Annotated in this window: 77 protein-coding genes and 1 pseudogene (1 of these 78 running past the window's edge); 42 read left to right on the top strand and 36 right to left on the bottom strand. The window is 70.9% G+C overall.

Going from position 1 to position 85,380, the window contains the following annotated elements:
• Positions 1–208 precede the first annotated feature (208 nt).
• Positions 209–823: an NAD(P)H-dependent oxidoreductase gene (locus tag ABZ532_RS18655; protein WP_361284222.1), complete on the bottom strand. Its 615-nt coding sequence runs from the start codon at positions 821–823 to the stop codon at positions 209–211.
• Between the two features lie 152 nt (positions 824–975).
• On the opposite strand from ABZ532_RS18655, the gene ABZ532_RS18650 reads away from it, so the two are divergent.
• From ABZ532_RS18650 to ABZ532_RS18635, 4 genes are all read left to right on the top strand, one after another.
• Positions 976–1,344, top strand: a complete 369-nt coding sequence (locus ABZ532_RS18650) for a helix-turn-helix domain-containing protein (protein WP_361284219.1) — start codon at positions 976–978, stop codon at positions 1,342–1,344.
• 194 nt (positions 1,345–1,538) lie between these two features.
• Positions 1,539–2,978: a DUF2252 domain-containing protein gene (locus tag ABZ532_RS18645; protein ID WP_361284216.1), complete on the top strand. Its 1,440-nt coding sequence runs from the start codon at positions 1,539–1,541 to the stop codon at positions 2,976–2,978.
• A gap of 137 nt (positions 2,979–3,115) precedes the next feature.
• Positions 3,116–4,057 (top strand): hypothetical protein, encoded by a 942-nt coding sequence (locus ABZ532_RS18640; protein WP_361284213.1) that lies wholly within the window; start codon positions 3,116–3,118, stop codon positions 4,055–4,057.
• Between the two features lie 45 nt (positions 4,058–4,102).
• Entirely contained in the window at positions 4,103–4,447 is a 345-nt protein-coding gene (locus ABZ532_RS18635; protein ID WP_361284210.1) for a rhodanese-like domain-containing protein, read from the top strand.
• A 25-nt stretch (positions 4,448–4,472) separates the two neighbouring features.
• On the opposite strand, the gene ABZ532_RS18630 is transcribed toward ABZ532_RS18635, so the two are convergent.
• The 6 genes from ABZ532_RS18630 to paaA form a co-directional block, all read right to left on the bottom strand.
• Positions 4,473–5,606 carry an acyl-CoA dehydrogenase family protein gene (locus ABZ532_RS18630; protein WP_361284207.1) on the bottom strand — a complete coding sequence of 378 codons (1,134 nt, stop codon included), beginning with the start codon at positions 5,604–5,606 and terminating at the stop codon, positions 4,473–4,475.
• Positions 5,607–5,743: 137 nt separating this feature from the next.
• The gene (locus tag ABZ532_RS18625) at positions 5,744–6,796 is read right to left on the bottom strand and encodes a 2Fe-2S iron-sulfur cluster-binding protein (protein ID WP_361284204.1); all 1,053 of its coding nucleotides are present in this window, start codon (positions 6,794–6,796) and stop codon (positions 5,744–5,746) included.
• Complete coding sequence (gene paaD / locus ABZ532_RS18620; protein WP_361284201.1) at positions 6,797–7,291, bottom strand: 1,2-phenylacetyl-CoA epoxidase subunit PaaD; 495 nt, start codon at positions 7,289–7,291, stop codon at positions 6,797–6,799. It abuts the gene before it with no gap.
• Complete coding sequence (paaC, locus tag ABZ532_RS18615; RefSeq protein ID WP_361284198.1) at positions 7,285–7,986, bottom strand: 1,2-phenylacetyl-CoA epoxidase subunit PaaC; 702 nt, start codon at positions 7,984–7,986, stop codon at positions 7,285–7,287. Before paaC ends, paaD begins: the two co-directional genes overlap by 7 nt.
• Complete coding sequence (gene paaB / locus ABZ532_RS18610; protein ID WP_361284195.1) at positions 7,983–8,273, bottom strand: 1,2-phenylacetyl-CoA epoxidase subunit PaaB; 291 nt, start codon at positions 8,271–8,273, stop codon at positions 7,983–7,985. Before paaB ends, paaC begins: the two co-directional genes overlap by 4 nt.
• On the bottom strand, positions 8,270–9,226 hold the full coding sequence (gene paaA / locus ABZ532_RS18605; RefSeq protein ID WP_361284192.1) for a 1,2-phenylacetyl-CoA epoxidase subunit PaaA: 957 nt from the start codon (positions 9,224–9,226) through the stop codon (positions 8,270–8,272). The genes paaB and paaA overlap by 4 nt, the downstream gene beginning before the upstream one ends.
• 121 nt (positions 9,227–9,347) lie before the next feature.
• Here paaA and ABZ532_RS18600 point away from each other — a divergent pair, with 121 nt between their 5' ends.
• Genes ABZ532_RS18600 through ABZ532_RS18590 form a run of 3 tightly spaced genes read left to right on the top strand, consistent with a single transcriptional unit; the run spans position 9,348 to position 12,006 of the window.
• Positions 9,348–10,094: a DUF5819 family protein gene (locus ABZ532_RS18600; RefSeq protein WP_361284189.1), complete on the top strand. Its 747-nt coding sequence runs from the start codon at positions 9,348–9,350 to the stop codon at positions 10,092–10,094.
• A 56-nt stretch (positions 10,095–10,150) separates the two neighbouring features.
• Positions 10,151–11,344 carry an HTTM domain-containing protein gene (locus ABZ532_RS18595; protein ID WP_361284186.1) on the top strand — a complete coding sequence of 398 codons (1,194 nt, stop codon included), beginning with the start codon at positions 10,151–10,153 and terminating at the stop codon, positions 11,342–11,344.
• Positions 11,341–12,006: a TrmH family RNA methyltransferase gene (locus tag ABZ532_RS18590; protein ID WP_361284183.1), complete on the top strand. Its 666-nt coding sequence runs from the start codon at positions 11,341–11,343 to the stop codon at positions 12,004–12,006. Before ABZ532_RS18595 ends, ABZ532_RS18590 begins: the two co-directional genes overlap by 4 nt.
• 78 nt (positions 12,007–12,084) lie before the next feature.
• On the opposite strand, the gene paaN is transcribed toward ABZ532_RS18590, so the two are convergent.
• Positions 12,085–13,746 carry a phenylacetic acid degradation protein PaaN gene (gene paaN, locus ABZ532_RS18585; protein WP_361284180.1) on the bottom strand — a complete coding sequence of 554 codons (1,662 nt, stop codon included), beginning with the start codon at positions 13,744–13,746 and terminating at the stop codon, positions 12,085–12,087.
• Between the two features lie 124 nt (positions 13,747–13,870).
• On the opposite strand from paaN, the gene ABZ532_RS18580 reads away from it, so the two are divergent.
• Positions 13,871–15,439, top strand: coding sequence for a 3-hydroxyacyl-CoA dehydrogenase (locus tag ABZ532_RS18580; protein ID WP_361284177.1), 1,569 nt, complete (start codon positions 13,871–13,873; stop codon positions 15,437–15,439).
• Positions 15,439–16,041 (top strand): TetR/AcrR family transcriptional regulator, encoded by a 603-nt coding sequence (locus ABZ532_RS18575; protein WP_361284174.1) that lies wholly within the window; start codon positions 15,439–15,441, stop codon positions 16,039–16,041. Before ABZ532_RS18580 ends, ABZ532_RS18575 begins: the two co-directional genes overlap by 1 nt.
• Positions 16,042–16,047: 6 nt before the next feature.
• On the opposite strand, the gene ABZ532_RS18570 is transcribed toward ABZ532_RS18575, so the two are convergent.
• A complete protein-coding gene (locus tag ABZ532_RS18570) occupies positions 16,048–16,566 on the bottom strand; it encodes an Lrp/AsnC family transcriptional regulator (protein ID WP_361284265.1) in 519 nt (172 codons plus the stop codon).
• A gap of 217 nt (positions 16,567–16,783) precedes the next feature.
• Here ABZ532_RS18570 and pdhA (ABZ532_RS18565) point away from each other — a divergent pair, with 217 nt between their 5' ends.
• The 7 genes from pdhA (ABZ532_RS18565) to ABZ532_RS18535 all read left to right on the top strand — a co-directional run bounded on the left by pdhA (ABZ532_RS18565) (position 16,784) and on the right by ABZ532_RS18535 (position 25,268).
• Positions 16,784–17,944 (top strand): pyruvate dehydrogenase (acetyl-transferring) E1 component subunit alpha, encoded by a 1,161-nt coding sequence (gene pdhA / locus ABZ532_RS18565; RefSeq protein WP_361284261.1) that lies wholly within the window; start codon positions 16,784–16,786, stop codon positions 17,942–17,944.
• Positions 17,941–18,954, top strand: coding sequence for an alpha-ketoacid dehydrogenase subunit beta (locus tag ABZ532_RS18560; RefSeq protein WP_361284171.1), 1,014 nt, complete (start codon positions 17,941–17,943; stop codon positions 18,952–18,954). The genes pdhA (ABZ532_RS18565) and ABZ532_RS18560 overlap by 4 nt, the downstream gene beginning before the upstream one ends.
• On the top strand, positions 18,954–20,477 hold the full coding sequence (locus ABZ532_RS18555; protein WP_361284168.1) for a dihydrolipoamide acetyltransferase family protein: 1,524 nt from the start codon (positions 18,954–18,956) through the stop codon (positions 20,475–20,477). The genes ABZ532_RS18560 and ABZ532_RS18555 overlap by 1 nt, the downstream gene beginning before the upstream one ends.
• Before the next feature lie 78 nt (positions 20,478–20,555).
• Positions 20,556–21,446, top strand: a complete 891-nt coding sequence (locus tag ABZ532_RS18550; RefSeq protein WP_361284165.1) for an NTP transferase domain-containing protein — start codon at positions 20,556–20,558, stop codon at positions 21,444–21,446.
• The gene (locus ABZ532_RS18545) at positions 21,446–23,164 is read left to right on the top strand and encodes a molybdopterin molybdotransferase MoeA (RefSeq protein WP_361284162.1); all 1,719 of its coding nucleotides are present in this window, start codon (positions 21,446–21,448) and stop codon (positions 23,162–23,164) included. The genes ABZ532_RS18550 and ABZ532_RS18545 overlap by 1 nt, the downstream gene beginning before the upstream one ends.
• Positions 23,165–23,184: 20 nt before the next feature.
• On the top strand, positions 23,185–24,240 hold the full coding sequence (locus tag ABZ532_RS18540; RefSeq protein ID WP_361284258.1) for a potassium channel family protein: 1,056 nt from the start codon (positions 23,185–23,187) through the stop codon (positions 24,238–24,240).
• A gap of 32 nt (positions 24,241–24,272) precedes the next feature.
• Positions 24,273–25,268 carry an NAD(P)H-quinone oxidoreductase gene (locus ABZ532_RS18535; protein ID WP_361284159.1) on the top strand — a complete coding sequence of 332 codons (996 nt, stop codon included), beginning with the start codon at positions 24,273–24,275 and terminating at the stop codon, positions 25,266–25,268.
• A 145-nt stretch (positions 25,269–25,413) separates the two neighbouring features.
• Here ABZ532_RS18535 and ABZ532_RS18530 read toward each other — a convergent pair whose 3' ends face one another.
• The 6 genes from ABZ532_RS18530 to ABZ532_RS18505 all read right to left on the bottom strand — a co-directional run bounded on the left by ABZ532_RS18530 (position 25,414) and on the right by ABZ532_RS18505 (position 33,072).
• Positions 25,414–25,953: a bacterial proteasome activator family protein gene (locus tag ABZ532_RS18530; protein WP_361284156.1), complete on the bottom strand. Its 540-nt coding sequence runs from the start codon at positions 25,951–25,953 to the stop codon at positions 25,414–25,416.
• 102 nt (positions 25,954–26,055) lie between these two features.
• Positions 26,056–28,899, bottom strand: coding sequence for an ABC transporter permease (locus tag ABZ532_RS18525; protein ID WP_361284153.1), 2,844 nt, complete (start codon positions 28,897–28,899; stop codon positions 26,056–26,058).
• Positions 28,896–29,669, bottom strand: coding sequence for an ABC transporter ATP-binding protein (locus tag ABZ532_RS18520; protein ID WP_361284150.1), 774 nt, complete (start codon positions 29,667–29,669; stop codon positions 28,896–28,898). Before ABZ532_RS18520 ends, ABZ532_RS18525 begins: the two co-directional genes overlap by 4 nt.
• Positions 29,670–29,805: 136 nt before the next feature.
• Entirely contained in the window at positions 29,806–30,438 is a 633-nt protein-coding gene (locus ABZ532_RS18515) for a PadR family transcriptional regulator (protein WP_361284147.1), read from the bottom strand.
• Between the two features lie 132 nt (positions 30,439–30,570).
• Complete coding sequence (locus ABZ532_RS18510; protein WP_361284144.1) at positions 30,571–31,134, bottom strand: hypothetical protein; 564 nt, start codon at positions 31,132–31,134, stop codon at positions 30,571–30,573.
• A 210-nt stretch (positions 31,135–31,344) separates the two neighbouring features.
• Positions 31,345–33,072 (bottom strand): protein kinase, encoded by a 1,728-nt coding sequence (locus tag ABZ532_RS18505; protein WP_361284141.1) that lies wholly within the window; start codon positions 33,070–33,072, stop codon positions 31,345–31,347.
• A 369-nt stretch (positions 33,073–33,441) separates the two neighbouring features.
• Between ABZ532_RS18505 and ABZ532_RS18500 the strand changes: the two genes are divergently transcribed.
• Complete coding sequence (locus ABZ532_RS18500) at positions 33,442–35,118, top strand: protein kinase (protein ID WP_361284138.1); 1,677 nt, start codon at positions 33,442–33,444, stop codon at positions 35,116–35,118.
• Between the two features lie 81 nt (positions 35,119–35,199).
• Here ABZ532_RS18500 and ABZ532_RS18495 read toward each other — a convergent pair whose 3' ends face one another.
• Together ABZ532_RS18495 and ABZ532_RS18490 are read right to left on the bottom strand one after the other, a co-directional pair.
• Complete coding sequence (locus tag ABZ532_RS18495; protein ID WP_361284135.1) at positions 35,200–36,216, bottom strand: phosphotransferase; 1,017 nt, start codon at positions 36,214–36,216, stop codon at positions 35,200–35,202.
• A gap of 117 nt (positions 36,217–36,333) precedes the next feature.
• Positions 36,334–36,993, bottom strand: coding sequence for a response regulator transcription factor (locus ABZ532_RS18490; protein ID WP_361284132.1), 660 nt, complete (start codon positions 36,991–36,993; stop codon positions 36,334–36,336).
• Between the two features lie 346 nt (positions 36,994–37,339).
• Between ABZ532_RS18490 and pdhA (ABZ532_RS18485) the strand changes: the two genes are divergently transcribed.
• The 3 genes from pdhA (ABZ532_RS18485) to ABZ532_RS18475 are packed head-to-tail and all read left to right on the top strand — an operon-like array spanning position 37,340 to position 41,036.
• Complete coding sequence (pdhA, locus tag ABZ532_RS18485; protein ID WP_361284129.1) at positions 37,340–38,602, top strand: pyruvate dehydrogenase (acetyl-transferring) E1 component subunit alpha; 1,263 nt, start codon at positions 37,340–37,342, stop codon at positions 38,600–38,602.
• A gap of 3 nt (positions 38,603–38,605) precedes the next feature.
• A complete protein-coding gene (locus ABZ532_RS18480) occupies positions 38,606–39,586 on the top strand; it encodes an alpha-ketoacid dehydrogenase subunit beta (RefSeq protein WP_361284126.1) in 981 nt (326 codons plus the stop codon).
• Between the two features lie 10 nt (positions 39,587–39,596).
• Complete coding sequence (locus ABZ532_RS18475; RefSeq protein WP_361284123.1) at positions 39,597–41,036, top strand: dihydrolipoamide acetyltransferase family protein; 1,440 nt, start codon at positions 39,597–39,599, stop codon at positions 41,034–41,036.
• Between the two features lie 70 nt (positions 41,037–41,106).
• Here ABZ532_RS18475 and ABZ532_RS18470 read toward each other — a convergent pair whose 3' ends face one another.
• Positions 41,107–42,045, bottom strand: coding sequence for a serine hydrolase (locus tag ABZ532_RS18470; RefSeq protein ID WP_361284120.1), 939 nt, complete (start codon positions 42,043–42,045; stop codon positions 41,107–41,109).
• A gap of 236 nt (positions 42,046–42,281) precedes the next feature.
• Here ABZ532_RS18470 and ABZ532_RS18465 point away from each other — a divergent pair, with 236 nt between their 5' ends.
• On the top strand, positions 42,282–42,923 hold the full coding sequence (locus ABZ532_RS18465) for a GntR family transcriptional regulator (RefSeq protein ID WP_361284116.1): 642 nt from the start codon (positions 42,282–42,284) through the stop codon (positions 42,921–42,923).
• A 71-nt stretch (positions 42,924–42,994) separates the two neighbouring features.
• Positions 42,995–44,242, top strand: coding sequence for an MFS transporter (locus ABZ532_RS18460; protein ID WP_361284113.1), 1,248 nt, complete (start codon positions 42,995–42,997; stop codon positions 44,240–44,242).
• Between the two features lie 65 nt (positions 44,243–44,307).
• On the opposite strand, the gene ABZ532_RS18455 is transcribed toward ABZ532_RS18460, so the two are convergent.
• The gene (locus tag ABZ532_RS18455; RefSeq protein WP_361284110.1) at positions 44,308–45,132 is read right to left on the bottom strand and encodes a maleylpyruvate isomerase family mycothiol-dependent enzyme; all 825 of its coding nucleotides are present in this window, start codon (positions 45,130–45,132) and stop codon (positions 44,308–44,310) included.
• 165 nt (positions 45,133–45,297) lie between these two features.
• Between ABZ532_RS18455 and ABZ532_RS18450 the strand changes: the two genes are divergently transcribed.
• Positions 45,298–46,116 carry a carbon-nitrogen family hydrolase gene (locus ABZ532_RS18450; RefSeq protein WP_361284107.1) on the top strand — a complete coding sequence of 273 codons (819 nt, stop codon included), beginning with the start codon at positions 45,298–45,300 and terminating at the stop codon, positions 46,114–46,116.
• A gap of 12 nt (positions 46,117–46,128) precedes the next feature.
• Here the strand turns inward: ABZ532_RS18450 and ABZ532_RS18445 are convergent, their stop codons facing one another.
• Both ABZ532_RS18445 and ABZ532_RS18440 read right to left on the bottom strand, forming a co-directional pair.
• Positions 46,129–47,055 (bottom strand): CAP domain-containing protein, encoded by a 927-nt coding sequence (locus tag ABZ532_RS18445; protein ID WP_361284104.1) that lies wholly within the window; start codon positions 47,053–47,055, stop codon positions 46,129–46,131.
• Between the two features lie 253 nt (positions 47,056–47,308).
• On the bottom strand, positions 47,309–47,509 hold the full coding sequence (locus ABZ532_RS18440) for a PspC domain-containing protein (protein ID WP_361284101.1): 201 nt from the start codon (positions 47,507–47,509) through the stop codon (positions 47,309–47,311).
• 251 nt (positions 47,510–47,760) lie between these two features.
• Between ABZ532_RS18440 and ABZ532_RS18435 the strand changes: the two genes are divergently transcribed.
• Positions 47,761–49,578, top strand: coding sequence for an NHL domain-containing thioredoxin family protein (locus ABZ532_RS18435; protein ID WP_361284098.1), 1,818 nt, complete (start codon positions 47,761–47,763; stop codon positions 49,576–49,578).
• Positions 49,579–49,774: 196 nt separating this feature from the next.
• Here ABZ532_RS18435 and ABZ532_RS18430 read toward each other — a convergent pair whose 3' ends face one another.
• The 4 genes from ABZ532_RS18430 to ABZ532_RS18415 form a co-directional block, all read right to left on the bottom strand.
• Positions 49,775–50,137, bottom strand: a complete 363-nt coding sequence (locus ABZ532_RS18430) for a hypothetical protein (RefSeq protein ID WP_361284095.1) — start codon at positions 50,135–50,137, stop codon at positions 49,775–49,777.
• A 45-nt stretch (positions 50,138–50,182) separates the two neighbouring features.
• Positions 50,183–50,398, bottom strand: a complete 216-nt coding sequence (locus ABZ532_RS18425; protein WP_361284092.1) for a DUF6458 family protein — start codon at positions 50,396–50,398, stop codon at positions 50,183–50,185.
• Positions 50,399–50,485: 87 nt separating this feature from the next.
• Positions 50,486–51,787 (bottom strand): M18 family aminopeptidase, encoded by a 1,302-nt coding sequence (locus ABZ532_RS18420; RefSeq protein ID WP_361284089.1) that lies wholly within the window; start codon positions 51,785–51,787, stop codon positions 50,486–50,488.
• A gap of 240 nt (positions 51,788–52,027) precedes the next feature.
• Positions 52,028–53,854: an acyl-CoA dehydrogenase gene (locus tag ABZ532_RS18415; RefSeq protein ID WP_361284086.1), complete on the bottom strand. Its 1,827-nt coding sequence runs from the start codon at positions 53,852–53,854 to the stop codon at positions 52,028–52,030.
• A gap of 184 nt (positions 53,855–54,038) precedes the next feature.
• Here ABZ532_RS18415 and ABZ532_RS18410 point away from each other — a divergent pair, with 184 nt between their 5' ends.
• The 3 genes from ABZ532_RS18410 to ABZ532_RS18400 all read left to right on the top strand — a co-directional run bounded on the left by ABZ532_RS18410 (position 54,039) and on the right by ABZ532_RS18400 (position 56,844).
• Entirely contained in the window at positions 54,039–54,542 is a 504-nt protein-coding gene (locus tag ABZ532_RS18410) for an SseB family protein (protein WP_361284083.1), read from the top strand.
• 113 nt (positions 54,543–54,655) lie between these two features.
• Complete coding sequence (locus ABZ532_RS18405) at positions 54,656–55,612, top strand: pirin family protein (protein ID WP_361284080.1); 957 nt, start codon at positions 54,656–54,658, stop codon at positions 55,610–55,612.
• Between the two features lie 119 nt (positions 55,613–55,731).
• A complete protein-coding gene (locus ABZ532_RS18400) occupies positions 55,732–56,844 on the top strand; it encodes an AI-2E family transporter (RefSeq protein WP_361284077.1) in 1,113 nt (370 codons plus the stop codon).
• Here ABZ532_RS18400 and ABZ532_RS18395 read toward each other — a convergent pair.
• Positions 56,772–58,988 carry a SpoIIE family protein phosphatase gene (locus ABZ532_RS18395; RefSeq protein WP_361284074.1) on the bottom strand — a complete coding sequence of 739 codons (2,217 nt, stop codon included), beginning with the start codon at positions 58,986–58,988 and terminating at the stop codon, positions 56,772–56,774. The two genes, ABZ532_RS18400 and ABZ532_RS18395, sit on opposite strands and share 73 nt — an antisense overlap.
• Positions 58,989–59,116: 128 nt before the next feature.
• On the opposite strand from ABZ532_RS18395, the gene aspS reads away from it, so the two are divergent.
• The gene (aspS, locus tag ABZ532_RS18390; protein ID WP_361284071.1) at positions 59,117–60,889 is read left to right on the top strand and encodes an aspartate--tRNA ligase; all 1,773 of its coding nucleotides are present in this window, start codon (positions 59,117–59,119) and stop codon (positions 60,887–60,889) included.
• A gap of 352 nt (positions 60,890–61,241) precedes the next feature.
• Entirely contained in the window at positions 61,242–61,967 is a 726-nt protein-coding gene (locus tag ABZ532_RS18385) for a L,D-transpeptidase family protein (protein WP_361284255.1), read from the top strand.
• 27 nt (positions 61,968–61,994) lie between these two features.
• On the opposite strand, the gene metG is transcribed toward ABZ532_RS18385, so the two are convergent.
• Positions 61,995–63,650 carry a methionine--tRNA ligase gene (gene metG, locus ABZ532_RS18380; RefSeq protein ID WP_361284068.1) on the bottom strand — a complete coding sequence of 552 codons (1,656 nt, stop codon included), beginning with the start codon at positions 63,648–63,650 and terminating at the stop codon, positions 61,995–61,997.
• An 83-nt stretch (positions 63,651–63,733) separates the two neighbouring features.
• Between metG and ABZ532_RS18375 the strand changes: the two genes are divergently transcribed.
• Together ABZ532_RS18375 and ABZ532_RS18370 are read left to right on the top strand one after the other, a co-directional pair.
• The gene (locus ABZ532_RS18375) at positions 63,734–64,390 is read left to right on the top strand and encodes a response regulator transcription factor (RefSeq protein WP_361284060.1); all 657 of its coding nucleotides are present in this window, start codon (positions 63,734–63,736) and stop codon (positions 64,388–64,390) included.
• 44 nt (positions 64,391–64,434) lie between these two features.
• Positions 64,435–65,475, top strand: coding sequence for an ATP-binding protein (locus ABZ532_RS18370; RefSeq protein WP_361284252.1), 1,041 nt, complete (start codon positions 64,435–64,437; stop codon positions 65,473–65,475).
• A gap of 32 nt (positions 65,476–65,507) precedes the next feature.
• Here ABZ532_RS18370 and ABZ532_RS18365 read toward each other — a convergent pair whose 3' ends face one another.
• The gene (locus ABZ532_RS18365; protein WP_361284057.1) at positions 65,508–67,409 is read right to left on the bottom strand and encodes a VWA domain-containing protein; all 1,902 of its coding nucleotides are present in this window, start codon (positions 67,407–67,409) and stop codon (positions 65,508–65,510) included.
• Positions 67,410–67,678: 269 nt separating this feature from the next.
• Here ABZ532_RS18365 and ABZ532_RS18360 point away from each other — a divergent pair, with 269 nt between their 5' ends.
• Together ABZ532_RS18360 and ABZ532_RS18355 are read left to right on the top strand one after the other, a co-directional pair.
• Positions 67,679–69,748, top strand: a complete 2,070-nt coding sequence (locus tag ABZ532_RS18360) for a PhoX family protein (protein WP_361284054.1) — start codon at positions 67,679–67,681, stop codon at positions 69,746–69,748.
• A gap of 93 nt (positions 69,749–69,841) precedes the next feature.
• A pseudogene (locus ABZ532_RS18355) lies at positions 69,842–70,219 on the top strand (RNA-binding S4 domain-containing protein); the annotation flags it as partial.
• A gap of 20 nt (positions 70,220–70,239) precedes the next feature.
• Here the strand turns inward: ABZ532_RS18355 and ABZ532_RS18350 are convergent.
• From ABZ532_RS18350 to ABZ532_RS18340, 3 genes are all read right to left on the bottom strand, one after another.
• A complete protein-coding gene (locus tag ABZ532_RS18350) occupies positions 70,240–72,198 on the bottom strand; it encodes an FUSC family protein (protein WP_361284051.1) in 1,959 nt (652 codons plus the stop codon).
• 40 nt (positions 72,199–72,238) lie between these two features.
• On the bottom strand, positions 72,239–72,718 hold the full coding sequence (locus tag ABZ532_RS18345) for a hypothetical protein (RefSeq protein ID WP_361284048.1): 480 nt from the start codon (positions 72,716–72,718) through the stop codon (positions 72,239–72,241).
• 123 nt (positions 72,719–72,841) lie between these two features.
• The gene (locus tag ABZ532_RS18340) at positions 72,842–73,501 is read right to left on the bottom strand and encodes a TetR/AcrR family transcriptional regulator C-terminal domain-containing protein (protein ID WP_361284045.1); all 660 of its coding nucleotides are present in this window, start codon (positions 73,499–73,501) and stop codon (positions 72,842–72,844) included.
• Positions 73,502–73,832: 331 nt separating this feature from the next.
• On the opposite strand from ABZ532_RS18340, the gene ABZ532_RS18335 reads away from it, so the two are divergent.
• Positions 73,833–74,660, top strand: coding sequence for an MBL fold metallo-hydrolase (locus ABZ532_RS18335; RefSeq protein ID WP_361284042.1), 828 nt, complete (start codon positions 73,833–73,835; stop codon positions 74,658–74,660).
• Between the two features lie 87 nt (positions 74,661–74,747).
• Here the strand turns inward: ABZ532_RS18335 and ABZ532_RS18330 are convergent, their stop codons facing one another.
• Positions 74,748–75,197 (bottom strand): hypothetical protein, encoded by a 450-nt coding sequence (locus ABZ532_RS18330; RefSeq protein ID WP_361284039.1) that lies wholly within the window; start codon positions 75,195–75,197, stop codon positions 74,748–74,750.
• A 166-nt stretch (positions 75,198–75,363) separates the two neighbouring features.
• Between ABZ532_RS18330 and ABZ532_RS18325 the strand changes: the two genes are divergently transcribed.
• From ABZ532_RS18325 to ABZ532_RS18315, 3 genes are all read left to right on the top strand, one after another.
• The gene (locus tag ABZ532_RS18325; RefSeq protein ID WP_361284036.1) at positions 75,364–75,744 is read left to right on the top strand and encodes a hypothetical protein; all 381 of its coding nucleotides are present in this window, start codon (positions 75,364–75,366) and stop codon (positions 75,742–75,744) included.
• A gap of 213 nt (positions 75,745–75,957) precedes the next feature.
• A complete protein-coding gene (locus ABZ532_RS18320; protein WP_361284033.1) occupies positions 75,958–76,971 on the top strand; it encodes an ATP-binding cassette domain-containing protein in 1,014 nt (337 codons plus the stop codon).
• On the top strand, positions 76,968–77,822 hold the full coding sequence (locus ABZ532_RS18315) for an ABC transporter permease (protein ID WP_361284029.1): 855 nt from the start codon (positions 76,968–76,970) through the stop codon (positions 77,820–77,822). Before ABZ532_RS18320 ends, ABZ532_RS18315 begins: the two co-directional genes overlap by 4 nt.
• Positions 77,823–77,852: 30 nt before the next feature.
• Here ABZ532_RS18315 and ABZ532_RS18310 read toward each other — a convergent pair whose 3' ends face one another.
• Entirely contained in the window at positions 77,853–78,491 is a 639-nt protein-coding gene (locus ABZ532_RS18310) for an FMN reductase (RefSeq protein ID WP_361284026.1), read from the bottom strand.
• Between the two features lie 2 nt (positions 78,492–78,493).
• Positions 78,494–79,588: an LLM class flavin-dependent oxidoreductase gene (locus ABZ532_RS18305; protein ID WP_361284023.1), complete on the bottom strand. Its 1,095-nt coding sequence runs from the start codon at positions 79,586–79,588 to the stop codon at positions 78,494–78,496.
• A gap of 130 nt (positions 79,589–79,718) precedes the next feature.
• On the opposite strand from ABZ532_RS18305, the gene ABZ532_RS18300 reads away from it, so the two are divergent.
• From ABZ532_RS18300 to cobM, 3 genes are all read left to right on the top strand, one after another.
• On the top strand, positions 79,719–79,847 hold the full coding sequence (locus ABZ532_RS18300; RefSeq protein ID WP_361284020.1) for a DUF6126 family protein: 129 nt from the start codon (positions 79,719–79,721) through the stop codon (positions 79,845–79,847).
• A gap of 180 nt (positions 79,848–80,027) precedes the next feature.
• Complete coding sequence (gene cbiE / locus ABZ532_RS18295) at positions 80,028–81,296, top strand: precorrin-6y C5,15-methyltransferase (decarboxylating) subunit CbiE (protein ID WP_361284017.1); 1,269 nt, start codon at positions 80,028–80,030, stop codon at positions 81,294–81,296.
• Positions 81,293–82,042, top strand: a complete 750-nt coding sequence (cobM, locus tag ABZ532_RS18290) for a precorrin-4 C(11)-methyltransferase (RefSeq protein ID WP_361284014.1) — start codon at positions 81,293–81,295, stop codon at positions 82,040–82,042. The genes cbiE and cobM overlap by 4 nt, the downstream gene beginning before the upstream one ends.
• Positions 82,043–82,581: 539 nt before the next feature.
• Here the strand turns inward: cobM and ABZ532_RS18285 are convergent.
• Positions 82,582–83,223 carry a hypothetical protein gene (locus ABZ532_RS18285; RefSeq protein WP_361284011.1) on the bottom strand — a complete coding sequence of 214 codons (642 nt, stop codon included), beginning with the start codon at positions 83,221–83,223 and terminating at the stop codon, positions 82,582–82,584.
• A gap of 31 nt (positions 83,224–83,254) precedes the next feature.
• Between ABZ532_RS18285 and ABZ532_RS18280 the strand changes: the two genes are divergently transcribed.
• A complete protein-coding gene (locus ABZ532_RS18280; RefSeq protein WP_361284008.1) occupies positions 83,255–83,851 on the top strand; it encodes an HD domain-containing protein in 597 nt (198 codons plus the stop codon).
• Here the strand turns inward: ABZ532_RS18280 and ABZ532_RS18275 are convergent.
• Positions 83,844–84,575 carry a cobalt-precorrin-6A reductase gene (locus tag ABZ532_RS18275; RefSeq protein WP_361284005.1) on the bottom strand — a complete coding sequence of 244 codons (732 nt, stop codon included), beginning with the start codon at positions 84,573–84,575 and terminating at the stop codon, positions 83,844–83,846. The genes ABZ532_RS18280 and ABZ532_RS18275 overlap by 8 nt on opposite strands.
• Here ABZ532_RS18275 and ABZ532_RS18270 point away from each other — a divergent pair.
• Positions 84,570–85,380, top strand: the 5' portion of a protein-coding gene (locus ABZ532_RS18270; protein ID WP_361284002.1) for a cobalt-precorrin-5B (C(1))-methyltransferase. 347 nt of this gene lie beyond the right edge of the window; 811 of the gene's 1,158 nt are visible here — the first part of the coding sequence; it begins with the start codon at positions 84,570–84,572; the stop codon falls past the right edge of the window. The two genes, ABZ532_RS18275 and ABZ532_RS18270, sit on opposite strands and share 6 nt — an antisense overlap.

Genomic DNA, 85,380 nt, shown 5'->3' with positions numbered 1-85,380 from the left:
CTGGGAAGCCCGAGACGACATGCATGACGCATTCCTCCAGCTCGCCCACTGCATGACCCTCGCCCGCAAACATCCGGCCTTCTGAAAGCACCCCTTAGCCTTCGGCGCCCGCGCCCGGCGGGCTTCTGCGGGCTGGGGTTCTGCGGGGTTGGCGTTCCGGGGGGTTGGCGTTCCGGGCCGGGGTGTTCGCCGCGCAGCCCTGCACGGCCTAGACGGCGAGGCGCTGGGCCAGGTCCCTGGCCTTCTGGGAGGCCTGGTCGAGGGCCTTGGCCCGGGAGGCCTCGGCGATCGGTATGAACTGGGCCATCTCCGGCTTGACCGGCGCCAGCGTCATCTCGGGGACGATGAAGTCGACCGTCGCGCCGAGCATCCCGGTGAACACCTTCTCCAGGTAGTTCTGAACGAACTCGAAGTCCTGGCGCGGGGTGCCGGGTGCATAGGAGCCGCCCCGGCTGGCGACCACGGTGACCGGGGTGCCCGCCACCGGGCCGCCGGGCACTCCCGCGTTGTGGCCCACGATGATCACCTGGTCCAGCCAGGCCTTCAGCGTGGACGGGATCGTGAAGTTGTACATCGGGGCGCCGATGAGCACGGCGTCCGCCTCGGCGAGCTCGGCTGCGAGCTCGGCGCGCAGGGGGTGTTCGACCCCGGCGGACGCGGCGCCCGCATCCAGATGGGGCAGCGGATGCGCTGCCAGGTCGCGGTAGACGACCTTGCCCTCCGGGTGGGCTTCCAGCCAGGACTTCACGAACGCGGCGGTGACGTCCCGGGACGCGGAACCCTGCGGGAAGAGAGCGGAATCGAGGTGCAGCAGCGTGGCCATGACGTATCTCCAAAGACGACAACGACAGACAAGGGGGGTGGACGGGGTGCCCGAGGGGCACGAACGGTGTGGATAAGTTCCGTGCGTAACTATGAATAACATACTCGCTTACTTTTTTTCACCCCCTCACGAGTGGGCAGTACCCTGAGGGCATGGCGGATCACAGCAGCGACGCGTGCGCGGCGGCGTGCGAGCAGGTCGACGGGTCGATCACGCGTGTCTTCGGACTGCTCGGCAAGCGCTGGACCGGCCCCATCGTGTCCGTGCTGATGCAGGGGCCCGTGTACTTCGTCGAGCTGCGCAGGGCGATCCCGGGCATCAGCGAGCGCATGCTGTCGGACCGGCTGACCGAGCTGGGTGCCGCCGGGCTGACCGTGCGCGAGGTGGACGAAGGGCCGCCGCTGAGGGTCTCTTACCGGCTCACGGAGGCCGGGACCGCGCTTGGGCCCGCGCTGAAGGAGCTAGGGCGGTGGGCGGACGCCCATCTGCCCGGTGGCGCCGGTGTCGACGGGGGCTGCTGAGCAGGCGTTCATGCCGCGGACCCACCGTGACCCGAGGTTGTCCACAGCCAGTTGTCCACAGGGGGAGACGGTCGTCTGGCGCGCAGGTACCTTCTAGGTCATCGACGCCGGTCATCAAGGCGGAGTCGACGTTCAGGTGCTGTTGGGTCGCTGGTGACTCACTGGTGTACGACGACGGGGGAGGCGGTTTCGCCATGGGTGAGATCGAAGCGGTGGTGCCGGTGCAGCGGCCGGCTTCCGGGGGAGTGCGGATCCCGGACGTGCCCGGTTTCGTGCGGCCCGTAGGCGGTGGGCGGGAGACCGCCAAGCAGGCGGGCAAGGCGCTGCGGGACAGGATCCCGCGCTCATCGCACGACACCCTGATCATCACCGCGGGGCGTCCGGACGCGGTGCGGGCCGTCGAGGAGTCCAGCCGCGGGCGGGTGCCAGAGCTCGCCCCGATCCGGGTGGGGCGGATGGCCGCGACACCCTTCGCGTTTCTGCGCGGGGCGGCGGGACTGATGGCCCACGATCTGGCCGCGACCCCGGTCACCGGCATCGCGGCGCAGATCTGCGGCGATGCGCACGCGGCCAACTTCGGGCTGTACGGCGATGCGCGGGGACGCCTGGTCATCGATCTGAACGACTTCGACGAGACCGTCACAGGCCCCTGGGAATGGGACCTCAAGCGGCTCGCCGCCTCCATCGTCCTCGCCGGCCGTGAGGCCGGTGCCGACGAGGACACCTGCCGCAAGGCCGCGTTCGACGTGGCCGGGGCGTATCGGCGGACCATGCGCCTGCTCGCCAGGCTGCCCGTGCTGGACGCGTGGAACGCGATCGCGGACGAGGAACTGGTCTCGCACACCGACGCCCGCGATCTGGTGGGCACCTTGGAGCGCGTCTCGGAGCGGGCCAGGAGCAACACCAGTGCGCGGTTCGCGGCGAAGGCGACGACCACAGGGCCTGACGGCGCCCGTCACTTCGTCGACGCACCGCCCGTGCTGCGCCGGGTGCCGGACGGGGAGGCGAGCGTGGTCGCGGCCTCGCTCGGGGAGTATCTGCGGACGCTCTCGGAGGACCGGCTGCCACTGCTGGCCCGGTACGCGATCCACGATGTGGCCTTCCGGGTCGTGGGCACCGGCAGTGTGGGGACCCGGTCCTATGTGGTGCTGCTGATCGACCACCGGGGCGAGCCGCTGGTGCTCCAGGTCAAGGAGGCGCGTGCCTCGGCGCTGCTGCCGCATCTGGAGGCCGCGGGCTTCAAGCTGCCCGAGCCGGTGCACGAGGGGCAGCGGGTGGTGCAGGGCCAGAAGCGCATGCAGGTGGTCAGCGACATCCTGCTTGGCTGGACGACGGTCGACGGCAGGCCCTTCCAGGTGCGGCAGTTCAGGAACCGCAAGGGCAGCGTGGACCCGGCCGCCCTCGCGGCCGACCAGGTGGACGACTACGCCCGGATGACGGGCGCGTTGCTGGCCCGGGCCCACGCCCACAGTGCCGATCCGCGGCTGCTCGCCGGATACTGCGGGAAGAACGAGGAGCTGGACGAGGCGGTGGCCGCCTTCGCCGTGCTCTACGCGGACCGCACGGAGGCGGACCACGCCGATCTGACGGCCGCGGTGCGCAGCGGGCGGATAGCCGCGGAGCTGGGCGTGTGACCGGTCGCACCCGGGCCGTGTCACGCCGCCGGGCCCGGTCCGGGCGATCTTCGCGGGTCAGCCCACGGAGCCAGAGGCGGGGGGTGCGAAACACGGCCTTGGGCCGGGCGGGCTGAGGTCTGCCATACGCTGGGCGGGTGACCGAGGACCCTCCCGGGGTGCCGACGACCCCGGCCGACGACGAGCAAGGCGACCAGCGCGTGGACGAGCAGAGCAGCGTGGATGAGCACGGCGCCGATGGCGCGCGGACCGTGCCCGGTGACCCGTCGGCTGATGCGTCGGCCCAGACGGCGGCTGGTGGCGAGCGGCCCGAGGCGCGGCTGGAGCGCGCGGTACGTGCCGCCGAGCAGGCGCTGATCGAGTTCGAGATCGCGGTGGAGACCTTCCGGGTCGAGGTGGAGAACTTCTCCCGGCTGCACCACCAGAAGCTCGGGCCCATGTACACACGGCTCGACGAACTCGACGCCCAGATCGCGGAGGCCCACGCGGCCCGTACCGGCGACCCGGAGGATCTGCGCAGGGCGCAGGAGGCGCGGGCCTTGGTGCTTCCGATGCCCGGGGTCGACGAGCTCTTCCACGACTGGATCGACTCGGACGGGCTCTCGCCGGAGGCTGCCGCGATGCTGACCGACCACCAGTCGGTGCAGCCGCCGAAGCGGGTGCGGCCCAGTGACGAGGCGCGCAAGCTGTACCGGGAGCTCGCCCGCAAGGCCCACCCGGATCTGGCGCAGGAAGAGAAGGAGCGGGCCCGCAGGGAGGCGTTCATCACCCGGGTGAACGCCGCCTATGGTCGTGGGGACGAGGCCGAGCTGGGTGAGCTGCTTCGGGAGTGGGACGCCGGACCGGTGCCGGAGGCTTCGCCGATCGCGGAGAGCGAGGAGCTCTACGCCCGCCTCGAGTGGCTGTCGCAGCGCAAGGAACTGCTGACGATGATCGCGAAGGAGCTGGAGGACAGCGCGATCGGCGCGATGCTGAAGATGGCTCCGGACGACCCTGACCGGCTGCTCGACGAGATCGCCGAACAGCTGCTGGCACAGGTCGCACAGCGGGAAGCCGAGCTGGCCGGCCTGGTGCAGTAGGTTTCCCAGGGACGCCCCTGTAGGTACGAGAGAAGGCCCATTTCCATGAACTTCGCCCCGCTGCCCTCGATCGAAGCCGCGTCCGTGCCGGCCGACGGTCTGGTGGTCGATGTCCGGGAAGGCGACGAGTGGGTGGCCGGCCATGTCGAGGGGGCCCTGCACATCCCGATGAGCGACTTCGTGGCCCGCTTCGGTGAGGTCACCGAGGCCGTGGCAGATGGCCGCCGGGCCCATGTGATGTGCCGGGTGGGCGGACGCTCCGCTCAGGTCACCCAGTATCTGGTCCAGCAGGGCATCGATGCCGTGAACATCAACGGCGGAATGCTCGCCTGGCAGTCCGCCGGTCGTCCGATGGTCACCGAGGACGGCAGCCCGGCGTTCGTGCTGTAGCGCGCGGGCCCGATCTCCCGGCAGCTCAGCCGAGCGGGTGGGCCGCCAGCAGATCGCCCAGCGCCTCCTCATGGGCCGCGGCCGGGCCGAGGGTCAGCTCAAGCTGTTTGGCCCAGGCGTGGTAGCGGTGGAGTGGGTAGTCGGTGTCGGCACCGAAGCCGCCGTGGAGGTGCTGCGCGGTCTGGACGACGCGGCGGACGCCCTCGGAGGCCCAGATCTTGGCCACCGCGATATCACCGGAAGCGGGCAGTGCCCCGCTCGCTTCGCTGCTGATCCGCCAGGCGGCCTGCCAGAGGGTCGCCTCCATGGCCCGCAGATCGATGTACCGGTCGGCGGCCTGGGCGGCCACCGCCTGGAAGGTCGCGACGGGGAACCCGAACTGCTCGCGCTTCCCCGTGTACTCGCTGGTCATCGACAGCACCCGCTCACCGAGGCCCAGGGCCAGTGCACAGGTGCCGGTGGTGAGCAGCCCGCGCAGCCATTCCCAGGCGCCTTCCGACCGGATCAGCGTCTCACTGTCGATCCTCGCCTGGTCGAGGCAGACTTCGGCGAAGAGCTCCCCGCTGGTGGAGAACTGCTCGGTGAGTGACAGTCCCTGCTGCCCACGGGGCACGAGGGCGAGGACCGCCCCGCCGCCTTCGGTATGCGCCGGGATCGCGATCAGGTCGGCGCAGTGGGCCCAGGGCACCCCGGTCTGCACTCCGTCGAGGATCCAGGCGCCGCCGTCCTCGTGGGCCCGGACGCCGAGCTCGGCGGGATCGTGACCGGTGCGGCCGTTGGCCCCCACCGTCAGCACCAGCTCCCCGCGGCCGACCCCTGGCAGCAGCTCGGCACTCAGCGCCGGACCGCCGAAACGCTGCACGGCCATGGCGACCGCGCTGGTCTCCAGCAGGGGCACCCGCGCCAGCACCTTCGCCGACTCGCGCAGCACCAGACAGAGCGCGAGCGGATCGAGGCCCGCGCCGCCGTACTCCGGAGCGAGCACCAGACTCAGCAGGTCGGCCCCCGCCAGTCCGGCCCACAGCGGCCTGTCGAACTCTTCCGCCACCGCGCCCGGGGTGAGCGCCGGGCTCGGCACCGCGTCAGGAGCCACGCCCGAGAAGACGGCCCTGGCCGCCTCGACGGCGGCTTGCTGCTCCTCGCTGAAGGTGAAGTCCACTGTCCCGTCCCTCCGCGCACCGGACCGCTGATACCGTCCGACCCATCGGATCTGACGGACCGTCAAGATAGAGCAGCCCGGCGCGGAAGGGAATGCCACGGGCGGCGCCGACGACCGCCGCCAGCCCACCCGTTGGCTCAGCGGTCGAAGTCGAGCTCCACCTCGGAGGTCATGGGATGCGACTGGCAGGCCAGCACATAGCCCGCTTCCGTCTCGTCCTGCTCCAGTGCGAAGTTCCGGTCCATACGCACTTCACCGGACACCAGGAACGCCCTGCAGGTCCCGCAGACGCCGCCCTTGCAGGCGTACGGAGCGTCGGAACGGGCTCGCAGCACCGTCTCCAGCAGCGACTCCCCTTCCTGCACCGGCCACTTGCCCGAGCGGCCGTCCAGCGTCGCGCTGAGCGTGGCGCCCGCAGGCGCTGCGGCGGGAGCAGGTGCGGGGACCTCGTCCACATGGAATATCTCCTCGTGGATACGGGTCCGCTGCACATCAAGATCGCGCAGCGCCCGTTCGGCGCCCTGGACCAGCCCCAACGGGCCGCACAGGAACCAGCCGTCCACCTCCGCCACCGGAAGCAGCGAGGGCAGCAGACCGGTCAGCCGCTCCTGGTCGAGCCGCCCGGACGGCAGCCCCGCCTGCTGCTCTTCCCGCGACAGCACGGTGACGAGCTGAAGCCGCTCGGGATAGCGGTCCTTGAGGTCGGCCACCTCCTCCAGGAACATGGTCGAGGCCGCCGTCCGGTCGCTGCGGATCAGGCAGAACCGGGCCTCCGGCTCCCGCTCCAGCAGCGTCGCCGCTATCGACAGCACGGGAGTGATTCCGCTGCCGCCGACGATGGCCGCGAAGTGCCCGGGGCGTGGTGCCAGCACGAACCGGCCCATCGGCTGCATGACCTCGACCGTGTGTCCCACGGCGAGTTCCTTGAGGGCGAAGGTGGAGAACTCCCCGCCGTCGACAAGACGGATGCCCACCCGCAGCACCGGTGCGCCGCCGGTCGGGGCGGCCGGGGCGCAGATCGAGTACGTACGCCGGATCTCCTCGCCGTCCGCCCCCGTACGGCGGACGGTGATGTGCTGGCCGGGGGTGTGCCGGAAGGCGTCGTGGAGCTCGGCGGGGACCGCGAGGGTGACGGCCACCGAGTCGTCCGTGAGCCGCTCGACCTCGGTGACCCGGAGCGGATGGAACATCTACAACTCCTTGAAGTGGTCGAACGGTTCGCGACAGGCTGTGCAGCGGCGCAGTGCCTTGCAGGCCGTGGAGGAGAAGCGGCTGAGGAGCTCCGTGTCCGTGGACCCGCAGTGCGGACAGCGCACGGCGAGCGAGACCGGCACCGGCCCCGCGGCCGCACCGTGGCGCGGCGGCGCTATCCCGAACTCCGCCAGCTTGCGCCGCCCCTCGGGGCTGATGTCATCCGTCGACCAGGCGGGCGAGAGCACCTTGACCACCGACACCTCAGCGACCCCGTGGTCGTGGAGCACCTGCTCGATGTCCGAGGACATCGCCTCGATGGCGGGGCAGCCCATGTAGGTGGGGGTCAGCTCCACCACGACCCGACCCGGCCCGAGGATCTGCACGCCCCGGAGCACACCCAGCTCCTCCAGGGTGAGCACGGGCAGCTCCGGGTCGGGCACGGACCCCGCGAGCCTGCGCAGCTCGGTCTCCAGCACGGTGTCGGTCACCATGACGCCCCCGGGTGACTGCGGTGCAGATGCTGCATCTCGGCCAGCATCCGCCCGAACGACTCCGTGTGCAGACCCTGCCGGCCGGCACCCGCCGACCAGGCTCCTGTGTCCGCAGTGTCCGGCACGGTCAGCGTGGCCCGCCCGAGCACGGCCGTGACCGACTCCAGCCACCGCGCACGCAGTGACTCCCAGTCCACCTCCAGGCCCTCGACCGGCTGGAACATCTCCCCGGTGAACCGCCACAGCGCATCGCACGCCCGCTGCATCCGCTCATGGCTCTCCTCGGTGCCGTCGCCAAGGCGCAGGGTCCACTGCTCGGCATGGTCCTGGTGGTACGCCACCTCCTTGACCGCCTTGGCCGCGAGCCCCTCGAATTCGCTCTCTCCCGCGGCCAGCTCGGTGAACAGCAGCCGCTGGAAGGTGGAGAAGTACAGCTGGCGGGCGATGGTGTGCGCGAAGTCGCCGTTCGGCTGTTCTACAAGCTGGAGATTGCGGAAGGCCCGCTCCTCGCGCAGATACGCCAGCTCGTCCTCGTCGCCGGCGAGGGACAGCAGTGTCCGGGCCTGTCCGAGCAGGTCGAGCGCGATATTGGCCAGCGCGACATCTTCCTCGAGGACCGGGGCGTGGCCTGCCCATTCCCCGAGCCGCTGGGAGAGCACGAGGGCGTCGTCGCCGAGTGCGAGTGCGGCCGTCACAGGTGCTTCACCCCTTCGGGGATCTCATAGAAGGTGGGATGCCGGTAGGGCTTGTCGGCGGCGGGCTCGAAGAAGGGGTCCTTCTCGTCCGGCGAGGAAGCGGTGATCGCCACGGACGGCACCACCCAGATGGAGACGCCCTCGCCGCGCCGGGTGTAGAGATCGCGGGCATTGCGCAGCGCCATCTCCGCGTCCGGGGCGTGGAGGCTGCCGGCGTGGGTGTGCGAGAGCCCGCGGCGCGAGCGCACGAACACCTCCCACAGTGGCCAGTCGGTCGAGCTGCTCATGCCGTCGCCTCCTTCTTCGCGGCGTACGCCGCGGCTGCCTCACGGACCCAGGCACCTTCCTCATGGGCCCGGCGGCGCTGGGAGATGCGCTGTTCGTTGCACGGCCCGTCGCCCTTCAGGACCTGCCAGAACTCGTCCCAGTCGATGGGGCCGAAGTCGTGCTGTCCCCGCTCCTCGTTCCACCGGAGCTGGGGATCGGGGAGGGTCAGGCCCAGGGCCTCGGCCTGCGGGACGCAGATGTCCACGAAGCGCTGCCGGAGCTCGTCGTTGGAGTGCCGCTTGATCTTCCACTCCATGGACTTCGCCGAGTGCGCCGACTCGTCGTCCGGGGGGCCGAACATCATCAGCGAGGGCCACCACCAGCGGTCCACCGCGTCCTGCGCCATCTCGTGCTGCGCCGGGGTGCCCTGCGACAGGGCCAGCAGCAGCTCGTAACCCTGGCGCTGGTGGAACGACTCCTCCTTGCAGACACGGACCATCGCGCGGGCGTAGGGGCCGTAGGAGCAGCGGCAGAGCGGGACCTGGTTGGTGATCGCCGCGCCGTCCACCAGCCAGCCGATGGCACCGACATCGGCCCAGGTCAGCGTGGGGTAGTTGAAGATCGAGGAATACTTCTGGCGGCCGGAGTGGAGCTTGTCGAGGAGCTCGTCACGGCCCACCCCGAGGGTCTCCGTCGCGCTGTACAGATACAGGCCGTGGCCTGCTTCGTCCTGCACCTTGGCCATCAGGATCGCCTTGCGGCGCAGCGAGGGCGCACGGGTGATCCAGTTCGCCTCGGGCTGCATGCCGATGATCTCCGAGTGCGCGTGCTGCGCCATCTGGCGGATCAGCGAGGCCCGGTACTCGTCGGGCATCCAGTCGCGTGGCTCGATGCGCTCGTCGGCGGCCACGGCAGCGTCGAACCGCTCCTGCTGCGTCGTTGCCACGGTTGTGTCCGCAGTCACTGCCGTCATCAGGCTCCCTACCGACCGATCGTTCGGTTGAATCCCTTCAATGGTGAGTCTGAGGCCCGTAAGGTGTCAACCCTGTGGATAACCGCGGTGGACCGAAGAGACCCATGGGAGTCGGGGCGGGATGGACTCGTACGGCAACGACGGCGCGAGGCGCGAGTCCGACGCGCCTCCGGGCGAGGGGGGCGCCCCGGACGGCATAGCCGGCCTCTCCCTCCCCTACCAAGTGGTGGCAGCGGTGGCCCTCGCCGTCGTCGGCGCCCTCGCCTGCGTCCACCTGGGCATGGTGTTCCTGCATGTCGCACCCTCGAACACCCTGACGAAGCAGCACGGCGAGACGGTCGACGCGTGGGTCTACCCCGAGTTCGAGCAGAACTGGAAGCTCTTCGCCCCCAATCCGCTCCAGCAGAACATCGCCGTCCAGGTGCGTGCCGAGGTCGTGGACGACCAGGGCGCTCGCGAGACCACGGAGTGGATCGACCTCTCCGCCGAGGACGGTGAGGCGATCCGCGGCAATCTCCTCCCCAGTCACGCCGACCAGAACGAGCTCCGCCGCGGCTGGGACTTCTACGTCAACTCCCACACCGACGACAACCGGCCGAACGGCCTGCGCGGTCAGCTGTCCGAGCGGTATGTCCGCCGCATAGTGATGCTGCGCCTCGAGCGGCGCGACCTCGGCGGGCGGGTCGAGCGGATCCAGGTCCGGTCCTCGACCAGCTCTGTGGAGGCCCCGCTGTGGAGCAAGGAGAAGGCCGACACCCGGGCGTACTACCGGGCGCTCCCCTGGTGGAAGGTCACCGAGGCGGACCTCGCCCTTGACGCGCGCAATGACGCCAAGGGCGGCGCGGATGACACGGAGGCGGTCAAGTGACCCAGGCGCGTGGAGCCCATGAGGGGCCCGAAGTCCTTGGGGGGCAGGGGACCAGAGTGCCCGGGCGGCCGGCCGCCGCCATCCAGCGTGTGACGGCGACCGCACTCGGGCCGTACCAGACGGCGGTCGTCCGCATCGGCTTCTCCCTCACCTGGCTGGTGTTCCTGCTCTGGGAGTACCCGCAGCGCCATGAGCTGTACGGCCCCGAGAGCCCGTGGGGCTGGGACATGGCCCGGCAGCTGATCACGGGCAACCACGCCTTCACCATGCTGATGTGGTCCGACAGCGCGCTCTGGTTCGAGGCCGTCTACGCCGTCGCCGTGCTTTCCAGTGCGCTGATGCTGCTCGGCTGGCGTACCCGCGCCATGTCCGTGGTCTTCATGATCGGCGTGCTGTCCCTGCAGAACCGCTCCATCTTCATGGGGGACGGCGGGGACAACGTCATCCACCTCATGGCGATCTACCTCGTCCTCACCCGCTGCGCCCAGGTGTGGTCCCTCGATGCCCTGCGCGCCCGGAGGGCCGCCGCGGAGGACCGGCCGGGGCGGGCTGGCGCCGCGATCGGCCCGGCGCTGTGGTTGCTGCTCGGTGCGGCGCTGGTCGTGGGAACGCTGATCGACCGGGTCGGCGGTGAGTGGTGGCTGCCCGCGCTCCTGTGGGTGCTGTGGCTCTCCCAGGGCGCATGGTGGGCGGTGAACCGGAAGGCGCCGGGAAGCGAGCTGCGCACCCTGCTGGACGTGCTCGCCAACCTCGCTCACAACGCCGCGCTCGGCGTGATCATGGCCGAAGTCTGTCTGATCTACGCCACCGCGGGCTGGTACAAGATCCAGGGGTCCCGCTGGCAGGACGGCAGCGCCCTGTACTACCCGCTCAAGCTGGACTACTTCACTCCGTGGCCCGCGTTCTCCGACATCCTCGCCGGCAGCGGGGTGATGGTGATGCTGCTGACCTACGCCACGGTCGTCGTCCAGGTGGCCTTCCCCTTCACGCTCTTCAACCGCACGGTCAAGAACGTCCTGCTGGTGGCGATGATGCTGGAGCACGCCGGGATCGCCGTGCTGCTCGGGCTGCCGTTCTTCTCGCTCGCGATGATCGCGGCCGACGCGGTGTTCCTGCCGACGGCGTTCCTGCTCTGGCTCGGAGGCCGGGCCGCACTGGGCCGGAACCGGCTGCTGCCCCGCGGCGGAGCACGGGTGCCCGAGCAGCGTGGTGCGCCCGACGAGCAGCCCGCACGTACCCTCGTCGGGTGAGCAGCGAGACCCAGGAACCGGTTCAGTACGACGACGGCTACGGCATCGAGATCGGTGTCGGCCCTCATCCGCGCCCCTGGCCGGAGGGCGGGCCGTACGACCCGGAGCTGCTCGCCCACGGCGACCGCCGCAATGTCGTCGACCGCTACCGGTACTGGACGCGGGAGGCGATCGTCGCCGATCTGGACACCCGGCGCCATGACTTCCACGTGGCCGTGGAGAACTGGGGCCATGACTTCAACATCGGCTCCGTGGTGCGGACCGCCAACGCCTTCCTGGCGAAGGAGATCCATATCGTCGGCCGGCGCCGCTGGAACCGGCGCGGCGCGATGGTCACCGACCGCTACCAGCATGTGCGCCACCACAGCGGCACCGAGTCGCTGACTGCCTGGGCGGCGGCGGAGGACCTGCCGATCATCGGGATCGACAATCTGCCGGGCGCGGTGCCACTGGAACGCACCGAGCTGCCCCGGCGCTGTGTGCTGCTCTTCGGCCAGGAGGGCCCCGGGCTGACCGAGGAGGCCCGGGAACACTCGGCGATGGTCTGCTCCATCGCCCAGTTCGGTTCGACCCGCTCGATCAACGCGGGAGCGGCTGCGGCGATCGCCATGCACGCCTGGATCCAGCGATACGCGCAGATCTCCGGGGACCTGGACGCCTGACCCCGGCGCGGGCCGGTACCGGGCACCCGGCCCGGCCCCGCGCACCGGCGCGGGACACGGGACCGGGGCGGGGCGTCGTCAGGCCTGGCGGCGTACCTCCACCACCCGGAAGCGGTTGGAGACGAAGGCGCCGTCGCACAGTGCCGCGTTCGCCGCGGGGTTGCCGCCCGAGCCGTGGAAGTCGGAGAACGCCGCGGTCTGGTTCACGTACACGCCACCGGTGAGGTTCAGCGAGAGCTGAGCCGACTCCTCCAGGCAGACGTCCTCGATCGCGCGCTCGGCGTCGGCGGAGGTCGTGTACGCCCCGACCGTCATCGCGCCCTTCTCGCGCACCGTGCGGCGCAGCAGGTCCACCGCGTCATCGGTCGAGTCCACCGCCACGGCGAACGCCACCGGCCCGAAGCACTCCGACATATAGGCGGCCTCGTCGTCCGGCTTGGCGCCGTCCAGCTTCACGATCACCGGGGTACGCACCACGGCGTCCGGGAACTCGGGGTTGGTGACGGCACGCGAGGCCAGAGCCACCTCTCCCAGACCGGCCGCCGCCTCCAGGCGGGTCTTCACATCGGGATTGACCAGAGCACCCAGCAGCGCGTTCGCCCGGGCATCGTCACCGAGGAGACCGGACACGGCGGCGCCGAGGTCGGCGACCACCTCGTCATAGGTCTTTTCGCCCGCGTCCGTCGTGATGCCGTCACGCGGAATCAGCAGGTTCTGCGGGGTGGTGCACATCTGGCCGCTGTAGAGGGACAGCGAGAAGGCCAGGTTGGAAAGCATGCCCTTGTAGTCGTCGGTGGAGTGGATGACGACGGAGTTGACCCCGGCCTTCTCGGTGTAGACCTGGGCCTGGCGCGCGTTGGCCTCCAGCCAGTCACCGAACTCGGTGGAGCCTGTGTAGTCGATGATCTTGATCTCGGGCCGGACGGCCAAGGTCTTCGCGATGCCCTCGCCCGGACGCTCGGCGGCCAGCGCGACGAGGTTCGGATCGAATCCCGCCTCGCCCAGCACCTCGCGGGCGATCCGCACGGTGAGTGCCAGCGGCAGAACGGCACGGGGGTGCGGCTTCACCAGCACGGGGTTGCCCGTGGCCAGGGAGGCGAACAGGCCCGGGAAGCCGTTCCACGTCGGGAAGGTGTTGCAGCCGATCAGCAACGAGATACCGCGCGGGGCCGCGGTGAACGACTTCCGAAGCTCCAGCGGGTCACGCTTGCCCTGCGGCTTGGACCAGTCCGCTGCGGCGGGGGTGCGCAGCTGCTCCTCATAGGCGTACGCCACCGCCTCGAGGCCGCGGTCCTGGGCGTGCGGGCCGCCCGCCTGGAACGCCATCATGAACGCCTGGCCGCTGGTGTGCATCACCGCGTGGGCGAACTCGTGGGTGCGGGCGCTGATCCTGGACAGGATCTCCAGGCACACCAGGGCGCGGGTCTCGGGCCCGGCCTCGCGCCAGGCTGCCATGCCCGCGCGCATTGCCGGCAGGAGTACGTCGATGTCGGCGTGCGGGTACTCGATGCCCAGCTCGGGGCCGTAGGGCGAGGTCTCGCCGCCCGTCCAGCCGTCGGTGCCGGGCTGGTCCAGCTCGAAGCGGTGGCCCAGCAGGGCCTGGTAGGCCGCGAGGCCATCGGCCGCACCGGTCTCGCCGTATGCCTTGGGGTGCTCCGGGTGAGGCGACCAGTACGCCCGGGAGCGGATCACCTCGAGAGCCTGGTCGAGCGTCGGCCGGTGGGTCTCGGTCAGCTGCATGGAAAGACCAACTCCTCGTCGAGCTGGGCAGGGAAAGACGGACAGAGTTAGAGTAACCGAACGATCGGTCGGTACAAGGGGGTCCGCAGAACCTGTGGACAACTCGTAGGGGAGGATCACAGCCATGACCGACACCGAGGCCGCTGCCACCGGCGAGAACGCCGCCGTCGGGCCCGACCGCACCGTCGTCGTCGTGGGCACCGGGACCATGGGCCAGGGAATCGCCCAGGTCGCTCTGGTCGCCGGACACCCCGTCCGCCTCTACGACGTCCTGCCGGGACGGGCGCAGGAGGCGTCGGACGCGATCGCCGCACGTCTTGACCGGCTGGTCGCCAAGGGCCGTCTGGACCCGGCGGCACGGGACGCGGCACGCGAGCGGCTGCACCCGGCCGCCGGCCTCGACGAGCTCGCCGACGCCGCGCTCGTCGTCGAGGCGGTGCTCGAACGGCTCGACGCCAAGCAGGAGCTGTTCACCGCGCTGGAGAAGATCGTCGCCGACGACTGCCTCCTCGCCACCAACACCTCGTCCCTCTCCGTCACGGCGATCGCGGGCGCGCTCCGCGTGCCCGGCCGTTTCGTCGGCCTGCACTTCTTCAACCCCGCCCCCCTGCTCCCCCTCGTCGAGGTCGTCAGCGGCTTCGCCACCGAGGAGCGGGCCGCGGTGCGCGCGTACGCGACGGCGAAGGCCTGGGGCAAGACCCCGGTCCGCTGCGCCGACACCCCCGGTTTCATCGTCAATCGTGTGGCGCGCCCCTTCTACGCGGAGGCGCTGCGGACACACGAGGAGCGCGGCGCGGACCCCGCGACGATCGACGCCGTCCTGAGGGAGTCGGGCGGTTTCCGGATGGGGCCCTTCGAGCTCACCGACCTGATCGGCCAGGACGTGAACGAGGCCGTGACCCGCTCGGTCTGGGAGTCCTTCTACCAGGACCCGAAGTTCACCCCGTCGCTCGCCCAGCGGCGACTGGTCGAGTCGGGCAGGCTCGGCCGCAAGACGGGCCAGGGCTGGTTCCCGTACGGGGAGGGCGCCGCCCTGCCGGAGCCGCACACGGCGCCTCCCGCCGAGGCGCCCGGGGAGATCACCGTCGGGGACGACCTCGGGCCCGCGGAGCCGCTCGTCGGGCTGTTCGAGAACGCCGGGATCACCGTCCGGCGCGAACCGGGCGACGGGTGCATCGGGCTGCCGGGCGGCGCGCTGTTGTGCCTCGCGGACGGCGAGACCTCGCTCGAGTACGACGAGCAGGAGGTCATCTACTTCGATCTGGCGCTCGACTACACGCGGGCGACCCGCGTCGCCCTGTCGGCCGCCGCGGAGACGGTCTCCGCCAGGAGCCTTCAGGAAGCGATCGGCCTGTTCCAGGCGGCCGGCAAGAAGGTGTCCGTGATCGGTGACGTACCGGGCATGATCGTGGCCCGTACGGTCGCGATGCTGGCGGACGTCGCCGCGGACGCGGTCGCCAGGGGCGTCGCGTCGGCCGAAGACGTCGACATCGCGATGCGCCTCGGGGTGAACTACCCCGCGGGCCCCCTGGAGTGGGGCGCCGAGGTCGGATTCCGGCGGATCTGCGAACTTCTCGACGCACTGCACGCCCGCTATCCCACCGGCCGCTACGCGCCGTCACCCGGGACGCTCCGCCGGCGGTTCGCGGAGAGCGGCGAGAATGGGGAGCACGGGGAGAACGGGGAGAGCTGATGACCACCGCCAGACGGGACACCTACACCCCGGAGACCCTGCTGTCCGTCGCCGTCAGCGTCTTCAACGAACGCGGCTACGACGGCACCTCCATGGAGCACCTCTCCAAGGCCGCAGGGATCTCCAAGTCCTCGATATACCACCACGTCGCGGGCAAGGAGGAGCTGCTGCGCCGTGCCGTGAGCCGGGCGCTCGACGGGCTCTTCGGGATCCTGGGCGAGCCGGGGGCGCTGAGCGGCCGGGCCATCGAGCGGGTCGAGTACGTGACCCGGCGCACCGTGGAGGTGCTGATGGCCGAGCTGCCCTACGTGACCCTGCTGCTGCGGGTGCGGGGCAACACCAAGACCGAGCGCTGGGCCATGGAGCGGCGCCGGGAGTTCGACCACAGGGTGGCGGATCTCCTCAAGGCCGCGGCGGCAGCGGGTGACCTGCGGGCCGACATGGACATGCGGCTGGCCACCCGGTTGCTCTTCGGCATGGTCAACTCCCTGGTGGAGTGGTACCGGCCGCAGGCAGGCACCGGCTACGACCGGGAGCAGGTGGCCGACGCCGTCGTGCGGCTCGCCTTCGACGGGCTTCGGGCCGCAGACGCCGGGGATTAGTGCGGTCTACTGCCGGGACCGGTCCGGGTCCAGGTCGGTCTCCTCGAAGACCAGCAGGGTGCGGGTGGAGAGCACCTCGGGGATCGACTGGAGCTTGGTGAGGACCAGCTCGCGCAGGGTGCGGTTGTCCGGGGTGTGGACCAGCAGCAGCACGTCGAAATCCCCGCTGACCAGCGCTATGTGCGCGGCTCCCGGCAGCTCCTGGAGCTGTTCGCGGACTGTGCGCCAGGAGTTCTGCACGATCTTGAGCGTGATGTAGGCGGACGCGCCGTGTCCGGCGCGCTCGTGGTTCACGCGGGCGCTGAAGCCGCGGATCACCCCGTCCTCGATGAGCCGGTTGATGCGGGCGTACGCATTGGCCCGCGACACATGCACCCGCTCGGCCACGGAGCGGATGGACGCCCGGCCATCCGTCTGGAGGATGCGGAGGATGTCCCGGTCGATCGCGTCGAGGGGGCGGGGCGGCGGGCCCTGCGCGGCTCCGGGCACTGCCTCGTAGAACGTGCGGTCCTCGTCGTCAGCCATTTGTTCAGCTGTCATGTCCCCCCGCCTCTCTGCCGTGGACGACCTGCTTCTATCCCAGGCTGTGGAGAACCGTTTGTCCACAGGCTGAAGGTGCCTGTAGCCAAAATGCGCCCACGACCGAACAATCGGTAGGTGAGGCGCCTCACACACTCCGCGCCTCTTCTCGGGTGCTTATGCCCGCTCCCACGAGGAGGTGCTCGCGTTGAAGAAAAGCAGCATGACGGTCCAGGAGCGGCCGGGTGCCGCCTACCGGCCCACTCCGCCCCCGGCGTGGCGGCCGCGTACCGACCCCGCGCCGCTGCTCCCGGACGCCGAGCCGTACCGGGTGCTCGGTACGGACGCGGTGGACGGAGCCGACCCGCAGCTGCTGCTGCGGCTGTACGCCGAGCTGGTGCGCGGCCGCAGGTACAACGTGCAGGCGACCGCCCTCACCAAGCAGGGCAGGCTCGCCGTCTACCCGTCGAGCACCGGCCAGGAGGCCTGCGAGGTCGCCGCGGCGCTGGTCCTCGAGGAGCGCGACTGGCTCTTCCCCAGCTACCGCGACACCCTCGCGGCCGTCGCCCGCGGGCTTGACCCCGTCGAAGCCCTGACGCTGCTGCGCGGCGACTGGCACACCGGGTACGACCCGCGGGAGCGCCGCATAGCGCCGCTGTGCACCCCGCTCGCCACCCAGCTGCCGCACGCCGTGGGCCTGGCCCACGCGGCGCGCCTCAAGGGCGACGATGTCGTGGCGCTCGCCATGGTCGGCGACGGCGGCACCAGCGAGGGCGACTTCCACGAGGCGCTGAACTTCGCCGCCGTGTGGCAGGCGCCGGTGGTCTTCCTCGTGCAGAACAACGGCTTCGCGATCTCCGTGCCGCTCGCCAAGCAGACCGCCGCGCCTTCGCTCGCGCACAAGGCCGTCGGTTACGGCATGCCGGGCCGGCTGGTCGACGGGAACGACGCGGTGGCCGTGCACGAGGTGCTGTCGGAGGCGGTGACACGAGCACGGCGCGGTGGTGGCCCGACCTTGGTCGAGGCGGTCACCTACCGCATCGACGCCCACACCAACGCCGATGACGCCACCCGGTACCGGGGCGCCGGCGAGGTGGACGCCTGGCGCGAGCACGATCCGATCCTGCTGCTCGAGCGTGATCTGACCGCGCGGGGGCTGCTGGACGAGGACACCGCCAACGCGGCCCGCGATGCCGCGGAGACCATGGCCGCGCAGCTGAGGGAGCGGATGAACGCCGATCCGGTGCTGGACCCGATGGATCTCTTCACGCATGTCTTCGCGGAGCAGACGACCCAGCTGCGGGAGCAGGCGGCGCAGCTGCGCGCCGAGCTGGATGCGGAGAGCGGAGACGCGGCGCACGGTGCGGAGGGCGAAGCACGATGAGCACGGCAACGGCCAGGCAGTCCAAGCCCGCCACCATGGCGCAGGCACTTCAGCGCGCGATGCGCGACGCGATGACGGAGGACCCGACAGTCCACGTCATGGGCGAGGACGTCGGCACACTCGGCGGTGTCTTCCGGGTCACGGACGGACTCACCAAGGAATTCGGCGAGGACCGCTGCACGGACACACCGCTCGCCGAGGCCGGAATTCTCGGTACGGCCGTCGGCATGGCGATGTACGGGCTGCGGCCGGTGGTCGAGATGCAGTTCGACGCCTTCGCCTACCCGGCGTTCGAGCAGCTCATCAGCCATGTCGCCCGGATGCGCAACCGCACCAGGGGCGCCATGCCGATGCCGATCACGGTGCGTGTCCCCTACGGGGGCGGCATCGGCGGCGTGGAGCACCACAGCGACTCGTCCGAGGCGTACTACATGGCGACGCCGGGGCTCCATGTCGTCACGCCCGCGACGGTCGAGGACGCCTACGGTCTGCTGCGGGCGGCCATCGCCTCCGATGACCCCGTGGTCTTCCTGGAGCCCAAGCGGCTCTACTGGTCGAAGGCGGACTGGTCGCCCGAGGCACCGGCCGCCGTGGAGCCCATCGGGCGCGCGGTGGTGCGCCGCAGGGGAAGCAGCGCGACGCTGATCACCTACGGCCCGTCCACGCCGGTCTGCATGGAGGCCGCGGAGGCCGCCCGGGCCGAGGGCTGGGACCTCGAGGTCGTCGATCTGCGCTCGCTGGTGCCCTTCGACGACGAGACGGTGTGCGCGTCCGTACGGCGCACCGGGCGCGCGATCGTCGTCCACGAGTCAAGTGGCTTCGCGGGGCCCGGCGCGGAGATAGCGGCCCGGGTCACCGAGCGTTGCTTCCACCACCTTGAAGCGCCCGTGCTGAGGGTGGCCGGTTTTGACATTCCCTATCCGCCGCCGATGCTGGAACGACACCATCTGCCGGGAGTGGACCGCATCCTGGACGCGGTAGCCAGGTTGCAGTGGGAGGCGGAGTGCTGATGGCCCAGGTACTGGAATTCAAGCTGCCCGACCTCGGCGAGGGCCTGACCGAGGCGGAGATCGTGCGCTGGCTGGTCGCGGTGGGCGATGTCGTCGCCATCGACCAGCCGGTCGTGGAGGTCGAGACGGCCAAGGCGATGGTCGAGGTGCCCTGCCCCTATGCGGGCGTGGTCACCGCGCGCTTCGGTGAGGAGGGCGCCGAGCTGCCCGTCGGGGCGCCGCTGCTGACCGTGGCGGTCGGCGCGGACCGGGCGGGCACGCCCGGAGAGTCCGGCGCTCCGGGAGCGTCCGGTGAATCCGGTGCCGCCGCGTCCAACGGCTCCGGGAGCGAGACCTCCGGCAATGTCCTGGTGGGCTATGGCACAGGCGCCCCCGCGGCGCGCCGTAAGCGCATCCGGCCCACGGCGCTGTCGGCCGGGGCGTGGACACAGCCACAGGGCGGCGAGCACGGCGGCGGGCACACGCTTCCGGAGCCGGTCTGGGACAGCGCGGTGGAGAGCCCGGCGCCCGACGAGTTCGTGGGTGAGGAGCGTTCCGCCACCCCTGCTGCGCCCCCCAGGCTCGGCGCTGCGGCGGCACGGCCGGGAGCAGCCCGGGCCGTGCCCCAGGACGAAGGACCCGTCGCGGTGATATCGCCGCTGGTGCGGAAGCTGGCCAGGGAGCACGGGGTCGATCTGCGGCGGCTGCACGGTTCCGGCCCCGACGGACTGATCCTCCGGGCCGATGTGGAGCACGCGGTACGAGCACTCGCCGAGCCCGCCGCCCCGGCGGCGCAGCCCAGGCAGGCCCCCGTGCCGGAGGCGGCACCCGCCCAGGCGACCCGCACCACCGGGCGCGGTGAGCGGATACCGCTGCGCGGGGTGCGGGGAGCCGTGGCGGAGAAGCTGTCCCGCAGCCGCCGGGAGATCCCGGACGCGACCTGCTGGGTCGACGCGGACGCGACAGAGCTGATGGCCGCCCGCAGGGCGATGAACGCCGCGGGCGGACCGAAGATCTCGCTGCTCGCACTGTTCGCCAGGATCTGCACGGCCGCGCTCGCCCGCTACCCCGAGCTGAACGCGACGGTGGACCTGGACGCGCGGGAGATCGTGCGGCTGCCCGAGGTGCATCTGGGCTTCGCGGCCCAGACGGAGCGCGGACTTGTCGTGCCCGTCGTCCGGGACGCCCACGATCGCACGGCCGAGTCGCTCACCGAGGAGTTCGCCCGGCTGACGGAGACGGCCCGCCGTGGTGCCCTCACGCCGGGGGACCTCACGGGCGGGACTTTCACGCTGAACAACTACGGGGTGTTCGGGGTCGACGGTTCCACGCCGATCATCAACCACCCGGAGGCGGCGATGCTCGGTGTCGGCCGGATCGTGCCCAAGCCCTGGGTGCATGAGGGCGAGCTCGCGGTCCGTCAGGTCGTCCAGCTCTCGTTCACCTTCGACCACCGGGTGTGTGACGGTGGGACAGCCGGTGGGTTCCTCCGGTACGTGGCGGACTGCGTGGAGAATCCGGCGGTGCTGCTGCGCACCTTGTAGCGGTCCCTTTGGGGCGCGGCGGCCCCCGGGCGGGCCCCGCCTTCGCCGACCGGGATGGTCGCGACTCATACTGCTGGGATGACTGGCCATGAGGCGGGTACCAACCCCGGCTATGACGCGATCGTGCTCGCCGGAGGCGCCGCCGAGCGGCTCGGCGGCGCGGACAAGCCCGGGGTGAGCATCGGCGGTCGGGCACTGCTCGACCGTGTGCTCACCGCCTGCCGCGGCGCCGGGAGGACCGTGGTCGTCGGCGGTCGCCGGGCCACGGTCCGGCCGGTGCGATGGGTCCGGGAGACGCCACCGGGCGGCGGTCCGCTCGCCGCGCTGGACGCCGGGGTACGGGAGGCCAGCGCGGGCACCGTGATGGTGCTGGCCGCCGATCTGCCGTTCATCGGCGACGCGACCGTTCGCCGACTCATCGAAGCCCTGGACCGCAGCGGGCGGGAAGCGGCGCTGCTCACCGATGGCGAGGGCCGTGACCAGCCGCTGGTCGCGGCCTACCGGACCGAGCCGCTGCGCCGCGAACTCGCGCTCATCGCCACGGAGCACGGTCGACTCGCAGGGTTGCCGCTGCGGCTGCTCACCCATGAGCTGGAAGTGGTGCGGATCTCCGCGGGGCCCCTGGACTCCTTCGACTGCGACACCTGGGGGGACATCGCGACGGCCCGGGCCCGTATCAGAGAGCATGGGCACGTGCTTGATGAATGGATCACCGCGGTCAAGGCCGAACTAGGCATCGAACTCGATGTCGACACCGGCGTCCTGCTCGATCTCGCACGGGACGCCGCGCACGGCGTGGCCCGGCCCGCTGCCCCGCTCACCACGTTCCTGGTCGGTTACGCGGCAGCGAAGTCCGGTGCTGCGGGGCCCGAGGCCGTGGCAGAGGCGGCCAGAAAGGCCGCGGCCCTCGCCGAGCGATGGGCTGCCGAAGCCAGTGGTGCCGGTGAGAAGGGCGAGGCTGGTAGCTGATGACCGCACGGGATCACGCACTCGACGCTCCGGGCGCCGCACGACCAGGGGTGACCGTCTCCGGTAGGGGCTCCCTCATGGGGCTCCTGCTCGCGGCTCACGAGACCGGTAGCGCCGGTGAGGCCGCTGAGGCTCGCGAGACCATCGAGATTCGCAAGACCGGTGAGGTCGTTGAGTCCGGCGCGACCGCGGAAGACGTCGTGTCCGGCACCCCCGCTCGCGCCGACGCCGGCGAGGCCGATGACAGCAACGAGCGGAACGAGCGGAACGAGCGGAACGAGCGGAACGAGCGGAACGAGCGGAACGAGCGCGCCGAGGCCGGCGAGGGCGACGCGGATGACGACGGTGTCGAGGAGGCGCTCGCACTGGTGCGGGGGCACCGCACCGGGCAAGGGCGGTCGTCCGGCTCGCGGCACCCTGGGGTGTCCTGGCACGAGGCCCGCTCCCGCGCCGCGCGGGCGGGGCGGCGCGCCCGCCTCGGGGCTCGTCAGGTGCCCCTCGGCCAGGCCCTGGGCCAGGTGCTCGCCGAACCGCTCACAGCTCTCAGCGATCTGCCGTCCTTCGACACCTCCGCCATGGACGGATGGGCCGTCTCCGGGCCCGGCCCCTGGAAGACGGTTTCCCTGGACACGGATGCCCGCGCGGGCGAGGCCCCCGGCATCCTCGCCGGACACGGTGGGCCCGGGGCACTCGGCGACGGCAGGGCGGTGCGGATCGCCACCGGAGCCCGGGTCCCCGACGGGGCCACCGCGGTGATCCGCAGCGAGCACGCCCGCACCGACAGCGGCGGGAATCTGCACGCCCGTCGCCAGGTGACCCATGGTCAGGACATCAGGCCGCGGGGGCAGGAGTGCCGCACAGGGGATGAACTCCTACCCGAAGGTGTGACGGTGACCCCCGCCGTGCTCGGGCTCGCGGCGGCTGCCGGTTACGACCGGCTGCTCACCGTGCGCCCGCCCCGGGTCCAGGTGCTTGTCCTCGGGGATGAGCTCCTGCCCGAGGGGCTCCCCCATGACGGTCTGATCCGTGACGCTCTGGGACCGATGGTCGCCCCCTGGCTGCGGGCGCTGGGTGCGGAGACCCTCGGCACGCTCCGGGTCCGTGACGATGCCGACGCCCTGTACCAGGCCGTGATGGCATCGGAGGCCGACCTCCTGGTCACCACGGGCGGGACGGCCGGGGGACCCGTGGACCATGTCCACCCTGTGCTGCGCAGGGCGCGGGCGGAGCTGCTGGTCGACGGTGTCGCCGTGCGTCCCGGTCATCCGATGCTGCTGGCGCGGCTCGCGGCGGGTCGGTATCTGGTGGGCCTGCCCGGGAACCCGCTGGCCGCCGTGTCCGGTCTGGTCACGCTCGCCGAACCGCTGCTGCGGGAGATGTCGGGGCAGGAGGTATCCCTGGGAGGTGCCACTCCGGGACGTTCGTTCGCGACTCTGGGAGCCGAGGCGCAGGGTCACCCGGAGGACACACGGCTGGCGCCCGTGGTGCGGCGGGGCGGCCGGCTCGTGCCGCTGCGCTACAACGGTCCGGCCATGCTGCGGGGGATCGCCGCCGCGCACGGACTCGCTGTCGTACCGCCCGGTGGGGCGAAAGCCGGCGACGAGCTGGAGCTCCTGGAAATTCCCTGGTCGCCTGTCTACGCGCCGTCCACGCGGTCAACGACGACCACCCAGTCGATGAAAACCACGCCGCCGCCGGCTGACGGGCGTTTCACGTGAAACTTCCCGGCCAGGACCAGATGGCCCGGCAAGCGGATGAACAGCTGGTCACGACGCGGGTCAGGATGCCCCGCAGAGTGGTCGAGCACCCGTTGCGGCAGGTGGGCAGGCGTCTGCTGCTCGCGTTGACAGTGATGGGGCTGACGGTGCTGGTCGTCTGGCTCGACCGGGGCGGCTACCACGACAACGCCGATGAGCAGGTGAACTTCCTCGACTGCGTCTACTACGCCACCGTCACCCTCTCCACCACCGGTTACGGCGACATCGTCCCGTACAGCAACAGCGCACGGCTGGTGAACGTGCTGGTGGTGACGCCACTGCGCGTGCTTTTTCTGATCATCCTGGTCGGCACCACGCTTGAGGTCCTCACCGAACGGACCCGGGACGAATGGCGGCTGAATCGCTGGAGGCGCACTTTGCGGGACCACACCGTAGTCATCGGCTTCGGAACGAAGGGGCGTTCGGCCATCCAGACCCTGTGCGCGACGGGTCTGAAGAAGGAGCAGGTGGTCGTGGTCGACCCGAGCTCCAAGGTCATCGAGGCCGCCAACCTGGAGGGATTCGCCGGGGTCGTGGGTGACGCCACTCGCAGTGACGTGCTCCAGCGAGCCGAGGTCCACAAGGCGCGCCAAGTGGTCATCTCCACCCAGCGGGACGACACCGCTGTGCTGGTCGCCCTGACCGCACGGCAGATGAACCGCGGGGCGAGGATCGTCGCGACGGTACGCGAGGAGGAGAACGCACCCCTGCTGCGTCAGTCCGGGGCGGATGTGGTGATCACCAGTGCCAGTGCGGCGGGCCGGCTGCTCGGGCTCTCCGTGCTGAGTCCCAGTGCGGGCAGGGTCATGGAGGATCTGATCCAGCAGGGCAGCGGACTGGATATCGGTGAGCGGCCGGTGACCAAGAGCGAGGTGGGCAAGGGGGTCCGGGAGACGGACGATCTGGTGATCAGCGTGCTGCGCGGGCATCGATTGCTCGGTTACGACGATCCCCAGGCCAGCCCCTTGCAGTTGACGGACCGTCTCATCACGATCGCCCGGGTAACGGATGTTCGCGCGCTGGGTGCCACGGAGTAGTCGGCGGGGTCCCCCGGAGTAGCCTCGCGATCATGCATGCGATCACGATTCCCGAACCAGGTGGTCCCGAGGCGCTGGTGTGGGCAGAGGTGCCCGATCCCGAACCGGGCGAGGGCGAGGTCCTCGTCGACGTCGCCGCGAGCGCAGTCAACCGCGCGGATCTGCTGCAGCGGCAGGGCTTCTACGACCCGCCTCCTGGGGTGTCCCCGTATCCCGGGCTGGAGTGCTCGGGGCGGATCGCCGCACTTGGGCCCGGTGTCTCCGGCTGGACCGTCGGCGACGAGGTGTGCGCGCTGCTGTCCGGTGGCGGCTACGCGGAGAAGGTGACCGTACCGATCGGCCAACTGCTGCCGGTGCCCGAAGGCGTGGACCTGGTCACGGCTGCGGCGCTGCCCGAAGTGGCCTGCACAGTGTGGTCGAACGTCTTCATGATGGCCCATCTGCGGCCGGGTGAGACCCTGCTGGTGCACGGCGGAGCCAGCGGAATCGGCACCATGGCGATCCAGCTCGCGAAGGCGGTGGGCGCGAAGGTGGCCGTGACCGCGGGGGGCCAGGAGAAGCTGCGACGCTGCGCGGAACTGGGCGCGGACATCCTGATCGACTACCGCGAGCAGGACTTCGTGGAGGAGATCAGGGCCGCGACCGCGGGGGCTGGTGCGGATGTCATCCTCGACATCATCGGTGCCAAGTACCTGGACCGGAACGTGCGGGCGCTGGCCGTGAACGGACGGCTCGCGGTGATCGGTCTCCAGGGCGGCGTCAAGGGCGAGTTGAACCTCGGGGCCCTCCTGGGCAAGCGTGCCGCGGTGATGGCGACCTCGCTGCGTGGGCGTCCGATGCACGAGAAGACGACGATCGTGGCGGCGGTACGGGAGCATGTCTGGCCGCTGCTGGCAGGCGGCACCGTACGCGCCGTGGTGGACCGCACCCTGCCGATGACCGAGGCCTCCGAGGCGCACCGCGCGCTGGAGGAGAGCACCCACGTGGGCAAGGTGGTGCTGTTGGCGCCGAGCGCCCAAAAGGCCTGAGCAGGACGGAACAGGGCCGAACGGGCCCGCCGGGACGGAAAAGACCGACGGCCGGGCTCTGCTGTGAAACAGAGCCCGGCCGTCAGTCAGATCCGGTGCGGGTACGCCGCAGCCGCAGACGCGAACACGGTCAGGAGTCGGGGAGTCAGAGATACGGGCCGGAGCGGATCGCGCCGTGCGACGAGTCGTCATCGTCCGTGGGAGCACCGGGCGGAAGCGCACGGCGCATCTGTTCGAGCTGGGCGCGGGCCGCCATCTGCTGGGCGAACAACGCCGTCTGGATACCGTGGAAGAGCCCCTCCAGCCAGCCGACCAACTGAGCCTGCGCGATGCGCAGTTCCGCTTCCGATGGCACCGCGTCATCGGTGAACGGCAGGGAGAGACGCTCGAGTTCTGCGACCAGTTCAGGAGCCAGTCCGTCTTCGAGTTCCTTGACGGAGCCCCGGTGGATCTCCTTGAGCCTGACGCGGCTTGCCTCGTCGAGAGGAGCCGCCCTTACCTCTTCCAGTAGTTGCTTGATCATGCTGCCGATGCGCATGACCTTCGCCGGCTGTTCGACCATGTCCGTCACGGGGACCTCGCGCGACTCGTCGTCAGCTTGACCGCCGCCGAGCGACATCCCGTCCTGCCCCACGATGAGGACATGAGGTGTCTCCGGCGACCGTTCATTCCTCGGCATCTCCATGCCGCCCATTCTCTCGCACAACTGCCTCATCAGACGGTGTGCCCCCGTGGGAGAGTGATCCACCCTCCCACGGGGGCACACGTGCCTACGGCAGGACGCCCGTCAGGTCGCCTCCCGCCTGGCCACGGCGCCCCGGGAGCGTGTGACCAGGGCGGCGAGAACGGCCGCGCCCACCGGCACCGCGATCAGCAGCGCCGCGAGGGTGGTCCACGGCACGACGATCGGCACCTGCGGCAGGTCCTGCACCCGGCCCCAGCCCTCGTCCAGTGCCTGCTGGTACCAGCGCTCCGCCTCGCGGCGTTCGCTCAGCCGCAGTCCGACGGCGGGCAGCACACCCGCCGCAGTGCCCAGCACCACGCCCATCGCCGCGACCACACCGCACTGGAATCCGCTGAGGGTGCGGCGCACCCTGGGCGGAGCGCCCACGGCGGCCAGGGTCTTCAGATCCGCTTCCGCGTCCGCCTGTGCGAGCCCGGTGGCGATTCCCGCGGCGCCGATGGTGATCAGCCCGGCGAAGACGGTCAGCGCCAGCAGCACGATGTTCTGCTCGCTGACAAAGCCCTCCTCGATATGCAGGCTGACCTCGGCTCCCGTCTTGTCGAGCTCGGCGTCGAGCTTCTGCCTCTGTTCGGTGTTCGGCGTACGGTCGGTCGTGTAGTACGCGCCGTACGGCACGGTCATCAGCCCGGCGGACTTCGCCGCGGACGGCGGGATGAGCATCGAGACGCCGTAGGACTTGGTGCCCGTGGGCATCTGGTAGGCGGGGAACGCCTTGACCGTGCCCTCGGCTTCCTTGCCGGCAGCCTGGGCCTTGTCGTCCTCGGCCTCGGTGACCAGCCGGATCGCGACCTTGTTGCCCTTGGCGGTGTCGATATTGCGCTTGTCGAACGAGACCGCCTTGCCTTCCGCGAGGGCCTTCGCGGCTGCCGGGTCGTTGATACCGAGGACCTTGAGCAGCTTCTCGTCGCCGACGTACGCCTCGTAGCCGGTGTCGTCCTTGCAGCGCCAGTCCTTGGCGAGCTCCCGGCGCTGGGCCTTGCTGAACCGCGCTGCGGGGTCGTCGACGCCCGGCACACTGGCCCACAGCGGGCACTCGTTCGCCTTCGGTATGACGATCTCGTGGAGTCCGCAGCCGGAGGCGTCGGAGTACCTCGTGCACTGCTTCTTGCCTACGGTGATCCGGTCCACGTCGGCCCGCTCCTCGACCGGCAGGTACTTCTGCGCGGCCTCGCGTGCCTGGGCGACGTCCCGGCCACCCGGCTCGTCCACGAGCAGGCTGACCGCCCCAGCGGGCAACTGGGCCACATAGGTGGCCTCGCCCTGGGCCTCCCTGCTCGCCTGGTACGTGGTGACGGCGACCGTCCCCGCGACGGCGGCCAGCACCGCGGCCACGGCAGGCGCAGTGCGCCCACGGTTGCGTACCGCGTCACGCAGCGCGAGCCGCGGGGACAGCGGCAGCCAGCGGCCGGTCCGGCCGAAGAGGCCGACCAGGGCGGGGGTCATGGCCACGACGCCCAGCTCGGCGATGGCACTTCCACCCGCGACGATGATCGGCTGATCGCTGAGGAGCGAGCCGTACAGGGCGAGCCCGGCGCCCAGGAGCACGGCGGCCAGGCCGATCAGCGGGAGGACCCGGCTGCTGCGGCGGATGCCGCGCCGACCGGTGAGCGAGGCGAGTACGGTCTGCCGGGACGCGGTGACGGCAGGGACGATCGCGGCGAGCAGACCGGTGAGCACGGCGAGCAGGGCGATGCCGAGGAGCTCCAGCGGCCGGATGTCGAAGCTGCCGAAGCGGGCGCCGATGTAGCCCTCGAGCAGCGGGCGCAGGGCGTAGGTGAGCGCCAAGCCCAGCAGAGTGCCCACGACGGCGGCGGCGGCGCCGATCACCAGACCGCCCGAGAGGACGATGGCCCGGATATGGCGGCGGTCACCGCCGTTGGCACCGACCAGTCCGAGCTGCCGGCGCGAGCGCCGGGCGCCCACGGCGAAGGCGGGACCGGCCAACAGGCAGATCTCCAGAATCGCGAGACCGACGATGGTGGCGGCCGCGGCCACGGCGGCGGCCTTGGCCGCGGGGCTTGCCTCGTAGTTGTTCCACTTGCCCGTCTGGTACAGCGGGACATCCGCGGAGGCGGGCGGGTCGAGCTGCACGGAGCGCGAGACGACCACGACGCCCTTGGCATTGGCCTGCTTGACCATGTTCCACGTGAAACCACCCGAAACGCCCACCAGATAGCTGGTGTCCTTGCTGACCCCGGGCAGGTCGTCCGCGAGCAGCGCCTTGTCGAGCGGGTCGAGCAGTGCCCCGGGCAGCGCGATGACCTGGTCGCTCTCCAGCGCTCCGGGCAGCTCGTACGAGCCGGTGATCGTGTACTCGCGGTCGAAACCGCGCGCCGTGATCTTGGAGCCGACACTCAGCCCGCTCGACTCCAGGAAATGCGTGCTCGCGGCGACTTCCCCGGCTCCCCGCGGGAAGCGGCCGCTCAGCAGGGTCATCAGCCCGGCGGCCAGCGGGTCCTCGGCCTTCAGCTCACGGACCTCGGTGTGCAGCAGACCGTGCGTGGTGCGCAGCTTGGCGGAACCGGTCGAGTCCTTCAGGGACCTCACCCCTGCGGGGATGGCCTTCTTCAGGTCGGTCGCGCCCTCGGGATAGGGCTTGTCGCCGTAGTCCTTGACGGGTTCGTAGTCGGTGCCGTCAGGGGACTGGTAGATGGCCACGCCGCCCATGCCGGTGCCGGAGAGCCGGGCATCGGCGGCGCCGATCGAGCGTTCGAGGCTCTGCTCCGTGGAGAGCTCGGCGCTGCGCAGGGTCAGATCGGCGGCGCTGACCCCGATGATGGGCAGCGCGATCATGGCGAGGACGAGGAAGCTGCGTCCCTTGGAACGCAGGGCGTCGCGCCGGGCGATGCGTATCGCCGCACGCCAGGAATGGTACGAGTGCTTCACCGCTCGGCCGCCTGCTCGCTCAGCAGGGAGGCCGCGTCGCTGCGCACGGTCTGGTCGACCACGGCGCCGTCGCGCAGGAAGACCACCCGGTCCGCCCACGCCGCGAAGCGCGGCTCGTGGGTGACGAGGATGCCTGCCGCACCCGCGTCGCAGCGGGTACGGAGCAGGGCGAGCACGGACTCACCCGTCTCGGAGTCCAGGGCGCCGGTGGGCTCGTCGGCGAGCACGAGCCGGCGCTCGCCGACGAGGGCGCGGGCGATCGCGACCCGCTGCTGCTGGCCGCCGGACATCTCGTCGGGGAAGCGGTCGGCCAGATGGGCCAGCCCCATCTCCTCGAGCGCGGCGAGTGCCTCGGTGCGGCCCTTGCGGGCGGAGACGCCGTCGAGCTCACGGGGCAGGGCGATGTTCTCGGCGGCGGTCAGCGCCGGGATGAGGTTGTAGTCCTGGAAGACATAGCCGATGCTGCGGCGGCGCAGGGCCGCCAGGGTCTTGCGGTCGGCGGTGGTGATGTCCGTGTTCTCCACGATCACCTGGCCGGATGTCGGGGAGTCCAGACCACCGGCGATGGTGAGCAGGGTGGACTTGCCCGAGCCTGACGGGCCCATGACGGCGACGAGTTCACCCGGGTAGACGTCGAGGTCGATACCGCGCAGGGCGTGTACCTCGGTGGCGCCGCTGCCGTGGACGCGGGTGAGCTGGCGGAGCTGGAGCACAGGGTGCCGGGACCCCTGTTGCTGTGGCTGCTGTTGCTGGTGTGACTGGCTGGACATGGGTGGGTCCCCCTTTGGGCGTACGCAGGGGCATACGCGAGTGAGCGGATGTGCTGAGCGGGACGGGCCGGAGGTGCTCGATGGCACCTGCCGCATGGGATGTACGGGATGCGGTGGGCTGGGACGGCGACCGAGGTCAGCCGCGCCGCCGCCCCAGGCGGCCCTGTGCGCGTGCGGCCACGGGAGCGGGAGTGGGAGCAGGGGCGGGTGGGGGTGCCTGCTCCGGGGGTGGCGACGCTGTGGAGAGCCGGATGAGCCGGGCCTCGCAGTGATCGAGCCAGCGTGCCTCGGCCTCGGTCTGGAAGATGAGCTGTTCCAGCACGAGCAGCCAGGCGATGTCGGCCCGGTCGGTGGGTTCGGTCTCCAGTGCCTGCGCCTTGAGGCGGGTGTAGTCCTGCATGGCCTTCACGGTGTGGCGGCGCTGGGACTGGATGACCTCACGGATGTCGACCGTCGAGGTGCCGACGGCCATGGCGAGTTTGATGGACAGCTCGTCCCTGGCCGGACTGCTGCGGTCGACGGGACGTTCGTACCAGGACCGCAGCTCGGCCCGTCCGGTGTCGGAGATGGCGTAGAGCACGTGCCCCGCCTCGTCCTCCCCGTCCTGCACGACCATCCCGTCGCGCTCCAGCCGCCCCAGGGTCGTATAGACCTGGCCCACGTTGAGCGGCCAGGTGGCACCCGTGCGGGACTCGAACTCGGTGCGGAGCTGAGAGCCGTAGCGGGGGCCCCGTTCGAGGAGGGCCAGCAGCCCGTGGCGGATCGACATACTCAGTATGTATACCGAGTATGCCGTCGCCGACAACCGCCCTGAGAGGGAGACGGGGAGTAGGTCCTGCGGGGGACGGTGGTCCCTGGGAAGGGCTTCCCCGGCCCCGCCGTCCGCCCCGCGGTGCCTGGCTCAGTGCCGCCGCAGGCGCAGCCCTATGTAGCCCAGACCCAGTCCCATCAGCGCGAACCCCGTGCCGAGCGTCAGCGAGGGGATGCGTCGCTCTCGCGCCGGAGGGCCGGCGTGGGGCTCGGCCTCACCGATGGCCGCGGCAGATGCGGACGTGACGGGAGTCACGGGCGCGACAGGCGGTCGGGAAGCGGCGGAAGGGGTGGGCATGGCGGGAGTGGCCGGTGTGAGGGGAGCGAAGGGGGCAGGGCGCTTCACGGACGGCGATATCGGGGGTGCCACCGGGGCGAAGGGTGCCGAAGGGGGCTGTGGCGATGGCGATATGGGCGCCGGCGGCGTGGCTCGCCGCCCGGGTCGCTGCCGCCCCTCGCCCACCTCACGGCCCGCCAGCGAGGGCGGGGCTGTGGGCTTGGGCGCGAGTGCGGGCAGAGGGAAGAGCGGGGCGAGGTGAGCCGTGTGCGTGTCGCGTTCACCGGCGTACGCCGTGGCCGGCAGGGCCAGCATCAGGGCGGCGACGGCAGCGGCGGCCGGAGCGCGGTGCGTGCGGAGCCGGGGCTCTGGAGTCATCGCATGGCCCCCTCTCTTGCCGTGTCGCTATATCAGACTCAGCGTCACATAAGAGGGTAATACGGGCATCTCGGATGTTCTGGGCGGGTGAAATCGCAGGAAACCAGATGGAGGGGATGGCATCAGGTAGAAGCAGGCGAAAGCGAGTGAAAGAACCCGTCGCGGTGTCCGGTGACACGCGACGGGTTCCGAAGGCTCGAAAGCCGGCAGCTACTCCGGGTTGCCCGTCGAGACTTCCAGGGTGAACCTGGCATCGCTCTCTGAGATCTCCGTGCCGGCCGGAGGGTACTGCGTCAGGACCGTGCCCTCGCCGTACACGTTCTCGTCCGTCGGCGACTCCTTGGTGATCTCCCAGCCGGCAGCCTGGATGCAGTCCTTGACCGAGGTGATGTTCTTCCACTTGAAGTCAGGGGTCTGGAACTTCTCGGGATCGTTGCCCTCTTGCGGGGAGGTGCACTTCTCCTTGTCGATGGTCCTGCTCAGGTCGGGGCCCTTGTGATCGGCCACCGCCGAGCTCGTCGGCTTGCCGTCCGTGCCGCCCGACCCCTGGCCGTCGTCGCCCCCCATGTTGATGGCGGCGAGCAGGCCGCCGATCGCCAGCAGGGCGACCGCGATCGAGCCCACGATCACCGGGGTGTTCCGACGGCCGCCGCCGCTGCTCTGGCCACCCGTGCTGGTGGTGGTGTTGTACGGGGAAGGGGGCGGGGTCTGCGGTGCGTACGCCGGTGCCGGTGCCGCGGTCTGCTGCGGGTAGCCGTACGACTGCGCGGGCACCGGTGCCTGCCCGTGCGCCGGCGACGCCCCCGGATGGGTGTAGGGCCCGGGCGCCGGAACAGTCCCCGGCGCCTGCAGCGGATGCTGGGGCCCGAGCGGGGTCGGCGGCATGTACGGCTGCTGCACATGCTGCATACCCGGCGTGGCCGGGCCCGCGTGCGACTGGTCCAGCGGCGGGAAGACCGCCGAGCCGACGCCCGACCCGCTGTTGGCCGGACCGCCCGCGATGATCACCGGCGCGCCGGTCTGCCCCGCGGACGCCACCCGCATGCACTCGTCCCGCATCGCGGCGGCGCTGGGAAAGCGCTCGTTGGGGTTCTTCTTCAGCGCGCGGGCCACCAGCGCGTCCATCGCCTGGGTCAGCGAGCGGTTGATGGAGGACGGGGCGACCGGCTCCTCCTGGACGTGCGCGTAGGCGATCGCCAGCGGGGAGTCGGCGTCGAACGGCAGCCGACCCGTCAGCAGCTGGAAGAGCATGATGCCGACGGAGTACAGATCGCTGCGGGCGTCCACTCCGCGCCCGAGTGCCTGCTCCGGCGACAGATACTGCGGGGTGCCGACGACCATGCCGGTCTGTGTCATCGACGTGACACCCGACTGCATGGCCCGGGCGATACCGAAGTCCATGACCTTGACCACACCGCGCTTGGTCAGCATCACGTTGCCGGGCTTGATGTCCCGGTGCACCAGACCGACCTCATGGCTGGTCTCCAGCGCCGCCAGCACATCGGAGGTCACCTTGAGTGCCCTGTCCGCGGGCATCGCCCCGTGCTGCCGGATGTCCGCCTGGAGGGCCGAGCCGAGCGGCTGCCCCTCGACGTACTCCATCACCATGTACGGCATCACTCCGCCGTCGCCCTGGGTGGGGTCGGCGAACACCACGGCGTCCTCGCCCGTGTCGAAGACCGACACGATGTTGGTGTGCGACAGCTTGGCGACGGCCTGGGCCTCCCGGCGGAAGCGCTCACGGAAGGACTGCTCACGGCCGAGCTCGGTGTGCAGGGTCTTGATGGCGACCTGCCGGTCGAGCGCGCTGTCGTACGCGAGATAGACGGACGCCATTCCGCCCTCGCCGAGCAGATCGCGAAGCTGGTACCTGCCGCCGGCCAGCGAACCGCCCGCGTAGCGGCCTCGCGCCCCGTCCGCCCCGTCGTGGCTGCTCATTCTGTGCTTCCCCCTAAGCGCCCCGGCGGCGGTGATCCGTTTGCGGCGGTGATCCGTATGACGGGCCAAGTCTGCCGCAGGGGACGTACACGTCAAGCCGGGTGCCCGTTCCGTGACCGTACGCACAAGAAGCGTCCGGCGAGTGTTACAGGAAACTCACGAAATCCCATGAATGGATGCCCGGGGATTCTCGTATCCGCACAGCGGGAGGGTCGATACGGGGGTTCCGGACGACCTGACGACCAGCCGATCCCGGACCGGGGCGGCTCCCGGAACCTGTAGCGTGACGGGGCAGAGTACTGAGCACTATAAGGAAGACCATCGCGCGCGCCGACGCGCGAGGCGGCACGGAAACGACGGCGAGGACTGATGGCACCCGAACCCGAAGCAAGCAGCGGCGGAGTCTCGGATGCCGCTGTAGGCGGGCTCGTCGGTGATGGCCGCTACCGGCTCACCGGCCGTCTCGGCAGAGGCGGCATGGCCGAGGTGTTCTCGGCCGAGGACGTACGGCTCGGGCGTACCGTCGCCGTCAAGCTGCTCCGCGCCGACCTTGCCGAGGACCCGGTCTCCAAGGCCCGCTTCACACGCGAGGCGCAGTCCGTCGCCGGGCTCAACCACCATGCCATCGTGGCCGTGTACGACTCCGGCGAGGATGTCGTGGGCGGCCAGTCCGTGCCGTACATCGTCATGGAGCTGGTCGAGGGCCGCACGATCCGGGACCTGCTCGTCAATGCGGAGGCGCCGCCGCCCGAGCAGGCGCTGATCATCGTGTCCGGGGTCCTCGAGGCGCTGGCGTACTCGCACCAGCACGGCATCGTGCACCGGGACATCAAGCCCGCCAACGTGATCATCACCCACAGCGGCGCGGTCAAGGTGATGGACTTCGGCATCGCCCGCGCGCTGCACGGCGCGTCGACCACGATGACCCAGACCGGCATGGTCATGGGCACCCCGCAGTACCTCTCACCCGAGCAGGCGCTCGGCAAGGCCGTCGACCACCGGTCCGACCTGTACGCCACCGGCTGCCTGCTCTACGAACTGCTCGCGCTGCGCCCGCCGTTCACCGGTGAGACCCCGCTTTCCGTGGTCTACCAGCATGTCCAGGACATGCCGGTGCCGCCGTCCGAGGTCTCTGACGTGGCACCACCCGAGCTGGACGGGCTGGCCATGCGGGCGCTCGCCAAGGATCCGGACGACCGGTTCCAGAGCGCCGAGGAGATGCGCGGTCTGGTGCAGTACGGGCTCCAGATGCTCCAGCAGTCGGGCAGCCACACCGGTACGTGGGACACCGGCCCGGTCGGGATGCACGAGGTCGGCTACACCCCCGCGATGGGGATGTCCGCGACGACCGTGATGGGACACCCGAACTCCGCCGACACCCCGCAGGGTTCGATCCTCCCGCCGCGCAATCCGGACGACGGCGGTTACAACGGCGGCTACGGAAGCGGCGGCTACGGCGGCAAGGGCAATTCCGGTGGCGGCGGGCGCGGCAAGGTGCTGATGTTCGTCGCGCTCGCGCTGGTCGCCATCACGGCGGGCGTGGCCTTCGCGCTGAACCGGGCGAACGACACCACCAACGATCAGAAGCAGCAGACGCCGGTCACCAAGACCCCTGAGAAGAAGCAGGAGTCGAGCCCCGAGCCGGTGGAGCCCGAGAAGGAAGAGCAGCAGCCCGAGGAGTCCAGCTCCGACAACGGGGGCAGCCAGGGCGGCGACTGGACGCCCGAGGACCCGAAGGAGCAGCACAGCCCGTCCACCGAGCAGTCCCCGAGCACGTCGACGGGTACCGACGCCGGTACGGACGCGGGCACCGACGCCGGTACGTCGACGGGTACCGACGCGGGCACCGACGCGGGCACCGACGCCGGTACGGACGCGGGCACCGACGCCGGTACGGACGCGGGGACGGACGCCGGTACGTCGACGGGTACGGACGCGGGGACGGACGCCGGTACGTCGACGGGTACGGACGCGGGCACCGATGCCGGTACGTCGACGGGTACGGACGCGGGCACGGACGCGGGGACGGACGCGGGCGCGGGCTGAGCCCGGGCCCGCAGGGGCAGCGCGGGGCGGCGAGACCGACGCGGGGCCACGGGGGTCCCGCATGCACGGCACCGCCTCCGCTCACCCCGCGAAGGCCTCGCACACCGCCTCGTACTCCCTCGTCCACCACACCGCCAGGGCCGACACCGCCGGAAACTGCGGGTCGGCCCTGCGGTCGTGCAGCTGGTAGCGCCAGCGCAGTATCCAGAAGTCGTTGAGCCGCTCCCACCACACCCGGTGCACGGCCGCCGCCAGCTCCGCGCTGTCCGCGCCCGCCGCGCGCCGGTACGCCCGCGCATAGGCCCTTACCTTCGGCAGCTCCAGCACCCCTGACGGCCGTACGAAGAAGATCGCCGCTGCCCGTACGGCTTCTTCGGCCCGTGGCTGTACGCCCAGCCGGTCCCAGTCCACGATCGCCGCCGGCTCCCCGCCCCGGTAGAGCAGGTTCAGCGGATGGAAGTCCCCGTGCACCCAGCCGCTCGCCGAGCCGGCCGGCGGCCGGCGGTGCGCGTGGCGCTCCAGCAGGGACCTGCGCTCCCGCAGTCGGTGTTCGGCGAGCAGGTCGAAGGTGTCCCGGGGGCTGTGGCTGCGGGCCAGCTCCAGCAGCTCGTCGATCAGCGCGAAGGTCTCGTCCGGGTCCGCGCTGTCATGCTCCCCGGGCTGTCCGTCTGCTTCCATGACCTGGTCGAGCCCGGTGTGCACCCGGCCGAGCAGGGCGCCGAGCCGCCGTGACTCGGCCGTGGTGAGCTGGGCACCCACCCGGTGTCGTCCGTCCACCCAGGGGTGCAGGGCGTAGCAGCGCCCGCCGATCACGGCGACGGTGTCGCCCGCGGTGTCCTGGACGGGTGGGGCGACGGGGACGCCCAGGGACTGGAGCCGCTGGGTGGCGCGGTGTTGGCGCACGATGGTGGCCCGGTCGGCGGTGGGCGCGTCCAGGTGGTGCTTGAGGAAGTAGGCACCGCGGGTGGTGGCGAGCCGGTAGCCGCGGTTGAGGAGGCCCTGGGTGACGGGCTCGCAGGAGAGGGGCTCGCCGGGGTTCTCGTACCGCCGCAGCAGTTCACCCAGCGGAGGTGGAGCAGTAGCAAATGAGCGCGGCACCCGCCAAATGATAGATCACTCAGCGTGTCGCGCGTGTCGCTCTTCGGAATGCTCCGGATGGCTCAGGCCGGGACAGGGCCGGCACAGTCGGTCGGAGCCGGCCGGACGCGGCCACTCTCAGTGTCGTTCCGCCTGCATCCGAGCCACGTACGCGGCGGCTTGCGAACGCCGCTCCATGCCCAGCTTGGCGAGCAGTCCCGAGACATAGTTCTTGATCGTCTTCTCGGCGAGGTGCAGCCGCTCGCCGATCGCCCGGTTGGTCAGACCCTCGCCGATCAGGTCCAGGATCCTGCGTTCCTGGTCGGTCAGATTGGTGAGTTTGTCGTCGGTGTGCGGACTGCTGCCGTCCCGCAGCCGCTCCAGTACGCGCGCGGTGGCCACCGGGTCGAGCAGCGACTTGCCCGCGGCCACGTCCTTCACCGCCGCCAGCAGTTCGCTGCCGCGGATCGCCTTGAGGACGTAACCGGAGGCCCCGGCCATGATCGCGTCGAAAAGTGCCTCGTCATCGGCGTACGAGGTGAGCATCAGGCACTTGATGTCCTCGTTCTGGGAGCGCACCTCGCGGCAGACCTCGACCCCGCTGCCATCCGGAAGGCGTACGTCCAGAACGGCCACATCCGGCCGTACAGCGGGAATTCTCACCAGGGCGTCCGCCGCCGTACCGGCCTCCCCGACGATCTCGATGCCGTCATCCATGGAGAGCAATTCGTGCACGCCGCGGCGGACGATCTCATGGTCGTCCAGCAGGAATACCGTGATTTTTCGCGATTCGGGCACAAAGTAAGTCTCACATATTGGCTCTTCCCGTGCCCGGGGTACCCGGGATACCGTGCCCGTGTTCCGGCGGCCTGCATGGCCGTGACCAGTGCTCTGACCTGCTGCGGTTCCCCCGTTTCCCGATTTACTTGGATATCCAAGCAAAATCGCAGGTCAAATGGGGTTTCGCAGGAATGCGGTCCACTGGGTAACGTGCCTGTGACAGGGAGCACGCCGGGGCACCTGTCACGCCTGTTTCCCGACGGATACCCAACGGTGCACCCACCCCGTGCCCGGGTACGGGCACAGGTGAGCCGCACTGGTACCCGGCGGATCCCGGGGGCCGGACCGACGGAGGAGCACGCACGTGACCGTGGAGAGCACTGCCGCGAGCAAACCGCGCCGCAGCAGTAAGCGCGTCAGCGCCGGAGCCGAGAAGAGCGCCGATACGAGCGCGACCGCGGCCAAGGCCGCTACCAAGCGCACCGTGGCGAAGAAAAGCGCCGCCAAGCCGCAGCAGGCAGGGCAGCAGAGCGAGCAGGCCGGGCGTACCGAGCCCGAGCTCGTGCAGCTGCTGACGCCCGAGGGCGAGCGGGTGGCGCATCCGGACTACGACGTCGACCTGAGCCCCGAGGAATTCCGCGGGCTCTACCGCGACATGGTGCTCACCCGCCGTTTCGACTCGGAGGCGACGGCCCTCCAGCGCCAGGGCGAGCTGGGCCTGTGGGCCTCGCTGCTCGGCCAGGAGGCCGCGCAGATCGGCTCCGGCCGCGCCCTGCGCGACGACGACTACGTCTTCCCCACCTACCGTGAGCACGGCGTCGCCTGGTGCCGCGGGGTCGACCCGACGAACCTGCTCGGCATGTTCCGCGGCGTGAACCACGGTGGATGGGACCCGAACAGCAACAACTTCCACCTGTACACGATCGTGATCGGCTCGCAGACGCTGCACGCGACCGGATACGCGATGGGTGTCGCCAAGGACGGCGCGGACTCCGCGGTCATCGCCTACTTCGGCGACGGCGCCTCCAGCCAGGGCGACGTGGCCGAGGCCTTCACCTTCTCGGCGGTCTACAACGCCCCGGTGGTGTTCTTCTGCCAGAACAACCAGTGGGCCATCTCCGAGCCCACCGAGCGCCAGACCCGCGTCCCGCTCTACCAGCGCGCCCGCGGCTTCGGCTTCCCCGGCGTCCGCGTGGACGGCAACGACGTACTCGCCTGCCTCGCCGTGACCCGCTCCGCCCTGGAGCGCGCCCGGCGCGGCGAGGGCCCGACCCTGGTCGAGGCGTTCACGTACCGGATGGGTGCCCACACCACGTCCGACGACCCGACCCGCTACCGCCACGACGACGAGCGGGCGGCCTGGGAGGCCAAGGACCCGATCCTGCGGCTGCGCCGGTACCTGGAGGCGCAGGGCCACGCCGACGAGGCCTTCTTCACCGCGCTCGACGAGGAGAGCGACGTGCTGGCCAAGCGGGTGCGCGAGGCCGTGCGAGCGATGCCCGACCCGGACGACATGTCGATGTTCGACCATGTCTACGCGGACGGCCATGCGCTGGTCGACGAGGAGCGCGCCGGGTTCGCCGCGTACCAGGCGTCCTTCGCGGACGCCTCCCAGGAGGGCAAGTAAGCCATGACCGCAGAGAAGATGTCCCTCGCGAAGGCGCTCAACGAATCGCTGCGCAAGGCCCTCGACACCGACCCCAAGGTCCTCATCATGGGTGAGGACGTCGGCAAGCTCGGCGGGGTCTTCCGGATCACCGACGGGCTCCAGAAGGACTTCGGCGAGGAGCGGGTCATCGACACGCCGCTCGCCGAGTCCGGAATCGTCGGCACCGCGATCGGCCTCGCGCTGCGCGGCTACCGCCCGGTGGTCGAGATCCAGTTCGACGGCTTCGTCTTCCCGGCGTACGACCAGATCGTCACCCAGCTCGCCAAGATGCACGCCCGTGCCCTCGGCAAGATCAAGCTTCCGGTCGTCGTCCGCATCCCTTACGGCGGCGGCATCGGCGCGGTGGAGCACCACTCCGAATCCCCCGAGGCGCTGTTCGCGCACGTGCCGGGGCTCAAGGTGGTCTCCCCGTCGAACGCGTCCGACGGCTACTGGATGCTTCAGCAGGCCATCCAGAGCGATGACCCGGTGATCTTCTTCGAGCCCAAGCGGCGTTACTGGGACAAGGCCGAGGTCGACATCGAGGCCATCCCGGACCCGCTGCACGCGGCCCGGGTCGCCCGCACCGGCACCGGCGTCACCCTCGCGGCCTACGGCCCGATGGTGAAGGTCTGCCTGGAGGCCGCCGCGGCGGCCCAGGAGGAGGGCAAGTCGGTGGAGGTCCTCGACCTGCGCTCGATGTCCCCGATCGACTTCGACGCCATCCAGCGGTCCGTCGAGAAGACGGGCAGGCTCGTGGTGGTCCACGAGGCCCCGGTGTTCTACGGCGCCGGCGCGGAGATCGCCGCCCGTATCACCGAGCGGTGCTTCTACCACCTGGAGGCGCCGGTGCTGCGCGTGGGCGGCTTCCACGCCCCGTATCCGCCGGCCCGGGTGGAGGAGGAGTACCTGCCGGGGCTCGACCGGGTGCTCGACGCCGTCGACCGCTCGCTGGCGTACTGAGGAGAAGGTCGTGACGACGATGACGGAAAACCCCGCGACTTCCGCACGCTTCCGTGAGTTCAAGATGCCCGACGTGGGCGAGGGACTCACCGAGGCCGAGATCCTCAAGTGGTTCGTCCAGCCCGGCGACACCGTCACCGACGGCCAGGTCGTGTGCGAGGTAGAGACGGCGAAGGCGGCCGTGGAGCTGCCGATCCCGTACGACGGCGTGGTGCACGAGCTGCGCTTCGGCGAGGGCACCACGGTGGATGTGGGCACCGCGATCATCACGGTGGACGTGGCGCCGGGCTCCGGCCCGGTCGAGGAGCCGCCCCCGGCGGCGACCGAGCCGGCGCTCGCCGCCGCCGAGCCCGCGGCCAAGGACACGGACGACAAGCCGGCCAGCCGCCAGCCGGTGCTCGTCGGTTACGGCGTGGCCGAGTCCTCCACCAAGCGCCGCCCGCGCAAGGGCACGTCGGTACCGGAGCAGAACCAGGCCGCGGCTGCCGTACAGGCCGAGCTCAACGGCCACGGTTCCGCTGCGTCCTCGGTGCCGACCGCGGCCCGCCCGCTGGCCAAGCCGCCGGTCCGCAAGCTGGCCAAGGACCTCGGGGTCGACCTCGCGACGGTCGTGCCCACCGGTCCTGACGGCGTCATCACCCGCGAGGACGTCCACGCCGCGGTCGCGCCCGCGGCCCCGGCCGACATCCCCGCGGGGACCCCGGAGCCCGGGGTGGCGGTGGCCGCCGCGGTCCCGGTGGCGGCCGGTGCCCGGGAGACCCGTGTCCCCGTCAAGGGCGTACGGAAGGTCACCGCACAGGCGATGGTCGGCAGCGCCTTCACGGCACCGCATGTCACCGAGTTCGTGACGGTCGACGTCACGCGCACGATGCGGCTGGTCGAGGAGCTCAAGGGCGACAAGGACATGGCCGGGCTGCGGGTGAACCCGCTGCTGCTGGTGGCCAAGGCCCTGCTGGTCGCGATCAAGCGCAATCCGGAGGTCAACGCCTCCTGGGACGAGGCGAACCAGGAGATCGTGCTCAAGCACTACGTGAACCTGGGCATCGCCGCCGCCACCCCGCGCGGTCTGATCGTGCCGAACATCAAGGACGCGCACGACAAGACCCTGCCGCAGCTTGCCGAGTCCCTCGGTGAATTGGTGGGCACGGCCCGGGAGGGCAAGACCACGCCCGCCGCCATGCAGGGCGGCACGGTGACCATCACCAACGTCGGCGTGTTCGGCGTCGACACCGGTACGCCGATCCTCAACCCGGGTGAGTCCGCGATCCTCGCGGTGGGTGCCATCAAGCTCCAGCCCTGGGTCCACAAGGGCAAGGTCAAGCCGCGCCATGTCACCACGCTGGCGCTGTCGTTCGACCACCGGCTGGTGGACGGCGAGCTCGGCTCGAAGGTGCTGGCGGACATCGCCGCCGTCCTGGAGCAGCCGAAGCGGCTGATCACCTGGGCGTGATCAACGTCTGATGAACCCTGAAGGGCCCGTCCGGGAGGACGGGCCCTTCAGCGTTGTGCGAGTGACCGGATCAGTCGCGCTGTGCGTCGACCGGCAGCGAGCGCAGCTTCATCGTGCGCGCCGTCGACGAGCCGAAGCCGAAGTCCAGCAGCTTGGCCGCGTCGTTGAAGCGGTCGGTGCCGTTGAGCACCACACCGGTGTAGGTCTTGCCGTTGCGGGTGGCGGCGAACACCAGGCAGGGGCCGGCGGCCGTACCGGTGCCGGTCTTCACACCGATCGCGCCGCTGTAGGAGCCCAGCAGCTTGTTGGTGTTGTACCAGGTGTAGGTGCGGGTGCCGCCGGTGCTGGTGGGCGCGGTGGTCTTGTACGAGGTCGCCTTGACGACATCGCGGAAGACGGAGCTGCTCATCGCGTGACGGGCGAGCTTCGCCAGGTCCCACGGGGTCGTGTAGTTGTTGCCCGTGGGGGAGATGCCGTCGAACGAGTCGAACTTCGTGTTCGTCAGGCCGAGCTGGGTGGCCTTCTTGTTCATCTTCCCGATGAACGACTGGGTGCGGGCGGTGCGGGTCGAGCCGGTGCCGAAGGTGTCGGCGAGCGCGTACGCGGCGTCGCAGCCGGACGGCAGCATCAGCGCGGACAGCAGCTGGCGGACGGTCAGCTTGTCGCCCGTGCGCAGGTCGGCGGTGCTCGCGCCCTCGCGGGTCACGTAGTCACGGTAGGCCTGCTTGACGGTGACCTTCTTGTTGAGGTCCACACCGGTCTGGGTGAGCACCGTGATGGCCGTCACGAGCTTGGTGGTGCTGGCCATCTGGCGCCGGGTGTTGTTCGCCTTGCCGTAGATGGCCTTGCCATCCGCCTGGTCGAGCAGGAATCCGCCCTTGGCGCTGATGGACGGGATGGGCTGGGTCGCCGCCTGGGCCGGAGCCGCGAGGGGCGAGACCGTCAGCAGCAGGCCGCCAGCGAGAACCGCTGTCGCGGCTCTGCGCACGCCGGTGAGGCTGGTTATCAAGGGAACGCTCCGTTTTGGCGTATACGTCATCTGTCGACATGTGAGACGACGGAGGGCGCCCTACGGATGTACGGAAGTTGTGCAGATCTCACTCCGTCTTCCATGGGGGGTCCCTTTCCTCCCCTGCTGCCCCTGCTGTCCACCGTCCTTCGCTCTCCCTTGTCGCCCTGGGGTGCCCTGTCCTGAATGCTGGACGGGGTCTCCTGATGTACCTCTGTTGTATCTATGCTGTGCGCATGCCAGCCGCCGCCCCTGCCGCCGACCGTGTCTACGCCCACATCAAGCAGGCCGTACTGGACCGCCGTTATGAGGGCGGCACGCTCCTCACCGAAGGCGAGCTCGCCGAGGCGGTCGGGGTCTCCCGCACCCCGGTGCGCGAAGCCCTGCTCAAGCTGGAGATGGAGGGGCTGCTCAAGCTCTATCCCAAGAAGGGCGCCCTGGTGCTCGCCGTCTCCGCGCAGGAGATCGCGGATGTGATCGAGACCCGGCTGCTGGTGGAGGAGTTCGCCGTCCGCAGGTCCGTCCCGGCGCCCGCCGCGCTCGTCGAACGGCTGGCGGCGCTGGTGGACGAGCAGCGTCGCCGGGCCGAGGAAGGCGACCTCGCCGCGGTCGCCGCCACCGACCGCCGCTTCCACGCCGAGATCGTCCAGCACGCCGGAAACCAGATCCTCGCCCGCCTCTACGACCAGCTGCGCGACCGGCAACTACGGATGGGCGTCGCTCTGATGCACGCCCAGCCCGAGCGGGTCACCAAGAACATCACCGAACACGCCGAGTTGCTGGAGGCCATCAAGGCCGGTGACACCGAGGGCGCGGCGGAGTGCGTGCGCAGACACCTGGGCTGGGTGAAGGTACTGGTGCGGGGTGAGGACCGGTGAGCGACACCAGCTCCGCCGGCCCAGCCGGCGCCGGTTGCCCCCCTGCTGATCCGCCCGGTGGGCGTCGGGCCTTGGCGGTCTGGGGCATCGGCGTCGCCGTCTACTTCGTGGCCGTGATCTTCCGGACGTCCCTGGGCGTCGCCGGACTCGACGCCGCCGACCGTTTCCATGTCAACGCCTCAGCGCTGTCCACCTTCTCCATACTCCAGCTGCTCGTCTACGCGGGCATGCAGATACCCGTCGGTCTGATGGTCGACCGGCTCGGCACCAAGAAGGTCCTCACCCTCGGGGTCGTGCTGTTCACGGCCGGACAGCTCGGCTTCGCGCTCTCCCCCTCCTACGGAACGGCCCTCGCCTCCCGCGCACTGCTCGGCTGCGGCGACGCGATGACGTTCATCAGCGTGCTGCGGCTCGGCGCCCGCTGGTTCCCGGCCCGGCGCGGCCCGATGATCGCCCAGGTCGCCGCGCTGTTCGGGATGGCGGGCAATCTCGTCTCGACCATCGCCGTCTCACGGCTGCTGCACGGGCTCGGCTGGACCGCGACCTTCGCGGGCAGCGCCCTGGCCGGGGTCGTCGTGCTCGTACTGGTGTCGCTCTTCCTGAGGGACCACCCCGAGGGCCACGCCCCCGCACCGGTCCCGCACAGCGGCGCCGCCTTCGTCCGCCGGCAGATAGCCGCGGCCTGGCGCGAGCCCGGCACCCGGCTCGGGATGTGGGTGCACTTCACCACCCAGTTCCCCGCGATGGTGTTCCTGCTGCTGTGGGGCATGCCCTTCCTGGTCGAGGACCAGGGGCGGTCACGGGAGGCCGCGGGCGAGCTGCTCACGCTGGTGGTGGTCACCAACATGGTCGTGGGGCTCGTATACGGGCAGGTCGTCGCCCGGCACCATGCCGCCCGGGCTCCCCTCGCGCTCGGCACGGTCGCGGCCACCGCCCTGCTGTGGGCGGCGACCCTCGCGTACCCGGGCGAACAGGCCCCGTCCTGGCTGCTGATCACGCTGTGCGTGGTGCTCGGTGCCTGCGGCCCCGCCTCCATGATCGGTTTTGACTTCGCACGCCCCGCGAATCCGCCCCAGCGTCAGGGCACGGCCTCCGGAATCGTCAACATGGGCGGTTTCGTGGCCTCGATGACGACTCTGTTCGCGGTGGGCGTGCTGCTGGACATGACCGGAGACAACTACCGGATCGCCTTCGCCTCCGTCTTCGTCCTCCAGACCCTGGGAGTCGCCCAGATCCTGCGGCTGCGCGCCCGCACGGCACGCCGCGAGCGCGACCGGCTGGTGGCCAGCCGGGTGGAGGCCGTGCACGTACCGGTGTGAGCGGGCCGCGCGGTGGGGTCCGCGTTCGCCCCGCGCTGCCGCCGTGCGGCACCCCGGGACGGGCGCTACGGGGTGACCGCGAAGCGGTCCAGGATCGCCGCGGCCAGATCCGCGTCACCCTCGACCTTGATCCGGTCGGCCACGGCCGCGGGCTTCACCCGGCCCGCCGCCAGCCGTACGTACGTCTCCCAGTCCAGGGCGAAGGACACGGCCGGACCCAGCGCCGGAGCCCCGTCGATCGTGCCCCGCCCCTCCGCGTCGATCCGCACCGTACGCAGGAACTCCAGCGGCCCGCTGACGTCGAAGACCACCGTGGAGCGCGGCGGGGCGCCCGCGTCCCGGGCGACTACCTTGGGCAGGACCGTCAGGAAGTTGTCGCGGACGATATGGGCGCCGGGGGCATCGAGGTTGCCCGGCCTGCCGAGGACCGTGCGGAGGTCCTGCTCGTGCAGCCAGACATCGGCCGCCCGCATCCGGTAGGCCAGTTCCAGTGTCTGCTCGGCGCCCAGCGGGGCACGCATCAAGGTGTCGGGGGTGCGGTTCTCGTTCCGTATCTGACGGTTGCGCCGGATGATCGTGTACTCGAGCTCGGCCGTCATCTCGGGCCCGGTGTGGTGGCGCCGCACATCGACCTGCATCTCCATGTAGCGCGCGAACTCGCTGCGCACATGGTAGAGATCGCGGGGCAGGCTGTGGATCGGCCGGGGATCGCCGAGCATCTCGCACTCCATGCCGATGATGTGCGACACGATGTCGCGCACCGACCAACCGGGGCACGGAGTCGGGCGGTTCCACTCGCCCTCGACAAGCGGCTGCACCAGCTCGGATATCGCTTCGATGGAGTGGTTCCAGGCGTCGGCGTAAGTCTGGAGACTGGGATGGACGGTCACGGAACCCCTCGACGGTTGTGCGCGGGCTGGTTGCTGGGCAGCGGCCGGGGGTCCTGGGGGCGGCCCCCGGAACAGAACAGTACGCTGCCGGAAGGCACCCCGGCAGTGCTTTCGGACGACGATCGTAGGGCTGGCTGACAGCTCGAATGCCAGGACGGTGGTAGTGTGCGCGCTTCGCTCATCCAGATCGCTGTAGACCCGGAGGAATCCGTCGATTCCCGGCGGGAGCGTGCCGCCGCCCTCGTACGGGAGCAGTCCGGTGCGGACCTGGTGGTGCTGCCGGAGCTGTGGCCCACCGGAGCCTTCGCGTACGACCTGTTCACGGCCGAGGCGGAACCCCTCGACGGTCCGACGCACGAGGTGATGGCCAAGGCCGCGGCGGACGCGGGGGTTTGGCTGCACGCGGGCTCGATCGTGGAACGGGGCCCGGCTGCCGAAGGCTCTGCAGGTGCTCTCTTCAACACCTCGCTGGTGTTCTCCCCCGCGGGTGAGCTCGCCCGTGTCTACCGGAAGATCCACCGTTTCGGCTTCGACAAGGGCGAAGCGGTGATGATGGCCGCCGGCACGGAACTGGTCACGGTGCCGCTGCCCGGCTCTCCCGGCGCCACACTCGGGCTCGCCACCTGCTACGACCTGCGCTTCCCGGAGCTGTTCCGCGGGCTCGTGGACGCGGGCGCCGACATCCTCGTGATCGCGGCCGGCTGGCCCGAGCGCCGCCGCGCCCACTGGACCCTCCTCGCCCAGGCGCGTGCGGTGGAGAACCAGTCCTATGTCCTCGCCGTCGGCAGCGCGGGCACCCATGCGGGGGTCCAGCAGGCCGGCCACAGCATCGTCGTGGACCCCTGGGGCGAGGTGCTCGCTGAGGCGGGCCCGGACGAGCAGATCCTCACGGCGGACCTGGACCTGACGAAGCCGGCGGCGACCAGGGAGCAGTTCCCGGCCCTCAAGGACCGCATGCTGGGGCTGCCGTCGCCGCGTCGTTGAGCATCATGGCAGTCAGTACTCGGCGCCGAAGTTCTGTACCCACCAGGGCCCGTTGCCACTGAGGTTCACGCCGATGCCGAAGTCTTCGAAGTCGCAGTCGGTGATGTTGTCCCGATGGGTGGGGCTGTTCATCCAGCCGGTCATCGCCGTCACCGGGTCCTCCGGGCCCCGGTGGAGGTTCTCGCCCCACATCCCGACCGGGTAGCCCGCGGCGCGCAACCGCTCGTCGGCGTGCCGTCCCTCGCTGTCGACGTGCTCGTAGTAGTTGCGGGCCGCCATGTCGTCGGCGTGCGCCTGGGCCACGGCCTGCATCCGCGCGTCCACCCGCAGCGGCTCGCAACCGGCCTTCGCCCGCTCGGCGTTCACCAGCGCGACGATCTCCTCGGCGAACCGGGCCGCCTTGTTCTTCGCCTTGCCGGTGCCCGTCGCCTTCTGCTTCGACGGCTCCGCGGAGGGCCGGGTCGTGCGGTTCTTGTTACGGGAGGTACTTGGGGACTCCGCCTCGTGCGGGGACCGGCTCTGCGAACCGGTGGGCGCCCCGTCACCGGAAGACGCTGAGGCCGCCACCGACGGCGCGGCCGTCGGGGAGGCCGGGGGTATGAACCCGGAGAGCTCGCCGCCCGGTGCCACCGCGATGCCCGAGTCCGCCGGCACCTCCTGTACCGAAGCCGAGGCCGATGCCCTGTCGTTGCCGCGGTCGCCGTCCGACCCGCTCAGCGCGAAGATCCCACCCGTGAGCACGGCCGCCGCGGCCACCCCCACGACGGCGGACGTCGGCGCGTCCGCCCGGAACCCGGCCCGCGGACGCCGGCTGTGCCGCCCCTTCCCTGCCGCCCGCCGCCGCCCGCCACGAGAGGCGTGCCCGTCGTGCTCAGCGCCGTCCGGGTCCCGGAGTGCCTGGGGCGCCACGGTCTCGGGGAACCAGGTGGGCTTCTTCATGTGCTGCATCGGGCCCCGCTCTCTCACCGGAAGGCCGGTCCGTCCGGCAGAAGGGGAGAGTGGAACAGGGTACGCGGGATAACACTTTTTGGCCCGGGGGCTGAAAAAGTCCTCGGCGGACAGCGAGCGCCGGGCCGACGGGCCTGTAGGTGTTCCCGGCGCAGACCGCCGGGGGCGGTCGCCTCCCGCACCGGGGCGGGAGGCGTGCTGGTCCACCTCGATCCGGTGTGCCCCTCGGGGCTGCTCGGGCCCCTCACCAGGCGGTCGACGCGGTCTTCTCCGCCGGCAGCAGCATCCACAGCGCCAGGTACAGCAGGACCTGCGGGCCCGGCAGCAGGCACGACACCAGGAAGATCACCCGCATGGTGGTCGCGGAGGTGCCGAAGCGCCGCGCGAGCGCCGCGCACACTCCGCCGATCATCTTTCCGTCACGGGGGCGGGCAAGTGCGGCCATGGTGGGCTCCTTCGCGAGTCCTTCGTGGGAGTCACTCCTGCGTGCTCCCGATGACTCGATACTCGCCCGGAACCGGGGGCGAAGCGTCGCTCTACGGTCCGATCCGGACCCTGGGAATCGTCGGGGTCGGCCCCTGAGAGTCTCCCTCCGGAGCGCCGGAGCAGGGGTCCGCGCTCGGGTAGGGAGCGGGCCGGTGACCCGCGTCGTGCGGCCGTGATCGGTCGTTCACGGGCGAATGGCAAGCTTGAAGGATGAACGATGCTGCCTCGGCGCACACCCCCGCGCCCCGCCGACGAGCCCGCGTCCGTGCCCCCGAGCTGATCGGCAAGGGTGGATGGATCAACACCGGCGGGAAGGATCTGAAGCTCGCCGACTTCCGAGGTCGCGCATTGATCCTCGATTTTTGGACGTTCTGCTGCATCAACTGCCTACACGTCCTGGACGAGCTCCGTGAGCTCGAGGAGAAGCACCGGGACACCGTCGTGATCGTCGGTGTGCACTCGCCGAAGTTCGTGCACGAGGCCGAGCACCAGGCCGTCGTTGACGCCGTCGAGCGCTACGAGGTGCACCACCCCGTGCTCGACGACCCCGAGCTCGCGACGTGGAAGCAGTACGCCGTGCGGGCCTGGCCGACGCTTGTGGTGATCGACCCGGAGGGGTATGTCGTCGCCCAGCACGCCGGCGAGGGGCATGCTCATGCCATCGAGCGGTTGGTGGAGGAGCTGGAGGCCGAGCACGAGGCTAAGGGGACCCTGCGGCGCGGGGACGGTCCGTATGTGGCGCCCGAGCCGGTGCCGACGGATCTGCGGTTCCCCGGGAAGGCGGTCGTGCTGCCGTCCGGGCACTTCCTGGTCTCCGACTCGACCCGGCACCAGCTCGTCGAGCTGGCGGCGGACGGTGAGACCGTCGTACGCAGGATCGGCCGGGACGGGAACGGGGCCGGGGACTTCCGGGAACCACAGGGGCTCGCGCTTCTGCCGTCGGGGAAGGTGATCGTCGCCGACACCGTGAACCACGCGCTGTGCACGTACGACCCGGAGACCGGGGCGATCGAGCGGGTCGCCGGGACCGGGCGCCAGTGGTGGCAGGGCTCGCCGGCCTCGGGGCCCGCGCTCGAGGTGGATCTGTCGTCGCCGTGGGACGTGGCCTGGTGGCAGGGCAGGGTCTGGATCGCCATGGCCGGGGTCCACCAGCTGTGGACGTACGACCCGGAGGCCGGGACCGTCCAGGTGGCCGCGGGGACGACCAACGAAGGGCTCGTGGACGGACCGGCCGCCGAGGCCTGGTTCGCGCAGCCGTCCGGTCTCGCCGCCACCGCCGACCGGTTGTGGATCGCTGACTCGGAGACTTCGGCGCTGCGCTGGATCGACCCCGAAGGTGTCGTGCACACCGCCGTCGGCACGGGCCTGTTCGACTTCGGGCACCGGGACGGCCCCGCCGAGCAGGCACTGCTCCAGCACCCACTCGGGGTGACCGCGCTGCCGGACGGCTCGGTGGCCGTGTCGGACACGTACAACCACGCGCTGCGCCGCTTCGACCCGGCGACCGGCGAGGTGACGACCCTCGCCACCGATCTGCGCGAGCCGTCCGCCGCCGTGCTGGTGGACGAGGACATCGTGGTCGTCGAGTCGGCCAGGCACCGGCTCACCCGGCTGCGGCTGCCCGAGGAGGCGGTAAGGGTCGAGGCCGTCGCCCATCGCACCCGGCGCGCCGCCACCGACGTGGCCCCGGGCAGGCTGCGGCTGGACGTGGTGTTCCAGGCACCTGCCGGGCAGAAGCTCGACATCCGCTACGGACCGTCGACCCGGCTTCTCGTCTCCTCGACACCGCCCGGGCTGCTGTCCGCGGGCGAGGGCGCGGGTACGGACCTGTTCCGGGAGCTGGAGCTGGACCCCGGGGTCACCGAGGGCGTTCTGCATGTCTCGGCGATGGCCGCCTCGTGCGACGACGATCCGGAGAACGAGTACCCGGCCTGCCATGTGCACCAGCAGGACTGGGGTGTTCCGGTCCGTGTCACCCCGGACGGCGCCACCCGGCTGCCGCTGGTGCTCGCGGGCATGGACGCCTGATCCGCCTACGGATGGGGACCTAGGGCGTGTTTCGAAAGTAGCGCCGTCCGCCCGGAGGGCGGGCACCGCGGCGTCTGGTGCGTGCGATCGCAAGGCGGAGGGTCGCCCTCGTACTGGGCGTACTTGGGCGATTCCGACAACGCTGCGAGCGTGCGTGCCAGGCGTCGCGGGGCAGGCGGGACTTTCGAAACACGCCCTAGCGCACCAGGCCCTGGTGCGCCGACGGGAGGCCCGCTGCGCCGTCGAGGCAACCGGTCACCCACAACGGAGGGTTGTGGGTGGCCCGGCGGCCTCCCGAGCCCTCCGCCAGCAGTCGTGCGCAACCGCCGCCGAGCAGATCCTTAGTCCGCTCGCCCGTCACATCCGCCTGGCGGATACGGGTGGCCAGGATGTACCCGCCCTCGTAGGCGACGTCATCGCCCCACGGCGGGCGGTCGTTGAACCGCCAGACCAGGAACGCGGCGCCCGCCGCACCCAGCAACGCGCATGCCACGAGCGCGGTGAGCACCCTGCCGCGCCGCCCAGGGACCCGGTGGCGCACCGGGTCCGTCTGCCCCATCAGAACCATGGTCGACACCGTGGCAGGGGCGGTGTTTCCCGGATGTTAGCGCCGGGTCTCGTCCACGTACGTGGGTGTCACCGGCGGTACGATCGCGCGGCGGCGCCGGGCGATGCTGGTGAAGACGGCGACCCCGATGATGCCGACCGCCATCATGATCAGACCGACCAGGTCGAGATTGACGCTCTCCGTCTGCCAGTCGGTTGCGAAGGTGAGAATCGCGCCTGCCCCGATGAGCAGGATGCAGCCTCCTAGACCCATGATTTCCGCCTCCTGAAAGCAACGTGGCCGTTCGGGTACCCCCGACCCGAACGGCCATGCCGCACTAAAGCGGTTTTTCCTGCCGGTTCAGCTCTCCAGGAACGCCACCAGGGCGTTCGCCAGCAGATACGGGTCGTCCGCGGCGCACAGTTCCCGGGCGCTGTGCATCGACAGGATGGCGACGCCGATGTCGACGGTCCGGATCCCGTGGCGTGCCGCGGTGATCGGGCCGATCGTCGTGCCGCAGGGCATGGAGTTGCTGGAGACGAACGTCTGCCACGGCACCCCGGCGCGCTCGCACGCCGCCGCGAACACGGCACGGCCGCTGCCGTCGGTGGCGTACCGCTGGTTGGCGTTGACCTTCAGGATCGGGCCGCCGCCCGCGCGCGGGTGGTGCGTGGGGTCGTGGCGCTCCGCGTAGTTGGGGTGCACCGCGTGGCCGGTGTCGGAGGACAGGCACACCGTCCCGGCGAAGGCACGGGCCCGGTCCTCGTACGAGCCGCCACGGGCGAACACCGAGCGCTCCAGCACCGACCCGAGCAGCGGGCCGTCCGCGCCGGTGTCCGCCTGGGAGCCGTTCTCCTCGTGGTCGAAGGCGGCGAGCACGGGGATGTAGGGCAGGCCGTCGCGTGCGGAGACCGAGGCCAGCGCGGCCGTACCGGCGTGCACGGACAGCAGGTTGTCCATCCGGGGTCCGGCGAGGAGCTCATGGTCGCGGCCGAGGTACGCGGGGGCCTCCAGCGCGTGCGTCATCAGGTCCCAGCCGGTGACCTCCCCGGTGGACAGCCCGGATTCCTCTTCCAGGAAGGCGATGAGGTCGCCCTCGCCCACGGAGTCGCCGAGCCCCCAGATGGGCTGCATGTGCTTCTGCTTGTCGAGCTGGAGGCCCTTCTCGTAGATCGCGCGGTCCATGTGGATGGCGAGTTGGGGCACACGCAGCAGGGGGCGGTCGATGTTGACGAGCCGGGTGGTGCCGTCGCGCAGCGAGAGCCGGCCGGCGAGGCCGAGGTCGCGGTCCAGCCAGGAGTTGAGCAGTGGCCCGCCGTAGATCTCGACGGCCACCTGCCGCCAGCCGTGCGCCCCCATGTCGGGCTGCGGCTTGACCCGTAGGTTCGGGGAGTCGGTGTGGGCCCCGACGATCCGGAACGGTGTGTGCGGCGCCGCACCTTCGGGCACGTACCAGGCGATGATCGCGCCGCCGCGCAGCACGTACTTCCCGCCGCTCGTGCCGTCCCAGGCGTCGGTCTCCTCGACCTGCCGGAAACCGGCCTTCTCCAGCCGCGCGGCGGCGTTCGCCACGGCGTGGTACGGCGAGGGGGACGCCGCGAGGAAGGTCATCAGGTCGTCGGTGTGGCCGCGGTCGAAGGCGGTGGGGGCGCTGCTCGTCATGAGCCCAGCCTAAGTGGGGCGCCTGCAGCCGGTCGATCTCGGTGAGGCCGGTCCGCGGCGGGAGGGCCGTCGAGCGGGGAAAGGCCGTCCGCGGTGCAGCCGTCCGGCGGGTTCCTCCCTCGGGCGGGACTCCGGGTCCGTGCCGCCTTTGCGGGTACGACGGTGCCGCCACCCGGACGAGTCGGGTGGCGGCACCGGATCGACATGACCACGCCCTGCGCGCAGGGGTGGAGGAGAGGACTAGAACGCGGCCTCGTCCAGCTCCATCAGCTCGTTGTCGATGCTCTCGGCGATCTCGCGCGCGGTCGTGACGCCCGGCAGGACGTTGGCGGCGAAGAACTTCGCGGCCGCGATCTTGCCCTGGTAGAAGGCCTTGTCCTTGGGGGACGCGGTCTCCAGCTTCTCGGCGGCGACGGCCGCGCCGCGCAGCAGCAGGTAGCCGACGACGACGTCGCCGGAGGCCAGCAGCAGGCGGGTGGTGTTGAGGCCGACCTTGTAGATGTTCTTGACGTCCTCGCCGGTGGCGGTGAGGTCGGTCAGCATCCGGCCGACAATGCCCTCCAGGTCCACGGCGGCCTTGGCGAGCGCGTCGCGGGCGCCGGCCAGCTCGTCGCCGCCGGTGCCGACCGCGAGGAACTTCTTGATCTCCTCGGCCAGCAGGTTCAGGGACGCGCCCTGGTCGCGGACGATCTTCCGGAAGAAGTAGTCCTGGCCCTGGATCGCCGTGGTGCCCTCGTAGAGGGTGTCGATCTTGGCGTCCCGGATGTACTGCTCGATCGGGTACTCCTGGAGGTACCCGGAGCCACCGAAGATCTGGAGCGACTGGGCGAGCTGCTCGTACGCCTTCTCGGAGCCGTAGCCCTTCACGATCGGCAGCAGCAGGTCGTTCAGACCGTGCAGCGTCTTGGCGTCCTCGCCCGCCGCCTCCTTGACCGCGATCTCGTCCTGGACGGACGCGGTGTAGAGGACGAGGGTGCGCATGCCTTCCGCGTACGCCTTCTGCGTCATCAGCGAGCGGCGCACGTCGGGGTGGTTGGTGATGGTGACCTTGGGGGCGGTCTTGTCCATGAACTGCGACAGGTCGGAGCCCTGGACGCGCTCCTTGGCGTACTCCAGCGCGTTCAGGTAGCCCGTCGAGAGCGTGGAGATCGCCTTCGTGCCGACCATCATGCGGGCGAACTCGATGATCATGAACATCTGGCGGATGCCGTCGTGCTTGTCGCCGATCAGCCAGCCCTTGGCGGGGTGCTTGTCGCCGAACGTCATCTCGCACGTGTTGGAGGCCTTGAGGCCCATCTTGTGCTCGACGTTCGTGGCGTAGACGCCGTTGCGCTCGCCCAGCTCGCCGGTCTCCCAGTCGAAGTGGAACTTCGGCACGAGGAAGAGCGACAGGCCCTTGGTGCCGGGGCCGTGGCCCTCGGGGCGGGCGAGGACGTAGTGGAGGATGTTCTCCTCCATGTCGTGCTCACCGGAGGTGATGAAGCGCTTCACACCCTCGATGTGCCAGGAGCCGTCCTCCTGCTCGATCGCCTTGGTGCGGCCGGCGCCGACGTCCGAGCCGGCGTCCGGCTCGGTGAGGACCATGGTGGAGCCCCACTGCTTCTCGACCGCGATCTGCGCGACCTTCTTCTGGGCCTCGTTGCCCTCGTCGTGGAGGATGCCGGCGAAGGCCGGGCCCGAGGAGTACATCCAGATCGCCGGGTTCGAGCCCAGCAGCAGCTCGGCGTACGACCAGACGAGCGAGCGGGGCGCGGTGGTGCCGCCGATCTCCTCCGGCAGGCCGAGACGCCAGTACTCGGACTCCATGAAGGCCTTGTAGCTCTTCTTGAAGCTGGCGGGCACGGGAGCGGTGTTGGTCTCCGGGTCGAAGACCGGCGGGTTGCGGTCGGCGTCCGCGAAGGACTCGGCGAGGTCGTTCTCCGCGAGCCGGGCGATCTCGTCCAGGATGCTCTTGGCGGTCTCGACGTCCATCTCCGCGAACGGGCCGGTGCCGTACAGCTTGTCGCGGCCGAGCACCTCGAAGAGGTTGAACTCGATGTCGCGGAGATTCGACTTGTAGTGGCCCATGGCGACGGCTCCGTCTGGATTGGGAGGGGGTCCTCGTACGTCAGTACACACATCTACCCGTTGGTAGTCGAGATGATGCTACCCGTCGGTAATAAGAGGCAACCCCTCGCGGACATCTGTGACGCGTCCCGCACGCTCCCGTACCCCCCTCGCCCCGCCGTGGCGGCTCGGTAGGCTTGCGCTCATGTACGGCTACGACCAGAACCCGGGTGCCCAGCATCACTACGGTGCCCCGCCGCAGCAGCCCATGCACGGCGCCGGAATGCCGGGTGCCGGTTACGGCGGGCAGGCTCCCGGTTACGGGGAGCAGCCGCTGTATCCGGAGCCGTCGCCGCCGTCGCTCGCCGACGCCGTGCGGGCGTTCACGACCGGGTCGATGTCCGCCGAGGACTTCCAGCAGATCTTCGCCACGTCGAAGGTGTACTGCCCGCGGGGCGACAATCCCGGGTTCCTGGCGCTGCACAACACCCAGCAGCCGGTGATCCCGATGTTCACCTCGCTGAAGGAGCTGCGCCGGTACGCGGGCAAGGACTCCAAGCACTTCGTGATCACGGGTGCCGAGGTGATCGACCTGCTGCCGACCGGGTACGGCTTCGTCCTGGACATGGAGGGTGACCACCGGATGGTGTTCGACGCCAAGGCAGTGGAGCAGATGGTCGATTTCGCGATGCGGCGCATGTACGGCTGACCGTCGCGAGCAATGTCGTGGACGCCCGGGAGGAATTCCTCCCGGGCGTTCCGCGTTGGGGCTGGCAAGAAGTTCAGTGTTCAACTAAACTGGACGCACAAGGAGGTCACCCCATGCCCGCAGTGACTGTCGAGAACCCGCTCACCCTGCCGCGCGTCGCCGCTCCCGCGGACGCCGTGCAGCGTCCGGTACGCGCCGTGACCACGGCGCCCAGCGGTTTCGAGGGAGAGGGCTTCCCGGTCCGGCGCGCGTTCGCCGGGATCAACTACCAGCACCTCGACCCGTTCATCATGATGGACCAGATGGGCGAGGTGGAGTACCAGCCCGGGGAGCCGAAGGGGACCCCCTGGCACCCCCACCGGGGCTTCGAGACCGTCACCTACATCATCGACGGTGTCTTCGACCACCAGGACTCCCAGGGCGGCGGCGGCACCATCACCAACGGCGACACCCAGTGGATGACAGCCGGATCCGGGCTGCTCCACATCGAGGCGCCGCCGGAGCACCTCGTCGTGTCGGGCGGGCTCTTCCACGGCCTCCAGCTCTGGGTGAACCTCCCGGCGAAGGACAAGATGATGGCCCCTCGCTACCAGGACATCCGCGGTGGCCAGGTGCAGCTGCTGACCTCGCCGGACGGCGGGGCGCTGCTCCGGGTGATCGCCGGTGAGCTGGACGGCCACCAGGGCCCCGGCATCACGCACACGCCGATCACCATGGTGCACGCGACACTGGCACCGGGCGCGGAGGTCACCCTGCCCTGGCGGGAGGACTTCAACGGCCTGGCCTACGTGCTGGCGGGCCGTGGCACGGTCGGTGCCGAGCGGCGCCCGGTCGAGCTGGGCCAGACCGCCGTCTTCGGTGCGGGCTCCGCGCTCACCGTCCGCGCGGACGAGAAGCAGGACGCGCACACACCGGACCTGGAGGTCGTGGTGCTCGGAGGGCAGCCGATACGGGAGCCGATGGCGCACTACGGGCCGTTCGTGATGAACACCCGCGAGGAGCTCCAGCAGGCCTTCGACGACTTCCAGAAGGGACGGCTCGGCACCATCCCCGCGGTGCACGGCATGTGACGCCTGACCCTGGCCCCTCGGTGTGCGGGGCCAGGGGGCCCGCCCCGCACCTGATGAGACGTCACCCGGTCGGCCCGGGTGGGCGGGACGGTTCGCCCCCGCCGTGATCCGCTGGAGGGATGCAGCCGCAGCCCGGGGCGCCGTGGCCCCTCCTACCCCGGCCGGTCTGGCGGCTCGCCGCCTGGTGCGCCGTCGTGCTCCTGGCGGCCGGGGTGGTCGCCGTCGGCATCAAACTGATCGTGGCCTTCAAGACCGCCGTCACCCCCGTGCTGCTCGCGCTGCTCGGCACCGCGCTGCTCGGGCCGCTGTACCGGCGGCTGGTCGGTATGAAGGTCAGGCGGTCACTCGCCGCGGGACTCACCTGTGCCGCCGTCGTCATCGTGGTGGGCGGGGCGATCTACATCGTGGTCAACGCCCTCGTCGAGTCCGGGGACCAGATCATCGCCTCGTTGCGGCAGGCGGCCCGGGACCTCGCGAAGCACTTCGGGGCCGCGGGCACGTCCCTGGACGATCTGGCCGCCAATTCCAAGGACCTGATGACCAAGTTCGGCGGGACCGCCGCCACCGGCGTGATCTCCGGGCTGAGCGCGGTCGGCGAGATGATCGCGATCGCCGTACTGGCCCTGCTGCTGATCTTCTTCTTCCTCCGCGACTCCGACCACGCCGTCCGCGTCCTGCGTTCCTTCGCACCGCGCTCCGGTGCCGACACCGCGGAGGCGATGGGCCGCAGGGCCTTCGAGGCGGTCGAGGGCTTCATGCGCGGAACGACCCTCATCGCGCTGATCGACGCCGTCTGCATCACCGTCGGCCTGCTGATCCTGCGGGTGCCGGGCGCGGCCGGGCTCGGTGCGCTGGTCTTCGTGTTCGCCTACATCCCCTATCTGGGCGCGTTCATCTCAGGCTCTGTCGCCGTGCTCGTGGCGCTCGCCGACCGGGGCTTCGTGATCGCGCTCTGGGCGCTCGGCGTGGTACTCGCCGTGCAGGTCCTGGAGGGCCACATCCTCCAGCCGGTGATCCAGAGCCGTACGGTCCAGATGCACCCGGCCGTGGTGATGCTGGCGATCACGGCGGGTGCGGGGCTGGCCGGGATCCTCGGCATGCTGCTGGCCGTGCCGCTGACCGCCGCCGCCTTCGGGGTGTTCAGCGAGCTGCGGAAGCGCTACGCGCCGGTCGGCGAACCCACCGAGGGGCCGGACGGCTCGACCGGGCCGCCCGGCGGCCCCGGCTCGTAGAGCTCGAACCAGATCGACTTGCCCTCGCCGCGCGGCTCCACGCCCCAGACGTCCGCGAGCACCTCCATCAGCACCAGCCCTCGCCCCGATGACGCCAGCTCGCCCGGGTGGCGCTTGTGCGGCAGCTCGTCGCTGGAGTCCGAGACCTCGACCCGCAGCCGCCTGCTGCCGCGGTCGCCCATCGCCTCCGCCACCAGCAGCGCGTCGCAGTCGGTGTGCACCAGCACGTTGGTCATCATCTCGGAGAGCATCAGCACCGCCGAGTCGATCTGTTCGCCGTCCGTCCAGTCGTGCAGCAGCTCGCGCAGCTGCCGGCGCGCCACCGAGATCCGTGCCGGATCGGTCTGGGCCACGGTGAACACCGTGCGCCGGGCGCTCAGCCGGGGCGGCCCGCCGTGCCGGGACAGGAGCAGCACCGCGATGTCGTCCTCACGGCGGTCGGCGAGCGGTCCCCTGGTGAAGTGGGACGCGGGCCCGTGCACGGCCTGGACCAGTGCGTCGGCGAGCTTCTCCAGGGCCTGCCCGCCGCTGAAAGGCGCCTCCAGCACGGACCGGATGCGAGCCCAGCCCGAGTCGAGGTCATGGCCGCCGGTCGCCAGGAGGCCATCCGTACAGGCCATGATCGTCTCGCCCGGTTCCAGGGTGAGCCGGGTGGTCGGGTAGTCCGAGTCGGGGTCGATCCCGAGCGGCAGTCCGCCCTCCGTCGGCCGCAGGATGACCGTGCCGTCGGCCATCCGGATCGCCGGGTGGGGATGCCCCGCACGGGCGATCTCCAGCGTGCCGGTCGCCGGATCGCACTCGATGTACAGACAGGTCGCGAAGCGCGGACCGCTGTACGCCCCGGCACGCTCGACCAGATCGCCGTCGTCGTACGCCTCGGTCTCCGCGTACTCGTGCAGTCCCGCCAGGAACCGGGACGCCCGGGCGAGCACGGCGTCCGGGCGGTGCCCCTCGGAGGCGTAGGCCCGCAGCGCGATCCGCAGTTGCCCCATCAGCACCGCGGCCCGTACGTCATGCCCCTGCACATCCCCGATGACCAGGGCGATCCTGCCCCCGCCGCCGCCCGCGGCGCGGGTGCCACCGGGCAGCGGGATGAGGTCGTACCAGTCCCCGCCCACATGGGGTCCGCCACCGGTGGGCACATAGCGCGCGGCCACCGACATCCCCGGGATCCCGGAGCCCAGTTCGGGCGCCGGCGCCCAGGGGCCACGCACGGGGTCGCCCGGGTCGTCCGTGGCACCGGCCCGGGAGAGGGCCTGCGCCAGCATCCGGGCCACCGTGGTGAGCACCGAGCGGGCATCCGATGTGAAGGCCACGGGCTGGGTGAACGACGCCAGCCAGACCCCGACGGTGCGGCCCGACACGATCAGCGGGAGGAAGGCCCAGGACTGGCGGCCGAAGCGCTCCACGAGCGGCCAGACGATCGGGTAGCGGCGCCGGTAGTCCGCGGGGGTCGGGATGTACAGGGCCCGGCCGTTGCGGATGACCTCGGCCGCGGGGAAGGCGGTGTCCAGCGGCATGTCCGTGAAGACATCATCCTTGCCCGGGTCGTAGCCGTGGTGGCCGAGGATGGCCAGCCGGTCGCCTTCGATCCCGAAGACCACCAGCCCGTCCGGCGAGAAGCCGGGCATGTCCAGGGAGGCGGCGACCCGCAGTACCTCCCGGGTGGACCGGGCCTCGGCCAGCGCCCGCCCGGTGTCCAGCAGGAACGCCTCGCGGGAGCGGCGCCAGGGGGTGCCGCTGCCGGGTCCGGCACCCGCGGCAGCGGCGGCCGCCGGTGCCCCGGCACCTTCTCCGGCGTCCTCGACCGTCCCCACCAGCAGGTAGTCGCCGCCCTCGATGACCGGCTTGCAGCGGCTGCGCACGGTGCGCAGCACTTCGCCCTCCTCGTCGAGGATGCGCATCCGTACCTCGGCCAGGGTGCCGTCGGCGACCGCGACCGTCACAAGGCCGTAGACCTCCTCCCAGTCCACCGGGTGGAGGCGGGCCCGCACGGTGGCCACGGGCACGGTGCGGGTGTCGGCGGGCAGCCCGAGCAGCCGGGCGGCCTCGGCATCGAGGGTGATGGTCCCGGAGGCGTTGTCCCAGCGCCAGACGCCTGTCGCGATCGCGGCCAGGGCGGCCAGGACATCTTCGCGACGCATTTTCCTACTGTATTCACGATATGCCGGGAGTGGCCTCTGCTGAGGCCTCAGAAGAGAGGGTAGGCCGGGCGGTAACCTGGGTGGGTCTGCCCACATCCCCATCGCCACGAAGAACTGGATGAACGACGATGCATCGGTACAGGTCCCACACCTGCGGCGAGCTCCGCGCCTCTGACGTCGGCACCGACGTCCGGCTGAGCGGCTGGCTGCACAATCGCCGAGACCTGGGCGGCATCCTCTTCATCGATCTCCGCGACCACTACGGCATCACGCAGCTCGTCGCCCGCCCCGGCACTCCCGCCAACGAGGCCCTGAGCCACCTCGCCAAGGAGTCCGTCGTCCGCGTCGACGGCAAGGTCTCCGCCCGTGGCACCGAGAACGTCAACCCGGACCTGCCGACCGGCGAGGTCGAGATCGAGGTCACCGGCGTCGAGGTGCTCGGTGCCTCCGCCCAGGTGCCGTTCACGATCAACACGGACGACGGCGTCAACGAGGAGCGGCGCCTGGAGTACCGCTTCCTGGACCTGCGCCGCGAGCGGATGCACCGCAACATCATGCTGCGCACCGCCGTCATCGCCGCCATCCGGCAGAAGATGACCGCCCTCGGCTTCAACGAGATGGCGACCCCGATCCTCACGGCGACCTCCCCCGAGGGCGCCCGTGACTTCCTGGTGCCGTCCCGGCTGAACCCCGGCAAGTTCTACGCACTGCCGCAGGCTCCTCAGCAGTTCAAGCAGCTTCTGATGATCGCGGGCTTCGACCGCTACTTCCAGATCGCGCCCTGCTTCCGCGACGAGGACGCCCGCGCGGACCGCTCGCCCGGCGAGTTCTACCAGCTCGACGTGGAGATGAGCTTCGTCGAGCAGGAGGACGTCTTCCAGCCCATCGAGCGGCTGATGACGGAGCTCTTCGAGGAGTTCGGCGGCGGACGCCACGTCACCTCCCCCTTCCCGCGGATCCCGTTCCGCGAGTCGATGCTGAAGTACGGCAACGACAAGCCCGACCTGCGCGCCCAGCTCGAGCTGGTCGACATCACCGATGTCTTCGAGGGCTCCGAGTTCAAGGCCTTCGCGGGCAAGCACGTGCGCGCCCTGCCGGTGCCCGCCGTGCAGGACCAGCCCCGTAAGTTCTTCGACCAGCTCGGCGAGTACGCGGTCGAGCAGGGCGCCAAGGGCCTGGCCTGGGTACGCGTCGGCGACGACGGGGCGCTGTCCGGCCCGATCGCCAAGTTCCTCACCGAGGAGAACGTCAAGGTCCTCACCGAGCGCCTGGGCCTGGTCCCGGGTCACGCGGTGTTCTTCGGCGCGGGCGAGTTCGACGAGGTCTCGAAGATCATGGGCGCGGTGCGGGTCGAGGCCGCGCGCCGCTCGGGCCACTTCGAGGAGAACGTCTTCCGGTTCTGCTGGATCGTCGACTTCCCGATGTACGAGAAGGACCCGGACACCAACAAGATCGACTTCTCGCACAACCCGTTCTCCATGCCGCAGGGCGGCCTTGAGGCCCTGGAGACCCAGGACCCGCTGGACATCCTCGGCTGGCAGTACGACATCGTCTGCAACGGTGTGGAACTGTCCTCCGGCGCGATCCGGAACCACGAGCCCGACATCATGTTCAAGGCCTTCGAGATCGCGGGCTACGACCGGGAGACCGTGGAGCGCGAGTTCGCCGGAATGCTCCGCGCCTTCCAGTACGGCGCCCCGCCGCACGGCGGTATCGCCCCCGGCGTCGACCGCATCGTGATGCTGCTGGCCGACGAGCCCAACATCCGCGAGACGATCGCCTTCCCGCTCAACCAGAACGCCCAGGACCTGCTGATGGGCGCACCGGCCGAGGTCGAGGAGGCGCGGCTGCGCGAGCTGAACATCGCGCTGCGCAAGCCCCAGGCCAAGTCCGGCGAGTGACGCGTCGTTAGGCGCCACTGGGAGACCTTGGGCGACTGCTCCGTCAGGGGCCCGGAACCGACACGGTTCCGGGCCCCTGACGCGTTCCGGCACGGGACGCGTTCCGACACACGCGCAAGTCCTGCGACGCCTTCTCGCGTAATTCCCGTACCTTCCGTGTCGTTCGCGGCGTGGCGTTCGGCGTCCGGGCGCCGAACGGGAAGAGAGGGCCAGGGAAGGCAGGACCGGTGACGCACCACCGGAGAAGCACCACCGGAGAGGACACCGCGTCGTGCCCAGCACCGTACCGACGACGAGACCGACCAGACCGACGAGATCCACCAGAACAGCCGCCGCCGCGGCAGCCGTCCCGCTGCTCATCGCCGGACTGCTCGTCGGAGGCTGTACGCGGGCCGCGGCGCCGTCCCCGGTCGTGGAAACCCCGCCCCGTCCCGCCAGCGGCCCGGGCGCAGGCGGTGGGGTCGAGGCGGCACCGGCCGCGGCGATCCCCGGGATCGGCGGCCGGACCCGCGACCTCATCCCGGAAGACGCCACCCAGGCCGTCGTCGTCACCGGCGAGGACCGGCACTCGCCCTTCTCCACGGTCGTCCTGTACGAGTGGACCGCTGCCACGGGCTGGCAGGCCGTCTCCGACAGCTGGCCCGCCCACAACGGCCTGAAGGGCTGGACCGACGAGCACTGGGCCGGTGACAAGCGCTCACCGATCGGGGTGTTCGGGCTCACCGACTCGGGCGGCCGGCTGCCCGATCCGGGCACCAGGCTGCCGTACCACCGCAGCCCCCTGTTCAACGCGCCCGGCCGCGGCTTCCTCGGGGAGCCGCTCGCGGGTTCCTTCGACTACGTGGTCGCGATCAACTACAACCGCCGCGAGGGTGGCAGTCCCCTCAACGACGGGGTGGTCCAGCGACCCATGGGCTCGGAGCGGGGCGGCGGGGTCTGGTTCCATGTCGACCACGGCGGCCCCACCCAGGCGTGTGTCTCGCTGGACGAGGAGCACATGCGGGAGCTGCTGCGCTGGCTGGACCCGGACCGGGAGCCGGTGGTGGTGATGGGGGACGTGGACGCGCTGGCGCGCTGACCCGCCGGCCCGCGTCCCCGGACACCGCTACTGCGCGGGCTTCTCCTCCAGCCGGGGGAACAGCACCGCGCCCTTCGTCACCGTCGTACCGGCCGGAAGCCTGCCCCAGTCCGCCCCGTCCTGGACCCGCTGCTCCGCCAGGGCCCCGAGGGACGCCTCGGCGCCCAGCGAGTCCCACAGCTTCTGCGAGGTGTCCGGCATGACGGGGTTCAGCAGCACCGCGACCGCGCGAAGCGACTCGGCGGCCGTGTAGAGGATGGTCGCGAGGCGGGCCCTGCCCTCGTCGGACTCGTCCTTGGCGACCTTCCACGGCTCCTGTTCCGTGATGTAGCCGTTGACCTGCTTCACGAAGTCGAAGACCGCCAGGATGCCGCCCTGGAAGTCCAGCTCGTCACCGATCCGCCGGTCGGCCTCGGCCACAGCCTTTGCCAGTCCGTCCTGGACGGCCTTCTCGGCCGCGCCGTCCGCCGTGGCCCCGGGCAGGGCCCCGCCGAAGTACTTGCCGACCATCGCCGCGACCCGGGACGCCAGGTTGCCGTAGTCGTTGGCGAGCTCGCTGGTGTAGCGGGCGGTGAAGTCCTCCCAGGAGAACGAGCCGTCCTGGCCGAACGCGATCGCGCGCAGGAAGTACCAGCGGTAGGCGTCCACGCCGAAGTGCGAGGTCAGGTCCTGCGGCTTGATGCCGGTCAGATTGGACTTGGACATCTTCTCGCCGCCGACCATCAGCCAGCCGTTGGCCGCGATCTTCCCGGGCACCGGCAGGCCCTGGGCCATCAGCATCGCGGGCCAGATGATCGCGTGGAAGCGGAGGATGTCCTTGCCGATCAGATGCACGTTCGCCGGGAAGGTCTCGTCGAACTTCGCCGGGTTCTCGTTGTAGCCGACGGCCGTGGCGTAGTTCAGCAGGGCGTCGATCCACACGTAGATCACGTGCTTCTCGTCCCACGGCACCTTGACGCCCCAGTCGAACGTGGAACGCGAGATCGACAGGTCCTGCATGCCCTGCTTCACGAAGTTCACGACCTCGTTGCGGGCGGACTCCGGCTGGATGAAGCCGGGGTTGGCCTCGTAGAACTCCAGCAGCCTCGGGCCGTACTCGCTGAGCTTGAAGAAGTAGTTCTCCTCCTTGAGGATCTCCACCGGCTTCTTGTGCACGGGGCACAGCTTCTGGCCCGCGTACTCTCCGTCGGTGCCGCCGTCGATCAGCTCCCCGGGGAGCTTGTACTCCTCGCAGCCCACGCAGTACGGGCCTTCGTAGCCGCCCTTGTAGATCTCGCCCTTGTCGTACAGGTCCTGCACGAACTCCTGGACGCGGTCGGTGTGCCGCTTCTCCGTCGTACGGATGAAGTCGTCGTTCGCGATCTCCAGGTGCTCCCAGAGGGGCTTCCAGGCCTCCTCCACGAGCTTGTCGCACCACTGCTGCGGGGTGACGCCGTTCGCCTCGGCGGTGCGCATGACCTTCTGGCCGTGCTCGTCCGTGCCGGTGAGGAACCACACCTTCTCGCCGCGCTGGCGGTGCCAGCGCGTGAGCACGTCGCCCGCGACGGTCGTGTAGGCGTGGCCCAGGTGAGGAGCGTCGTTGACGTAGTAGATGGGGGTCGTGACGTAGAAAGCCTGCGCGCCTTCGCTCGCCCCCCGCGTCTCGTCGTGCTGCTCGGGCTTCTCGGATCCAGTGGGCGCCATGGCCGGAATCCTATCGACCTGCCGAAGATCGACTTACCTGCGTCAGTGATGCTGAGGGGAGGCAGGCGGGAGGGGAAGGACATATGCGGGTACTGGTCGCGGAGGACGAGGAGACGCTGGCGGAGCTGGTCGCCACGGGGCTGCGGCGGGCCGGTTTCGCCGTCGACACCGTGCACAGCGGCGATGCCGCCATCGAGCACCTGGGGGTGCATGACTACGACGTCGTCGTGCTCGACCGCGATCTGCCGGGGGTGCACGGGGACGAGGTGGCGCGCGGGCTGGTCGCCACCGCATCCCGCACCCGGATCCTGATGCTGACGGCCGCGGCGGCCACGGAGGACCGGGTGTACGGCCTCGACCTGGGCGCTGACGACTACCTGACCAAGCCCTTCGAGTTCCCGGAGCTGGTGTCACGGGTGCGTGCCCTGCGCCGGCGCAGCGCACGGCCGCCCGTGCCCCCGCTGCTGGAACGCCGCGGGCTGCGGCTCGACACCGTACGCAGGACGGTGGCGCGGGAGGGACGGGCGCTGGAGCTGTCCCCGAAGGAGTTCTCGGTGCTCCAGGTGCTGCTCGAGGCGGACGGGGCGGCGGTCTCGGCCGAGGAGCTCCTCGAACGGGCCTGGGACGCACACGCGGATCCGTTCACCGGGGCGGTGCGGGTGTGCATGAGCAAGCTGCGGGCCAAGCTGGGGGAGCCCGGGCTGATCCGCACGGTGCAGGGCGTGGGGTACGTGCTGTGACGGCTCCGCTGGGGTCCGGCTCGACCATCCGCACCCGTATCGCGATGGTCTACGGGGGCGCCTTCCTGGTGCTCGGCGCGGTGCTGCTCGGGATCGTGAACCTGCTGTCCCTGGCCGGGGCGGACCAGGACCCGGCGACGGGTCTCGAGGGAGAGCTCTCGGACCGGGTGCGGGACGCGGTGGCGGAGCAGATGCTGATCTGGTCCTCGCTCGCGCTGCTGGTCATGGCGGTGTGCGCGGTGGTGGTGGGGTGGTGGACGGCGGGACGGGTGTTGCGCCCGGTGCACGAGATGACCGCGCGGGCGAGGGCGCTGTCGGTGCGGACACCCGTCGGGGGCGGTGGTGAGGGCTGGGGGCGGATCGCCGTGCGGGGCCCTGACGACGAGCTCAAGGAGCTCGGCGACACGTTCGACGGGCTGCTGGCACGGCTGGAGGCCGCGTTCGACAGCCAGCGCAGGTTCATCGCGAACGCCTCGCACGAGCTGCGTACCCCGCTGGCGACCCAGCGGGCGGCCATCCAGGTCGGCCTGGACGAGTCCGCGTCGGCCGGGGAGCTGGCCAGGACCAGGCAGCTCCTCCTCGACAGCAACCGCCGAAGCGAGCGGCTGATCGAGGGCCTGCTGGTGCTGGCCCGCAGCGAACGGGGCCTTGCGCGGGGCGAGACCGAGTGCCTGGACCTCGGGGAGGTCGTGGCGGAGGAGTGCGAGCGGCACGGCGTCGCCGTCGGTGGGGAGCGGGTGGTCCACGTGCGGGGGAACCGGCTGCTGCTGGCCCAGCTCGTCCGGAACCTGGTCGCCAACGCGGTGGCGTACAACGCGCCGGGCGGGGTGGTGCACGTGTCCGTGGACGAGGGGCGGCTCACCGTCGCCAACACCGGTCCGAGGGTGGACGCGGCGGACGTCCCGGCCCTCTTCGAGCCGTTCCGGCGCGGCTCGGGGCGGGACCGGATGGGCCCGGGGGCGGGCCTCGGGCTCTCCATCGTGCGGTCCATCGCCGTGGCCCACGGCGGCACGGTGACCGCCGAACCGGGCCCGGAGGGCGGGCTCGTGGTGCGGGTGAGCCTGCCCTCCGGTATCGCCGGCTGACGCGGACCAGGTCGTGTCAGCCGGGACAGGAGCTAGCTCTCGCGGTTCCTCAGCCACTCAGGGAAGCGGCCGAGCAGGCCCCGGTAGAGCTCGTCGTCGGTCAGCTCGCGGGGGTCGGGGCCGGCGTGGAAGAACCCGGCGTCGTCAACCGACTCGTCCGCGTCCAGCTTGCGCAGGAATTCGAAGCCCTTGGCCTCGTACTCGCCGAAGGCCACGAACTGCCAGAAGAACGGCTTGCCCGCGACCTCCGCCAGGGCCTGCTTGGCGGGCTGCCTGGTGTCCGGGGGACCGTCGGTCTGGAACACCACGAGGGCCGGGACGTCGGCCCCCGTCGACTCCTCGTGCTTCTCGTGGTGCGCCACGACCTCCTCGACGGCCCGGTGGTAGCTGGTGCGGCCCATCCGTCCGAGGCCCGCGTGGAGTTCGTCCACGCGGCCCTCGTACTCGCTGAGCGTCAGCTCGCCGGTGCCGTCGATGTCCGTCGAGAAGAAAACGACGTGGACGGACGCGGCCTCGTCCAGGTGAGCGGCCAGTGCGAGCGTCTGCTCGCCGAGCTGCTGGGCGCTGCCGTCCTTGTAGTACGGCCGCATCGACCCGGACCGGTCGAGCACCAGGTACACCTTGGCCCGCGCCCCGGTGGCGCCGGCGCTCTTGAGCACCGAGCCGGCCGCCTTGTAGGCGCCGAGGAGACCTGCGGCCCGCGATTTGACGCGGGCGAGGGAGAGGGCGGGCTTGCCGGTGGCGGTGTCCTCGGCTGCGGGCGCGACTTCGGCCGTGGGTGCGGCCTCGGCGGCCTTCGCGGCCTGAGGTTCTTCGGCGGCCTCGTCGGCTGCGGGCGCGGCCTCGGGCTCGTCGGCCGCGAGCTCGGCAGCGGTGGCGGCGGGAGCCTCCGCGGACTCCTCGGCGGAGGTGTCCGCGGCGGGAGTGGCGTCGGCGCCGTCCTGGCCGGCCGCTGCTGCCGGTGCCGCTTCGTCGGCCGCGGGTGCGGCCTCGCGCTCCTCGACGATGGTCGCGGGGGCCTCCGCGGACTCCTCGGCGGAGGTGTCCGTCGCGGGAACCGCGTCGCTGCCGTCGCGGTCGGCCTCGGCTGCGGTCGGCTTGGCGCCATCGGCCCGGCTCTGCGGGGTGGCCTGCGCCGGAATCACGGCGTTGGCCGCGGCCGGGTCGGCGCCGGCGGCTTCGCCGGTGACCTCGGCCGGTTCCGCGGGCGCCGCGTCCGCGTCCGCGGTGGACGGCTCGGCGTCCGCGCCGGACTGCGGCGCTGCTTCGGCGGGGCCCCCGTCCTTCACGGCAACGGCGGAGGCCTCGTCCTTCACGGCAACGGCGGAGGGCTCGTCCTTCACGGCAACGGCGGTGTCAGCGCCCGTGGCCGCCTCGGTCGCGGCCCCGCTGCCGGCCGTCGTGGTGGCTGCGCTCGTGGCCTCGTGGGCGTCCGCCGTCACGCGGTCGCTGCCTTCCGCTTCGTTCGCCGTCTCCGCGGTCTCTGCCGTCGCCGCGGCGACGGCGTGCGGGTCGGCCTGCGCCGTTGCTTCGGCGGGGGCCTCGTGGGCCTCATCCGCCGTCGTGGTCCCGGACGTGACGGTCACGTCCGTCTCGCCGGCCGCGTTCGTACCGGCCTCCGCGACGGGAGCGTCCCCGTCGGCCGTCGCGGCCGCGGCACCGGAGACGGCGTCCGCACCCGCAGCGGCCTCCGCGCCCTCCGGCGCGTCCGGTGTCGTACGGGCCGACGGGATCGTCGGGCGCGGCGGCGGGCCGTCGAAGGCCGCCGACACCAGGTCAGCGGCTCGTTCCTCGGGGGTGGCGGGTCCGGCAGGGGCCTCGGCCTGGGGCGGCACGCCGGTCGGGGTTGTCGTCGGGGCGGCCGTGGATGACGGGGACGACAACTCCGTACGCTCGCGTCCAAACACCTTGCGCAGCAAGCTCCGAATGCCCATGGGCGAGGCCTTTCGCGTGAATTGGGGCGATCCATGTCCGGGCCAGGCGCGGCAGCCCGCATCCCTGGCCACGGCGGACACGTAAGGTTAGCCCCCGCCCGATCCGCAAGTGGGCAACCCCCTCCGGTGTCAAGAGCGCCTCGGTCCGTCCCCATTCATCCCCTGTTCACCTCACAGCCGCCCGCGTGAACGCGTGTACGCCTAGCGTCACGGCCGGACACACCGACACGATGTCGGCGCGGCACGCGCCGAAGGGGATTGGGGACGAAGTGCGCAAACTGCTGCCGCTGCTGAACTCGGGTCACGCGGGCGGCCGGTCCGCTCTCACCTGTCGTTACCGCTGTGGTGACGCCTGCTTCCATGAAGTGCCGAACACCAGCGACAACGAGTACGCCGGCGACATCATCGCGGGCGTACTCTCCCGGCGCTCCATGATGCGCACGGCCGCCGTCGTGACCGTCGCCTCCGCCACGGCAGGGGTCGTCGTCGCGCAGGGTGCCACCGAGGCCCACGCGGCCACCACCGGCGCGGCGGCCGAGGTCCGGGGCGGCCACGGTCACGGCTCCGTCTGCGACGGCGCACGCGGTCTCCGCTTCGCACCCGTCGAGCCCAACACCGCCGACCAGGTGACCGTTCCCTCCGGTTACACGCAGAATGTCGTCATCCGCTGGGGTGAACCCATTCTGCGCGGCGCCCCGGCCTTCGACCCCGACCGCCAGACCGCCCGGGCACAAGCCGGTCAGTTCGGCTACAACAACGACTTCCTCAGCCTGCTGCCGCTGCGTGAGCACGGTCGCCAGGTACTCGTGGCCAACCACGAGTACACGGACGAAGTCCTGATGTTCAAGGGCTACGACCCGGCCAACCCCACCCGCGAACAGGCCGAGATCGCCTGGGCGGCGCACGGCCTGTCCGTCGTCGTGGTCCAGGAGGAGCGCAGGAGCGGCAAGCTCACGCCCGTCCTCCGGCACCACCTGAACCGCCGGCTGACCGCGACCTCGGAGTTCCGCCTCACCGGCCCCGCCGCGGGCAGCGACCTGCTCAGGACCTCCGCCGACCCGACCGGCACCAAGGTGCTCGGCACGCTCAACAACTGCGCGGGCGGAACCACCCCCTGGGGCACCACGCTGCACGGCGAGGAGAACTTCAACCAGTACTTCGCCAACGGCTCCAGCGCCACCGACAAGCGCTACGGCATCGGCACCTCCGCCACCGAGCGCAAGTGGGAGCGGTTCGACAGGCGTTTCGACGTCGCCCAGGAGCCCAACGAGCCGCACCGCTTCGGCTGGGTCGTGGAACTCGACCCGTACGATCCGGAATCGACGCCCCGCAAGCGCACCGCACTCGGCCGCTTCAAGCACGAGGCCGCCCAGCCCCGGCTGACCCGCGACGGCCGCCCGGTCGTGTACATGGGCGACGATGAACGCTTCGACTACTTCTACAAGTTCGTCTCGTCGAAGCGGATGAAGAAGGGCGACTCGCGGGCCGCCCACCAGCACAACCTGACCCTGCTCGACGAGGGCACCCTGTACGTCGCCAAGCTCAGCGGCGACAGTCCGGCCGCCGAGATCGACGGCACCGGAAAGCTGCCGAACGACGGTGAGTTCGACGGCACCGGGGTGTGGATCCCGCTGGCCACCGGAGATGTCTCGCACGTCGAAGGCATGACCGCCGAAGAGGTCTACGTCTTCACCCGGCTCGCCGCCGACAAGGTCGGCGCCACCAAGATGGACCGTCCCGAGGACGTCGAGCCCAGCCCCCGTACCGGCCGGGTCTACGTGGCACTCACCAACAACACCGACCGCGGCAAGACGGGCAAGGCCGGCGCGAACGAGGCCAACCCGCGCAACCTCAACAAGCACGGCCAGATCCTGGAAATCGCCGAGCACTGGGACAACCCGGCGGGCGACGGCTTCGCCTGGCGGCTGTTCCTGGTCGCGGGGGACCCGGAGGATTCGGCCACGTACTTCGCGGGCTACCCCAAGGACGAGGTCAGCCCGATCTCCTGCCCGGACAACGTGGCCTTCGACCCCCACGGCAATCTGTGGATCTCCACCGACGGCAATCAGCTCGGCTCGCACGACGGCCTGTTCGGTGTGGCCACGCGGGGCGAGCGCCGAGGCGAGCTGAAGCAGTTCCTCACGGTGCCGAAGGGTGCGGAGACCTGCGGGCCGATCATCCAGGACCGCCGTGTCATCGTCGCCGTGCAGCACCCGGGCGAGGTCGACGGCGCGTCCGTCGAGAAGCCCGCTTCGGTGTGGCCGGACGGACCGGGCAGGATCGTCCGCCCCGCGGTGGTCGCGGTGTACCGCCAGGACGGTCGCGACATCGGCGTGTGATCAGGCTTCTGATCGTGGACCCACGGGCCCGGCAGCTCCTGCCGGGCCCGTGGGCGAAGACGTAGAGTCGGTCGCATGGCTGAGGACGTGGCGACCGGCGGAACGGTACGGGTGGACAGCTGGATCTGGTCCGTACGGCTCACCAAGACCCGCTCGCAGGCGGCGACCGCCTGCCGCGGCGGCCATGTCCGGGTGAACGGCGAGCGGGTCAAGCCCGCGCACACGGTGCAGCCCGGGGACGAGGTGCGGCTGTTCCACGCGGGCCACGAGCGGATCGTGGTGGTCTCCCGGCTGATCCGCAAGCGGGTCGGAGCGCCCGTGGCGGTGCAGTGCTACACGGACAACACCCCGCCGCCCCCGCCGCGCGAGTTCGTGGCCCCGATGGGGGTACGGGACCGCGGTGCGGGCCGCCCGACGAAGCGGGACCGGCGCGAGATGGACCGGCTGCACGGCCGCCAGGACAGCGCTTAGCCCAGCCTCGGCCCGAGGCCTCAGGTACGCGGCGAGGCGATGGCGCGGGCCGCCGTCACCTCGTGCCGGAGCGGCGACAGCACGCTCTGTTCGCAGCCCCTCAGATCGGCCCGCACCTCGTGCAGCTCATCACTGGCGCGGAGCCCCGCCGCCAGCTCCCGCAGCTCGGCGACGACGGCGGCGACCTCGTCGGGGGCCGGGGCGGGGGCGCCGTGGTCCACCCGGACCCGGGCGGCTGTCGTCGCGTCGGCCACCCGCTCCATGGCCACGGCGAGCGGCCACCAGGCGGCGGCGCGGGTGCCGGTCGGCGGAGGCTCGGTGAGGGCGCGCTGGAACTCGCTGCGCACGGCCGACAGGTCACGGTAGAGACGGCGGCGCGAGCGCTCCCGGGCGCCCGGGTCGGCGACGGGGGCGAAGGACAGCTCCACATAGTGCGCCGCGTGGTCGACCGAGTCGGCGAGCCGGTCCCCGACGCGGGTGTGCCAGCTCTCCGGCCACAGCAGATACCCGGCGACCAGTGCGATCGCGCAGCCGATCAGGCTGTCCACCAGGCGGGGCACCAGCAGTCCGGTGCCCTCGTGGTTGAGCAGATCGGACAGCAGCAGGATGGCGGGGGTGATCGCCGCCGTCTGGAAGGCATAGCCCTTGACCGTGAACGCGGGGATCATCGCCGCCAGCACCATCATCACCGGCACGTACCACCAGCCGCGTGGCACCTCCGCCAGCACCGCCGTCGCGACCACGAGCCCCAGCGCCGTGCCCAGCGCGCGCAGCACCGCACGCGAGAACACCGAGCCGAAGTCCGGTTTCAGCACGAAGGTGACCGTGAGCGCCACCCAGTAGGAGCGGTCCAGCGTGACGAGCGAGACCAGGGCCTGGGCGATGCCGATACAGATCGCGAGCCGCAGACCGTAGCGCCAGGAGGCCCCTGACAGCAGCACGCCGCGGGCGGTGCGCCGGGCTCGCACGCCGAGGGCGGCGGGACGGCCCAGGCGATCGAGGCATTCCTCGGTCTGGTACGGATCGACGTCGGCCTGGTGCACTACCACGGCCGCGTGCCGCACGGCGTCGTCCACGGCCCGTTCGGACGGGGTGTGCGGAGGCGGCAGTTCCAGGGCCGGGCCGCCGGTGCGGCGGCCCTGCTCGACGTCGTCCGCGAGGGAGCGTACGGCGGCGGGGACCGCGGGGGGCAGCGGGTGGCCGGCGAGACGCGCGGCCGGGGCGGCTTCGACCACCGGGATCAGGGCGTTGAGCTGGGCGAGCAGCCGTACCAGCGACGGGTTGTGGCCATGGTCGCGGGTACGGCGGGCGAGCACGAGGTCGTACGCGGTGTTGAGCGCGTCGGTCACCGCGTGGCGCCGGGTGTCGTAGGCGTCCTCGTCGGTGTCGTCCGATGACGCCGCGAGCTGGTCGGCGGCGGCCCGGTAGGTCCCGGCCACCGCGGACCGCTCCGGCACCCCGCCGCGCAGCGGCCAGCCGAGCAGGGCGAGCACGAGCACGAACAGACCGCCGACACTCAGCAGCAGCGGCGCCTTCCACCAGGGATCCGGCAGCGGGAGCCCGGCGCCGATCACGGCATCGAGCAGGAGCAGCAGCCCCGAGACTGAGGCGATCGCGCCGATCGAGGAGATCATCCCGGACACCAGCGCGACCAGGGTGAGCACCCCGACGGCGACCCAGCCCCGGTCGTACACCAGAGTGCCGACGGTGACCCCGACCGCGCCCAGCGCCTGGGGTACGGCGATGTTGAAGATGCGCATCCGGTACGCGTCGGCGGTGTCGCCGATCACGCCGGAAAGCGCGCCCATCGCCACCAGCGCCCCGTACGCCACCTGCCCGGTGGCGAAGCCGGCGGCGAGCGGGGCGGACATCGCGATGGACGCGCGTACGACGGCGGCCCACGGGATGGGCGCGGGCTGCGGGCGCAGGCTTCTGACCAGCCAGGGGGGCGGGGACAGCCGCCCGCGGGGCGCCACCATCGCTCAGCCACCGGGAGTTGGGGGTGTCCGGGGTCCGGTCTCAGTGCCGCACCGCGCGGGCGATCTCAGCCGCCGGGGTGCCGGACAGATCGCGGTTGCTGCGTGCGTCGGCGGTCTTGGTGCCGCCTGCCGGCACGTCGTTGATGCTGACGACCACGGCGTCGAGCAGATTGCCGTCGGAGTCCTTGTAGTTGACCTGGATCGTGTAGTCCGCCGTGCTGCTCGAGCTGTTGGTCGCGGTGATCTCGGCGACGGCCCTGCCGTCGTCGTTCTCGGTGGACCCGGCCTTCACATCGCCCTTGGCGTCGAGGCCGCCCTGGATGTCGGACAGCTGCGCGGTGGCGGAGGCGATGAGGTCGCTTGCCTTGGAGGCCGCTGACTTCGGCGTCTCGCCGTTGTCCGACGAGCAGCCGGTGAGCGCCGCGGCGATCAGGGCGGCGGCGATGAATGTGTTGCGGATGAGTGCGTTGCGGGGAACACGGGTGTCGTGGGAATCACGAGTGCCTCGGGACGTTCTCATACGGCCCAGGGTGCGCCCGGCCGGTGCATTCGGCCACTTGGCGCAGCGAGGCGCTCCGTCGGGAGCGCTGTCGGTCGTCTGCGGCGCGCCCTCCTGGGGCGGGACGCGCGGTGACCGCGCCGTTCAGGCCCCGGTGTCGCCTTCCGCTTTGGCGTCCCGGTCCGGCGCGAGCTTCCGCAGTGCGTCGATGAGCAGTTCGACGCCGAACGTGAACTCCGCGTCATGGTCGTTGACCGCGAGAATCGGCGCGACCCTCGCCACCGCGGGGAATCCGGCCTCGGAGAGGTAGGCGGTCCTGGCCTTCTGCACCTCGGCGCGGTCGCGGTCCTGGGAAGGTGATGACGCATGGATCTCCCGCAGCAGCGAGCCGACCTGGAACGAGACGAACAGTCGCAGCACGTGCACGGCTGTGGCCTCGTCGAAGCCGTGGTCGAGCATCATCGCGAGCATGGTGTCGACCGGTGCCAGCGCGGTGGGGGTGGAGAGCTGGCGCATCAGCACCAGTTCACCGGCGCGCGGATGGCGCAGCGCTGCCTGGCGGAAGGCGTGCGAGAGGCTGCGGATTCCGTCCTCCCAGCCGCCGGTCATCCGGGTCGGCATCCGCATCCGGTCCGTGATGTACTCCGTCACGCCGTCGAGGATGTCCGCTTTGCTCTGGACATGGTTGTAGAGCGACATCGCCTGCACTCCGAGCCTGGCCGCGATGCGCCGCATGGACAGACCGTCCACGCCCTCCTCGTCGATGATCACCAGCGCTGCCGCGACGATCCGTTCCCGTGTCAAAGGTTCACGTTGGGGCGGGAGTTCATGTCGAGGTTCCTGCGCCATGGCGGTCGCTCTCTTTCGGGTGGCTACGCGCGGTAACGCTTGACGGCTTACAGCGTAAGTGCTTCTCTCCTGTCTCGTACTTACGCCGTAAGTGGCGCACTCGCGCGCCAGCTCAGCACGGCCACCATCCTCCCCGCGTTCGCCCCTCCCCGCCGACACCTCCCCACCGTCAGCCCCTTAGACGCCGGCTTCCCTGCCCGCCCTGCCTTCCCCGCCGCCCCGCTCCCCAGCACCGCCTTCCAGCCCGGCCCCTCGCCGGGTCTCCCCCTGGCCGCAGGAGACCCACATGTCTGTGCGCACCGCCCTCGTTCCGCAGCGGCGCTCGTCCCTGACCGTGCACCATCTCGACTGCGCACCCATGCGCCCCCTTGGCGGTATCCCCCTTGTCTCGCACTGCCTCCTGATAGCCACCGGCAGTGGCCTCGTACTCGTCGACACCGGCCTCGGCGCCGCCGAGGTGTCGGACCCCCGGCGGCTCGGCGGGCTGTTCCGGCACACGATGCGTCCCGAGCTCGATCTGTCACGCACGGCCGCCCACCAGGTTCGGGCGCTCGGCTACGACCCCTATGACGTGCAGGACATCGTCCTGACCCACCTCGATCTGGACCACGCGGGCGGGCTTGCCGACTTTCCGCACGCCAGGGTGCACGTCATGGCCGACGAGTACCGCTCGGCGATGCGCCGCGACACCCGGCTCGAGGCCAACCGCTACCTCCCGTCCCAGTGGGCGCACGGCGTCGACTGGGTGGTCCACGACACCGCCGACTCGAACTGGTTCGGTTTCCAGGCGTCCCGGGTCATGCGCGCCCCCGACATCCTTCTGGTGCCGCTGCCCGGCCATACGCGCGGCCACTGCGCGGTCGCCGTGCAGCAGCAGAACCACTGGCTGCTGCACGCGGGCGACGCGTACTTCTTCCATGGCGAGATCGACCTCAGGCGCCCGCGCTGCCCCCGCCCGCTGGCCCTGCACCAGCGGATGGGCGCGGACGACCACCGGCTGCGGCTGGAGCAGTTGGAGCGGCTGATCGCGTTGCGCAGGGCGTATCCGCGGCTGATCCGCATCTTCTCGTCGCATGACGCGCAGGAGTTCGACCTGCTGTCGGACCGGATGTAAAGCGGCGCCCTCGTCTCGGCCGTACGGGAGTACGGCCGAGACGAGGGCGTTCGGACTGGTTGCGCTGATCGCGCCTTCAGGGCGGGGTCAGGCGGTCATCGGGGTGCGCGACTTGTCGTGCGCCAGCGCCCAGATCACGAAGACCGAGATCGCCATGGAGACGATCGCCCAGACCGGCTGGTAGGGCAGGAACAGGAACTGCGCGATGATGTTCAGCGATGCCAGCGCGATACCGGCGATCTTGGCCCACTCGGCGTTCTTGAGGATCCCCCAGCCCGTCACGGCGAGGATCACTCCGAGGATCAGATGGATCCAGCCCCAGCCTGTGAGGTTGAAGGAGTAGATGTAGCCGCCGACGCGTGCGTAGACGGTGTCCTCGGCTATCGCGGCTATGCCCTCGATGATGTCGATGATGCCGACGACCGCCAGCAGGACACCGGCGAAGAGCGTGCCGCCGCCCGACCAGGAGTCCTTGGCGGTGCCCGGCCCGGGGTTCCGCGGGGCGGTCTGGTTCTGGGGTGCTGTGTTCTGGCTCATGGCGCCAGCATGCGGCGAATGGGGTAGTTCGGCGACATACAGGGCATTTCGATTGGGCCATTCGAGGGATGCGCCGCTCCACTTGCCACCGCGGCCGTGCGGGTCGACGGTAGGGACGGTAAGGGGAATGCAGAGGGACGGGGGAGGCGGCGGAAGGAGTTCGGCCATGTCCGCACACGCAGCGGTGCCGGCGCGGCACCACCACGGCACTCTCGGATGGGCGCTGCCCCTCACCCTCGGAGTCGTCTACGGCTTCTACACGTCCTTCATGGCGCGTGAGGCGGGCGAGTCCGTCGGCGGGCAGCTGGTGATCGGCTTCGTCTCCGGCGCGGTGTTCGCCGCACTCTGCTTCGTGCTGGGCCGCTACCAGTACGCGCTGCCGCGTGAGCTGCGGGCAGGAGCGTACGCGGCGCTGGTGGGTGTCTCGGTCGGCTACCTGTACAGCCTGAGCGGGCGCAGCATCCTCACCGTGGTGGTGCTGGCCCTGGCGCTGGCGGTCGCCACGCTCATCGTCACGTTCTACTTCTTCCACACGCACGAGGACTGAGGGCACGCGTCCTCCGCGCTTTCCCACGCGGTCGCCGGAGCTGATCCGGCGACCGCGTGGTTGTTATGCGCGAGACATCGTCCTGACGTGTTTCTTGTGGTGGGGTGACGGCATTCGTCCGCTCCTGCCGGCCGCCAGCGGTGAGTTTCCGGGGCGGCGCCGGTCTGTATCCGGGAAGTGTGAGCCATCCGCAGGAGCGACAGAGGAACGACGATGAGTACAGATCTGGCCATCGAGACGACGGACCTGGTGAAGACGTTCGGGGAGAACCGGGCCGTCGACGGCGTCGATCTCCGGGTGCCCGCCGGCACCGTCTACGGCCTGCTCGGGCCCAACGGTGCGGGCAAGACCACCACCGTGAAGGTGCTGGCCACCCTGCTCAGACCCGACGGGGGGCAGGCACGGGTGTTCGGCCGGGACGTGCTGACGGAAGCGGACGCGGTACGCAGCCGGGTCAGCCTCACCGGGCAGTACGCCTCCGTGGACGAGGACCTCACCGGCACCGAGAACCTGCTGCTGCTCGGCAGGCTGCTGGGGCACGGCAAGGCCGCCGCCCGTGAGCGGGCCGCGCAGTTGCTGGAGGCCTTCGGGCTCTCCGAGGCCGCGGGACGCCAGGTGAAGCAGTACTCGGGCGGTATGCGGCGCCGTATCGACATCGCCGCATCCATCCTCAACACCCCGGACCTGCTGTTCCTCGACGAGCCGACCACCGGTCTCGACCCGCGCAGCCGCAACCAGGTGTGGGACATCGTCAGGGCCGTCGTGTCGCAGGGCACCACGGTGCTGCTGACCACGCAGTATCTGGACGAGGCCGACCAACTCGCTTCCCGGATCGCCGTGATCGACCACGGCAGGGTGATCGCCGAGGGCACCAAGGGCGAGCTCAAGGCGTCCGTCGGCTCCGGCGCCGTCCATCTGCGGCTGCGCGACGCCGACCAGCGCCCGGAGGCCGAGCGCATCCTCGCCCTGGTGCTCGCCGCCCCCGTGCAGCTCGACCCCGACCCGCTCGCCCTCACGGCCAGGCTGGACGGACACGGTACGGAGCAGGGCGCGCAGGAGCAGGCCGCCCGTGCGCTGTCCGAGCTGGCCGGGGCGGGCATCACCGTCGACACCTTCGCGCTGGGACAGCCCAGCCTGGACGAGGTCTTCCTCGCCCTCACCGGGGCCGGTACGAGCACCGGGACCGACACCAGCACCGAGACCGTCCGCAAGGAGGCCGTCGCATGAGCACCGTCGCTACCAAGGACTCCGACGCCATCGCTTTCGCCGCCCTCAGGACCGAGGACCTGGCCGCCCTACTCGTCGCGAAGGAGCGGCCCCCGCGGCCCAGCGCCCTCTCGGCCTCGCTCACCTTCGGCTGGCGGGCCATGCTCAAGATCAAGCACGTCCCTGAGCAGCTCTTCGACGTCACCGCCTTCCCGATCATGATGGTGCTGATGTACACGTACCTCTTCGGAGGGGCGCTGGCCGGTTCGGCCGACGCGTACATCCAGTTCCTGCTGCCCGGGATCCTGGTGATGAGCGTCGTGATGATCACGATGTACACCGGGGTCGCGGTGAACACCGACATCGAGAAGGGTGTCTTCGACCGCTTCCGCACCCTGCCGATCTGGCGGCCGGCCCCGATGGTGGGCTATCTGCTGGGCGATCTCGTCCGCTACTTCATCGCCTCGGTGGTGATGCTCAGTGTCGGCATGCTCATCGGCTACCGGCCGGACGGCGGGGCGATCGGCGTGCTGGCCGGTGTCGGGCTGCTGATGGTGTTCTCGTTCGCCTTCTCCTGGATCTGGACGATGTTCGGGCTGCTGCTGCGCACCGAGAAGTCGGTGATGGGCGTCAGCATGATGGTGATCTTCCCGCTGACCTTCCTCAGCAATGTCTTCGTCGATCCGCGGACCATGCCGGGCTGGTTGCAGGCGTTCGTCAACAACAGCCCGGTCACGCATCTCGCGACCGCCGTGCGGGAGCTGATGGCGGGTGGGTGGCCGGCCGCGGACATCGGCTGGACGCTGGGGTGGTCGGCGGTGTTCGTGATCGTGTTCGGTGCGGTCACGATGCGTCTGTACAACCGCAAATAGGCGCTGCGTACTGGCTTCTGCCGCGTGCGCTCAGTCGAAGCGCAGACCGGCGAGCTGCCGCTCGAACTCCGTCGGCTCGTCGTCCTCTTCCGTTTCCGGGTCGCGGGCCGGCCGGGCCGCCATCAGCCCGGCCAGCTCCCCGCCCGCCCGCCGGATCCGGGCGGGCAGCCCCTCGGTGCACTCGTCCCGGCCCGATCCCCAGTCCTCCGACGCCGCGTACACCGCGGTCGGTACGACCACGGCCCGCAGATAGGCGAACAGCGGGCGCAGGGCGTGGTCGAGCACCAGCGAGTGGCGGGCCGTGCCACCGGTGGCCCCGATCAGCACGGACTTCCCGGTCAGGGCGGTCGGTTCGACCAGATCGAAGAACGACTTGAACAGACCGCTGTACGAAGCCGTGAACACCGGCGTGACGGCGATCAGCCCGTCCGCCGCCGTCACCGCGTCGATCGCCGCCGCCAGCGGGAGCGACGGAAACCCGGTGACCAGGTTGCCGGCGATGGCGACGGCAAGATCACGCAGCTCGACGATCTCGACCTCGGCCTTGCGGTCCTGCTCCGCCAGCTCGCTCCGTGCGGCCTCGGCCAGCCGGTCGGCGAGCAGCCGGGTCGACGAGGGGCTGCTCAGTCCGGCCGATACGGCGACGAGTCTCAGCTGCTGCGACTCCATGGTCAGGCCTCCTCGGCGGGGGCGGTGGTACGCCGGGCGGCGACTGCCGGGTGGAGCGGTGCGTCCGGCACCCCGGCGGGCCTCAGGTTCGCGAACTCCTTGCGCAGCACCGGGACTACCTCCTCGCCGAGGATGTCGAGCTGCTCCAGCACGGTCCCGAGCGGCAACCCGGCGTGGTCCATCAGGAACAGCTGGCGCTGGTAGTCGCCCACCGCTTCCCGGAAGCCCAGGGTCCGCTCGATGACCTGCTGCGGGGAGCCCACGGTCAGCGGTGTCTGCTCGGTGAACTCCTCCAGCGACGGCCCGTGCCCGTAGACCGGCGCGTTGTCGAAGTACGGGCGGAACTCCCGTACCGCGTCCTGCGAGTTCTTCCGCATGAACACCTGCCCGCCGAGTCCGACCACGGCCTGCTCGGGTGTGCCGTGCCCGTAGTGAGCGAACCGCTTCCGGTAGAGCGCGACCATGCGCTGGGTGTGCTCCATGGGCCAGAAGATGTTGTTGTGGAAGAAGCCGTCGCCGTAGTACGCGGCCTGCTCGGCGATCTCCGGCGAGCGGATGGACCCGTGCCAGACGAACGGCGGGACACCGTCCAGCGGGCGCGGGGTGGAGGTGAAGCCCTGGAGCGGGCTGCGGAACCGCCCCTCCCAGTCCACGACGTCCTCCCTCCACAGCTTGTGGAGAAGCGCGTAGTTCTCGATGGCGAGCGGGATGCCCTGCCGGATGTCCTGCCCGAACCAGGGGTAGACCGGCCCGGTGTTGCCCCGTCCCATCATCAGGTCGACGCGACCGTCGGCCAGGTGCTGGAGGTAGGCGTAGTCCTCGGCGATCTTCACCGGGTCGTTGGTGGTGATCAGCGTCGTGGACGTGGACAGGAGCAGGTTCTCGGTGCGCGCCGCGATGTGACCCAGCAGTGTGGTGGGCGAGGACGGGACGAACGGCGGGTTGTGGTGCTCACCCGTCGCGAACACATCGAGTCCGACCTCCTCGGCCTTCAGTGCGATGGCGACCGTCGCCTTGATCCGCTCGTGCTCGCTCGGGGTGCGGCCGTTGGTGGGATCGGTGGTGACATCACCGACGGTGAAGATCCCGAACTGCATCGCGCTCGCCTCCAGGGGGCCGGTTGGTTGAATCTTAAACTGTCATGGAGAACGGAGGGAGCCCTGGTTCTATTCCGCCGTACTCTGGAGCGCGTCCCGTCAGCCGCCGGAGCAGCCCGAGGAACCCCCTATGAACGACATCGAGCGCTGGAAGGAGCGCGGTGTCGCCCTGCGCGTCTTCGTCTACGTCTTCGCGACGCACCTCTTCGCGGGGTTCGTGTGGATCCTCTTCTACGTGGGAGAACACGCGAAGAAGTGAGCGCGCGCAGACCTGCGGCCCGCCGGTGTCCAGCTCCGGATCACAGGGCGCGGGCGGTCGCGGCGCGGTCCAGGGGCTCGATGACCCCTGCGACGGTCCGGGCACGGCCGTCCCGCTCCCGGATGCGGGCGGGAACACCCGTACGGAGCCACGGACCCCCGGAACAGTAGAGTCCCGTCCGTGAGCCCAGACCCCCGCCCCCACCTGCACCGGCCCCCTGCCGCCACCGTCACGGTCGCCGGGATCGGCGCCGACGGGTGGGGCGGGCTTCCCGAGGCGACCCGCGCCGCGCTGCGCGACGCCGAGGTCCTCGTCGGCGGCGACCGCCAGCTCGCGCTGCTGCCCGCCGAGTGCGGCGGCGAACGTGTGCCGTGGCCCTCGCCGCTGCGTCCCGCCGTGCCCGGGCTGCTCGCCGCGCACGCCGGGCGCCGGATCGCGGTGCTCGCCAGCGGCGACCCGATGTTCTACGGGATCGGCCGGGCGCTCGCCGATGAGCTCGGCGCGCGGGCCCTGCGCGTGCTGCCGCACCCGTCGTCCGTGTCCTACGCCTGCGCCCGGCTCGGCTGGCCGCTGGAGGACACCGAGACCGTGACCCTGGTCGGCCGGCCCCTGGCCTCGCTCGCCGCCGCCCTGCACGACGGGGGGCGGCTGCTGGTGCTCAGCGCGGGGGCCGCGACGCCCGCGGAGGTCGCCGGGCTGCTGCGCGACCGGGGCTACGGACCCAGCCGGATGCGGGTCCTGGAACAGCTCGGGTCCGCGCGCGAGTCCGAGGTCGGCGGCACGGCCGCCGAGTGGGAGCATCCCGCGGGCGACCCGCTCAACATCGTGGCGGTCGAATGTGTACGCGCCCCCGGCGCACTGCGGCTGTCCGCCGTGCCCGGGCTGCCGGACGAGGCGTACGAGAACGACGGGCAGCTGACCAAGCGCCATGTCCGCGCCGCGACCCTGGCGGCGCTCGCGCCCGCGCCCGGGGAACTGCTGTGGGACATCGGCGGCGGCTCCGGTTCGATCGCCATCGAATGGATGCGCACCCACCGGGGCTGCCGGGCGATCACGGTCGAGCGGGACCCGGCACGCGCCGCCCGGATCGGCCGCAACGCCGAGGCCCTCGGCGTGCCCGGGCTGCGGGTCGTCACCGCAGCCGCACCCAGCGGCCTCGCCGAACTCCCCACTCCGGACGCGGTCTTCATCGGCGGCGGGCTCACCGCGCCCGGGCTCCTGGACGCCTGCTGGGACGCTCTCCCCGCCGGCGGCAGGCTCGTCGCCAACACCGTGACGCTGGAGTCCGAGGCGCTGCTGGCCGACTGGTACCGGCGCCACGGGGGCGAGCTGGTGCGGCTCGCCGTGGCGCACGCCGTGCCCGTCGGCACCTTCACCGGCTGGCGCCAGGCGATGCCGGTCACCCAGTGGTCCGTCACCGTCACCAAGCCAGGAGTTGAACCCTCATGACCGTCCACTTCATCGGCGCGGGGCCCGGCGCCGCCGACCTGATCACGGTCCGCGGGGCCCGGACGCTCGCCTCGAGCCGGGTCTGCCTGTACGCCGGCTCCCTCGTCCCCCGCGAACTGCTGGCCGAGTGCCCCCCGGACGCCCGCCTCGTCGACACCGCCCAGCTCGACCTGGACCAGATCATCGCCGAGATCGTCCGCGCCCACGAGGACGGCCACGACGTGGCCCGGCTGCACTCCGGCGACCCCTCGGTCTTCAGCGCCGTCGCGGAACAGATGCGCCGGCTCGACGCGCTGGGCATCCCGTACGACGTCGTCCCGGGCGTCCCCGCGTTCGCCGCCGCCGCTGCCGCGCTGAAGCGGGAGCTGACCGTCCCGACGGTCGGCCAGACCGTCGTCCTGACCCGCATCGCCCAGCAGGCGACCCCCATGCCCCCCGGTGAGGACCTCCCCACCCTCGCCCGCAGCGGCGCCCTCCTCGTACTGCACCTCGCGGCCCGCTACGTCGACCGCGTCGTGTCCGAGCTGCTGCCGCACTACGGCCAGGACTGTCCCGCTGCGGTCGTCGCGATGGCGAGCCGTCCCGACGAGGTGGTGTTGCGGGGCACTCTCGAGGACATCGCCGAGCAGACGAAGGCGGCCGGCATCACCAGGACAGCGGTGATCATCGTGGGCCGCACGCTGGGGGCTTCGCAGTTCCGGGACAGTCATCTGTACGACCCGGCCCGCGAACGCCACGCCTGCTGACGGTTCCTCCCGGTGCCGGCGTGCTCCGGGACAACTGGCGGTACGGCAGGGAGAAGCCGCAAGGTCCCTGGTCAGTCAGCGTGGATCCGGTCAGCGGACGCCAACTGCCGTTCGTCGGATTCGGCTTGCTCCGCGGTGCTCATCATTCGCCAGTGGGCGTGATGGCGAGCCGTGGCATCGTCAACCGGTGCCACTGGTTCACGGGTTCGCCGACCGGTGGCCCAGGCGACCAGGAAACCCGCTTGGGTCAGCAAGAGCGCAGCGGCGAGGTATGTCACGTGCGACCTGTCCGCGAGTGAACGGAATGTATTCAGCGAACTCATTCCAACAGGTGGGCCGGGCAGACGCCTGAGTAGTGGCTACTCGTCACCGGCCTCGGCCCCGGCAGCCGTGAGGCGGGCGTCGGGGCCGCTCCGGGCAGGCCCGAACAGCTGAGCCCGTCGGGTGCCCGGGACGGACGCTCCGGACGACGGCACCGGGTGCGGCACACACCGCGAGGCCCGCCCACCCCACGGCCCGCACTTCCGGGAGGGACCGGCTCAGGAGAGGTCCGCGAGCAGGAAACCCGCGACGGTCAGGGCCAGCGCCGGGACGGCGAACACCGGCAGCGACAGCAGCGGGGCGAAGCCGATGAGGGTCTCCGGGATGCGGCGGCCTGCCTTGAGGCCGCTGCGTGGGCGCTGCATTTCCGCGTCCAGGCCAAGGCGCTCCACGGCGCGCCCGGACACCCTCACGCCCGCGTCGGCGGAGGTGTGGAGCAGCGCTCGGCGTACGGCCGCGTCGGCGGTGTCACCCCCGCCCCGGAGTTTGCTGAGGATGACGCGCACGCCGTGGGCGTCGGTGAGGATCAGCCGATCGTCGGTGGGGCCTTGGGACACCACCTCGACCCGGCCGACTCTGGTGAGCCGGGCGAGATCGACGGTGCGCCGGCCGGTGAGGGTGCGCACGGTCAGCAGGGTGCCGTCGTGGACCTGCGCGTGCCAGCCGACGTGCGCGTAGAACAGCACCAGAAGGCCGAGAAGGTGCGATACGAGGTTGAGGAAGACGAATCCGTCGTCGATGAGCCGCGCTCGCACCAACAGGCCCGAGGCCAGCAGGATCCCGGGCGGCAGCAGGGCCGCCACGAGGTCGGCGACCCTTCGCCCGGTGCGCCCTTGGCCGGCGGAGATCGCGGTGCTCATGGCGTCGCACGCTATCGCGTAGGGTCGCGGGGTGGAGATTCCAGGGGTTGCCGAGATCCGAGGCCTGCACGAGAAGTACGCGCCGAACGCAGCAGCCCTGGACCTGGTGTTCACGCACTGCGAGATCGTCCGGAGTCTCGCCGAGCAGCTGATCTCCGCATCAGGTCTGGATGTCGACGCGGATCTGGTCCGGGCCGGATGTCTGCTGCACGACATCGGTGTCTACCGCCTTTTCGACGAACAAGGCCGGGTGGACAAGGCGAACTACGTGCGCCACGGGGTCCTCGGACATGAGCTCCTGGAGGCGGAGGGCTTCCCCGAGCCGCTGTGCCGGTTCTGCTCCTGCCACACCGGCGTAGGCCTGACCAAGGCCGATATCGAGGCTCAGGGATTGCCGCTGCCACCGCTCGACTACACGGCGGTGACGGTGGAGGAGCGGCTGGTGATGTACGCCGACAATTTCCACAGCAAGACGACGCCGCCGAAGTTCGTCACCGCGGACAGCTACAGCGCCTACCTCGGGCGGTTCGGCCAGGACAAGGTCCTGGCGTTCCAGAGCATGCGCGGCGCTTTCGGTGAACCTGTGCTCACCGAGCTCGCCGCTGTCCATGGGCACGCCATCACCTGAGCGGCGTCCAGCGAAGTGCCTCCTCCACCGTGGAAGCCACCGGCACCCCCTGAGGGACCGGCGGGCGGCGCACCAGCACCACGGGGATGCCCGCCTCGCGGGCCGCGGTCAGTTTGGGGGCCGTCGCCGCGGCGCCGCTGTCCTTGGTGACGAGCACGTCGATGGCGTGCCGGCGCAGCAGCTCCCGTTCGGAGTCCAGGGTGAACGGGCCGCGGTCCAGCAGGACCTCCATACGCGCCGGGAAGGGGGGCTCCGGGGCGTCCACCGAGCGGACGAGGAACCACAGGGTGTCCAGGTGAACGAAGGACGCCAGGCCCATGCGGCCTGTGGTGAGGAAGACCCGCTCGCCCAGGCCCGGCAGGGCGTCCGCGGCCTGCGGGAGGGAGTCCATGAGGTGCCAGTCGTCCCCTTCAGCGGGGACCCAGCCGGGGCGGCGCACCGCGAGCAGGGGAACATGGGCCTGGTCGGCGGCTCGCGCCGCGTTGAAACTGATCGTCCCGGCGAAAGGATGGGTGGCGTCGATGAGCACATCCACCTGCTGCCCCCGCAGCCAGTCGGCGAGGCCCTCCGCCCCGCCGAAGCCGCCGACGCGCACCTCTCCCCGTGGCAGCCTCGGCGCCGCGACCCGCCCGGCGAGTGAGGTCGTCACCCGCAGCCCGCGATCGTGCAGGGCCTCCGCGAGTGCGCGTGCCTCCGTCGTACCGCCGAGGATCAGGACATGCATGAGGGACCTTCCATGAGTGGGCCCGGCGCCGGGGCCGGCGGGCGCAGCGCCCAACTCAAGCACACCGGTCTGCGGCCCGGCTGGACCACCGGTGCCTGTGCCACCGCGGCCACGACCGCCGCGTACACCGCGCTGCTGACCGGGGACTTCCCCGATCCGGTGACGATCACCCTGCCGAAGGGGCAGACCCCGGCGTTCGCCCTCGCCGTCGAGCGACTGGTGGGTGATCGCGCCGTGGCGGGCGTGGTGAAGGACGCGGGCGACGACCCGGACGTCACGCACGGCGCCCTGGTCCGGGCGACGGCACGGATCCTGCCGCCCGGCTCCGGAGTGGTCTTCCGCGCCGGGCCCGGCGTGGGCACCGTCACCCGCCCCGGGCTGCCGCTCGACGTCGGGGAGCCCGCGATCAATCCCGTGCCGCGGCAGATGATGCGCGACCACATCGCGCTCGTCGCCGGCCGGCACGGCGGCACCGGTGATGTCGAGATCACCGTCTCCGTGGACCACGGCGAGGAGATCGCCCGCTCGACCTGGAACCCGCGCCTGGGCATCCTGGGCGGGCTGTCCATCCTGGGCACCACGGGGATCGTCGTCCCGTACTCCTGCTCGGCGTGGATCGACTCGATCCGCAGAGGCGTGGACGTGGCCCGGGCGGCGGGCCGCACCCACCTGGCGGGCTGCACGGGCTCCACGTCCGAGAGGACCGTCGTCTCGCTGTACGACCTCCCCGAGGACGCCCTGCTCGACATGGGCGACTTCGCGGGCGCCGTCCTGAAGTACGTCCGCCGTCACCCGGTCGACCGGC

Source organism: Streptomyces sp. NPDC019396, from assembly GCF_040632375.1.
Lineage (GTDB): Bacteria > Actinomycetota > Actinomycetes > Streptomycetales > Streptomycetaceae > Streptomyces.
The sequence above is the reverse complement of the archived record's forward strand: the minus strand, read 5'-3'. Positions and strand labels throughout refer to the sequence as shown.

What these genes read in the sequence shown, in the direction of transcription:
- ABZ532_RS18655 (WP_361284222.1), bottom strand. Translation starts at nt 823, where the DNA reads ATGGCCACGCTGCTGCACCTCGATTCCGCTCTCTTCCCGCAGGGTTCC.
- ABZ532_RS18650 (WP_361284219.1), top strand. Translation starts at nt 976, where the DNA reads ATGGCGGATCACAGCAGCGACGCGTGCGCGGCGGCGTGCGAGCAGGTC.
- ABZ532_RS18645 (WP_361284216.1), top strand. Translation starts at nt 1,539, where the DNA reads ATGGGTGAGATCGAAGCGGTGGTGCCGGTGCAGCGGCCGGCTTCCGGG.
- ABZ532_RS18635 (WP_361284210.1), top strand. Translation starts at nt 4,103, where the DNA reads ATGAACTTCGCCCCGCTGCCCTCGATCGAAGCCGCGTCCGTGCCGGCC.
- ABZ532_RS18625 (WP_361284204.1), bottom strand. Translation starts at nt 6,796, where the DNA reads ATGTTCCATCCGCTCCGGGTCACCGAGGTCGAGCGGCTCACGGACGAC.
- paaD (WP_361284201.1), bottom strand. Translation starts at nt 7,291, where the DNA reads ATGGTGACCGACACCGTGCTGGAGACCGAGCTGCGCAGGCTCGCGGGG.
- paaB (WP_361284195.1), bottom strand. Translation starts at nt 8,273, where the DNA reads ATGAGCAGCTCGACCGACTGGCCACTGTGGGAGGTGTTCGTGCGCTCG.
- paaA (WP_361284192.1), bottom strand. Translation starts at nt 9,226, where the DNA reads ATGACGGCAGTGACTGCGGACACAACCGTGGCAACGACGCAGCAGGAG.
- ABZ532_RS18600 (WP_361284189.1), top strand. Translation starts at nt 9,348, where the DNA reads ATGGACTCGTACGGCAACGACGGCGCGAGGCGCGAGTCCGACGCGCCT.
- paaN (WP_361284180.1), bottom strand. Translation starts at nt 13,746, where the DNA reads ATGCAGCTGACCGAGACCCACCGGCCGACGCTCGACCAGGCTCTCGAG.
- ABZ532_RS18580 (WP_361284177.1), top strand. Translation starts at nt 13,871, where the DNA reads ATGACCGACACCGAGGCCGCTGCCACCGGCGAGAACGCCGCCGTCGGG.
- ABZ532_RS18575 (WP_361284174.1), top strand. Translation starts at nt 15,439, where the DNA reads ATGACCACCGCCAGACGGGACACCTACACCCCGGAGACCCTGCTGTCC.
- ABZ532_RS18570 (WP_361284265.1), bottom strand. Translation starts at nt 16,566, where the DNA reads ATGGCTGACGACGAGGACCGCACGTTCTACGAGGCAGTGCCCGGAGCC.
- pdhA (WP_361284261.1), top strand. Translation starts at nt 16,784, where the DNA reads ATGACGGTCCAGGAGCGGCCGGGTGCCGCCTACCGGCCCACTCCGCCC.
- ABZ532_RS18560 (WP_361284171.1), top strand. Translation starts at nt 17,941, where the DNA reads ATGAGCACGGCAACGGCCAGGCAGTCCAAGCCCGCCACCATGGCGCAG.
- ABZ532_RS18555 (WP_361284168.1), top strand. Translation starts at nt 18,954, where the DNA reads ATGGCCCAGGTACTGGAATTCAAGCTGCCCGACCTCGGCGAGGGCCTG.
- ABZ532_RS18550 (WP_361284165.1), top strand. Translation starts at nt 20,556, where the DNA reads ATGACTGGCCATGAGGCGGGTACCAACCCCGGCTATGACGCGATCGTG.
- ABZ532_RS18545 (WP_361284162.1), top strand. Translation starts at nt 21,446, where the DNA reads ATGACCGCACGGGATCACGCACTCGACGCTCCGGGCGCCGCACGACCA.
- ABZ532_RS18540 (WP_361284258.1), top strand. Translation starts at nt 23,185, where the DNA reads ATGGCCCGGCAAGCGGATGAACAGCTGGTCACGACGCGGGTCAGGATG.
- ABZ532_RS18535 (WP_361284159.1), top strand. Translation starts at nt 24,273, where the DNA reads ATGCATGCGATCACGATTCCCGAACCAGGTGGTCCCGAGGCGCTGGTG.
- ABZ532_RS18530 (WP_361284156.1), bottom strand. Translation starts at nt 25,953, where the DNA reads ATGGAGATGCCGAGGAATGAACGGTCGCCGGAGACACCTCATGTCCTC.
- ABZ532_RS18520 (WP_361284150.1), bottom strand. Translation starts at nt 29,669, where the DNA reads ATGTCCAGCCAGTCACACCAGCAACAGCAGCCACAGCAACAGGGGTCC.
- ABZ532_RS18515 (WP_361284147.1), bottom strand. Translation starts at nt 30,438, where the DNA reads ATGTCGATCCGCCACGGGCTGCTGGCCCTCCTCGAACGGGGCCCCCGC.
- ABZ532_RS18510 (WP_361284144.1), bottom strand. Translation starts at nt 31,134, where the DNA reads ATGACTCCAGAGCCCCGGCTCCGCACGCACCGCGCTCCGGCCGCCGCT.
- ABZ532_RS18505 (WP_361284141.1), bottom strand. Translation starts at nt 33,072, where the DNA reads ATGAGCAGCCACGACGGGGCGGACGGGGCGCGAGGCCGCTACGCGGGC.
- ABZ532_RS18500 (WP_361284138.1), top strand. Translation starts at nt 33,442, where the DNA reads ATGGCACCCGAACCCGAAGCAAGCAGCGGCGGAGTCTCGGATGCCGCT.
- ABZ532_RS18480 (WP_361284126.1), top strand. Translation starts at nt 38,606, where the DNA reads ATGACCGCAGAGAAGATGTCCCTCGCGAAGGCGCTCAACGAATCGCTG.
- ABZ532_RS18465 (WP_361284116.1), top strand. Translation starts at nt 42,282, where the DNA reads ATGCCAGCCGCCGCCCCTGCCGCCGACCGTGTCTACGCCCACATCAAG.
- ABZ532_RS18445 (WP_361284104.1), bottom strand. Translation starts at nt 47,055, where the DNA reads ATGAAGAAGCCCACCTGGTTCCCCGAGACCGTGGCGCCCCAGGCACTC.
- ABZ532_RS18440 (WP_361284101.1), bottom strand. Translation starts at nt 47,509, where the DNA reads ATGGCCGCACTTGCCCGCCCCCGTGACGGAAAGATGATCGGCGGAGTG.
- ABZ532_RS18435 (WP_361284098.1), top strand. Translation starts at nt 47,761, where the DNA reads ATGAACGATGCTGCCTCGGCGCACACCCCCGCGCCCCGCCGACGAGCC.
- ABZ532_RS18430 (WP_361284095.1), bottom strand. Translation starts at nt 50,137, where the DNA reads ATGGGGCAGACGGACCCGGTGCGCCACCGGGTCCCTGGGCGGCGCGGC.
- ABZ532_RS18425 (WP_361284092.1), bottom strand. Translation starts at nt 50,398, where the DNA reads ATGGGTCTAGGAGGCTGCATCCTGCTCATCGGGGCAGGCGCGATTCTC.
- ABZ532_RS18420 (WP_361284089.1), bottom strand. Translation starts at nt 51,787, where the DNA reads ATGACGAGCAGCGCCCCCACCGCCTTCGACCGCGGCCACACCGACGAC.
- ABZ532_RS18415 (WP_361284086.1), bottom strand. Translation starts at nt 53,854, where the DNA reads ATGGGCCACTACAAGTCGAATCTCCGCGACATCGAGTTCAACCTCTTC.
- ABZ532_RS18410 (WP_361284083.1), top strand. Translation starts at nt 54,039, where the DNA reads ATGTACGGCTACGACCAGAACCCGGGTGCCCAGCATCACTACGGTGCC.
- ABZ532_RS18405 (WP_361284080.1), top strand. Translation starts at nt 54,656, where the DNA reads ATGCCCGCAGTGACTGTCGAGAACCCGCTCACCCTGCCGCGCGTCGCC.
- ABZ532_RS18400 (WP_361284077.1), top strand. Translation starts at nt 55,732, where the DNA reads ATGCAGCCGCAGCCCGGGGCGCCGTGGCCCCTCCTACCCCGGCCGGTC.
- ABZ532_RS18395 (WP_361284074.1), bottom strand. Translation starts at nt 58,988, where the DNA reads ATGCGTCGCGAAGATGTCCTGGCCGCCCTGGCCGCGATCGCGACAGGC.
- aspS (WP_361284071.1), top strand. Translation starts at nt 59,117, where the DNA reads ATGCATCGGTACAGGTCCCACACCTGCGGCGAGCTCCGCGCCTCTGAC.
- metG (WP_361284068.1), bottom strand. Translation starts at nt 63,650, where the DNA reads ATGGCGCCCACTGGATCCGAGAAGCCCGAGCAGCACGACGAGACGCGG.
- ABZ532_RS18375 (WP_361284060.1), top strand. Translation starts at nt 63,734, where the DNA reads ATGCGGGTACTGGTCGCGGAGGACGAGGAGACGCTGGCGGAGCTGGTC.
- ABZ532_RS18370 (WP_361284252.1), top strand. Translation starts at nt 64,435, where the DNA reads ATGGTCTACGGGGGCGCCTTCCTGGTGCTCGGCGCGGTGCTGCTCGGG.
- ABZ532_RS18365 (WP_361284057.1), bottom strand. Translation starts at nt 67,409, where the DNA reads ATGGGCATTCGGAGCTTGCTGCGCAAGGTGTTTGGACGCGAGCGTACG.
- ABZ532_RS18350 (WP_361284051.1), bottom strand. Translation starts at nt 72,198, where the DNA reads ATGGTGGCGCCCCGCGGGCGGCTGTCCCCGCCCCCCTGGCTGGTCAGA.
- ABZ532_RS18345 (WP_361284048.1), bottom strand. Translation starts at nt 72,718, where the DNA reads ATGAGAACGTCCCGAGGCACTCGTGATTCCCACGACACCCGTGTTCCC.
- ABZ532_RS18335 (WP_361284042.1), top strand. Translation starts at nt 73,833, where the DNA reads ATGTCTGTGCGCACCGCCCTCGTTCCGCAGCGGCGCTCGTCCCTGACC.
- ABZ532_RS18330 (WP_361284039.1), bottom strand. Translation starts at nt 75,197, where the DNA reads ATGAGCCAGAACACAGCACCCCAGAACCAGACCGCCCCGCGGAACCCC.
- ABZ532_RS18325 (WP_361284036.1), top strand. Translation starts at nt 75,364, where the DNA reads ATGTCCGCACACGCAGCGGTGCCGGCGCGGCACCACCACGGCACTCTC.
- ABZ532_RS18320 (WP_361284033.1), top strand. Translation starts at nt 75,958, where the DNA reads ATGAGTACAGATCTGGCCATCGAGACGACGGACCTGGTGAAGACGTTC.
- ABZ532_RS18315 (WP_361284029.1), top strand. Translation starts at nt 76,968, where the DNA reads ATGAGCACCGTCGCTACCAAGGACTCCGACGCCATCGCTTTCGCCGCC.
- ABZ532_RS18310 (WP_361284026.1), bottom strand. Translation starts at nt 78,491, where the DNA reads ATGGAGTCGCAGCAGCTGAGACTCGTCGCCGTATCGGCCGGACTGAGC.
- ABZ532_RS18305 (WP_361284023.1), bottom strand. Translation starts at nt 79,588, where the DNA reads ATGCAGTTCGGGATCTTCACCGTCGGTGATGTCACCACCGATCCCACC.
- ABZ532_RS18300 (WP_361284020.1), top strand. Translation starts at nt 79,719, where the DNA reads ATGAACGACATCGAGCGCTGGAAGGAGCGCGGTGTCGCCCTGCGCGTC.
- cobM (WP_361284014.1), top strand. Translation starts at nt 81,293, where the DNA reads ATGACCGTCCACTTCATCGGCGCGGGGCCCGGCGCCGCCGACCTGATC.
- ABZ532_RS18285 (WP_361284011.1), bottom strand. Translation starts at nt 83,223, where the DNA reads ATGAGCACCGCGATCTCCGCCGGCCAAGGGCGCACCGGGCGAAGGGTC.
- ABZ532_RS18275 (WP_361284005.1), bottom strand. Translation starts at nt 84,575, where the DNA reads ATGCATGTCCTGATCCTCGGCGGTACGACGGAGGCACGCGCACTCGCG.